Origin of the sequence: Pseudoxanthomonas sp. CF385, assembly GCF_900104255.1 — a bacterium.
Lineage (GTDB): Bacteria > Pseudomonadota > Gammaproteobacteria > Xanthomonadales > Xanthomonadaceae > Pseudoxanthomonas_A.
The window spans coordinates 507,863-619,461 of record NZ_FNKZ01000002.1; the positions used below are offsets into that span (position 1 = coordinate 507,863).

110 protein-coding genes and 2 tRNA genes (2 of these 112 running past the window's edge) are annotated in these 111,599 nt (G+C 67.3%); 58 read left to right on the forward strand and 54 right to left on the reverse strand.

The annotated features are described in order from the left end of the window. The 4 genes from infC to uvrB form a co-directional block, all read right to left on the reverse strand. Positions 1–81, reverse strand: the 5' end (the start) of a protein-coding gene (infC, locus tag BLT45_RS12555; protein WP_233210880.1) for a translation initiation factor IF-3. 444 nt of this gene lie to the left of the window's left edge; only the first 81 of its 525 coding nucleotides appear in the window; the start codon lies at positions 79–81; the stop codon falls past the left edge of the window. A 50-nt stretch (positions 82–131) separates the two neighbouring features. Next, the gene (gene thrS / locus BLT45_RS12560) at positions 132–2,039 is read right to left on the reverse strand and encodes a threonine--tRNA ligase (RefSeq protein WP_093300462.1); all 1,908 of its coding nucleotides are present in this window, start codon (positions 2,037–2,039) and stop codon (positions 132–134) included. Positions 2,040–2,272: 233 nt separating this feature from the next. After that, positions 2,273–2,347, reverse strand: a tRNA-Val gene (locus BLT45_RS12565). A gap of 76 nt (positions 2,348–2,423) precedes the next feature. Continuing rightward, positions 2,424–4,445 carry an excinuclease ABC subunit UvrB gene (uvrB, locus tag BLT45_RS12570; protein ID WP_093300465.1) on the reverse strand — a complete coding sequence of 674 codons (2,022 nt, stop codon included), beginning with the start codon at positions 4,443–4,445 and terminating at the stop codon, positions 2,424–2,426. Positions 4,446–4,598: 153 nt separating this feature from the next. Between uvrB and BLT45_RS12575 the strand changes: the two genes are divergently transcribed. Next, positions 4,599–5,186: a GspH/FimT family pseudopilin gene (locus BLT45_RS12575; protein ID WP_093300469.1), complete on the forward strand. Its 588-nt coding sequence runs from the start codon at positions 4,599–4,601 to the stop codon at positions 5,184–5,186. A 105-nt stretch (positions 5,187–5,291) separates the two neighbouring features. Continuing rightward, a tRNA-Asn gene (locus BLT45_RS12580) sits at positions 5,292–5,368 on the forward strand. A gap of 122 nt (positions 5,369–5,490) precedes the next feature. On the opposite strand, the gene BLT45_RS12585 is transcribed toward BLT45_RS12580, so the two are convergent. The 6 genes from BLT45_RS12585 to BLT45_RS12610 are packed head-to-tail and all read right to left on the reverse strand — an operon-like array spanning position 5,491 to position 12,028. Beyond that, positions 5,491–5,958: a type IV pilin protein gene (locus tag BLT45_RS12585; protein WP_093300472.1), complete on the reverse strand. Its 468-nt coding sequence runs from the start codon at positions 5,956–5,958 to the stop codon at positions 5,491–5,493. 10 nt (positions 5,959–5,968) lie between these two features. Next, entirely contained in the window at positions 5,969–9,343 is a 3,375-nt protein-coding gene (locus tag BLT45_RS18655; RefSeq protein ID WP_093302013.1) for a pilus assembly protein, read from the reverse strand. Between the two features lie 23 nt (positions 9,344–9,366). Further along, positions 9,367–9,918 carry a pilus assembly PilX family protein gene (locus tag BLT45_RS12595; RefSeq protein WP_217629562.1) on the reverse strand — a complete coding sequence of 184 codons (552 nt, stop codon included), beginning with the start codon at positions 9,916–9,918 and terminating at the stop codon, positions 9,367–9,369. Further along, positions 9,918–10,985, reverse strand: a complete 1,068-nt coding sequence (locus BLT45_RS12600) for a PilW family protein (RefSeq protein WP_093300479.1) — start codon at positions 10,983–10,985, stop codon at positions 9,918–9,920. The genes BLT45_RS12595 and BLT45_RS12600 overlap by 1 nt, the downstream gene beginning before the upstream one ends. Further along, positions 10,982–11,452 (reverse strand): type IV pilus modification protein PilV, encoded by a 471-nt coding sequence (pilV, locus tag BLT45_RS12605; RefSeq protein WP_093302016.1) that lies wholly within the window; start codon positions 11,450–11,452, stop codon positions 10,982–10,984. The genes BLT45_RS12600 and pilV overlap by 4 nt, the downstream gene beginning before the upstream one ends. Positions 11,453–11,473: 21 nt before the next feature. After that, positions 11,474–12,028 carry a GspH/FimT family pseudopilin gene (locus BLT45_RS12610; RefSeq protein ID WP_093300482.1) on the reverse strand — a complete coding sequence of 185 codons (555 nt, stop codon included), beginning with the start codon at positions 12,026–12,028 and terminating at the stop codon, positions 11,474–11,476. 260 nt (positions 12,029–12,288) lie between these two features. Here BLT45_RS12610 and BLT45_RS12615 point away from each other — a divergent pair, with 260 nt between their 5' ends. After that, entirely contained in the window at positions 12,289–13,215 is a 927-nt protein-coding gene (locus tag BLT45_RS12615) for a sensor histidine kinase (RefSeq protein WP_254771881.1), read from the forward strand. A 4-nt stretch (positions 13,216–13,219) separates the two neighbouring features. Here the strand turns inward: BLT45_RS12615 and ppnN are convergent, their stop codons facing one another. The 5 genes from ppnN to grxD form a co-directional block, all read right to left on the reverse strand. After that, the gene (gene ppnN, locus BLT45_RS12620; protein ID WP_093300485.1) at positions 13,220–14,602 is read right to left on the reverse strand and encodes a nucleotide 5'-monophosphate nucleosidase PpnN; all 1,383 of its coding nucleotides are present in this window, start codon (positions 14,600–14,602) and stop codon (positions 13,220–13,222) included. Between the two features lie 129 nt (positions 14,603–14,731). Beyond that, positions 14,732–18,211: a TonB-dependent receptor gene (locus BLT45_RS12625; RefSeq protein WP_254771882.1), complete on the reverse strand. Its 3,480-nt coding sequence runs from the start codon at positions 18,209–18,211 to the stop codon at positions 14,732–14,734. Positions 18,212–18,472: 261 nt separating this feature from the next. Further along, positions 18,473–19,075: a YhgN family NAAT transporter gene (locus BLT45_RS12630; RefSeq protein WP_093300491.1), complete on the reverse strand. Its 603-nt coding sequence runs from the start codon at positions 19,073–19,075 to the stop codon at positions 18,473–18,475. After that, positions 19,072–19,818 (reverse strand): SDR family NAD(P)-dependent oxidoreductase, encoded by a 747-nt coding sequence (locus BLT45_RS12635; RefSeq protein ID WP_093300494.1) that lies wholly within the window; start codon positions 19,816–19,818, stop codon positions 19,072–19,074. Before BLT45_RS12635 ends, BLT45_RS12630 begins: the two co-directional genes overlap by 4 nt. Continuing rightward, positions 19,815–20,135: a Grx4 family monothiol glutaredoxin gene (gene grxD / locus BLT45_RS12640; protein WP_056878201.1), complete on the reverse strand. Its 321-nt coding sequence runs from the start codon at positions 20,133–20,135 to the stop codon at positions 19,815–19,817. The genes BLT45_RS12635 and grxD overlap by 4 nt, the downstream gene beginning before the upstream one ends. A 157-nt stretch (positions 20,136–20,292) precedes the next feature. Between grxD and BLT45_RS12645 the strand changes: the two genes are divergently transcribed. Continuing rightward, entirely contained in the window at positions 20,293–20,871 is a 579-nt protein-coding gene (locus tag BLT45_RS12645) for a superoxide dismutase (protein ID WP_093300497.1), read from the forward strand. A gap of 156 nt (positions 20,872–21,027) precedes the next feature. Further along, entirely contained in the window at positions 21,028–21,453 is a 426-nt protein-coding gene (locus BLT45_RS12650) for a hypothetical protein (protein ID WP_093302024.1), read from the forward strand. A gap of 68 nt (positions 21,454–21,521) precedes the next feature. Here the strand turns inward: BLT45_RS12650 and BLT45_RS12655 are convergent, their stop codons facing one another. Then, positions 21,522–22,664 (reverse strand): 5-(carboxyamino)imidazole ribonucleotide synthase, encoded by a 1,143-nt coding sequence (locus BLT45_RS12655; protein WP_093300500.1) that lies wholly within the window; start codon positions 22,662–22,664, stop codon positions 21,522–21,524. Then, on the reverse strand, positions 22,661–23,170 hold the full coding sequence (purE, locus tag BLT45_RS12660; protein WP_093300503.1) for a 5-(carboxyamino)imidazole ribonucleotide mutase: 510 nt from the start codon (positions 23,168–23,170) through the stop codon (positions 22,661–22,663). The genes BLT45_RS12655 and purE overlap by 4 nt, the downstream gene beginning before the upstream one ends. Before the next feature lie 66 nt (positions 23,171–23,236). Between purE and BLT45_RS12665 the strand changes: the two genes are divergently transcribed. The 3 genes from BLT45_RS12665 to BLT45_RS12675 are packed head-to-tail and all read left to right on the forward strand — an operon-like array spanning position 23,237 to position 24,707. Then, positions 23,237–23,506 carry a Trm112 family protein gene (locus BLT45_RS12665; RefSeq protein ID WP_093300506.1) on the forward strand — a complete coding sequence of 90 codons (270 nt, stop codon included), beginning with the start codon at positions 23,237–23,239 and terminating at the stop codon, positions 23,504–23,506. Further along, positions 23,503–24,369, forward strand: a complete 867-nt coding sequence (gene nadC / locus BLT45_RS12670; protein ID WP_093300509.1) for a carboxylating nicotinate-nucleotide diphosphorylase — start codon at positions 23,503–23,505, stop codon at positions 24,367–24,369. Before BLT45_RS12665 ends, nadC begins: the two co-directional genes overlap by 4 nt. After that, positions 24,366–24,707 (forward strand): DUF3301 domain-containing protein, encoded by a 342-nt coding sequence (locus BLT45_RS12675; protein WP_093300512.1) that lies wholly within the window; start codon positions 24,366–24,368, stop codon positions 24,705–24,707. The genes nadC and BLT45_RS12675 overlap by 4 nt, the downstream gene beginning before the upstream one ends. Before the next feature lie 21 nt (positions 24,708–24,728). Here BLT45_RS12675 and BLT45_RS12680 read toward each other — a convergent pair whose 3' ends face one another. The 6 genes from BLT45_RS12680 to BLT45_RS12705 form a co-directional block, all read right to left on the reverse strand. Continuing rightward, positions 24,729–25,175 (reverse strand): ClpXP protease specificity-enhancing factor, encoded by a 447-nt coding sequence (locus tag BLT45_RS12680; RefSeq protein WP_093300515.1) that lies wholly within the window; start codon positions 25,173–25,175, stop codon positions 24,729–24,731. 61 nt (positions 25,176–25,236) lie between these two features. Further along, complete coding sequence (locus BLT45_RS12685; RefSeq protein WP_093300518.1) at positions 25,237–25,872, reverse strand: glutathione S-transferase N-terminal domain-containing protein; 636 nt, start codon at positions 25,870–25,872, stop codon at positions 25,237–25,239. Between the two features lie 180 nt (positions 25,873–26,052). Beyond that, positions 26,053–26,799 carry a cytochrome c1 gene (locus BLT45_RS12690; protein WP_093300520.1) on the reverse strand — a complete coding sequence of 249 codons (747 nt, stop codon included), beginning with the start codon at positions 26,797–26,799 and terminating at the stop codon, positions 26,053–26,055. Further along, positions 26,792–28,057 carry a cytochrome b gene (locus BLT45_RS12695; protein WP_093300523.1) on the reverse strand — a complete coding sequence of 422 codons (1,266 nt, stop codon included), beginning with the start codon at positions 28,055–28,057 and terminating at the stop codon, positions 26,792–26,794. Before BLT45_RS12695 ends, BLT45_RS12690 begins: the two co-directional genes overlap by 8 nt. Before the next feature lie 3 nt (positions 28,058–28,060). Beyond that, positions 28,061–28,672, reverse strand: coding sequence for a ubiquinol-cytochrome c reductase iron-sulfur subunit (petA, locus tag BLT45_RS12700; RefSeq protein WP_093300526.1), 612 nt, complete (start codon positions 28,670–28,672; stop codon positions 28,061–28,063). A 165-nt stretch (positions 28,673–28,837) separates the two neighbouring features. Continuing rightward, positions 28,838–29,734, reverse strand: a complete 897-nt coding sequence (locus BLT45_RS12705; protein WP_093300528.1) for a lytic transglycosylase domain-containing protein — start codon at positions 29,732–29,734, stop codon at positions 28,838–28,840. 226 nt (positions 29,735–29,960) lie between these two features. On the opposite strand from BLT45_RS12705, the gene miaB reads away from it, so the two are divergent. Continuing rightward, the gene (gene miaB / locus BLT45_RS12710; protein WP_093300531.1) at positions 29,961–31,397 is read left to right on the forward strand and encodes a tRNA (N6-isopentenyl adenosine(37)-C2)-methylthiotransferase MiaB; all 1,437 of its coding nucleotides are present in this window, start codon (positions 29,961–29,963) and stop codon (positions 31,395–31,397) included. A 10-nt stretch (positions 31,398–31,407) separates the two neighbouring features. On the opposite strand, the gene BLT45_RS12715 is transcribed toward miaB, so the two are convergent. From BLT45_RS12715 to BLT45_RS12735, 5 genes are read right to left on the reverse strand one after another with little or no spacing between them, the layout of a single operon-like run. Then, positions 31,408–31,839 (reverse strand): hypothetical protein, encoded by a 432-nt coding sequence (locus tag BLT45_RS12715; protein WP_093300534.1) that lies wholly within the window; start codon positions 31,837–31,839, stop codon positions 31,408–31,410. 36 nt (positions 31,840–31,875) lie between these two features. Next, complete coding sequence (locus BLT45_RS12720) at positions 31,876–32,961, reverse strand: ABC transporter permease (protein ID WP_093300537.1); 1,086 nt, start codon at positions 32,959–32,961, stop codon at positions 31,876–31,878. Next, on the reverse strand, positions 32,958–33,884 hold the full coding sequence (locus BLT45_RS12725; protein WP_093302027.1) for an ABC transporter ATP-binding protein: 927 nt from the start codon (positions 33,882–33,884) through the stop codon (positions 32,958–32,960). The genes BLT45_RS12720 and BLT45_RS12725 overlap by 4 nt, the downstream gene beginning before the upstream one ends. 13 nt (positions 33,885–33,897) lie before the next feature. Then, the gene (locus BLT45_RS12730; protein WP_093300541.1) at positions 33,898–34,857 is read right to left on the reverse strand and encodes an HlyD family secretion protein; all 960 of its coding nucleotides are present in this window, start codon (positions 34,855–34,857) and stop codon (positions 33,898–33,900) included. Further along, positions 34,847–35,554 carry a TetR/AcrR family transcriptional regulator gene (locus BLT45_RS12735; protein WP_093300545.1) on the reverse strand — a complete coding sequence of 236 codons (708 nt, stop codon included), beginning with the start codon at positions 35,552–35,554 and terminating at the stop codon, positions 34,847–34,849. Before BLT45_RS12735 ends, BLT45_RS12730 begins: the two co-directional genes overlap by 11 nt. Before the next feature lie 152 nt (positions 35,555–35,706). Between BLT45_RS12735 and BLT45_RS12740 the strand changes: the two genes are divergently transcribed. The 10 genes from BLT45_RS12740 to BLT45_RS12785 all read left to right on the forward strand — a co-directional run bounded on the left by BLT45_RS12740 (position 35,707) and on the right by BLT45_RS12785 (position 45,859). Further along, positions 35,707–36,000, forward strand: coding sequence for a hypothetical protein (locus BLT45_RS12740; protein ID WP_093300548.1), 294 nt, complete (start codon positions 35,707–35,709; stop codon positions 35,998–36,000). A gap of 27 nt (positions 36,001–36,027) precedes the next feature. Beyond that, on the forward strand, positions 36,028–37,011 hold the full coding sequence (locus BLT45_RS12745) for a PhoH family protein (RefSeq protein WP_093300551.1): 984 nt from the start codon (positions 36,028–36,030) through the stop codon (positions 37,009–37,011). Between the two features lie 24 nt (positions 37,012–37,035). Beyond that, entirely contained in the window at positions 37,036–37,524 is a 489-nt protein-coding gene (ybeY, locus tag BLT45_RS12750; RefSeq protein ID WP_093300554.1) for an rRNA maturation RNase YbeY, read from the forward strand. A 2-nt stretch (positions 37,525–37,526) separates the two neighbouring features. Then, complete coding sequence (locus tag BLT45_RS12755) at positions 37,527–38,096, forward strand: hypothetical protein (protein WP_093300557.1); 570 nt, start codon at positions 37,527–37,529, stop codon at positions 38,094–38,096. A 70-nt stretch (positions 38,097–38,166) separates the two neighbouring features. Continuing rightward, positions 38,167–39,042, forward strand: coding sequence for an HlyC/CorC family transporter (locus tag BLT45_RS12760; RefSeq protein WP_093300559.1), 876 nt, complete (start codon positions 38,167–38,169; stop codon positions 39,040–39,042). Further along, positions 39,035–40,213 (forward strand): lipoprotein N-acyltransferase Lnb domain-containing protein, encoded by a 1,179-nt coding sequence (locus BLT45_RS12765; protein ID WP_093300562.1) that lies wholly within the window; start codon positions 39,035–39,037, stop codon positions 40,211–40,213. The genes BLT45_RS12760 and BLT45_RS12765 overlap by 8 nt, the downstream gene beginning before the upstream one ends. A gap of 45 nt (positions 40,214–40,258) precedes the next feature. Then, entirely contained in the window at positions 40,259–42,280 is a 2,022-nt protein-coding gene (locus BLT45_RS12770; RefSeq protein ID WP_175455843.1) for a glycoside hydrolase family 97 protein, read from the forward strand. 137 nt (positions 42,281–42,417) lie between these two features. Next, entirely contained in the window at positions 42,418–43,431 is a 1,014-nt protein-coding gene (gene corA / locus BLT45_RS12775) for a magnesium/cobalt transporter CorA (RefSeq protein WP_093300568.1), read from the forward strand. A 112-nt stretch (positions 43,432–43,543) separates the two neighbouring features. Continuing rightward, positions 43,544–45,631, forward strand: coding sequence for a carbon starvation CstA family protein (locus tag BLT45_RS12780; RefSeq protein WP_093300571.1), 2,088 nt, complete (start codon positions 43,544–43,546; stop codon positions 45,629–45,631). A 3-nt stretch (positions 45,632–45,634) separates the two neighbouring features. Further along, positions 45,635–45,859 carry a YbdD/YjiX family protein gene (locus BLT45_RS12785; RefSeq protein WP_093300573.1) on the forward strand — a complete coding sequence of 75 codons (225 nt, stop codon included), beginning with the start codon at positions 45,635–45,637 and terminating at the stop codon, positions 45,857–45,859. Positions 45,860–45,996: 137 nt separating this feature from the next. On the opposite strand, the gene BLT45_RS12790 is transcribed toward BLT45_RS12785, so the two are convergent. The 3 genes from BLT45_RS12790 to BLT45_RS12800 form a co-directional block, all read right to left on the reverse strand. Continuing rightward, a complete protein-coding gene (locus tag BLT45_RS12790) occupies positions 45,997–47,256 on the reverse strand; it encodes a DUF819 family protein (protein ID WP_093300576.1) in 1,260 nt (419 codons plus the stop codon). A 62-nt stretch (positions 47,257–47,318) separates the two neighbouring features. Continuing rightward, entirely contained in the window at positions 47,319–49,388 is a 2,070-nt protein-coding gene (locus tag BLT45_RS12795; RefSeq protein ID WP_093300579.1) for a S9 family peptidase, read from the reverse strand. Positions 49,389–49,480: 92 nt separating this feature from the next. After that, a complete protein-coding gene (locus BLT45_RS12800; RefSeq protein ID WP_093300582.1) occupies positions 49,481–51,469 on the reverse strand; it encodes an OPT family oligopeptide transporter in 1,989 nt (662 codons plus the stop codon). Positions 51,470–51,590: 121 nt separating this feature from the next. On the opposite strand from BLT45_RS12800, the gene BLT45_RS12805 reads away from it, so the two are divergent. Continuing rightward, complete coding sequence (locus BLT45_RS12805; RefSeq protein ID WP_254771883.1) at positions 51,591–53,402, forward strand: peptide MFS transporter; 1,812 nt, start codon at positions 51,591–51,593, stop codon at positions 53,400–53,402. A 54-nt stretch (positions 53,403–53,456) separates the two neighbouring features. Here the strand turns inward: BLT45_RS12805 and rfbD are convergent, their stop codons facing one another. The 5 genes from rfbD to ssb are packed head-to-tail and all read right to left on the reverse strand — an operon-like array spanning position 53,457 to position 57,394. Then, entirely contained in the window at positions 53,457–54,344 is an 888-nt protein-coding gene (gene rfbD / locus BLT45_RS12810) for a dTDP-4-dehydrorhamnose reductase (protein ID WP_093300585.1), read from the reverse strand. Continuing rightward, positions 54,341–54,898: a dTDP-4-dehydrorhamnose 3,5-epimerase gene (gene rfbC, locus BLT45_RS12815; RefSeq protein WP_093300588.1), complete on the reverse strand. Its 558-nt coding sequence runs from the start codon at positions 54,896–54,898 to the stop codon at positions 54,341–54,343. Before rfbC ends, rfbD begins: the two co-directional genes overlap by 4 nt. Beyond that, positions 54,895–55,782 (reverse strand): glucose-1-phosphate thymidylyltransferase RfbA, encoded by an 888-nt coding sequence (gene rfbA / locus BLT45_RS12820; RefSeq protein WP_093302036.1) that lies wholly within the window; start codon positions 55,780–55,782, stop codon positions 54,895–54,897. The genes rfbC and rfbA overlap by 4 nt, the downstream gene beginning before the upstream one ends. Before the next feature lie 10 nt (positions 55,783–55,792). Next, on the reverse strand, positions 55,793–56,848 hold the full coding sequence (rfbB, locus tag BLT45_RS12825; protein WP_093300591.1) for a dTDP-glucose 4,6-dehydratase: 1,056 nt from the start codon (positions 56,846–56,848) through the stop codon (positions 55,793–55,795). Between the two features lie 54 nt (positions 56,849–56,902). After that, complete coding sequence (gene ssb, locus BLT45_RS12830; RefSeq protein WP_093300594.1) at positions 56,903–57,394, reverse strand: single-stranded DNA-binding protein; 492 nt, start codon at positions 57,392–57,394, stop codon at positions 56,903–56,905. A 153-nt stretch (positions 57,395–57,547) separates the two neighbouring features. Here ssb and BLT45_RS12835 point away from each other — a divergent pair, with 153 nt between their 5' ends. Next, positions 57,548–58,546 (forward strand): polyprenyl synthetase family protein, encoded by a 999-nt coding sequence (locus BLT45_RS12835; protein WP_093300595.1) that lies wholly within the window; start codon positions 57,548–57,550, stop codon positions 58,544–58,546. 16 nt (positions 58,547–58,562) lie between these two features. Here BLT45_RS12835 and BLT45_RS12840 read toward each other — a convergent pair whose 3' ends face one another. From BLT45_RS12840 to BLT45_RS12860, 5 genes are all read right to left on the reverse strand, one after another. Next, positions 58,563–59,345 carry a dienelactone hydrolase family protein gene (locus BLT45_RS12840; protein ID WP_093300598.1) on the reverse strand — a complete coding sequence of 261 codons (783 nt, stop codon included), beginning with the start codon at positions 59,343–59,345 and terminating at the stop codon, positions 58,563–58,565. Between the two features lie 72 nt (positions 59,346–59,417). Further along, complete coding sequence (murD, locus tag BLT45_RS12845) at positions 59,418–60,821, reverse strand: UDP-N-acetylmuramoyl-L-alanine--D-glutamate ligase (protein ID WP_093300601.1); 1,404 nt, start codon at positions 60,819–60,821, stop codon at positions 59,418–59,420. Further along, the gene (gene murL, locus BLT45_RS12850; protein WP_093300604.1) at positions 60,802–62,157 is read right to left on the reverse strand and encodes a UDP-N-acetyl-alpha-D-muramoyl-L-alanyl-L-glutamate epimerase; all 1,356 of its coding nucleotides are present in this window, start codon (positions 62,155–62,157) and stop codon (positions 60,802–60,804) included. The genes murD and murL overlap by 20 nt, the downstream gene beginning before the upstream one ends. Then, positions 62,154–62,630 (reverse strand): glycosyltransferase 87 family protein, encoded by a 477-nt coding sequence (locus BLT45_RS12855; protein WP_093300608.1) that lies wholly within the window; start codon positions 62,628–62,630, stop codon positions 62,154–62,156. Before BLT45_RS12855 ends, murL begins: the two co-directional genes overlap by 4 nt. Then, positions 62,614–65,244, reverse strand: coding sequence for a bifunctional aspartate kinase/diaminopimelate decarboxylase (locus BLT45_RS12860; RefSeq protein WP_093300611.1), 2,631 nt, complete (start codon positions 65,242–65,244; stop codon positions 62,614–62,616). The genes BLT45_RS12855 and BLT45_RS12860 overlap by 17 nt, the downstream gene beginning before the upstream one ends. A gap of 185 nt (positions 65,245–65,429) precedes the next feature. Here BLT45_RS12860 and BLT45_RS12865 point away from each other — a divergent pair, with 185 nt between their 5' ends. Next, the gene (locus tag BLT45_RS12865; RefSeq protein ID WP_093300614.1) at positions 65,430–66,308 is read left to right on the forward strand and encodes a PhzF family phenazine biosynthesis protein; all 879 of its coding nucleotides are present in this window, start codon (positions 65,430–65,432) and stop codon (positions 66,306–66,308) included. A 112-nt stretch (positions 66,309–66,420) separates the two neighbouring features. On the opposite strand, the gene BLT45_RS12870 is transcribed toward BLT45_RS12865, so the two are convergent. The 4 genes from BLT45_RS12870 to BLT45_RS12885 form a co-directional block, all read right to left on the reverse strand. Next, a complete protein-coding gene (locus tag BLT45_RS12870; RefSeq protein WP_254771884.1) occupies positions 66,421–68,088 on the reverse strand; it encodes an amidohydrolase in 1,668 nt (555 codons plus the stop codon). A 158-nt stretch (positions 68,089–68,246) separates the two neighbouring features. Next, the gene (locus BLT45_RS12875) at positions 68,247–68,939 is read right to left on the reverse strand and encodes a glycine zipper 2TM domain-containing protein (protein ID WP_093300620.1); all 693 of its coding nucleotides are present in this window, start codon (positions 68,937–68,939) and stop codon (positions 68,247–68,249) included. Positions 68,940–69,009: 70 nt separating this feature from the next. Continuing rightward, positions 69,010–69,705 (reverse strand): alpha/beta fold hydrolase, encoded by a 696-nt coding sequence (locus BLT45_RS12880; protein WP_175455844.1) that lies wholly within the window; start codon positions 69,703–69,705, stop codon positions 69,010–69,012. Further along, positions 69,702–70,136 carry an OsmC family protein gene (locus tag BLT45_RS12885; RefSeq protein WP_093300623.1) on the reverse strand — a complete coding sequence of 145 codons (435 nt, stop codon included), beginning with the start codon at positions 70,134–70,136 and terminating at the stop codon, positions 69,702–69,704. The genes BLT45_RS12880 and BLT45_RS12885 overlap by 4 nt, the downstream gene beginning before the upstream one ends. A 204-nt stretch (positions 70,137–70,340) precedes the next feature. Here BLT45_RS12885 and fusA point away from each other — a divergent pair, with 204 nt between their 5' ends. The 8 genes from fusA (at position 70,341) to BLT45_RS12925 (ending at position 76,301) form a co-directional block, all read left to right on the forward strand. After that, positions 70,341–72,386: an elongation factor G gene (gene fusA / locus BLT45_RS12890; RefSeq protein ID WP_093300626.1), complete on the forward strand. Its 2,046-nt coding sequence runs from the start codon at positions 70,341–70,343 to the stop codon at positions 72,384–72,386. Between the two features lie 247 nt (positions 72,387–72,633). After that, positions 72,634–73,032 carry an HU family DNA-binding protein gene (locus BLT45_RS12895; protein ID WP_093300630.1) on the forward strand — a complete coding sequence of 133 codons (399 nt, stop codon included), beginning with the start codon at positions 72,634–72,636 and terminating at the stop codon, positions 73,030–73,032. Between the two features lie 138 nt (positions 73,033–73,170). Beyond that, positions 73,171–73,812 (forward strand): tellurite resistance TerB family protein, encoded by a 642-nt coding sequence (locus BLT45_RS12900; RefSeq protein ID WP_093300633.1) that lies wholly within the window; start codon positions 73,171–73,173, stop codon positions 73,810–73,812. Between the two features lie 5 nt (positions 73,813–73,817). Continuing rightward, complete coding sequence (locus BLT45_RS12905) at positions 73,818–74,381, forward strand: M23 family metallopeptidase (RefSeq protein ID WP_093300636.1); 564 nt, start codon at positions 73,818–73,820, stop codon at positions 74,379–74,381. A 105-nt stretch (positions 74,382–74,486) separates the two neighbouring features. Then, on the forward strand, positions 74,487–74,798 hold the full coding sequence (locus BLT45_RS12910) for a DUF3861 domain-containing protein (protein ID WP_093300639.1): 312 nt from the start codon (positions 74,487–74,489) through the stop codon (positions 74,796–74,798). A gap of 5 nt (positions 74,799–74,803) precedes the next feature. Further along, positions 74,804–75,118, forward strand: coding sequence for a helix-hairpin-helix domain-containing protein (locus BLT45_RS12915; protein ID WP_217629564.1), 315 nt, complete (start codon positions 74,804–74,806; stop codon positions 75,116–75,118). 53 nt (positions 75,119–75,171) lie between these two features. Further along, positions 75,172–75,741 (forward strand): DUF1439 domain-containing protein, encoded by a 570-nt coding sequence (locus BLT45_RS12920; RefSeq protein WP_175455845.1) that lies wholly within the window; start codon positions 75,172–75,174, stop codon positions 75,739–75,741. 14 nt (positions 75,742–75,755) lie between these two features. Then, positions 75,756–76,301 (forward strand): DUF1439 domain-containing protein, encoded by a 546-nt coding sequence (locus tag BLT45_RS12925; protein WP_175455846.1) that lies wholly within the window; start codon positions 75,756–75,758, stop codon positions 76,299–76,301. A gap of 21 nt (positions 76,302–76,322) precedes the next feature. On the opposite strand, the gene BLT45_RS12930 is transcribed toward BLT45_RS12925, so the two are convergent. Next, positions 76,323–78,542: a DUF5916 domain-containing protein gene (locus BLT45_RS12930; RefSeq protein WP_093300650.1), complete on the reverse strand. Its 2,220-nt coding sequence runs from the start codon at positions 78,540–78,542 to the stop codon at positions 76,323–76,325. A 113-nt stretch (positions 78,543–78,655) separates the two neighbouring features. Further along, a complete protein-coding gene (locus BLT45_RS12935) occupies positions 78,656–79,129 on the reverse strand; it encodes an SET domain-containing protein (RefSeq protein WP_093300653.1) in 474 nt (157 codons plus the stop codon). A 151-nt stretch (positions 79,130–79,280) separates the two neighbouring features. Here BLT45_RS12935 and BLT45_RS12940 point away from each other — a divergent pair, with 151 nt between their 5' ends. Then, a complete protein-coding gene (locus BLT45_RS12940; RefSeq protein WP_175455847.1) occupies positions 79,281–79,817 on the forward strand; it encodes a c-type cytochrome in 537 nt (178 codons plus the stop codon). Between the two features lie 15 nt (positions 79,818–79,832). On the opposite strand, the gene BLT45_RS12945 is transcribed toward BLT45_RS12940, so the two are convergent. After that, positions 79,833–80,036 carry a hypothetical protein gene (locus tag BLT45_RS12945; protein ID WP_093300656.1) on the reverse strand — a complete coding sequence of 68 codons (204 nt, stop codon included), beginning with the start codon at positions 80,034–80,036 and terminating at the stop codon, positions 79,833–79,835. Between the two features lie 203 nt (positions 80,037–80,239). Between BLT45_RS12945 and BLT45_RS12950 the strand changes: the two genes are divergently transcribed. The 17 genes from BLT45_RS12950 (at position 80,240) to BLT45_RS13030 (ending at position 97,946) form a co-directional block, all read left to right on the forward strand. Continuing rightward, positions 80,240–80,701, forward strand: a complete 462-nt coding sequence (locus tag BLT45_RS12950) for an SUF system Fe-S cluster assembly regulator (RefSeq protein ID WP_093300658.1) — start codon at positions 80,240–80,242, stop codon at positions 80,699–80,701. 15 nt (positions 80,702–80,716) lie between these two features. Beyond that, positions 80,717–82,156 carry a Fe-S cluster assembly protein SufB gene (gene sufB, locus BLT45_RS12955; RefSeq protein ID WP_093300661.1) on the forward strand — a complete coding sequence of 480 codons (1,440 nt, stop codon included), beginning with the start codon at positions 80,717–80,719 and terminating at the stop codon, positions 82,154–82,156. A 158-nt stretch (positions 82,157–82,314) separates the two neighbouring features. Continuing rightward, on the forward strand, positions 82,315–83,079 hold the full coding sequence (gene sufC, locus BLT45_RS12960; protein ID WP_093300664.1) for a Fe-S cluster assembly ATPase SufC: 765 nt from the start codon (positions 82,315–82,317) through the stop codon (positions 83,077–83,079). Beyond that, entirely contained in the window at positions 83,079–84,341 is a 1,263-nt protein-coding gene (gene sufD, locus BLT45_RS12965; RefSeq protein ID WP_093300667.1) for a Fe-S cluster assembly protein SufD, read from the forward strand. The genes sufC and sufD overlap by 1 nt, the downstream gene beginning before the upstream one ends. After that, positions 84,338–85,582: a cysteine desulfurase gene (locus BLT45_RS12970; protein ID WP_093300670.1), complete on the forward strand. Its 1,245-nt coding sequence runs from the start codon at positions 84,338–84,340 to the stop codon at positions 85,580–85,582. Before sufD ends, BLT45_RS12970 begins: the two co-directional genes overlap by 4 nt. 39 nt (positions 85,583–85,621) lie before the next feature. Further along, the gene (locus BLT45_RS12975; protein ID WP_093300673.1) at positions 85,622–86,161 is read left to right on the forward strand and encodes a GNAT family N-acetyltransferase; all 540 of its coding nucleotides are present in this window, start codon (positions 85,622–85,624) and stop codon (positions 86,159–86,161) included. Beyond that, a complete protein-coding gene (locus tag BLT45_RS12980) occupies positions 86,158–86,490 on the forward strand; it encodes a non-heme iron oxygenase ferredoxin subunit (RefSeq protein ID WP_093300676.1) in 333 nt (110 codons plus the stop codon). The genes BLT45_RS12975 and BLT45_RS12980 overlap by 4 nt, the downstream gene beginning before the upstream one ends. Before the next feature lie 141 nt (positions 86,491–86,631). Continuing rightward, positions 86,632–86,940, forward strand: coding sequence for a hypothetical protein (locus BLT45_RS12985; RefSeq protein ID WP_139188014.1), 309 nt, complete (start codon positions 86,632–86,634; stop codon positions 86,938–86,940). A 137-nt stretch (positions 86,941–87,077) separates the two neighbouring features. Further along, on the forward strand, positions 87,078–89,339 hold the full coding sequence (locus BLT45_RS12990) for a TonB-dependent receptor (RefSeq protein WP_093300682.1): 2,262 nt from the start codon (positions 87,078–87,080) through the stop codon (positions 89,337–89,339). 73 nt (positions 89,340–89,412) lie between these two features. After that, positions 89,413–90,099 carry a Fe2+-dependent dioxygenase gene (locus BLT45_RS12995; protein ID WP_093300685.1) on the forward strand — a complete coding sequence of 229 codons (687 nt, stop codon included), beginning with the start codon at positions 89,413–89,415 and terminating at the stop codon, positions 90,097–90,099. A gap of 95 nt (positions 90,100–90,194) precedes the next feature. Next, on the forward strand, positions 90,195–90,650 hold the full coding sequence (locus BLT45_RS13000) for a hypothetical protein (RefSeq protein WP_139188015.1): 456 nt from the start codon (positions 90,195–90,197) through the stop codon (positions 90,648–90,650). A gap of 105 nt (positions 90,651–90,755) precedes the next feature. Beyond that, on the forward strand, positions 90,756–93,122 hold the full coding sequence (locus BLT45_RS13005) for a TonB-dependent receptor domain-containing protein (protein WP_093300691.1): 2,367 nt from the start codon (positions 90,756–90,758) through the stop codon (positions 93,120–93,122). Between the two features lie 73 nt (positions 93,123–93,195). Then, positions 93,196–93,867: a PepSY-associated TM helix domain-containing protein gene (locus tag BLT45_RS13010; protein WP_093300695.1), complete on the forward strand. Its 672-nt coding sequence runs from the start codon at positions 93,196–93,198 to the stop codon at positions 93,865–93,867. Between the two features lie 29 nt (positions 93,868–93,896). Then, positions 93,897–94,430: a DUF2271 domain-containing protein gene (locus BLT45_RS13015; protein ID WP_093300698.1), complete on the forward strand. Its 534-nt coding sequence runs from the start codon at positions 93,897–93,899 to the stop codon at positions 94,428–94,430. A 31-nt stretch (positions 94,431–94,461) separates the two neighbouring features. Next, positions 94,462–95,274 carry a DUF4198 domain-containing protein gene (locus BLT45_RS13020; protein ID WP_093300702.1) on the forward strand — a complete coding sequence of 271 codons (813 nt, stop codon included), beginning with the start codon at positions 94,462–94,464 and terminating at the stop codon, positions 95,272–95,274. 42 nt (positions 95,275–95,316) lie between these two features. Next, the gene (locus BLT45_RS13025) at positions 95,317–96,309 is read left to right on the forward strand and encodes an FAD:protein FMN transferase (RefSeq protein ID WP_093300706.1); all 993 of its coding nucleotides are present in this window, start codon (positions 95,317–95,319) and stop codon (positions 96,307–96,309) included. Positions 96,310–96,314: 5 nt separating this feature from the next. After that, positions 96,315–97,946, forward strand: a complete 1,632-nt coding sequence (locus tag BLT45_RS13030) for a sulfite reductase subunit alpha (RefSeq protein ID WP_254771911.1) — start codon at positions 96,315–96,317, stop codon at positions 97,944–97,946. A 10-nt stretch (positions 97,947–97,956) separates the two neighbouring features. Here BLT45_RS13030 and BLT45_RS13035 read toward each other — a convergent pair whose 3' ends face one another. Together BLT45_RS13035 and BLT45_RS13040 are read right to left on the reverse strand one after the other, a co-directional pair. Next, positions 97,957–98,562 (reverse strand): HutD/Ves family protein, encoded by a 606-nt coding sequence (locus BLT45_RS13035; RefSeq protein ID WP_093300712.1) that lies wholly within the window; start codon positions 98,560–98,562, stop codon positions 97,957–97,959. Between the two features lie 283 nt (positions 98,563–98,845). After that, a complete protein-coding gene (locus BLT45_RS13040; protein WP_093300715.1) occupies positions 98,846–99,181 on the reverse strand; it encodes a ComEA family DNA-binding protein in 336 nt (111 codons plus the stop codon). 229 nt (positions 99,182–99,410) lie between these two features. Between BLT45_RS13040 and BLT45_RS13045 the strand changes: the two genes are divergently transcribed. Both BLT45_RS13045 and BLT45_RS13050 read left to right on the forward strand, forming a co-directional pair. Next, a complete protein-coding gene (locus BLT45_RS13045; RefSeq protein ID WP_093300718.1) occupies positions 99,411–100,901 on the forward strand; it encodes a M20 family metallopeptidase in 1,491 nt (496 codons plus the stop codon). Positions 100,902–101,033: 132 nt separating this feature from the next. Further along, a complete protein-coding gene (locus BLT45_RS13050; RefSeq protein ID WP_093300722.1) occupies positions 101,034–101,300 on the forward strand; it encodes a GlsB/YeaQ/YmgE family stress response membrane protein in 267 nt (88 codons plus the stop codon). 70 nt (positions 101,301–101,370) lie between these two features. On the opposite strand, the gene BLT45_RS13055 is transcribed toward BLT45_RS13050, so the two are convergent. Further along, complete coding sequence (locus tag BLT45_RS13055) at positions 101,371–102,777, reverse strand: mannose-1-phosphate guanylyltransferase/mannose-6-phosphate isomerase (protein ID WP_093300725.1); 1,407 nt, start codon at positions 102,775–102,777, stop codon at positions 101,371–101,373. 72 nt (positions 102,778–102,849) lie between these two features. Between BLT45_RS13055 and BLT45_RS13060 the strand changes: the two genes are divergently transcribed. The 5 genes from BLT45_RS13060 to BLT45_RS13080 are packed head-to-tail and all read left to right on the forward strand — an operon-like array spanning position 102,850 to position 106,439. Further along, positions 102,850–103,866, forward strand: a complete 1,017-nt coding sequence (locus tag BLT45_RS13060; protein ID WP_093300729.1) for an aminoglycoside phosphotransferase family protein — start codon at positions 102,850–102,852, stop codon at positions 103,864–103,866. Continuing rightward, positions 103,863–104,564, forward strand: a complete 702-nt coding sequence (gene murU / locus BLT45_RS13065; protein ID WP_093300732.1) for an N-acetylmuramate alpha-1-phosphate uridylyltransferase MurU — start codon at positions 103,863–103,865, stop codon at positions 104,562–104,564. The genes BLT45_RS13060 and murU overlap by 4 nt, the downstream gene beginning before the upstream one ends. A 45-nt stretch (positions 104,565–104,609) precedes the next feature. After that, on the forward strand, positions 104,610–105,167 hold the full coding sequence (locus tag BLT45_RS13070; protein ID WP_093300734.1) for an RNA polymerase sigma factor: 558 nt from the start codon (positions 104,610–104,612) through the stop codon (positions 105,165–105,167). Next, positions 105,157–105,552, forward strand: a complete 396-nt coding sequence (locus BLT45_RS13075; protein WP_093300737.1) for a hypothetical protein — start codon at positions 105,157–105,159, stop codon at positions 105,550–105,552. The genes BLT45_RS13070 and BLT45_RS13075 overlap by 11 nt, the downstream gene beginning before the upstream one ends. A gap of 11 nt (positions 105,553–105,563) precedes the next feature. Beyond that, positions 105,564–106,439: a PDZ domain-containing protein gene (locus tag BLT45_RS13080; protein WP_139188016.1), complete on the forward strand. Its 876-nt coding sequence runs from the start codon at positions 105,564–105,566 to the stop codon at positions 106,437–106,439. A gap of 1 nt (position 106,440) precedes the next feature. Here BLT45_RS13080 and hda read toward each other — a convergent pair whose 3' ends face one another. From hda to BLT45_RS13095, 3 genes are read right to left on the reverse strand one after another with little or no spacing between them, the layout of a single operon-like run. Further along, a complete protein-coding gene (gene hda / locus BLT45_RS13085) occupies positions 106,441–107,148 on the reverse strand; it encodes a DnaA regulatory inactivator Hda (RefSeq protein ID WP_093302045.1) in 708 nt (235 codons plus the stop codon). A gap of 23 nt (positions 107,149–107,171) precedes the next feature. Next, complete coding sequence (locus BLT45_RS13090; protein ID WP_093300744.1) at positions 107,172–108,335, reverse strand: AI-2E family transporter; 1,164 nt, start codon at positions 108,333–108,335, stop codon at positions 107,172–107,174. Positions 108,336–108,347: 12 nt separating this feature from the next. After that, positions 108,348–109,430 carry a DUF2066 domain-containing protein gene (locus tag BLT45_RS13095; RefSeq protein ID WP_093300747.1) on the reverse strand — a complete coding sequence of 361 codons (1,083 nt, stop codon included), beginning with the start codon at positions 109,428–109,430 and terminating at the stop codon, positions 108,348–108,350. Between the two features lie 170 nt (positions 109,431–109,600). On the opposite strand from BLT45_RS13095, the gene purM reads away from it, so the two are divergent. The 3 genes in view from purM to purN are tightly spaced (at most 8 nt apart) and all read left to right on the forward strand, a layout consistent with a single transcriptional unit that may run on beyond the window. Next, positions 109,601–110,617: a phosphoribosylformylglycinamidine cyclo-ligase gene (gene purM / locus BLT45_RS13100; protein ID WP_175455879.1), complete on the forward strand. Its 1,017-nt coding sequence runs from the start codon at positions 109,601–109,603 to the stop codon at positions 110,615–110,617. 8 nt (positions 110,618–110,625) lie between these two features. Further along, complete coding sequence (locus BLT45_RS13105; protein ID WP_093300753.1) at positions 110,626–111,246, forward strand: DUF2238 domain-containing protein; 621 nt, start codon at positions 110,626–110,628, stop codon at positions 111,244–111,246. Continuing rightward, a protein-coding gene (purN, locus tag BLT45_RS13110; protein ID WP_093300756.1) for a phosphoribosylglycinamide formyltransferase crosses the window boundary here: on the forward strand, positions 111,243–111,599 show its 5' portion. 297 nt of this gene lie beyond the right edge of the window; 357 of the gene's 654 nt are visible here — the first part of the coding sequence; the start codon lies at positions 111,243–111,245; its stop codon lies off the right edge, out of view. The genes BLT45_RS13105 and purN overlap by 4 nt, the downstream gene beginning before the upstream one ends.

Sequence of the window (111,599 nt, forward strand, 5' to 3'; positions counted from 1 at the left end):
GCCATCGGAACCGATCACGCGCACCCGCGGCACGCGGATCTCGTGGTTTTTGCGGTTTTGCTTGTTGTCAGGGATGCTGATGTTGCAGTCTCCAGGGATGAGTGCGCCGGTCCTCGAGGGACCGGAACCAATTATTGCGCGGCGTGCTCGTTCCGCAAACGTTCGGCGAAGGCGGCAACGGACATGCTGCCGAGATCTTCTCCCGAACGCGTACGCACGGCGATGGCGCCATTTTCCTTCTCGCGGTCTCCGACCACCAGCAGGTATGGCACCCGCTGCAGCGTGTGCTCGCGAATCTTATAGCCGATCTTCTCGTTCCGCAAATCGGCCGCTACCCGGAAGCCTTGATTTGCAAGGGTTTTCCGGACCTCGGCCACGTAATCGGCCTGGGCGTCGGTGATGTTCATCACGACGGCCTGCTGGGGGGCCAGCCAGGACGGGAATGCACCAGCATGGTGCTCGATCAGGATGCCGATGAACCGCTCCATCGAGCCCACGATGGCCCGGTGCAGCATGACCGGCTGCTGGCGCTGGCTGTTTTCGTCCACGTATTCGGCACCCAGGCGGCCCGGCATCATGAAGTCCACCTGCATCGTGCCCAGCTGCCAGGTCCGCCCGATGGCGTCCTTCAGGTGGTACTCGATCTTCGGCCCATAGAAGGCGCCCTCGCCCGGCAGCTCCTGCCACTCCACCCCGCAGCTGCGCAGGGCGGCGCGCAGGGCGGCCTCGGCCTTGTCCCAGGTGGCGTCGTCGCCCAGGCGCGACTCCGGCCGCAGGGCGATCTTGATCTGGATGTCCTCGAAACCGAAGTCCGCGTATACCTTCAGCGCCTGCTGGTGGAACGCCGTGACTTCGGCCTCGATCTGGTCCTCGGTGCAGAAGATGTGTCCGTCGTCCTGGGTGAAACCGCGTACGCGCAGGATGCCGTGCAGCGCGCCGGACGGCTCGTTTCGGTGGCAGGCGCCAAACTCGCCGTAGCGGATCGGCAGGTCTCGGTAGCTGTGCAGGCCCTGGTTGAACACCTGCACATGGCCCGGGCAGTTCATCGGCTTGACCGCGTAGGTGCGGTTCTCCGACTCGCTGAAGAACATGTTTTCCTTGTAGTTGTCCCAGTGGCCCGACTTCTTCCACAGGGCGACGTCGAGGATCTGCGGGCAGCGCACTTCCTGGTAGCCGCTGTCGCGGTAGACCTTGCGCATGTACTGCTCGACCACCTGCCAGATGGCCCAGCCCTTCGGGTGCCAGAACACCAGGCCCGGCGCCTCTTCCTGCAGATGGAACAGCTCCTGCTGCTTGCCGATCTTGCGGTGGTCGCGCTTCTCGGCTTCCTCGACGCGCTGGATGTAGGCCTCCAGCTGCTTCTTGTCGGCCCAGGCCGTGCCGTAGATGCGCTGCAGCTGCTCGTTCTTGGCGTCGCCGCGCCAGTAGGCGCCGGAGATGCGGGTCAGCTTGAACGCCTTCAGGAAGCGCGTATTCGGCACGTGCGGGCCGCGGCACATGTCCACGTATTCCTGATGGTAGTACAGGCCCATGGCCGTCACTTCCGGGCCCATGTCCTCGATCAGGCGCAGCTTGTACTCCTCGCCGCGGGCCTTGAAGACGTCGATCACTTCGGCGCGCGGCGTCACCTTCTTGATGACGTCGTAGTCCTGCGCGATCAGTTCCTGCATGCGCTGCTCGACCGCCGCCAGGTCTTCCGGCGTGAACGGGCGCTCGCTGTAGATGTCGTAGTAGAAGCCCTCGGCGATGACCGGGCCGATGACCATCTTCACGTCCGGGTACAGCTGCTTGACCGCGTGGCCGACCAGGTGGGCGCACGAGTGACGGATGATCTCCACGCCCTCCTCGTCCTTCGGCGTGATGATGCGCAGCGCGGCGTCATGGTCGATGACGTCGCTGGCATCGACCAGCACGCCATCGACGGCGCCGGCCACGGTGGCCTTGGCCAGGCCCGCGCCGATGGACTGCGCCACCTGCATGACGGAAACTGGGTTCTCGAACTCGCGGCGGCTGCCGTCGGGGAGCGTGATGCTGATCATCGGGTGCGGACTCGATCTGGGAGGGCGCCGGCGCTCGAAGCCGCCAGGCAGGGATACGGACATGAAAAAAGCGCCGCGAGGGCGCCTACGAATGCAGTGCCTCGGGCAGTACCAGGTTCAGGCGGTGGTAGTGCTCATGTCGCACGCTCGGCCGGCGTTTCCGCGGGCCACCTCGTGAATGCGGATGGCGCGAAGGGAAGGCCCGGATCACCGGAATCCACGCTCTGGAAGCGTGGTGGGCGGTACAGGGTTCGAACCTGTGACCCCTACCATGTCAAGGTAGTGCTCTACCGCTGAGCTAACCGCCCGGTCTGCCCTTTGCAGGGGCGCGAATTCTAGCCCGGAAGCGGGGTCGCCGACAACCGGGGGGCCGCGCCCGAGGTCTCAGCCGCCCAGGCTGGCCTCCTTCAGGCGCTGAATCTGGTCGCGCAAGCGCGCGGCATCCTCGAATTCCAGGTCGCGGGCGTGCTGGTACATCTGCTGCTCCAGCGTCTTGATCCGGGCCACTGCTTTCGCCGGATCCATCACCCCGTACTCGGCCGGTTCCTCGGCCACACGGCGCGCCTTGCCCCGGCCACCCTTGCCTTCGCTGGCCGCCTCGCTGCGCGCGCCTTCCAGGATATCCACGATCGGCCGGGCGACGGACTTGGGCGTGATGCCATGGGCCGCGTTGTACTCCACCTGCTTCTCGCGTCGACGGCTGGTTTCATCCATCGCCGCCTGCATCGAGCGGGTGATGCGGTCCGCGTACAGGATCGCCTTGCCACGCAGGTTGCGCGCGGCACGGCCGATGGTCTGGATCAGCGATCCGGTCGAACGCAGGAAGCCCTCCTTGTCGGCGTCCAGGATCGCCACCAGCGACACCTCGGGCATGTCCAGGCCTTCACGCAGCAGATTGATGCCCACCAGCACATCGAACTTGCCCAGACGGAGGTCACGGATGATCTCCACGCGCTCGACGGTGTCCACGTCCGAATGCAGGTAACGGACCTTGATGCCGTGCTCGCCCAGATACTCGGTGAGGTTCTCGGCCATACGCTTGGTGAGCGTGGTCACCAGCACGCGATCGCCCCAAGAGACCCTCAGATTGATTTCGGACAGGAGGTCGTCGACCTGAGTGCCGACCGGACGGATCTCCACCTCCGGATCGATCAGGCCGGTGGGCCGCACCACCAGCTCCACGATCTCTTCTCCCGATTCGCGCAGTTCGTACGGCCCTGGCGTCGCGGACACGTAGATGCTGCGTGGCGAACGCGCTTCCCATTCCTCGAAGCGCAACGGCCGGTTGTCCAGCGCCGAGGGCAGCCGGAAGCCGAATTCCACCAGCGTTTCCTTGCGCGAGCGATCACCCTTGTACATGGCCCCGATCTGCGGAATGGTCACGTGGGATTCGTCGATGACCAGCAGCGCGTCGGCGGGCAGGTAGTCGAACAGGGTCGGCGGCGGCTCGCCGGGCGCCTTGCCGGTCAGATGGCGCGAGTAGTTCTCGATCCCCGAGCAGAAGCCCACTTCCGCCATCATTTCCACGTCGAACTGGGTGCGCTGCGCCAGGCGCTGCGCCTCCACCAGCTTGTTCTGTGCGTACAGCTGCTCCAGCCTGTCCTTCAGCTCGACCTTGATGGTGTCGATGGCGGACAGCACGCGCTCCCGCGTCGTGGCGTAGTGGGTCTTCGGATAAACCGTGTAGCGCTGCAGCTTGCGCAGCGACTCGCCGGTAAGCGGATCGAACAGGCTCAACCCCTCGACTTCGCCATCGAACAGCTCGATGCGCAGGGCTTCCGCATCGCTTTCGGCCGGATGCACGTCGATGATCTCGCCGCGGACGCGGAAGGTGCCGCGCTGCAGTTCGTACTCGTTGCGGCTGTACTGGAGCTGGGTCAGGTGGCGGATCAGGTCGCGCTGGTCGATGCGCTCGCCCAGCGACAGGATGAGTCTCAGCGACAGGTAGTCTTCCGGCGCACCCAGGCCGTAGATCGCGGATACCGTCGCGACCACGAGGGCGTCCGGACGCGACAGCAACGTCTTGGTGGCGGCCAGCCGCATCTGCTCGATGTGCTCGTTGATCGAGCTGTCCTTCTCGATGAAGGTGTCGCTCGACGGCACGTAGGCCTCGGGCTGGTAATAATCGTAATAGCTGACGAAATACTCGACGGCGTTGTGCGGGAAGAAAGCCTTGAATTCGCCGTAGAGCTGCGCCGCCAGCGTCTTGTTGGGCGCCATCACCAAAGTCGGCTTCTGGATGCGCTGCACGACATTGGCCACCGTGTAGGTCTTGCCCGAACCCGTCACGCCCAGCAGCGTCTGCTTCGCCACGCCGGCCTCGAAGTTCTCCACCAGCTTCTCGATGGCCTGGGGCTGGTCGCCTGCCGGGGAATAGGGCGAAACAAGCTGGAAACGATCGGTCATTTCAGGTCGCCAGGAAGTCGACTGGAGAGTATAGCGGCGGTGACGTGACGGCTTTGCCGGTGAATCCCTACACGCGGACAGGAGCTGACCTGATGGCGCGGCGCTGGCGGCCAGACCAGGCTGGAGCCGCCGATTGAATCAAGGACATACGTCATGGCAAGGATGCCAGCGTCAACGGTTCCAAGGAGTCCGTACTTCCGCCCTGCCCGCGCGCGCGGCATTACCCTGATCGAGATTACCGTCGCCCTGGCGGTCGTCGCCATCCTGACCGCGCTCGCGATTCCATCATTCCATGCGCTTTCGCGGCGAAGCCGTGTCGATGCCACGTTGCACCTGCTAACCTCCCACTTCGCGTCCGCGCGTATCACGGCGATCACACACAACGTCCCTGTCGTCATTTGCCCCAGCGGCGGCGATGGGCTGTGCCGCGAGGACAGTGACTGGAGCGACCATTGGTTGACGTTCCGCGACCCTGACGGCAACCGCCAGCCCGACGAAGCCATAGACATCTACCGCAATGACAGCGCGCCACGCAGTCCCCACCTTCGCATCCTGTCCACGGCCGGGCGGCGTCAACTGCGTTACCTCCCGACGGGCTACAGTTCAGGCAGCAACCTGACGCTGCGGGTCTGCTACGACGGGGAGGTCAGCGGCCTGGTGGTCATCAACAATGCCGGCCGCGTCCGCACGGCTCGACCCAGCGATTCAGAACCGTGCGGCGAAACCTCGGCCGGGCTTTGAATTCAAGGTTTTGCGGGCCAGCTCCAGCCCGAAGGGAAAGCGCCTACCGCGTCCATCCCGGATGACTTGCCGTGGCGGGGAACCCACCGCTACAATACGCGCCCCGCCCGAATAGCTCAGCCGGTTAGAGCACTTGACTGTTAATCAGGGGGTCGTTGGTTCGAGTCCAACTTCGGGCGCCAAGATTCAGAGCCTGCGAGCGATCGCAGGCTTTTTTATTGGCCCACGCGATGTTCCAGCCGATTAACGATCGCAATGGGACCGACGGCGCCTCTTTGGCGCCGTCCCCGACGTCCGTCCGGAATCACCAGCAATCGGTTACCGGTGCCGCGCCCGTTCTGCCTCGAACGCCGGCCTGCGTGATCGTGAGCGTGCCGCAAGCCGTATCCCGAGTGGCTTGGCCAGCCTGGGGAACCGCACGCAAGGTGTAAACCCGCGGGGCTGCCGCTGTGGGCGTCACCTGATACTGGATCTGGTAGTGCGGGGAAATCTCGGCATCGCACTGCGCAATCGGTGCGGCGACACCCGCTGCCGAGACATAGGCGAGATTCGTCGTGTAGAACCTTTCCATGAACTGCGCCCGCTCCTGCAGGCACGCGGCGCCAGCCGCACGGCGGCTCCGGACGATGAAATCCTGGTAAGTCGAGTAAGCGATCGTGGCGAGAATGGCCACGATCGCGATCGTGATCAGGAGCTCGATCAGTGTGAAGCCTGCCGCATCGCGGGTGGCGAGCGATACGGGGCGGCGAATGCGGCGGAATATCGTGTGCATGTCTGGCTACCTAGTCCCTGATGATTTCGCGCCACGATACTCGGCCGACACGGCGCAGTTCGCGGATGCGTTCGCACTCAACTGAGGCGTCGGAGATGCTGACGCAGATGAGACCTCCTCCGCCACCCCCGCCGCCGCCCGGGCTCCCGCCGCCGCCAGTGAAAATAGCGCCCTGCGTACCCATTCCGTCCAGCGCCACCGAACCAATCGGTATCGGATTCCCGCTGGCATCGGTGATCGTCTCGTCATCGAAAATGCCATCACCGTCCAGATCGAACAGCGAGGTGGTCAAACTGGTCCCGGTAAAGGCGTCCAAGGCGTTCAGATAGCCGGTGCCGCCCGGCCTGCATGGATCCCGACTCGGGGTCGAGCTGGACACGATCAGGGCCCCCGCGACGACCTGCGGATCGGCAAATACCCGCTCGCCTCGTGCAGTCCCCGGCGGATACGGCGGATCGACAAGATCGATGTACCACCCCAACCTGCCCGCCGGCAGCGGCGTATTAGGCTCGAAGGCACGCGAATTGCCGCTCGCCGTCGCGATGGTACGGCGCTGCAGCGCAGTGCGGCCCGCCACTGCGGTGGCGCTGTCCTTGATGCCATACAGGCTTTGGACCTGCAGGCTGATCACGTCGTCTTCGTTGATGAACCGACCCGTGCCAAAGAAGACCCACAGTTCGAAGGTGGCGGGATTCCGGACCACGGTGGGCGCAGCGGTGATCGGCTGGCGCTGCCCTGCATCATTGACCGCTGTATACATGGCCACACGGCTACTGGCATTGGTCCACGTCGTCGTGGACGATGCGCGCAGATCGAAGCGCCACAGGTTGCCCTGCATGTCCCCGGCATAGACATAGTCCGCGGTGCCATTGCCATCGATGTCGCGGACGGTCGCGGAAAACATGCCGTTCGGCGCCGCGGCACTGCCTACGCCGGTGTTTATCTCCGCAAGCAGGGCTCCGTCGCTCAGGCGGTACACCAGCAAGGCGGCACGATCGCCCGCACTGTTGATGCCATTGGGCACGATCACGCCCACGTCGCCATTGTTGAGGTTGGCGATCAGCGGCTGGCCCACGACCAGGCCCATGTTGCTCCCCGGCGTCTCGTATCGCTCCCACTTGACCGCGGCGGCGTTGAAACTGCCCGGGCTGCTGACGTCCAGCGAATAGATACCCTTGCCGCCACGCCCCAAGGCCCCGACGAGCTGGGTTCCCGTCGGTGAATGCGTACGCGTGGACAAGGTGATCGGGCCATCCACGAAGTAATGGTGCTCATAAGCAGGGTCGCTCAGCATGGCCAGATAGGACAGGTTGATGCCACCCGGCACGTAGGCGAATCGCTCTTGGCCGTTGCTCGCGTTGATGGCGTGCAACATGCCGTCGTTGGCACCGACATAGATCGTCTGGGTGCTCGCGTCGTAAGCGGGCGACGAATTGACGATATCGCCCAGCAGCTTGACGCGCGTGCGCAGCCCACCGGCGCCGCCTTCGAGCGTGCGATTGCCGGCGATGTAGGCGGCATTGTTCGCACCACTGACCGCCGGCGCAGTACTACGGCCCAAGGCAGCAATCTGCGTCGCAGTCGGGAACAGCGCCCCCGCGTTGGTCGTCGTGTCCATCGTAAGCACGGTACGGCCGGTCGCCGGAATGCCATCGGCGGCTCGCCAGATCGGCGCGGTTCTGTCCACGCCCGCGCTCGACACGGGATACGCCACCAGGTCACCCCACCAGCCGGCAGGCGTGAATTGTGCCTGGTAGGAGCGCGTGCCAGAGTCCAGCCGGGTCGCGTTGGCGCCGAGGCTGGAATACGAGCCGGTTCGGCTATTGATGGTGTTCAGCGCACCCACCAGGCCGGAAGTGAATTCCTGCGGATTGGAGGCACTGAGGAACTTGCCGCGGCTGTTGACCGCTGCGTGCAGCAGGTCGTCGATACGATGAAGGTCAGCCGCATCGTTGGGATTCGGCCAGGCAGCGGCACCTCCGGGCTGGCCCGGCAGCGGCCCATCGGGATCGATCGACCCGCGCAAGCCGATCGAAATGCCGAATGTCACCATGTGTTGCCAAAAGGCAGGATTCTCGTCGCTGGTCGGCACGATGTTGTCCAGCGCAGTCGTGCCGGCACGCAAGTCGGTCTTCCAATACTGCATCGCGACGTCGGCCAGCGTGCTGGCGTCTGCGCCCGCATAGGGCAGCACGGGATCGTAGTTGAACGACTTCGGGTTGGCCTCGGTCGCCGCTTGCGCGTGCGCCGGGCCTGCCTCGTTGTCGGAATTGGCGTAACCCGTGTTGCTCTGGTTCCAGTAACCGTCGGTGGTCAAGATCGCAAAATTCTGGCGGCACGCGTATTGAGCCGCGCCGGATTGTGGGCCGTAAGGACCCGTATTGGTGGAATCAGAGAAGTACTGGCCGACGCCGGCAAGGGCTGGATGCAGCGGGGTCGAACCGGTATTGGTGGCATTGTGCAGGCGCTGGTACCACGTCGTACGAGCGGTACCGCTGAACCGGCCCTCATTGCCGTCGCCGACTGGGATGTTGTAATTGAACGAGGAGCCATTGATCGTGCGGAAGCCCACGCGCACGTTCTCGCCCAGACCCGCGAACGCCTCGCTGGCACCCGCCTTGGCCGCTTTCGCGCGGGTCGAGTGATATGAGAACCAGATCGCGTAGTTGGTCTTTTCCTGATCCTCGGTCCGGCCGAAGTCTGCCGCCGGCAAGTACGTGCAATTCTTCCACTGCCAGCCGGTGGCACTTGTACTGCAACCTACCCCGGTGAGGCCCTCGTTTCCGTTGAGATTCTGCCGCCGCTCGCTGCGCACGACCCGGCCATTCGTACGAATGACGTATCGCCAGTAGTTGGTCGCGTCACTCAGACCAGTTCCGGTCGTGCCCGCTTTCGGTACGTAAAACACGCGCTCCAATAGCTGGAGATTCTTGCTACCCGTGGGCGTGGCAAGGTCGCTATGTGCGGTGCCGTACGCCATTCCGGTGTTTCTACGGGTGCCGTCCGCCAGCATCCACGGCAAGTAGGTGACGTAGGGATTGTAATAGACCGTGTTGCCGACATACGTGTTGTACTTGATGCCCGTGTACGTATCCGATGTGTCGGTGTCGGGACGGATGTCGATGCTCTGGATGCTGCCGCCGGTAATCGACGTCACGTCCGGATTGTCCATTTGCCAGCCATCCGTGCTGCTCATCGACGTGGAGTTGTCGAGGATGAACATGATGTTGGGCGGCACTCGGCCCGTCGACTGCAGCGGGTCATTGGGCACGATGATGCCCGCGTGGGCCGGCAGCGCCAGCAATGTGGCCAGGAAGGCAGCCATGCCGGCACGCGTGCGCTCGACGACCTTCTTCAGGGGGCGGACTGTCGCGAACTTCTTCATGTTCGACTCCATTGCCATGATGCTCATGGCGCCACGAAGCTAGACTGCAGGAGCACGCTGGCGCGGCCATTGGCCTCGCTGCGCGCAGTCACCTTGTAGATCGGCCGAATGCACAGTTCCGTGCCCCGGTACTTGCTGCCGATTTCGTTGCATTCGAACCAGGTTTCGACCCAGCCGGCGTGTTCGATGAAGAACTGCGGCTGGACAGGTTGCGCACCGATGCCGTTGTTGACGTTCACCACCGAAGCCTGCCATCCGGCGAACGTCGGGTCAGTCGCGCGATCGGCGACCGCCGCCGCCGGTACGCCACACATGCCATTGGTGCAAGCAGCACCCGCGGCCGGAGGATTGACGCCCCACTGGTTAGCCAGGAGCCTCGCCTCCGCATCACGCAGGGCGGCCTCCGCTGCCTGGAAATTCTGGCTGCGATCGAGCAGGTTGGCACTCATGCGCTCCTCCAGGAGAGCGCCTCGCAGTACGGCCAGGCCCAGGAGGGTCATGACCAGCAGCAAGATCAACACGATCACCAGCGACGCGCCACGTTGACCGCTGCGATTGGATTTCATCGACGGCATTACAGGCTCCTGTTGCGCAGATTCGCTACTTGCACGAGATTTCGATTGATCTGGCCGCCGCCAACGTTGGCGCGCAGTGCCAGATCGATGCGAACGGCAGTCACCTCCGGCCAACGCGCGGCGGGAATCGCGCCTGCCGCGACGTATTGATTCGCGCCGGGGAGCAGATAGGTAAGCGTCAGGCCGTTGACCCCCTGGATGATCTCCTGGGCAACGGCCGCGCCATTTGCGGCCAGATTCAGCTGATAGAGCGATTGGCCGTTGGCCGCATCGGTCCCATTGCCGATGTACCAGACCGAAGCCTGTACCCGTGAAATGGAGGCGTTGGGACCGTACGTGAAGACGCTGCCGCCGGGCCCAAGGTTGGAAGAAGCATTACCGGGCGTGCCGCTCGCCGTGTTGCGAATCGTCGTGCCGCCGGCGGCGTTCGTCATCTGGAAGAGGCCCGCCATGCGTACCGTGCCTACACCCGCACCGCCAGCGCTCGCCATCGACACCATGTCCGAATCCTGGCCGCAGACGACCAGCACATCGCCGGTCTGGAACCCGTGATTCGCGTTCTGGACCGTGAAGGTCTGGTTTGCCGGCGTGTGCGAGACCACCGTGGCTACCCGCTGCTCCGCCGCCAGCGTGATCAACGCCGGTGTGCCCGCCACACGGTCGGCCGCATTGCCACCGACATTGATCGCGTCGGTCACGGCACCGGCGTCGATGCCGATAAGTCCGCTGCCCAACGCGACATTGGCTGGCGTCACGCCCCAACGGCTCCACCAGCGATTGGCTGGCGTATTGAGCAGGTTGATCATGGGTGTCGAGTTGGAACTGTTGCAGGCGTTGCCACCTGCCTCCCTGACGTTGCGCGCCATGACCTCGAACGCCATGCGCGTGTTCTCCTGCACACGACCGAGGCTTTCTGTCGCGCGGTAAGCCTGTTGGTTCGAAACAAAGATGCCGATCGCGGCACTGACGACCAACAGGCCGAGCAGCAGCGCGACCATCATCTCGATCAGGCTCAGGCCCTCGACCTGGCGCCGCGTGCGCGGAATACGAACCGGCGTCCTTTTCATAGCTGCGTCCTGGTGGCAATGCGATATGTGGTGCTTCCGGCGCCGGCGCCGTCAGCCCCTCGGCTATCGTCCCACTGCACGGTGACCACGCAATTCGTGGCGACGCAGGCCACCGTCCCGCAGGTATTGGGGGTATTGCCCAACGACTGCTCCAGGGAAGCGATCCAGTCACGAAGATCCTGGCCCGCCAGTGTTCCGTTGGCCGCTGGCGGATTGCAGGTCTGCACCATGTTGTACTGTGCCGCCGCCACACCCGCGGGATTCGCGCGCATGGCCTCAAGGATCGTATAGCTCTGGATTACCGCCTGACTGCGCTCCAGTGAACTCTGGCTGTTGCGCAGCGCGGTCGCTTGCATCGCGGCGATGCCAAGCAGCCCGACGCCCATGATCAGCACGGATACCATGACCTCGATGAGGCTAGCGCCCCGCTGAGTGCTTGCGGATCGATTGCTTGACTGCATCTTCATGCGTTCCATTCCTGTTGGCCGTCAGGGGCAAGTGCCCGCGACAGGCGCGAGCGTGGCCACGCGTGCTCCCGCGGCGAGCGTGATCTGGCGGACATTTTCTGCGGGGCGGGTCGTATCCAGGCACAGGCGCAGGGTGGTATTGACCAGTTGGCCCGCTGCGTCGCGTGCCAGTCCGTCCGGGCGGAACACCACGCTGGCGGCAGCCCCTGCAACGGTGACATTCGGCCGGGAACGGGTGACCCGGACGACCTCGGTGCCCGCACCCAAGGGCGCCACGATGATGCGCCTCCCCCAGTTGCCTCCTCCACAATTGACATCGTCCGTACTGGGGCACAGCGTGACCCGCTGGTTTCGCCGGATCGCTTCGGAACGTGCGAACTGCAGATCGGCCACGAGTTCGTTCGCTTGGCCCGTCAGACGGTTAGCGTTGATCAAGCTGGTGAAGCTGGGCACCGCCAGGACCAGCAGCACGGCCAGGACCGCCAGCGTGATCATCAGCTCGATCAGGGTGAAGCCTCGTTGGTCGCGGTTCGCGCTATCGCACTTCCGCCCGGATTGGCAGCCGAATGGCAGCATGGGACCCCATCCCTTTTTGATTGGACGCAATCTAAACCCTGCCCCGCGGGGATGTCAGCGCGGGCCCGATAAACGGGCGTCCACGGCCCGCCAACGGCGCGCCCGCTGCCTTTGCGGCGCGCAAACAGGCATTATTTGCCTCACCGTACCCATTGCCCTCCGCCTTGAGCCCGAGTAGAGACACCCTGACTCCTCTGGAGGCGTTGTGGCAGCCCCAGGTCATCCTCTGGGGCATGCTGGCGGGGGAGGGCCTGGCTGTCATGCTGTCGCTGGCGCCCGGACTCTCCTTCGACCGCCTGATCTATTTCGGGCTTGCTTCGTTGCTGATCCAATGGGTTCTGGTGCTGACCCTAGCCACGCTTTATGTGCTGCGCGACCGCCTGGCCAACGTCAGGCCGACTTGGATCGCCAATCTTTCGATCACGCTGCTTTTGATCTTCACCGGGCTGGCCATGGCACTTGCACGGTGGGTGTTCGGCGATGAGTGGACTCCCGAAGGCGGGTTCTGGAGCCAGGATTTCCTGCTGTGCGGCGGGATCGCCTTGACGGTGGGCCTGCTGGGTCTAGCCGCTTTTCACAATCACTGGCGCACACGCCAACTTGCTGTCCGTGCCAAGCAAGCCGAACTGGAGGCACTGCAGGCCCGCATCCGCCCGCACTTCCTGTTCAACACACTCAATACCGGCGCCGCGCTCGTCCACCAGCGGCCTGAAGAGGCCGAACGACTGCTCCTAGACCTGTCGGATCTGTTCCGTGCCGCGCTCGCGGGCCCCCGTGAAATCAGCTTGGCGGACGAGTTGGCGCTCACGCGACGCTACCTCGAGATAGAGGGCTTGCGCTTCGGTAACCGCCTACGGGTGAAGTGGCACCTTCCCGACGCCCTACCCCAAGTCCGGGTGCCGGCGCTCTCAGTACAGCCACTCGTGGAAAACGCGGTTCGACACGGCGTCGAGCCTGCAGCAGATGGCGGCGACATCAGCGTGGAGGTGACGCAGGCCGAAGGGTTCGTCCAGGTGCTCGTCAGCAATGCCCTGCCCACTGCGCCCGTGCGCCCGACCGCCGGCCACCAGGTCGGGCTCAGCTCGGTGCGGGCGCGCATCCAGGCGATGACGCAGGGGCTCGGCGGCGTGGAAACCCAGATGAAGGACGGACGCTACACGGCCGTCCTCCGCCTGCCGATGCCATGAAGGCTCAGGTCACCACGCGATAGCAGGGCTTGTACTCGCCCGCGATCTTCATGCGCCGCTGCTCGACGAAGGCGCGCAGCAGGGCATCGAGGGCCTGCATCATCGCGGCGTCGCCATGGATCTCGAAGGGACCGAACTCCTCGATCCGGCGCATGCCGTCCTCCTTCACATTGCCCGCCACGATGCCCGAGAACGCACGGCGCAGATCGGCCGCCAGGTCGTGCACCGCCCGGCCCGGACGCAGTTGCAGCGCGGCCATCGCCTCATGGGTGGGAACGAAAGGCTGCTGGTAATCCTCGGGAATCTGGATCGCCCAGTTGAAGAAGAACGAATCCTTGTGCTCGATGCGGTACTCCCGCACGCGACGGATGCCGGCCACCATCTTCTTCGCCACGGCCACCGGATCGCCGATGACGATCTCGTAGCGCTCGGCGGCCGCGTCGCCCAGCGTCAGCCGGATGAAGCGGTCGATCTGCTCGAAGTACGGCGCCGCGATGGTCGGGCCGGTGAGGATCAGCGGGAAAGGCAGGTGCGCGTTGTCCGGGTGCAGCAGGATGCCCAGCAGGTACAGGATTTCTTCCGCCGTACCGACGCCACCGGGGAACACCAGGATGCCGTGGCCGATGCGGACGAAGGCCTCCAGGCGCTTCTCGATGTCCGGCATGATGACCAGGTGGTTGACGATCGGGTTCGGCGATTCGGCGGCGATGATGCCGGGCTCGGTCACGCCGATGTAGCGGGTTTTCGCGCGACGCTGCTTCGCGTGCGCGATGGTCGCGCCCTTCATCGGCCCCTTCATCGCACCCGGGCCGCAGCCGGTGCAGATGTCGAGGCCACGCAGGCCCAGCTCGTAGCCGACCTGCTTCGTATAGAGGTACTCGTCGCGCGAGATCGAGTGGCCGCCCCAGCAGACCACCAGGTTGGGATCGGTGGGCTTGAGGATGCGCGCGTTGCGCAGCAGCCCGAACACGGCGTTGGTGATGCCCGCCGACGATTCGAGATCGGCCGCGTATTCCGGCCCCAGTTCGATCGCGGTGTACGCCAGGTCGCGCACCACGGCGAACAGCAGTTCCGCGACGCCGCGGATGATCTCGCCATCCACGAACGCCATCGCAGGCGCGTTGATCAGGTCGATGCGCACGCCGCGGTCCTGCTGCAGGACCTGGATGTCGAAGTCGGGGTAGAGATCGCGCGCCGCGCGCGGATCGTCCGAAGCGCTGCCGCTGGTCAGCACGGCCAGGGCGCACCGCCGCAGCAACTCGTGCATGCCACCGGAGGAGGCGTCACGCAGGCGCGCCACTTCGGCGCGGGAAAGCACGTCCAGTCCGCCGCGCGGATAGATCCGCGCGTCCTGTACCGGCAACGCCCTCGATGCCGTTTCGCTCATGGGTTTTCCTGTTTTCCGTCGTCAGGGGCGGGACTTTAGCGCAGTCCCGGGGGCAAGAGGAGCCTGCCCAAAAAGAAACGGCCGGGTCGCCCCGGCCGTTTCCGTCACACGTCTAGCGCGTTCCGAGGATCAGAACTCGTAACGCACGCCCAGCTGCAGCGACCACTGCGCGATGCCGTTGGTCTGGCTGTCCGCGTTGGTCGGGATGCCGAACGCGGTCGCCTGGCCGAACTCGGTGCCGCCACGGTAGTTGTACACGTACTGACCGTTGGAGATGCCGACCAGTGACGCCACGGCGTTGTTGGCGTTGAAGCCGTAGTCCAGGACGTGGCCCCAATCCTTGTTGATCAGGTTGCCGACGTTCTGGATGTCGAGCCAGATCTTCGACTTGTGCCCCTTCATGAAGCCGGGCAGTTCCTGGCTGATGCGGATGTCGAAGGTATTGACCCAGCCGGAGCGGAAGCCGTTCTCGGGCGCGTAGCTGCCCTTGTAGCGGTTCAGGCCATCCTGCTGCTCCAGCCATGCGAAGAACTGCGCTTCCATCGCGGCGGCCGAAACGGCGGTCGGGGCGCACGCGGTACCGGCGGAGTTCAGCGCCGAGCAGCCGAAGTACGTGCCCGCGGCGTTCATGGTGCCGAAGCGCACGTCGCCCGGACCGTTCGGGACGTAGAACAGGTCGTTGAACGTGCGGTTGTCGCCGTTGGCGTCGCCGTTGAAGATGTAGCTGTACGGACGGCCGCTGCGGCCTTCGTAGAACAGGCCGACCTGGGTCGCGTAGTCGCCGAAGAACTTGTGCGACCAGTTCACCGAACCGCTGAAGCGGTCCTTGATCTCGTAGCGGGCCGTCGAGCTGGTCGGCTCGTTGATGTTGTAGCCCAGCTGCGAACCGTAGCCCGAACCGGCGGTCGAGCTGGTCAGCGCCGACACTTCCTCGGCGTTGGTACGCGTGTAGCCCAAGGTCCACGACCAGTCGCTCTCGGTCGAGAACGGCTTGGACAGCGAGACCGTCAGCTGCTGGCCCTTGCCCTTGTTGGTGTTCTCGAGCAGGAACACGTCACCGAAGTAGCCGTTGCGGCCGAAGCGCGCGCCATTGGGCGCCAGCGCGCCGGTACCGGCGCCGGTGTTGCCGAACGGACGACCGCTGGCCGGGTTCCAGTACAGCACGCGGCCATCGGGACCGATGTAACCCGGGCCGACATTGAGCGTGCGGTAGAACAGGCCGTTCTTGACGTCCGTCAGCAGCAGTTCCGCCGACGCGACGACGCCGTTCCACGGGGTCTCGACGTCGATGGCCAGGTTCGCCTTCCAGACCGACGGCAGCTCGAAGTCGCTGCTGATGGCGTTGACGTTGCGCACGCCCGAACCACCCGGGGGAACGTTCTGGTTCAGGCCATCCGGGCTGAACGGAACGAGCGTCGGGTTGGTGTAGTTCTGATACGAGGTGTAGTTCATACCGGTGCTGCTGTAGGCATTGCCCACCCACACCTGCGGCGCGTCACCCTGGAACAGACCGACACCGCCGCGCAGCTGGGCCGGACGCTCCCAGTCGAAGGTGTAGTTGAAGCCGAAGCGCGGCTGGATGATGTAGTCGCCGTTGTAGGTGTTGTTGTTGGCGATGCCGAAGCCGCCGACGTAACCGGTGCCGCAGGCGGCGTTGACCGTACCCGGGGCCGCGGCGAAGCACTCGTTGAACGGCGGGTTCGGGCTGGCTTCCGGCTTGTCGGCACGCACGCCGAGGGTCAGGGTCAGGTTCGGGGTGACGTACCAGGTGTCCTGGACGAAGAAGCCCAGGCTCTTGTTCTTGTAGCGCGCTGCGATCGCATTCGGATCGGCCGGGTTCGTCTGCAGGTCGTAGTCGAAGTAGCGGCCGGCGATCAGGTTGCTGAAATTGGCCGGGCCCCACAACGGACCGGCACCGTCCGGATCCACGCCGCGCGGCACGTAGAAGCTGTAGTTGCCCCACGAGTCCTGCAGGAAGAAGTTGTAGATCTCGTTCTCGCTGTACTCGGCGCCGAACTTGAGGTCGTGGTCGCCCACGGTCCAGGTGGCCGAACCGAAGTAGTTCCAGGTCTCGGTCAGCAGGGCGTTGCCGGGCGAGCTGCGCTCGGTGCCGAGACGGATCGCGTCCAGGCCGTTGATGCTGTTGCTCGTGGTGCCGATCGGGTTGTCATTGCCGTTGCCGGCGATGCGGTCGTCGAAATAGACCTGGATCGTCGGCGCGGTGGTCGGGCTGACGCGGACCGCCGAGTAGTCGCGGTACGACACCTTGAACTCGGTCGAGAAGGTGTCGGACCAGTCGCTGAACAGCTGGCCGACGTAGCTCTCCACGGTCTTGACGTGGTTGAACCAGTTCGAGCTCAACGCCAGGATGCTGGCGGTGGAGGCTTCCGGACGCACGCGGTTCTGCTCGAGCTTGCTGTAGCGCAGGCTGGCGCGATGGGCGTCGCTGATGTTCCAGTCGAGCTTCAGTGCGTACTCTTCGAGTTCGGTGTCGCCGCCGCCGGTCAGGTCGCCCGGCTCGAAGCCCCACTCCTCGCGCGCGATGCGCTGGACTTCGGCCACTTCGGCGGCCGTGAACTGGGCGTTGCTGTCCGCGAGCGGATTGGTGCCCAGGGTCTTGCCGGCGGGGCCGATGTTGGTCTGCTTGAACTTCTCGTAGTTGGCGAAGAAGAACAGCTTGTCCTTGATGATCGGGCCGCCCAGGGTCACGCCCCAGGTGCTCTCGTCGTCGAATTCGTCGAACTTCTGGCCGGTCACGTCGATGGTGGAACCGGCGACGCGCGCCGGGTAGTCGCCGAACCAGTCGCCGTCACGGTAGCTGCCGTAGACCGAACCGTGGAATTCGTTGGTGCCCGACTTGGTGACGGCATTGACGTTGGCGCCGGCGGCACCCGACATGGTCACGTCGTAGTTCGACAGGTTGATGTCGATGGCCTCGATGGCCTCCATCGACACCGGCTGGCGCTGGGTCGGCATGTTGTTGCCTTCCAGGCCGAAGGTGTCGCTGGCCGACACGCCGTCGATGGTGATCTTGTTGAAACGCGGGTTCTGGCCACCGGCGGTGATGCTGCCCGAGGCGCGGTCGCTGAAGGTCACGCGCGGATCGAGGCGCATGTAGTCCTGGATGTTGCCGTTGACCGACGGCAGCGACTGGATCGTCACCTGGTCGACGCTGGTGCCCGAGCCCATCTTGGTCGCGCTGAACACTTCCGAGCCACCGGTGAAGCCCACGGCGGTGACGGTTTCCAGCGTGGTCAGGTCGCCGGTCAGCGCGGCATTGACGGTGCTGGTCTGGTTCAGTTGCAGGAAGACGTTGTCTTCGGTCTTGGTGCCCGAACCCGACTTGGTGATGATCACCTGGTAGGGACCGCCGACGCGCAGGCCGCGTGCCGTGTAACGGCCGCTGGCATCCGTGGTGGCGCGGCTGACGGTACCGGATTCGACGTGGGTGATGGTCACCTCGGCGCCGGCGACGGGCTGGCCGCCATTGTCGGTGACCAGGCCGCCCACACCGGCCGAGGTGCTCTGCGCGAAGGCAGGCGCGGCGGCGAGTGCGGCAACGAGGCCAAGGCTGAGCTTGGACATGCGAAGACGACGGGATTGGTTCATCGGATAAACCTCAGGTACGGGAGTGATGTGGCGAAGCGGCTGACAAGACGTGCGGAACCGGCCGGTGGGGTCGGTTCAAGAGGGCGTGCTAGGGGTTCCCATGGCCCACGCGGCGTCCGCGGAGGTTAATAACAGGTTAACACGATAGGACCATTTTGTGACCGCGGCATGACAAATTCCCGCGGTGCAACATGACAGCCCCGCCCCGTCCCGGGGGCGCTGGAAACCCGGCCGAAGGGCCCGCGGGCGGGCCGCCGGACGTCAGATATTGGGGGGCGTCAGCTTGAGGTAGGTCCCGACCCCATCGAGGACCATCTGTACGGAGATGGCGACAAGAAGCATGCCCATTAGCCGCTCGATCGCTGTCAGCACACTCCGCCCAAGCCACTTGTAGAGCACGGTGGCCGAAATCAGGATCGTCGCCGTGGCCGCCCAGGCGATCAGCAGGGCCAAGCTCCAGTCGGCCAGCCGGTCCGGCTCGGAACTGCCCATCAGCATGACGGCGGCCATCCCCGACGGGCCGGCCACCAGCGGGATGGCCAGCGGCACGATGAAGGGCTCGCCGCCGGGGGTCTCGCCCATCAGGCCTTCAGGGCGCGGGAAGATCATCCGCACGCCGATCAGGAACAGCACGATGCCGCCGGCGATGGCCACCGACTCCTGGCGCAGGTGCATCAGGTCCAGGGCGTATTTGCCACACCACAGGAACAGCATCAACACGACCAGCGCGATCAGCAGCTCCCGGACCACCACGATGCGCTGGCGGCGCGTCGGCAGCGGCTTCAACACGCTGAGGAACACCGGGATGTTGCCCAGCGGGTCCAGGATCAGGAACAGCAGCATGGCGGCCGAGAGGATGGTCATGCGCGCACTTTCCAGACCTGGCCGCGGTGGGCGGCACCGGCAGATGACAGCAAGGTGACACAGGCCCCGGCGTAGTCGACCGCCTCACGGGCCTGCAGGTCGTTGTCGTCGGCATAGGCGCGCGCGCGCAGCCCGGTCCGCATCGGGCCGGGTTGCAGGGCCGACACGCGCACGGACGAGGTTGCCAGTTCGGCATGCAGCATGCCGACCATCGCGGCCAAACCGTGTTCGGCGATGCCGTAGGCACCCCAGTAGGCCTGGCCGACGCGCTCGAGGTCGTCCAGTGCAAAGACGAGCGCCGCATCCGCGGACTGGCGCAGCAGCGGCAGGCAGGCCTGCGACAACCACCAGGGGGCCGTCAGATTGACGTGCATGACACGCGCGAACGCCGCAGGGTCGGTGTGCTCCAGCGGCGTCAGCCCCTTGAACTCCACCGCGCAATGCAACACGCCATCCAGTCGACCCAGTTCGGCACGGAGGCGATCGGCGAGCTCCGCATAGTCGTCGGGCGTGGCGCCTTCGAGATCCAAGGGATACAGCAGCGGCTCCGCCCCGGCCTGCGCCACCGCGTCGTACACGCGATTCAACTTCGGCACCTTGCGGCCCAGCAACACGACGGTGGCACCCGCCTGCGCGCTCGCGACCGCGGCTGCGCTGCCCAGCCCACCATGCGCGCCACTGACCAGGATCACGCGCCCGTCCAGCGCGCGCGGCGCGCGGGTAGGCAATCCGACCAGGCTCACGGAGACAGCGCCTCGGCCACGATGCGCTGCAGCTCGCCCGACTCGTGCAATTCGAGCGTGATGTCGCAGCCGCCGATCAGCTCGCCGTTGATGAAGAGTTGCGGGAAGGTGGGCCAGTTCGAGAAACGCGGCAGGTTCGCGCGGATCTCGGGCTCCTCGAGCACATTGATCGTGTAGAGATGTTCGGCACCGGCTTCGCGCAACGCCTGCATGGCGCGACTGGAAAAGCCGCACATCGGGAACTGCGGCGTGCCCTTCATGAAAAGGACGATCGGGTGGCCATCCACTTCGGCCTGGATGCGTTCCATCACCGGCATGCTGATTTCTCCTTCCTTGACGGTTTGGCAACCACCGTCGGGTACACTTTCGGTCCGCTCCGCAGGCCCTGCCGGCGGATTGCCCATTGTAAGCCTTCGCATCGCTCCGACGGTGCCCGGCATGCCCCTTGACCCGCCTAGCGTAAGGAACCGAGCCATGGCCATCGAACTGCCCCCCCTGCCCTACGACCGCACCGCCCTGGAGCCGCACATCTCCGGCGAGACCATCGACTTCCACTACGGCAAGCACCACAAGACCTACGTGGACAACCTCAACAAGCTGATCGAAGGCACCGAGTTCGCCGACGCGTCGCTGGAGGAGATCGTGCGCAAGTCGCAGGGCGGCATGTTCAACAACGCCGCGCAGGTTTGGAACCACACCTTCTACTGGAACTGCCTGAAGCCCAACGGTGGCGGCGAGCCGACCGGCAAGCTGGCCGAGCTGATCAACAAGACCTTCGGCGACTTCGCCAAGTTCAAGGAAGAGTTCACCAAGACCGCCATCGGCACCTTCGGGTCCGGCTGGGGCTGGCTGGTGCAGCGCCCGGACGGTTCGCTGGCGCTGGCCAGCACTTCCAACGCCGCCACCCCGCTGACCGGCGAGGACAAGCCGCTGCTGACGATCGACGTGTGGGAACACGCCTACTACATCGACTACCGCAACGCGCGCCCGAAGTACGTCGAGTCGTTCTGGGCCCTGGTCAACTGGGACTTCGTGGCCGGCAACCTGCGCTGATCGCGCGCCGACACCGCACGTTCGAACGGCCGGGGAAACCCGGCCGTTTTCTTTTTTGCGACGCTGGCTGGCCGATGAATGCGGCCCACCGGCGCGTCAACAGCCGCCAGCATGCAGGCGTTTCCGGAGGCGTGGTCCCACCCCGAGGAGAACACCATGGCACTGCGATACGGATTGGCTGGATCCCTGCTCACCGTCCTGATGGCGATGTCGGCGAGCGCCGATGCCGCGCCACGCGACCGCGACAACAACCCGCCCGGCCCGGCCGGCGGCCGTGGCACCAACTGGGAGAATCCGCCCGGCTGGAGGGGCGGTCCCGGCACGTCACCCGACCGCCGCTGGTACCGGCATGGCGGCAAACGCTATGAGTTCGCCGTGGTGAAGAACGGCTACTACTTCAATCCCCACTACGGCTACTGGCATCCTCGCTACGGCCTGTGGAACCAGGCCAAGCGTTGCTGGCTCGATCTCGACAACAATCCTCCCGGTCCGCGTGGCGGCCGGGGCACCAACTGGGAAAATCCGCCGGGCCCGAAGGGTGGACCGGGCGCGTCGCCGGACCGCTTCGGCCGCTGCCGCTAACGCGTCGGTGGCGAAATGCAGAACGGCCGGTCACGCCGGCCGTTCTGTTGTAGACGCGTTGCGTCCTGTCAGTCCGTCAGGCGGGCGATGACGGGCGCGACCTGCGCCTGCCGGCCGAGCGCCACGCCGACGCGTGCGAGCGCGTGCGCGAGCGATTCCGCATCGTCGGCCCGCAAGGTCGCGTGGCCTACCTTGCGTCCGGCCCGCGCCTCCTTGCCGTAGTCGTGCCAGTGACCGCCGGCTTCCTGCAGCACCGGTGCCGCCGCAGGCATCTCGCCGATCCAGTTCAACATGCACGCATGTCCCAGCACGCGCGTGTCGCCGAGCGGCAGGCCGAGCACGGCACGCAGGTGGTTCTGGAACTGCGAGGTTTCCGCACCCTCGATCGTCCAGTGTCCGGAGTTGTGCACGCGCGGCGCCATCTCGTTGGCCAGCCAATGGCCGTCGCGATGGAAGAGCTCCAGCGCGAACACGCCCACGTAATCCAGCGCTTCGGCCAGCTTGCGCGCATGCTCGCGCGCGGCATGGGCCAGCGCTTCGTCGATGTGCGCCGGCGCCAGGCTGGCCGACAGCACGCCGTCGACGTGCCAGTTCTCGGTCAGCGGCCACGTGCGGAACTCGCCATCGCGCCCGCGCACCGCCACGACCGACAGCTCGCGTTCGAACGGGATGAAGGCCTCGACGATCAGGCCGACCGTCGCCGCCTGCGCGCCGAGCGCCGTCCATGCCGCATCGACATCGTCCACGGAACGCAGGCGGAACTGGCCCTTGCCGTCGTAGCCCAACCGGCGTGTCTTGAGGATGCAGGCGCCGCCGAGGCGTTCGACTTCCGTCCGCAGTTGTTCGCGCGAGGCGACATCGGCGAAGGCGCCCACCGGGATATCCAGTTCGCGGAACAGCGTCTTCTCCACCAGCCGGTCCTGCGCGACGGCCAGCGCGCGCGGGTTCGGGAACACGGGGACGCGCTGCGCCAGCCACTCCGCGCTTTCGGCGGGGACGTTCTCGAAATCGAAGGTGGCGACGTCGATCCTCGACGCGAATTCGGCCAGGGCCGCTTCATCGCGGTAGTCGCCGACCAGCAGCGGCGCGAACTGACCCGCGCACGCGTCCGGCGCGGTGTCCATCACCAGGAAGCGCAGGCCCAGGGGGGCGCCCGACAGCGCCAGCATGCGGGCCAGTTGCCCACCGCCGAGGATGCCGACCGTGGTCATAGCGGCTGGCGCGGGTCGTCGTGCGCCATCACGTCGTCGGTCTGGCGCGCGCGGAACGCGGTCAGCGCCGCGCCGATCGCGGGGTACTCCGCCGCCAGCAACGCCGCGGCGAACAGGCCCGCGTTGGCGGCGCCTGCATTGCCGATGGCGAACGTCGCCACGGGGATGCCGGCCGGCATCTGCACGATGGACAGCAGCGAATCCATGCCGTTGAGGGCCTTCGACTGCACAGGCACGCCGAGCACGGGCACCGCGGTCTTGGCCGCGAGCATGCCGGGGAGGTGCGCTGCGCCGCCGGCACCGGCGATGATCGCGCGCAGGCCGCGCGAGGCGGCCTCGTCGGCATACGAGAACAGCACGTCGGGCGTGCGATGCGCCGAGACCACCTTCACTTCGTAGGGCACGCCCAGCGCATCGAGTTTCTGCGCGGCGTGCTGCATGGTTTCCCAGTCGGAGCGTGAGCCCATCACGATGCCCACGACGGGGCTGGAAACGCTGGCGGTCATGGCCGTCCTCGGTCGCAAAGACGTATTCTACCCGCTGACTGAACCGCCGACCGAGTCCCGACCTCCATGGACCGCAAACTGCTCGACCTGCTGTGCTGCCCCACCACCCGCCAACCGCTGGCCGTGCTCGATGCGCGCGGCCTGGAGGCGCTGAACCGTGCGATCGGCAGCGGGCAGGTCAAGCGGGCCGACGACACGGCGGTCACCGAACCGCTGCGCGAGGCGCTGGTCACCCACGATCGCAAGACCGCCTACCGCGTGGAGGACGGGATTCCCGTGCTGCTCGCGGAGGAAGCCATCGCCACCGCCCAGGCGGGCGATTTCCCCGCCCGATGAGCCCGCATCCGACGCCGCCGCCGGAAGACGTGATCCGTGACGACGTCGCGCGCGCGCTGGCCGAGGACGTCGGCACCGGCGATGTTACCGCCGCACTGCTGCCGGACACCGCCGACATCGCCTACCTGCTCTGCAAGGAAGAGGCCATCGTGGCGGGCAGGCCGTGGTTCGACGCCTGTCATCGCACGCTGGATCCGGACGTGCGGATCGACTGGCGCGTGCAGGACGGCGATCGCGTGCCGGCGGGCACCGTGCTCGCCACGCTGGTGGGCCGCACGCGCGCCCTGGTCACCGCCGAACGCGCGGCACTCAATTTCCTGCAGACCCTGTCCGGCACCGCCACCACGACCGCACAGTACGTGGACGCCGTCCGCGGTACCGGCTGCACGATCCTCGACACCCGCAAGACGCTGCCCGGCCTGCGCCTGGCGCAGAAGTACGCCGTCCGTTGCGGCGGCGGGCATAACCACCGCATCGGCCTGTACGACACGGTGATGCTGAAGGAGAACCACGTGCGCGCCGCGGGCTCGCTCACGGCCGCCATCCGCGCCGCGCGCGCCGCCCAACCCGCGCTGCCGCTCATCGTCGAAGTGGAGACCCTGGCGCAGCTGGACGAGGCGCTGTCGGCGGGGTGCGAGCGCATCCTGATCGACGACTTCGATGCCGACACGCGCCGCGAAGCCGTGCGCCGCGCGAAGGCGTCGCCGCATGACGGACGCATCCCGCTGGAGGTCTCCGGTGGCGTGGACATGTCGACGCTCGCGGGCATCGCCGCCGATGGCGTGGACTTCGTTTCCATCGGCGGGCTCACCAAGCACGTGCGCGCCATCGACCTGTCGATGAAGCTCGGCCCGGCGCCATGAACATGTCGCCGCTCAGCGCACTGTTGTGGATGGTCGCCGCGGCGGCGGTCTTCGCATACTGGAACGCCGCACGTGCGGCGGCCGAACGCGCCGGCGTGGTGGGCCGCAACGCCTGCCAGGCTGCCGGTGTCATCTGGCTGGACCAGAGCGTGCACGCGACCGGCCTGCGCGTGTGCCGCGGCGAGGACGGCTGGCTGGGTTTCGAACGCAGCTTCCGCTTCGAGTACTCGCATGACGGGATCGATCGCCATGTCGGCCGCCTCGTGCTGCGCAAGGGCGAACTGGTGTCGTTCGTGGGGCCTGTCGTGCCGTCGGTCAGGCCGCTCGACCTGCACTGACGCCGCGGCGACCGCAGCGGGTCACTTCACCACGCGCAGGAACGGCGGCCGCTTGCCCGGCGTCGGCGGCGTCTCGTCGTCCGGCGGCGTATCGTGCGAAGGCGGATCATCGTCGCCATCGGGCTCCGGGCCGGGCGCCACGTCGTCGGGCAACGCCATGCCCTGCCCCGTCTCGCGCGAATAGATCGCAAGCACCGCGCTGATCGGCACGTAGACCGGATGGCTGACGCCACCGAAGCGCGCGGTGAAGCTCACCGCCTCGTTGTCGATCATCAGCCGCACGACCGCACGCTCGGCGATGTTGAGCACCACCTTGCCTTCCTTCACCGCGCTCATCGGCACCTGCACGCCGGCCTGCGTAGCGTCCACGAGCAGATGGGGCGTCATCCCGTTGTCCGCGATCCACTCGTTCAGCGCCCGCAGCAGGTAAGGGCGGTGGCTGGTCATGCGGGAAGAATCGTCGGTCATGGAGGTCTCGGAAGCCGATCGCGAGAGGCGTGCGCGCGCGAAGCGGCCGTGCGGATGCCGGCTAGGTCGGAATCTCGCGGAGCTTCTTCTCGGCGTCCGTCAGGCTGCGGATGAAGCCGGGGTTGCGGAAGATGCGATTGCCGTAGTCCTCGATGGCCTTGCCGTCCTTCGGCAGCGGCACGTCCAGCGAGGGCAGGCGCCAGATGATCGGGGCCATCGCGCAGTCGGCCAGGCTCATCTCGGGATTGAGGAAGAACTTGCTCGCCTTGAACAGCGGTACCGAAGCGGTCAGCAGTTCCTTCAGGCGCTTGCGGCCGGCCTCGGCCTGCTGCTTGTTGCCCAGCTGGATCGCCTGCACCTGCGGCACCCAGTCGTGCTCGATGCGCAGCATGGCCAGGCGCAGGCGAGCGCGGGAAAGCGGATCCACCGGCATCAGCGGCGGATGGGGATAGCGTTCGTCCAGGTACTCGCTGACCACCGAGGCGGCGTACAGCACCAGATCGCGCTCCACCAGGGTGGGCACGGAATGGTAGGGATTGAGGTCGATGAGGTCTTCGGGCGGGTTCTGCGGATCCACCGGCACCAGGTCGTAGCTCACGCCCTTCGCGGCGAGCACCAGCCGCACGCGATGGCAGAGCACATCATCGGTGGAGGAAAACAACGTCAGTGTATTGCGCATACGTGGACTCGCAGCCATTCACGGCTCTCCGACGACCGGAATCCGCCGATCGCACCGACGCCACCGGCCCCTTGCCGAAGGTCGCCCCGGTCCCTGAGTGTGCAATCCCCGCCGGAAAAAGCCAAGCAACCCCATGCCCGGCCGGCTCCGTCTACGACGCGGGCGCGTGCCCGCGTCGTGGCGGCAGATGCGGCGCCCTTAGTGGACGTCCTTCCAGTACTCCTCCTTGAGGAGGTAGGCCAGGAACGTCAGCGCTGCCAGGAACAGGATCACCCACACGCCCATGCTCTGGCGCTTCAGGGCCGCCGGCTCGCCGACATACTCCAGGAAGTTGGTGATGTCGCGCGCGGTCTGGTCGAACTGCTGCGCGCTCTGGCGACCGGCCTGCGTCACCTTGAGGCTCTCGACGTGGCGCTCGCCCGTCACCGGATCGGGCGCGCCGAACTCCGCGTGCTGCAGACCCTGCAGTTCCCACAGCGGGTTCGGCATGGAGGCGTTCGGGAACAGCTTGTTGTTCCAGCCCAGCGGGCGCGATTCGTCGAGGTAGAACGACTTGAGGTAGGTGTAGATCCAGTCGCTGCCGCGCACGCGCGAAATGACGCTCAGGTCCGGCGGCATCTTGCCGAACCACTTCGTGGCCGGATCGTGCGGCATCGACACCTGGATCTGCTCGCCGAACTTGGCGCCGGTGAAGTTGAGGTTGTTCATCACCTCGTCTTCGGTCAGGCCCAGGTCCTCGGCCATGCGCGAATAACGCATGTACTTCAGCGAATGGCAGCCCGCACAGTAGTTCATGTACAGCTGCGCACCGCGCTGCAGCGAGGCGCGGTCGCCCAGGTCGTTGCCGGCCTGGAGCTTGGCGCCGCCGCCGGCGGCGAACGCGGAAAACGAGATCAGCAACCCGCTGGCGAACACAGCTAGGCGAGAGGCGAAAGTCTTAGTCATGCGTCGTCACCCGCGCCGGCACCGGCTTGGTCTTCTCGAATCCGAAGAAGGTGTAAACCCACAGGAAGATGAAATAGCCGAAGTAGAGCACCGTCAGCACGCGGCCGATGATGGTCTCGACGGGATCGGTGCCCGGGCCCGCGCCGATCTTGCCCAGCCAGACGAAGCTGACGGCGAAGATGGCCAGCGCGATCTTGAACGCCAGGCCGCGGTAGCGGATCGACTTCACCTTGCCGCGGTCCAGCCACGGCACCGCGAACAGGATCGCGATGGCGCCGAACATCACCAGCACGCCGCTCAGCTTGTGCGGCACCACGCGCAACATCGCGTAGAAGGGCGTGTAGTACCAAACCGGCTTGATGTGCTCCGGCGTCACCAGGCGGTTGGCCTCGGTGAAGTTGTCGTGCTCCAGGAACCAGCCGCCCATCGCGGGCGCGAAGAACACGATGAACGCCGCCAGGATCAGGAAGCCGCCGACGTAGAAGCCGTCCTTGACCGTGTAGTACGGATGGAACGGAATGCCGTCGGTGGGCGCGGTCGGCGACCAGCGGTTGCCCTTCGGTCCCTTCTTGATCTCCACGCCGTCGGGGTTGTTCGAGCCGACTTCGTGCAGGGCGAAGATGTGCAGCACGACCAGCAGCAGCAGCACCAGCGGCAGCGCGATCACGTGCAGGGCGAAGAAGCGGTTCAGGGTGGCGTCGCTGGGCAGGTAGTCGCCCATGATCCACTCGGTCAGGCCGTTGCCGATCACCGGGATCGCGCCGAACAGCGAGATGATCACCTTGGCGCCCCAGAACGACATCTGGCCCCACGGCAGCACGTAGCCCAGGAAGGCTTCGGCCATCAGCACAAGGTAGATCAGCATGCCCAGGATCCACACCAGCTCGCGCGGCTTCTGGTACGAGCCGTACATCAGGCCGCGGAACATGTGGATGTAGACGACGATGAAGAACAGCGAGGCGCCGGTGCTGTGCATGTAGCGGATCAGCCAGCCCCACTCCACGTCGCGCATGATGTACTCGACCGACGCGAAGGCTTCCGCCGCGCTCGGCTTGAAGTGCATCGTCAGGAAGATGCCGGTCAGGATCTGGTTGACCAGCACCACGATCGACAGGACGCCGAAGATGTACCAGATGTTGAAGTTCTTGGGCGCGTAGTACTCGCTCATGTGCTTGCGGTACACGGGCATGAAGCCCGGCGCGCGCGCATTGAACCAGTCCATCAGGCCATCAGCGGTACGGGTGAAGATGTTCGCCATGGCTTATGCGCCCCCCTTCGGGTCGACGCCGACGATGATCGTCGTGTCGTTCTCGTAGTAATGCGGCGGCACCACGAGGTTGGTGGGCGCCGGGACGCCCTGGAACACGCGGCCGGCCATGTCGAAGCGCGACTTGTGGCAGGGGCAGAAGTAGCCGCCCTTCCAGTTCGGATCGTACGGCTCAGGCTTGATCTCGGCGGCCATTTCCGGCGAGCAGCCCAGGTGGGTGCACAGGCCGACCAGCACGGAGATCTCCGGCTTCAGCGAGCGCGTCTCGCCCGTGATGTAGGTCGGCTGCTGGTCCTTGTTGGCCGACTGCGGATCGCGCAGGTTGGCATCCAGCGTCGGCAGCGCGTCCAGGATCGCCTTGGAGCGCTTCACGATCCAGATCGGCTGGCCGCGCCATTCCAGGATCAGGCGCTGGCCTTCCTGCAGGCCGCTGATATCGGCGGTCACCGGGGCACCGGCCAGCTTGGCCCGGGCGCTCGGATTCCACGACTTGATAAACGGTACAGCTGCAATACCGGCACCCACTGCACCCACCACAGCGGTGGTCGCAGTCAGGAACCGGCGTCGGCCCGTATTCACAGGCCCATTGACCCCATCGATGGCCATCCGGCACTCCGCAAAACAATCAGGTAGCTAAAAAGGCTGCCAAGGCCGCACCCCAACACCGGTGCGGGCCGCAAAAGACGGCAAAGTGTAACGGAAGGCTTAATCGGCCGACAACGGCTGCCTTGAAATCAAGGAGTTGCGCGCGCATCGGCGCGCCGGGAACGCTCAGCGCGCGGCGACGGCCTGGCGGTAGCGGTCGGCCAGGACGGCCACGCGCTCCACATAGCGCTGGGTTTCCTTGTACGGCGGCACGCCACCGTGACGGTCCACGGCGCCCTCGCCGGCGTTGTAGCCGGCGGCGGCCAGGGTGAGGTTGCCGTTGAAGCGCTTCAGCAGCCACGCCAGGTACTGGGTGCCGCCGCGGATGTTCTGGCCGGCGTTGTAGCTGTCGGTCACGCCGAACCGGCGGGCGGTGGCGGGCATCAGTTGCATCAGTCCCTGTGCGCCGGCATGGGACAGGGCCAGCGGGTTGTACGAGGACTCGGCATGCATGATCGCGCGGATCACCGACTCTTCCACGCCGAACTCGCGCGCGGCGGCCGCGATCTCGGCCTGGTAGGCGCCGGTGTTCAGGCGCAGGCGGCCGAAATCCACGCTCGGGTTGCCGCAGGCGAAGCAGGTCTCGATGTAGCTGTACTTGATGGTGCGCAGGCTGGCGACCTGGGTGCCGCCGCGCGGGCGCGTGCTGGTGTAGTGGCGCACGCCGTCCTTGATGTAGGAGTAGACCTGTCCGCTGACCACGCGGCGCGGGCCGGTGGCCGGTGCGGCCGCAGGCGGTGCCGAGGCCGGGACCACGGCACTGGCGGTATCGGACAACGCGGGCGTGACGGCGGCGCCCACCGCGGGCGGCGGCGTGGCCGGACGCGATACCGTGGCGACCTGTGCCGGGCGGCTGCGATCCGGGGTGTAGCGGCTGATCACTTCGCAGCTGGCGCCACTGACGCGCTTGCTGACGTAGTTCGGCACACCGTCAGCGCCGGTGCACTTGTACAGCGTGCCCGCGCTGGCCGGCAGTGCGGTCAACGCGGCCAGCATGGCCAGAAGCGTCAGAGTCCCCCTCATGCCGCGCAGTGTCCCCAATTCGCCAGCGGTTGCCAAGTCCTTGTCCAACAAAGGTTTCCTCCAATCTGTGCGGCCGGTCCGAGTTCCAACAGCCGGCGGCACGGCGGCCAGGGATGGCCTGTTACCCGCTATCAACGCCATCCGGCGCGGGTTCCGGCCGCCCTGGCCGTGCCCGGGCGCGTAAACTACGCGGCCTGCCCGCCCCTACCCGCCTGGATTAAGCGCCATGACCGGGACGCTAGCCCCCGAACTGCCGACCACGGCCGGCCCTGCCGTGACCGACCCCGCCCTCGTTCCCTTGCCCATCGGCCGCCCGCGTGCGCCCGAGGAGGTCCGCGGGAAGCTGTACATCAAGACCCACGGGTGCCAGATGAACGAGTACGACTCGGCCAAGATGGCCGACGTGCTCGCCGCGTCCGACGGCCTCGAGCTGACCGACAACCCGGAAGAAGCCGACGTGGTGCTGGTCAACACCTGCTCCATCCGCGAGAAGGCGCAGGAGAAGGTCTTCAGCCAGCTCGGCCGGTGGAAGGCACTGAAGGCCGGGGGCCGCGACGTCATCATCGGCGTCGGCGGCTGCGTCGCCTCCCAGGAAGGCGAGGCGATCGTCAAGCGCGCGCCCTACGTCGACCTGGTGTTCGGCCCGCAGACCCTGCATCGCCTGCCGGAGCTGATCCGCGCCCGCCGCGAGCAGAACAGGCCGCAAGTCGACATCAGCTTCCCCGAGATCGAAAAGTTCGACCGCATGCCCGAGCCGCGCGCCGAAGGGCCCTCGGCGTTCGTGTCGATCATGGAAGGCTGCTCGAAATACTGCTCGTTCTGCGTGGTGCCCTACACCCGCGGCACCGAGGTCAGCCGGCCGTTCGAGGACGTGCTGGTGGAAGTGGCGCAGCTGGCCGCGCAGGGCGTGCGCGAGATCAACCTGCTGGGCCAGAACGTCAACGCCTATCGCGGTCCTTACGGCGACGGCGAAGTGGCCGACCTGGGCCTGCTGATCCGCACCATCGCCGAGATCGATGGCATCGGCCGCATCCGCTTCACCACCTCGCACCCGCTGGAGTTCAGCGACTCGCTGGTGGACGCCTATCGCGACGTGCCGCAACTGGCCAACTTCCTGCACCTGCCGGTGCAGGCGGGCAGCGATCGCGTGCTGTCGGCGATGAAGCGCGGCTACACCGCGCTCGAGTTCAAGCAGAAGATCCGCAAGCTGCGTGCGGTGCGGCCGGACATCTCGATCAGCTCGGACTTCATCGTCGGCTTCCCCGGCGAGACCGACGCCGACTTCGAGAAGACGATGAAGCTGCTCGAGGACGTCGGCTTCGACCAGAGCTTCAGCTTCATCTACTCGCGTCGCCCGGGTACGCCCGCCGCGGACCTGGAAGACGACACCTCCGACGCCGTCAAGCACGCGCGCCTGGAGCGCCTGCAGCAGCACATCAACGCCTACGCGGCCGGCATCTCGCAGCGCATGGTCGGCACGGTGCAGTCGGTGCTGGTGGAAGGCCCATCGAAGAAGGACCCGAACCAGCTGACCGGCAAGACCGAGAACATGCGGTCGGTGAACTTCGCCGGCCACCCGCGCCTGGTCGGCCAGTTCGTGGATGTCGTCATCACCGAGGCGCTGACCAACTCGCTGCGCGGACGCATCGCCGGCACCGACTGACGGCGCCGTTTCAGCCGACGGCGGGCAGCGGCACGCCGTCGCGCTCGTTGTCCCAGATCATGTGGATGATCTTCCAGCCCTCCGTGCCCTTGTAGAGCTGGATGCTGTTGATGCCGCGCCGCTCCGGCACCGCGTCGCCGAGCGCGTGCCGTGCCTCGTAAGCGCTCCAGACGTGGGCGATGTTGCCGAACACGCGCACTTCACGCCCGATCTCGACCTCGAAGAAATCCATCTCCGCCAACAGCGCGTCGGCGTTGGCGCGGTATTCCTCCAGCGAGAACGACATGCGCCACGGCGTGCCCTGCGCATCCACGCCGGTGCGGATCTGTCGGCAGTCCGGATGGAAGACATCGTCCTGCGTCGACCAGTCGCGCGGACCCGCCGGGCCCGAGATCATGGCGTACATGGCATCCACCACGGCGCCGATCGCTGCTTCGTCCATCGCCTGCCCTCCCGTCCCGGATGAAGCGCCAGCCTATCAGTCCAGCCGCTTGCGGAAGCGCAGGATCGCCGCCGTCATCATCACCGTGGTGAAGGCCAGCAGGGCCAGCACGTCGGGCCATAGCTCCCACAGGCTGGCGCCGCGCAGCATCACGCCGCGGATCAGGCGCAGGAAGTGGGTCAGCGGCAGCGCCTCGGCGATCCACTGCACCACCTTCGGCATGCCGGCGAACGGGAACATGAAGCCCGACAGCAGGATCGAGGGCAGGAAGATGAAGAACGTCATCTGCATGGCCTGGAACTGCGATTGCGCGCGGGTCGAGATCAGCAGGCCCAGCGTCAGGTTGGCCACGATCAGCAGGCAGGCGGCGATGTAGACATGCAGCAGGCTGCCGCCGAGCGGCACGTTGAACAGCCACATGCCCAGCGCGAGCACCACCGTCGTCTGCACCAGGCCGATGGCCACGTAGGGCAGCACCTTGCCGATCATCAACTCGGCGCTGCTCACCGGCGTCGCGATCAACAGTTCCATGTTGCCGCGTTCGCGCTCGCGCACGATGGCCACGCCGGTGAACAGCACCATCGTCATCGTCAGGATCACGCCGATCAGTCCCGGTACGATGTTCACGGCGGAGCGTCGTTGCGGGTTGTAGAAGCCGACCACGCTGATGGTGCGCGAAGCCAGCGGGCTGCTGCTGCCCTCCAGCGGCATTTGCGCCAGCTGCGCGGCGGCGCTCTGCACCGCGTTGTCGCTGCCGTCGACGAAGATCTGCATGGCTTCGCGTCCCTCGGCGCGACGACGCTCGTAGTCCGGCGGGATGACCACGCCGATGCTGATCTCGCCGCGACGCATCGCCTGGACCAGTTCCTGCGGCGTGGCGGCTTCCTGCGTCGGCTTGACCACGCCGGTGGCGACGATATCCATCACCAGCGCGCGCGAGGCCGCGGTGCGCGACTGGTCGGCGATGCCGGCGGACAGGTCGCGCAGGTTGGTGTTGATCGCGTAGCCGAACAGCAGCAGCTGCATCACCGGGATGCCGACGATCATCGCCAGGGTGATGCGGTCGCGCCGCATCTGCCGCAGCTCCTTCACCATCACGGCCATCAGTCGACGGAGCTTCATGCGGCCTCCTCGCGTGCCGGTTGCCCGCGCGTGGCGGAGACGAAGACGTCCTCCAGATTGGCCGGTGCGGCGGACACGTCCGCGTCGATGCCCGCCGCGCGCAGGCCCTGCGCCACCCGATCCGTGGCCTGGCCGTTTTCGGCCAGGAGCACGCGCAGCACGTTGCCGATCTGCGCCACGCTGAGCACGCCCGGCAGGCCCACCAGCACCTTCTGCGCCTGCCGGGGCTCACGGGCCTCCACGACCAGGGTGCGGCCGGCGAGTTCGCCGGTCAGCGCATCGGGCGTGCCGTCGGCCACCAGCACGCCGCGGTCGAGGATGGCGATGCGGTGGCAGCGCTCGGCTTCGTCCATGTAGTGGGTGGACACCAGCAGCGTGGTGCCCGCGTCGGCGAGTTCGAACAGCTTTTCCCAGAAATCGCGGCGCGACTCCGGATCGACCGCACTGGTCGGCTCGTCGAGGAACAGCAGTTCCGGCGCATGGATCACCGCGCCTGCAAGCGCGAGGCGTTGTTTCTGCCCGCCGCTCATCGTGCCCGCGAGCTGCTTCTGCCGGTCCTGGAAGTGGTACTGCTCGACCAGTTCGTCGATCCGTCGCCGCGCTTGCGCGCGCGGGATGTCCTGCACGGCAGCGAGGAATTCCAGGTTCTCGCGCACGGTGAGGTCCTCGAACAGCGAGAATTTCTGGGTCATGTAGCCGATGCGGGTGCGCAGCTGCTCGGCCTGCTCGGGGATGCGCAGGCCCAGCACCTCGATGTCGCCCGCGGTCGGCGTCAGCAGTCCGCACAGCATGCGGATGGTGGTCGACTTGCCGGAGCCGTTGGGTCCGAGAAACCCATAGACGTTCCGCCGCGGCACATCGAGGTCGACATCGTTCACTGCCGCCAGCGCATCGAAGCGCTTGGTCAGGCCGCGGACGCGGATGGCGAGGCCGGGATCATTCGTCGTCATCGGACACCACCTGCAGCGGCGCACCCACCGGCAGATCGGCAGCGTCCTTGCCCAGGCTTATCTCCGCGAGGTAACTCAGCCGCTCGGCGTCCTGCCCGGTCAGCGCGAAATAGGGGGTGAAGCTGGGTTCGCTGCGGATCATGCGCACCCGGCCGGCGTACGTCTTCTCCTGCCCATCCAGGCGCACCTGCACGGTGTCGCCGACCTTCAGGCGGTTGCGCAGCGCCTGCGGCAGGTAGACGCGCGCATAGGGCGCCTCGCCCACCAGCATCACCGCCAGCGGCGCGCCGACCGGCGCCTGGTCGCCGAGCTTGTACGGCAGGCTGTCGATGCGGCCCGCGCGTGGCGCGGTGATGTTGAGCTTCTCCAGCGACACCGCCTGCACGCGCGCCTGCGCGTCCGCCGAGGCGACCGCCGCCTCGCCCTGAGCGACCTGCTCGACGCGCGTGCCGTGCTCCAGTTCCAGCAACGCCGCCTGGGCCACCCGGACCTGCGCCTGCGCGCTCTGCGACGCGGCGCGCGCGCGATCCACTTCGGAGGCGGCCACCAGGCGCTGGCGACCCAACGGTTGCAGGCGCGCGTAGTAGGCATCGGCATCGCGGACCTGCGCCTGGGCGGCGGCAAGGCTGGCGCGCGCCTGCGCGATGGCTTCGTTGCGTGGACCGGCACGCAGTTCCGCCAGCGCCTCGCGGCTCTGCGTCGCCTGCGCCTGCGCGGCCGCCAGCTGCGACTGGGTGCGGGTCAGTTCCAGTTGCAGCAGTGGCGCGCCGGCCGCCACCTGCTGCCCTTCGCGCACGTCGATCCGCACGATCTTTTCGGCGACCGGCGACGGCAGCGTCACCCGGTCCCATTCCAGCGTGCCCAGCGCATCGGGCGTGTCGGCGGCGCAGCCCGCCAGCATGAGGATCGCGGCCGCGAGCGCGGCGCGTGGCAGTTCATTTCGCATGGTCCAGCTCCAGTCCACGGTCCAGCAGCACCAGCGTGTGCCGGCGCAGGTCGTTGAAGTCGATATCGTCGGCGCCGAACAGCTGGCGCCAGATCGGCGCACTGGCCATCGGGAACATGGTCAGCCCGATCAGCGAGACCATCAGCAGGCGCGGATCGAGGTCGGGATTGAGCTGCCCGGCCTGCTGCGCGGCGGCGAAGCGGCCCGCCATCATCTTCGGCAGCAGCGGCCCCACCTGGCTGATCATCATGTCGCGCAGCGCGCCCCCCTCGCAGAGGATCTCACGCACCCACAGCGTGGGCAGCCACGGATGCTGGGTGACCACCGCGCCGATCCCGTGCACGAAGCCGGCGACCAGCGCCGCGATGTCGCCGCCACCGGCCTGCATCACGGGTGCGCGCATCTGCGCCACCACCGGCAGCAGCCGCTCGGCCACCACGGCTTCCTGCAACTGCGCCTTGTCGCCGAAGTAGTAATGCACGAGCGCCGGCGTCACCCCGGCTTCGGTGGCGATGTCGCGCAGCGAGGTGGCCGCGATGCCCCGGCGGACGAAACAGGCCAGCGCCGCGTCCAGCAGGGTGGCGCGCAGGTCGGCGGTCTCGGCGGTGGGGCGGCGGCCCCGGGTGCGCTTGCGGGGTACGGGGGCCGTGGTGTCCGCGTTCGTGCGGGGTCGGCCAGGGGGTGTCTTCGTCGTCATGGCGCTTATTTAATTTATTGATTAATTAAATTTCAACCCCGTTCCGACGAACGGCGGGCAGATGGCCGGTCCCGGGTGGTCGCGCTACCCTGCGCGCCCGCCTTGCGTTTGCCAGGATCGCCGCCATTTCTTCGGATAGCCCCCGCCTGTGGGTGTTCACGCTGGAAGCCCGGCCCCGCGCCGACAGCCCGGACTTCATCGAGGCCGGCGGTGCGTACGTCACCTGCTACCAGAAGCCCGGATTCGCCGATGACCCCATGCGGCGTGCGTCCGAGTTCATCCGCGAACAGGGGTGGGTGGTCGTCGCGGTGGAGGACGAACCGGTCGAGATCGACCGCGACCACGCCCCCAACGCCGACCACTTCGACCAGGCCCTCGTCGAGGACGAGGTCTACGTCTTCAACCAGTGGCCGGTCGACGACGCCGACGACCAGACGCGCCACTAGCCCCCGGACCGATCGATCCCCTGCCTCATGACTGACTCCAGCAAGCGCGAATTCACCCTCGAACCCGAAAACACCGAACGCCTGGCCAACCTGGCCGGTCCCTTCGACGCCCACCTCCGCCAGATCGAACTGCGGCTGGGCGTGGAGATCGCCAACCGCGGCGCGGTCTTCCGCGTCACCGGCCCGGAGAAGGCCGTCTTGGCGACCGAGAAGCTGCTGCACGCCTTGTACGAGGAAGCCGCCGGCGAGACTTTCGACAGCGAGGCGATCCACCTGCGCCTCAATACCTCCAACGTGGAGCGCGTGGCCGACGACGGCTACGAGCCGCAGGACGTGGCCATCAAGGTCAAGCGCGGCACCGTGCGCGGCCGTGGCGCGAACCAGGCCAAGTACCTGCACGCCATCGCCACCCACGACATCAATTTCGGCATCGGCCCCGCCGGCACCGGCAAGACGTTCCTGGCCGTGGCCAGCGCGGTGGAAGCCCTGAACGAGTCGCGCGTGCAGCGGCTCATCCTGGTGCGCCCGGCGGTGGAGGCCGGCGAGAAGCTCGGCTTCCTGCCCGGCGACCTGTCGCAGAAGGTCGACCCCTACCTGCGCCCGCTGTACGACGCGCTCTACGAGATGCTCGGCGTGGAGAAGGTGGTCAAGCTGCTGGAGAAGAACGTCATCGAGATCGCGCCGCTGGCCTACATGCGCGGCCGCACGCTCAACGATGCGTTCGTCATCCTCGACGAAGCGCAGAACACCACCATCGAGCAGATGAAGATGTTCCTCACGCGCATCGGCTACGGCAGCACCGCGGTCGTCACCGGCGACCTGACCCAGGTCGACCTGCCCAAGCACCAGAAATCCGGCCTGAAGGACGCGCTGGAGGTACTGCGCAACGTCGACGGGATCTCGTTCACCTTCTTCACCAGCCGCGACGTGGTCCGCCACCCGCTGGTCGCGAAGATCGTGCGGGCTTACGATGCACGCGATGGCAAGGACGCCGAAACCGGCCCTGCCTGATCCCCTCCGTCGACCGCGATCGCCATGACCCAAGGCCCCGTCCGCCTCGAAGTCTCCGTGAACTACGCGCTGCCGCGCGCCGGCATCCCCTCGGCGGTCAGTTTCCGCAAGTGGGTGGCGGCCGCGCTGGCGGGCCGCATCCGCGAGGCCGACCTGGCGATCCGCATCGTCGACAGCAAGGAAGGCCGCGCGCTCAACCGCCATTACCGCGGCCGTGACTACGCGACCAACGTACTGAGTTTCCCGGCCGAGATGGCCGAAGGCGTGAAGCTGCCCAAGGGCGTGAAGATGCCGCTGCTCGGCGACCTGGTGATCTGCGCACCGGTCGTCGCACGCGAAGCGCGGGAGCAGAAGAAACCGCTGGCCGCGCACTACGCGCACATGACCGTGCACGGCGCCCTGCACCTGCTGGGTTGGGACCACGAGGACGACAAGGAGGCCGAATGCATGGAACAGCTCGAGCGCGAGATCCTGGCCGACCTCGGCATCGACGACCCCTACGCGGAAGACTGACCATGCCGCGCACCCTGTTGCTCGCGCCCTGTGTGGCGCTGGCCCTTTCCGTCGCCGGGCAGGCGCAGGCCGCCACCCCGGATCTCGCTTCGCTGATCGAATGCCGCGGCGACATCGCCGGGCTCACCGCGCTGGCGCCTGCGCTGGAGGATCCGCTGAAGGCGGTCGCCCTGGGCTGGCAGCCGCTGCCGCAGGCGAACATGTTCATGACCGAGTACCGGTTGGCGTCGCCTATCCGCGTGTTCGGGAACGACACCGACCGCATCGCCTTCACGGGCGGCAGCGTGATGGCGATCCTGGACCTGCCCGACCCGCGTCCGCTGGCGAAGGAACTCGCGCTCGAGACCGCGATCGACACGCCCACGAAAGCCATGTTCGGCAAGGAACTGCGCAGCGAGGAAACGCGCGATGCGGACAGCGGCAAGGTACTGATCGAATCCGTCGTGTTGAACGTCAGCAACGTGGCCTCGCACCCGGGCAAGACCCTGGTGGGCTGCAGTTACAGCCTGGACCTGCCCGAAGAACCCCAGGACGAGGCCCCGGCCGCGCCACCCCAGGCGGCAGGCGCCTAGGCGGCCTGCGCCCGTGCCCCAACCGGGTTAGACTGGCCGCCACGCCCCGCCGGGCGCACACCCCCACGAGATGTCAGAAGACGACAGTACCCACGCGCCGGATGGCTCCGACAAACCTTCGGAGAAACGGCGCACTTGGCTGGACCGCCTCAGTTCGGCGTTCTCCGGCGAACCCAGCACACGCGAAGACCTGGTGGCCCTCCTGCGCGATGCGCAGTCCGACGGCCTGATCGGCGGCGACACCTTGAAGATGATGGAAGGCGCGATCGACGTGGCCGACCTCACCGTGGGCGACGTCATGGTGTCGCGCTCGCAGATGGTGTCGCTGCCCGTCGAGGCCCGCTTCCTCGACCTGATGAAGCAGGTGGTCGAATCCGGCCATTCGCGTTTCCCGGTGCATGGCGAGAACAAGGACGAGATCCTCGGCATCCTGCTGGCCAAGGACCTGCTGCGCGGCGTGGTGGCCGACAACGGCCCCGGCAGCGTGCGCGAACTGCTGCGGCCCGCGGTGCTGATCCCCGAGTCGAAGAAGCTCAACCTGCTGCTGAAGGAATTCCGCCTGTCGCGCAACCACATGGCGATCGTGGTGGACGAGTACGGCGGCGTCGCCGGCCTGGTGACCATCGAGGACGTGCTGGAGCAGATCGTCGGCGAGATCGACGACGAGCATGACGAAGCCGAGGACGGCGCCGCGCTGATCGCGGCGCAGGCCGACGGCCAGTTCGTCGTGGATGCGCTCACGCCCATCTCCGACTTCAACGAGCGTTTCGGCGCCGACTTCCCGGACGACGAGTACGACACTGTCGGTGGCCTGGTCACGGCCGCGATCGGCCACCTGCCCGAAACCGGCGAAGAGCTGACGCTGGGTCGCTTCATATTCCGGGTGGCGCGCGCGGACGCGCGCCGCGTACACGCGTTCCACGTCGGAGTGCTGGCGGATGCGTAGCCTGGCCGCGCGCCTGGCGCTGCTGGGCGTGTTGTGCCTGCTGGCCGCGGCGGCCTGGGCGTCGCCGCGCATCGGCGTGGCGACGATGGAGCCGGGCGACGTCTTCTTCGAACGCTTCGGCCACAACGCCATCGTCGTGGTCGACCCCGCCAATGGCGATGCGATCTCGTACAACTTCGGCTTCTTCGACCCGTCGGAAGCCGACTTCGTCGGCAACTTCGCCCGCGGCCACATGATGTATTACCTGGTCGCGCTGCCGTTCGAGCAGGACCTGGCGCAATACCGCGACAACGGCCGCGGCGTTTCGCTGCAGTGGCTGGATCTCACCCCGGCCCAGGCGCAGGCGCTGGCCGGCGCGCTGGCCGAGCGCGCGCGCCCCGAGAATGCGCGCTACCGCTACGACTACTTCACCTCCAACTGCTCCACCCAGGTGCGCGACGCGCTCGATGCCGCGCTGGGCGGCACGTTGAAATCCCAGTTGGCCGGACGTTCGCGCGGCAACACCTTCCGCAGCGAAGCCGTGCGCCTGGCCTCGCCGGCGACCTGGATGTGGCTGGGCTTCGATGTCGGCCTCGGGCCGTCGGCGGACAAGCCGATGTCGCGCTGGGAGGAAGCCTACGTGCCGATGCGCCTGGCCGACAGCCTGCGCGAGGCGAAGAACGCCGCCGGTCGTCCGCTGGTGCAATCGGAAATGCAGCTGCTGCCGCACCGCATCGCGCCGGAGCCGGCGGAAACACCGCGCCGCTGGTGGCCCTGGCTGCTCGCGGGCGTGGTCATCGCCGCGCTGGTCGCTTGGACGGGACGCCGCCAGCCGCGCGTGATCGCAGCACTGGCGTTGCCGTTCTGGCTGGTCTGCTTCGTGGCCGGTGCGCTGCTGGTCTACCTGTGGGGCTTCACCGAGCATTGGGCCGCGTGGGCCAACCGCAATCTGCTGCTGTTCAATCCGCTGTGCGTGCTGCTGATCCCCGGCGCAATTGCCGTGCTGCGCCGCCGCATCCCCCCGACCTGGTTCGGCTGGCTCGCGAGCGCCATCGCCGTGGGTGCGCTGGTCGCATGGTTCCTGCATTGGCTGCCGTTGCGCCTGCAATACAACCAGTCCTGGATTGCACTGCTGTTGCCGATCCACCTGGCGCTTGCATACGTATTCATGCCCCGGCGCTTGTCGCCCTGAGCCCCGCCACGCACGATGCGGCCCTCTGCTTATCGCGAGGGTCGCATGTCCCGTTTCCTGATTCCGCTCTTCGTCCTGCTCTCCAGCGCCGCCGCGCATGCGGCACCGGGACCGCGCGTCGCCTCGCCCGACGGCTCGATCGTGGTGGAGCTGTCCACCGATAACGACGGCCGCCCCTCGTATGCCGTCTCGCGCAAGGGCCAGCCGGTGCTGTCGCCGTCGCGCCTGGGCTTCCTGCTGCTGGACGCGCCGAAGTTCGAGCGCAACATCGAGATCGTGCAGCCGCGCACGCGCGCCTTCGACGAAACCTGGGAACAGCCGTGGGGCGAACGCCGCTTCATCCGCAACCACTACAACGAACTGACGGTCACGCTGAAGGAAAAGGCCAAGCCCTTCCGCAGCTACGACGTGGTGTTCCGCGTGTTCGACGACGGCGTCGGCTTCCGCTACCGGTTTCCGAAGCAGGCCGGCCTGGAGCAGGTGAAGATCGGCGAGGAACTGACCGAGTTCTCGCTGGCGCGCGACGCGACCGCCTGGTGGATTCCCGCCGGCGAATGGAACCGCGAGGAATACCTCTATCACCGCACCCCCGTGCAGCAGGTCGGCGATGCGCAGACCCCGATCACGTTCAAGTTCGCGGACGGCACCCACCTGTCGATCCATGAGGCCGCGCTGGTCGACTACAGCGGCATGAACCTGACCCGCGTCGAGGACCGCCGCCTGAAGGCCGACCTGACGCCGGGCATCGGCGAAGGCAAGGTGGTGCGCGCGGCGCCGTTCGACACGCCCTGGCGCACGCTGCTGCTGAGCGACGACGCGGCCGGCCTGGCGATGTCCGCCCTGACCCTCAACCTCAACGAACCCAATGCGCTCGGCGACGTGTCGTGGGTGAAGCCGATGAAGTACGTCGGCGTGTGGTGGGAGATGCACCTGGAGCTGAAGAGCTGGGCCTCCGGGCCGAAGCACGGTGCCACCAACGAGAACGTCCGCAAGCACATCGATTTCGCCGCCAAGCATGGTTTCGGTGGCGTGCTGGTGGAAGGCTGGAACGTGGGCTGGGACGGCGACTGGTTCGGCAACGGCGAGGATTTCAGCTTCACGCAGTCCTATCCCGATTTCGACCTTGAGGCGCTCAGCCGCTATGCCCGCTCGAAGAACGTGGTGCTGATCGGCCACCACGAGACGTCGGGCAATGCGGCGCACTACGAGTCGCAGCTCGACGCCGCCTTCGACCTGTACAAGCGCGTCGGCGTGCCTGCGGTCAAGACCGGCTACGTGGCCGACGCCAGCCAGGCCAAGGTCACCGGCACCGATGGCAAGCGCCACTACGCCTGGCATGAAGGCCAGGACATGGCGCGCCACCACATGAAGGTGGTGACCGAAGCGGCCAAGCGCCATATCGCCGTAAACCCGCACGAGCCGATCAAGGACAGCGGCCTACGCCGCACCTATCCGAACTGGATCACGCGTGAAGGCGCGCGTGGCATGGAGTTCAGCGCCTGGGGCCAGCCCGGCAATCCGCCGGAGCACGAAGCCAACCTGGTGTTCACCCGCCTGCTGGCCGGTCCGATGGACTACACCCCGGGCATCTTCGGCATGAAGACGCGCTCCACCGACGGCATCGCGACCACCTGGGCCAAGCAGCTCTCGCTGTACGTGGTGATCTACAGCCCGCTGCAGATGGCGGCCGATCTGCTGGAGAACTACGAGAAGAACCCGGCGCCGTTCCAGTTCATCAAGGACGTGCCGGTGGACTGGGAAGACACGCGCGTGCTGAACGGCGAAGTCGGCGATTACGTGACGATCGCCCGCAAAGAGCGTGGTGGTCCCAACTGGTACCTCGGTGCGCTGACCGACGAGGATGGGCGCACGCTGAGCGTGCCGCTGTCCTTCCTCGACGAGGGCCGCCGCTACACCGCGCAGATCTACCGCGACGGTGACAAGGCCAACTGGAAGACCGCGCCGCAGGACATCGTGATCGAAGCGCGCACCGTCACTCGCGGCGACACGCTGACCCTGAAGCTGGCACCGGGCGGCGGGCAGGCGATCCGCTTCGTGGCGCAGTGAAGTGAACCTGGGTGTGGGAGCGACGTGAGTCGCGAATCGGGATCCGCCATGCGCTGGACCTGCCATCGCGACTGACGTCGCTCCCACACCCGCAGCCGACTTGTCGGATGCGGGCCTTCTGGCGCACGATTCACGCCATGAATGACGTCGCCGCCGCCGCCTCGAAGCCCGTCCTGCCCCAGTGCGTCATCAACTGCGTGGTCTACGACCAGGGCGGCAAGCGGCGCGACATCAGCCTCGACGAGATCAGCGATGTGCTCGCGGTCGACGACGACAGCTTCATCTGGGTCGGCCTGTACGAGCCGGCGGACACCATCCTGGAGAAGCTGCAGGAAGAGTTCTGTCTGCACGACCTGGCCGTCGAAGACGCCCAGAACGCGCATCAGCGCCCCAAGTTGGAGGCCTACGGCAATTCGCTGTTCGTGGCTGTGCACACGGCGCAGGTGGTCGACGACCGCATCAAGTTCGGCGAAACCCATGCCTTCCTGGGCCCGCGCTACCTGGTGACCGTGCGTCATGGCGCGTCGCTGTCGTATGCGCCCGTGCGCGAGCGCGTGCAGCGCGAGCCCGAGCTGCTGCCGTTGGGCCCCTCGTACGGGCTGTATGCGGTGCTGGACTACATCGTCGACAACTATCGGCCGATCATCGACCAGTTCAAGCAGACCCTGGACACGCTGGAGAAGGACATCTTTGCCGACACCTACCGGCGGGTGACGGTAGTGAAACTGTACGAACTGAAGCGCGAGCTGACCCAGATGCGGTTGGCGGTGGCGCCCCTGCAGGACGTGCTGGCACAGCTGACCCGCTCGCAGAGCACGCTGATCCCCGAGGAAGTGCGGCTGTACTTCCGCGATGTGCAGGACCACGTGCTGCGCGTCAACGAGTACACCGACACCTTGCGCGAAATGCTGACGACCGCGCTGAGCGTGAACCTGTCGCTGGTGACGCTGGCCCAGGGCGAGATCGTCAAGCGCCTCGGCGCGTGGGCCGCGCTGCTCGCCGCGCCGACGCTGATCACCAGTTGGTACGGCATGAACTTCGAGCACATGCCGGAGCTCGGCGGGCGCTTCGCCTATCCCATCCTGATCGCGGGCGTGGCGCTCGCCTGCTTCGGTCTGTACCGCCTGTTCAAACGCTCGCGCTGGCTCTGACCTCCGTACACCGCCGGACTGCGACCAAAGTAGAAGGCTGAATCGGCCATTACGGATTGACCGGGTTCCCGCATGGGGTGACCCTTGTCCCGACTTGTCGGAGGGTTCCGGAATGAACGGTTTTTCCAAGATCGGCTGGGCGGCGCTCGCGCTGCTCGGCGCGGGGTGTCTGGGCGTCGTCGCACTGCGCCAGGGCGAGCAGATCAGCGCGCTCTGGATTGTCGTGGCGGCGGTGTCCATCTACCTGGTGGCGTACCGCTACTACAGCCTGTACATCGCCAAGAACGTGATGGGGCTGGACCCGACCCGGGCCACGCCTGCGCACATCAACAACGATGGCCTGGACTACGTGCCCACCAACAAGCACGTGTTGTTCGGCCACCACTTCGCCGCCATTGCCGGCGCCGGTCCGCTGGTGGGCCCGGTGCTCGCCGCGCAGATGGGTTATCTGCCCGGCATGCTCTGGCTGATCGCCGGTGTCGTGCTCGCCGGCGCGGTGCAGGACTTCATGGTCCTGTTCATCTCCAGCCGCCGCAACGGCCGCTCGCTGGGTGACCTGGTCCGCGAGGAAATGGGCCAGGTGGCCGGCACCATCGCGCTGTTCGGTGCCTTCCTGATCATGATCATCATCCTGGCGGTGCTGGCGATGATCGTGGTGAAGGCGCTGGCGGAAAGCCCGTGGGGCATGTTCACGGTGATCGCCACGATGCCCATCGCGATCTTCATGGGCATCTACATGCGCTACATCCGCCCCGGCAAGATCGGCGAGATCTCGGTGGTCGGCATCATCCTGCTGCTGCTGGCCATCTGGTTCGGCGGCAAGGTCGGCGCGCATCCCACCTGGGGCCCGGCATTCACCTTCACCGGCACCCAGATCACCTGGATGCTGATCGGCTACGGTTTCGTCGCCGCCGTGTTGCCCGTGTGGCTGCTGCTGGCGCCGCGCGACTACCTGTCCACCTTCCTCAAGATCGGCGTAATCGTCGCCCTGGCCATCGGCATCGTCATCGCCAGCCCGGAAGTGACCTCGCTGAAGATGCCGGCGCTGACCCAGTTCGCCAGCACCGGCGACGGCCCGGTGTGGAAGGGCGGCCTGTTCCCGTTCCTCTTCATCACCATCGCCTGCGGTGCGGTCTCGGGCTTCCATGCGCTGATCAGCTCGGGCACCTCGCCCAAGCTGCTGGCCAACGAGACCCACACCCGCTACATCGGCTACGGCGGCATGCTGATGGAATCGTTCGTCGCCATCATGGCGCTGGTCGCGGCCTCGATCATCGAGCCGGGCGTGTACTTCGCCATGAACAGCCCCGCCGCCGCCATCGGTACGAGCGCGGTCGACGTGGCCGCGAAGGTCAGCAGCTGGGGCTTCGTGGTGACGCCGGAGATGCTGACGCAGACCGCGCACAACATCGGCGAAAGCACGATCATCTCGCGCGCCGGTGGCGCGCCGACGTTGGCCGTGGGTATCGCCGTGATCCTGCACGACGCTCTGCCGGGCGGCGACGCGATGATGGCGTTCTGGTACCACTTCGCCATCCTGTTCGAAGCGCTCTTCATCCTGACCGCGGTGGACGCGGGCACGCGTGCCGGCCGCTTCATGCTGCAGGACCTGTTGGGCAACTTCATCCCGCCGCTGCGCAAGACCGACTCCTGGGGCGCCAACGTCATCGGCACCGCCGGCTGCGTCGCACTGTGGGGCTACTTCCTCTACCAGGGCGTGGTCGATCCACTGGGCGGCATCAACACCTTGTGGCCACTGTTCGGCATCGCCAACCAGATGCTGGCCGGTATCGCGCTGATGCTGTGCACGGTGGTGCTGTTCAAGATGAAACGCGACCGCTACGCATGGGTCACCGTCGTCCCGGCGATCTGGCTGCTGATCTGCACTACGTACGCGGGCCTGATCAAGATCTTCGACAGCAACCCGGCGGTCGGTTTCGTCGCCCAGGCAAAGAAGTACCAGGCATCCATCGCCGACGGCCAGCTGCTCGGCGCCGCCAAGAGCATGGGCCAGATGCACCAGGTCGTGATCAACAGCTACGTCAATACCGGCCTGACCGTCCTGTTCCTGTTCGTGGTGTTCAGCGTGCTGGTGTACGCCATCAGGGCGATCCTGAAGGCCCGTGCCAGCAGCGAACGCACCGATCGCGAATCGCCGTATGTCGCGCTGACCGACGAGCAGCAGAAGGCCTGGCTGTAAGCCATGGGCACGGAACTCGTTCCGATCTCGCACTTCGCCGCGCACAAGCGTGTGTGGCGAAGGCTGGTGCAGACCGCGCGTCTGTGTTGCGGCATTCCGGACTACGACAACTACGTGCGGCACGTGCTCGAGAAACACCCGGACCGCGAGCCGATGGACTACAAGACGTTCTTCCGGGAGCGCCAGGAAGCCCGGTTCGGCGGCAGGAGCGGGTTCCGCTGTTGTTGATCGATTCCGGCAAGCAAACAAGAAAGGGCGAAGCCAGTGGCTTCGCCCTTTTTCATTGCTCCCTTGTAGGAGCGACGTAAGTCGCGACGTTGATGTTTCCGGTCGCGACTTACGCCGCTCCTGCAGTGGAGTCCATATCAACCCTGCCCCGCCATCGCACGCAGGCCCACGCCCACCGCGTACGCGGCCACCGTGCCCGTCGCGTAACCCAATGCACCGAGCAATGCGCCGACAGGCGCCAGCGAGGGATGAAACACCGACGCGACCACGGGCGCGGACGCCGGTCCGCCGATGTTGCTCTGCGAGCCCATGGCGAAGTAGAAAAACGGCACGCGCAGCAGCTTGCCCAGCACCGCCAGCAGCACGATGTGGACCAGGATCCAGATCACCCCGAGCCCGAGCAGCCACGGCTTGTCGGCCAGCGAGCCGATGTCCATCTGCATGCCGATGCACGCGATCAGGATGTACAGGAACAGGGCCCCGATCTTCGACGCACCGGCGCCGTCCAGGGCGCGTACGCGGGTCAGGCTCAGACCCAGTCCCACCAGGGTGGACAGCACGACCACCCAGACGAACGGCTCGTGCAGGCTCACCTGCTTCGCCCATGCGAAGCCGCCGAACCAGGACGACGCCGGACCGGCGATGGCATGCGCGGCGCCAACGGTGCCGAAGGCGATCGCGAGGATGACCATCAGGTCCGTCAACGTGGTGACCCGCTCATGCTGCTTCTGGTAAGACGCCAGGCGCTCCTTGAGTTCCTCGATAGCCCCCGTGTCCGCACCCGTATGTGCATCGATGGCCTTCGCGCGATTGGCCAGGAAGATCAGCACGGCCATCCAGACATAACCCACGGCCACGTCGACGACAACGAACTGGCCGAACGTGGTCTCGTCGACCTGGAAGACTTCCTTCATCGCCACCATGTTGGCGCCGCCACCGATCCAGCTGCCGGCCAGCGCGGCCATGCCGCCCCAGGTATCGCCGGCCACGGTCTCGGGATGCACGGCCTGCATCACGCCGAAGGCGACGAACGCGCCGATCATCACGCTGATCGACGCGGCGGCATACATCACCAGCAGCTTCGGCCCGAGCTTCAGCACACCCTTCAGGTCGATGGTCAGCGTCAGCAGTACCAGCGCGGCGGGCAGCAGTACGCGGCTCGCCACCGGGTTGTAGAGCTTGCTCGCGCCACCGTCGATCAGGCCGATGCTGTTGTAGATGCCGGGGATGAAGTAGCACAGCAGCAGCGCCGGCACGTAGGTGTAGAACTTCTTGAAGAAGCCCGTCTCGCGCGAGGAGGTCCAGAACACCACGCCCAGCGTGGCGGCGATGAGGCCGAACAGGACGATGTCGTTCTGGATCAGCGCAGTGGATGGTTCGGTGGCTTCGATCGCCATCGGCGGATCTCTCCTTCAGTCAAAGAAAAAGGGCCGGCATGACCGGCCCTTTCCGGAACCCCTCAGCGGCCGATGTGCTGCTTCAGCCAGGCATTGACGGTGTCGTGCCACAGGATGCTGTTCTGCGGCTTCAGCACCCAGTGGTTCTCGTCCGGGAAGTACAGCAGCCTGGATTCGATGCCCTTGCGCTGCAGCGCGGTGAACGTGGACAGGCCCTGGTCCACCGGCACGCGGTAATCCTTCTCGCCCTGCACGACCAGCATCGGCACGCGCCAGTTGGCGATGTGGTTGACCGGGTTGAACTTCTCGACGTTCTTTGGCACGTCGTAGGGCGTGCCGCCGTTCTCCCACTCGGTGAACCACAGTTCCTCGGTCACGTAGCCCATCGAGCGGATGTCGAACACGCCGTCGTGGTTGACCAGGCACTTCCACGGCTCGTTCCAGTTGCCGGCGATCCAGTTGATCATGTAGCCGCCGTAGCTGGCGCCCAGCGCGCACGCGTTCTTGCCGTCGAGGAAGGCGTACTGCTTCTGTGCCGCCGCCCAACCCTTCTGCAGGTCTTCCAGCGGGCGGTCGCCCCAGTGCTGGCTGATCGCGTCGGTGAAGGCCTGGCCGTAACCGGTCGAACCGTGGAAATCGATCATCACCACGGCATAGCCCTGGCCCGCGTAAGTCTGCGGGTTCCAGCGATAGCTCCAGCCGTTGCCGAAGCTGCCCTGCGGGCCACCGTGGATCAGGAACGCCACCGGGTACTTCTTGCCTTCGACGTAGTCGTGCGGCTTGACCACGTAGCCGTGCACGGTCTCGTTGTTCCAGCCCTTGAAGTTGAACTGTTCGAAGTCGCCGAACGACACGTCTTTCAGCACCTCATCGGCGCTGGGCGTGATGGCGCGCAACGTGGCACCTGCATCATCGCTGGTGGCATAGATCACGTCGCCCGACTTCAACGAGTTGCGCGACAGCACCAGCGTACGGCCGACCACGTCGAAGGCCGAAACACTGCCGTCCCCGACGATCCGGCGCGCCTGGCCGCTCTGGATGTCGATCGAGAACAACGGGAGTTCGCCCATCTCCTGCGCGGTGGTGTAGATCCGTTCGCCGTCATCCGAGAGCACGATGCCCTCGGCGCTGCGGTCCCAATCGGGGGCGATCTCGCGCACCTTGCCGTTGTCCAGGTCCATCGCCATCAGGCCGAAGCGGTCGGCCTCGAAACCCGGGCGCTTCATCGCGCGGTAGTACAGGGTCTTGCCGTCGGCGCTGAACACTGGGCCGGTGTCCCAGGCCGGATTCGCCGCGGTCAGGTTCACCGGTGCGCTGCTGCCGTCGGCGGCGATCTTGTACAGGTCGAAGTTGGTCGACCAGGCTTCGCCCTTGCCCGCCACGCGCACGGCGGCCACCACCGAGTTGCCGTCCGGCGACCAGGTGTATTCCTCCGCGCCACCGAACGGCTTGGACGGCGCATCGCCATCGAGACGGTCCGTCAGCGAGGTGGCCGTGGTCACCGCCTTGGCCTTGGCACCGGGCAGCGGGGCCACGAACAGGCGGCTGCGGCGGCCGTCGGCCCAGGTATCCCAGTGGCGGACGAACAGGCCGTCGTAGACCACGCCGCTGCTCTTCTTGGCCGCCGTGGCATCGAGCTTCTTCTGCGTGCACGCGAAATCCGCCTTGCAGTCGGCGAAGGTGTCGGTACTGAACAGCACGCGCGTGCCGTCCGGCGACAGTTTGTAGCTGGCGACGTCGAGCGCGAACGCAGTCAGCTGGCGCGGCGCGCCGCCACCCAGGGGCAGGGAGTACAGCTGTTGGATGCCGGACTTGCCGCTGAGGAAGTACACCGTCTTGCCGTCCGGCGAGAAGGCGGGCGAATTGACGCTCCAGCCTTCGGGCGTGAGGCGCTTCGGCGGAGCCAGGTCACGGGTCAGCAGGTTGCGGACCCACAGGCTGCCGCTGGCCTTGACCACGTCGGCATCGACCACGCGCTTGGCGAACAGCACGGTGCTGCCGTCCGGCGACAGCACCGGCGAGGACACGCGGTCCAGTTTCTGCAGGTCGCGGACATCGAGGCCACGCGCTTGGGCCAGCGACGGCAGGGCCGCCAGCAGGCAGAAGGGCAACAGGGCGGACTTGAGCTTCATCCGGGGCTCCGGCACAGGAAAACCCCGATGTTAGGCGCTAATCGCGCCGCGGCGCAAAGGCGTGAAGTCACGCCCTTGCGCCGTGCATGGGCTTAACGGGGGCCAGGCTCGGCGTCGCCCAGCGCCTTCGACTTGGCACCGGTGCGGTACAGCAGCCAGCCCACGATCGCCAGAATCACCAGGCCGACGATCTCGCCCTGCTGGAAGGCCTCCGGCAGCACGAGCACATCGCGGTCCTTCGACACGTAGATGGCGATGCCGACCGCGATGCCCATCAGCGCTTCGCCGGTGATCAGGCCCGCCGCGAAGAGCGTGCCCGGGCGATGGATCCGATCACGCGCTTCCTCGTCCTTCGTGCCGACCATGCCGTGACGCTTCTCGACCAGGTAAGCCAGCAGGCCGCCGAGGAAGATAGGCACCATCAGCTCCAGCGGCAGGTAGATGCCGATCGCCGCGGCCAGCACGGGCACGCGGAAGCTGCTGCCCTTGGCCTTCAGGGTTTCGTCGACGGCGATGATGATCGCGCCGATCACCGCACCGATGCCGATGATGCCCCACGGCAGCTCGCCGCCGAACAGGCCCTTGGCGACCGATGCCATCAGCGTGGCCTGCGGCGCCGACAGCGGATTCGGATGCTCGGCCGTAGGCGCACCGATGCCGTAGGCCTCGGACAGGATGTTCAGCACCGGCGCCATGATCAGCGCGCAGGAGAATGCGCCGATGCCGAGCATCAGCTGCTGCTTCCACGGCGTGGCGCCGACCAGATAGCCGGCCTTGAGGTCCTGCAGGTTGTCGCCACCCACCGCCGCCGCGCAACACACCACCGCGCCGATCATGATCGCCGCCACCGCACCCAACGGCGCGCCGCCGGAACCGACCGCCATGCGTCCGCTTTCGCCGAGCAGCAACAGCAGCACGACCGAGGCGAACAGGATGGTAGCAATGGTGATGCCCGACACCGGGTTGTTCGACGAACCCACCAGGCCGGCCAGGTAGGCCGACACGGAGACGAACAGGAAGCCCGCCACGATCATGATGATCGCCATCGGGATGCTGACGTGCCACATGCCGACGATGGCCTGGTACAGCAGCAGCAGCGGCAGCACGAACACCACCAGCGCCACCAGCATCCACTTCATCGGCAGGTCGCGTTCGGTCTCGGCGACATCGGCGCCGCCCGAGCCCGCGCGCGCGGCAGCAATGCCGCTCTTCACGCCCGACAGCAGCGACTTGCGCAGCGAGAACAGCGTCCACACGCCGCCGATCAGCATGGCGCCCACGCCCAGGTAGCGGATCTTCGCGGACCAGATCGCACCAGCCACGTCCTCGGCGCCTGCGCCCGCAACGCTCTGCGCCAGCGCAGGATCGGTACCCATGAAGAACATGTGGTACAGCGGAATGGCGATGTGCCAGGACAGGATGCTGCCCGACAACACCACGATGCCGATGTTCAGGCCGACGATGTAGCCCACGCCCAGCAGCGCCGGCGACAGGTTGGTGCCCATGTAGCCGAGGTACTTGCCGAAGAAGCTCGCGCCCGCGGCCGTGTCCGGGATCAGGCGCATGCCGCTGTGCGCGGCCACCTTGAGCACCGCGCCGATGGCGGCGGAGAAGGCGAGGATCTTCAGGCCCGGGCCCGGGTTCTCGCCGGCCTTCAGCACTTCGGCCGCGGCCTTGCCTTCGGGGAACGGCAGCGGCTCCTCGACGATCATCGAGCGGCGCAGCGGCACCGAGAACAGCACGCCGAGCAGGCCACCGAGACCGGCGATCGCCAGCACCCAGGAGTACTGGAAGTCCTGCCAGTAGCCCAGGATGATCAGCGCGGGGATCGTGAAAATCACGCCCGCCGCGATCGACGAACCGGCCGATGCGCCGGTCTGCACGATGTTGTTCTCCAGGATCGTGCCGCCGCCCAGCAGGCGCAGCACGCCCATCGAGACGACGGCCGCCGGGATGGCGGTGGCTACGGTCAGGCCGGCGAACAGGCCCAGGTAGGCGTTGGCGGCCGACAGCACGACGGCCAGCACGATGGCCAGCACGACGGCGCGGAAGGTAAGTTGCGGGGTCCCCGGCGAGCTCATTGCATGTTCCCGAATTGCGGAAAGCCGACACGCTAGCGTCCGCTGCCCGGCAAGTCCAGCCGGAACGGGCCGTACGGTACCGTCGCTATACTGCCGCCCCCAATCCCCGCCGGAGCGGCCCTTGACCCCCCACGCCCCCGTGGCCGCCGGCCGCGACGACTTCCTGGGCCATCCCAAGGGCGTCTACGTCTGCTTCTTCACCGAGATGTGGGAACGCTTCTCCTTCTACGGGATGAAGGCGCTGCTGCTGCTCTACCTGACCAAGTACCACCTGTTCGCCGACGGCGCGGGGTACGACCTGATCGGCGCCTACGGCGGCCTGGTCTACTGCGTGCCGGTGATCGGCGGCGTGCTGGCGGACCGTTGGCTGGGCATGCGCAAGGCGGTGGTCTTCGGCGCCCTGCTGCTGGTTGCCGGGCATGCCGGCATGGCGCTGGAGGGTGCCGCGGCCACCCTGGACAACGGGGTGATCACCCGGGATGAAGGCGCCCTGCGCACGATGTACCTGTCATTGGCGCTCATCGTCATGGGCGTCGGCTTCCTCAAGCCCAACATCACCGGCATCGTCGGCCGGCTTTATCCGGCCGGCGACCCGCGTCGCGACGGCGGCTTCAGCCTGTTCTACGCCGGCATCAATCTTGGTGCCCTGCTCGCCTCGCTGGTGTGCGGCTACCTCGGCGAGACGCTGGGCTGGAAGTACGGCTTCGGCGCCGCCGGCATCGGCATGCTGCTGGGCCTGGCGATGTTCCTGTGGGGGCAGCGCCACCTGCACGGCCACGCGGAGCCGCCCTCGCCTGCGGCTTTGCGCGCGTCCGTGCTCGGTGTTCCGCGGGAGTGGCTGATCTACCTCGGCGCCGCGCTGGGCGTGCTGCCCGTGGCCTGGCTGATGTGGGCGGCCGCGAATGGCGCGTTCGCGCTGGGTGGCGAGTTTTCGCTGGCGCTGGCCCTGATGCTGCTGGTGCTGCTCGTGGTGCTGGCCTGGTTCACCTGGTTCATCACCACGCAATGCACGCGTATGCAGCGGCGCCAGATGCTGGCGCTGATGGCGCTGATCTTCATGTGCCTGGTGTTCTTCACCCTGTACGAGCAGACGTATGGCTCCTGGGTGATGTTCACCGATCGCATGCTGACCAAGGACCTGTTCCCGTCGCTGGTGCAGCCCGCCTCGGTGGTTGTCTGGTCGGACAGCCTGGCGGCGAACATCGGCCTCTTCATCGGCAGCGCACCGTGGTCCACCTGGGCGCTTGTCGCGATGCCGTTGTCGTTCGTGATCGCATCGCACTGGTCGGAGCGCAGCGCGCGCCCCGGCCCGCCGCGCGCGTTGTTCCTCGGCAGTGCGGCGCTGATGGTCGTGCTGGTGTTGCGCGACTCGTTGGTGCTGCAGCAGACGGCGGGCTCGCTCACCTACCTCGGCGCATTGTTCCTGGTGGTGCTGGCGCCGGTGTTCGCCTGGCTTTGGGCGGCACTGGCGCGCCGCGGCCGCGATCCATCCAAGCCGCTGAAGGGCGCGCTAGGCCTGCTGTTCGGCGGCCTCTCTTTCATCCCGCTGGCATTGGCCGCGCAGCAGGTGGGCGCCACCGGCGTGGTCGCCAGCGTGTGGTGGCTGGTGCTGGCCTACCTGCTGCTGGAGATCGGCGAGATGTGCCTGGCACCGGTCAGCCTGGCCGCCGTCACCGAACTGTCGGTGCCGCGCGTGGTGAGCTCGATGATGGGCATGTGGCTGCTGGCCACCGCGTTCTCGGAAACACTGGCCGCCCAGTTCGGCAAGCTCGCGGCGGTGGAGATGCCGGACGACCCGGCATTCGACATCGCGAGCGCCGCGTCGGGTTACGCCGACCTGTTCTGGCTGATGATGTGGATCGGCCTGGGCTGCGCCGCGGTCGCGCTGCTGGCCTCGCCCTGGTTGCGGCGCGCGATGCGCGCCGCGGACTGAGCCGCACGACCGACGATCACCGTCCGGCCCTTGCGGCGCTGAACGGGAGGCGGATCAGCCGCCAAGCACCTGTTGCAAGCCTACACGCCACTCCGGAAGTGGGTGGCCAAGTGCCTGCTCGAGCTTCCCGATATCCAAGCAGGAATAACCGGGTCGCTGCGCGCGCGTGGGGTAGTCGGCCGTGGCGATGGGAAGCACCTTGGGTGCACGCGCGATCAGTCCGCGTGCCGCCGCCTCTTCGAAAATGGCTTCGGCGAAACCATGCCAACTCGTCTCGCCTCGGGGCGTAAGGTGGAACGTTCCCGACGGCTCATCCTGCAGACGCAGCAGCTCCGCGGTCACGTCCGCGATCAGGACCGCCGGCGTGGGTGTTCCCACCTGGTCGGCGACGACGCGCAATTCGTCGCGATCCGCGCCGAGCCGCAGCATCGTCTTCATGAAGTTGTGGCCGTGCTGGCCGTACACCCATGCGGTGCGCAGGATCAGGTGGCGACCACCGGCCGAGCGGATCGCATCTTCGCCAGCCAGCTTGCTGGTGCCGTAGACGCCCAGAGGTGCGGTCGCGTCGTCCTCGCGGTACGGACGCGTGCCTTGGCCGTCGAAGACATAGTCGGTCGAGTAGTGCACGAACGGAATGCCCCGCGCGGCACTTGCCCGAGCCAACACACCCGGGGCTTCGGCATTGGCCCGGAATGCCGCGTCTGCGTCGTCCTCGGCCTTGTCGACTGCCGTGTAGGCGGCCGCATTGATGATCGCGTTAGGCGCCACCCGTTCGACCAGCTCGGCCAGGGATGCAGGCGCGTCAAAATCGGCCACTTCGCACCGCCCCCCATCGGGCAGCTCACCGGATCGCGTGGTGACGACCACGTCACCCAGCGGCGCCAGGCTGCGCCTCAATGCATGACCGACCTGCCCGTTGCCCCCCAATACCAAGATCTTCATGGCGTGTAGGTCGGCAGTCGCTCCGGCACCACGTCCGCCAGCAACGGCGCGACGGCATCCTTGGCCGACAATTGCGGATCGGTCACCGGCCAGTCGATACCAATCGCAGGATCATTCCAGTGCACGCCCGCATCGGCCGCCTTGTCGTAGCCGGCCGTGCACAAATAGCTGAATACCGCGCGTTCGGAGACCACGGCGAAGCCATGGGCGAACCCTTCGGGAATCCAGAACTGCCGCTTGTTCTCGGCGCTCAGCATGACCGCCGCCCATTGCCCGAAGGTGGGCGAACCACGGCGGATGTCCACGGCGACGTCATAGACTTCGCCTTCGAGCACGCTGACCAGCTTGCCTTGGGGATTCGGCCACTGGTAATGCAGGCCGCGCAGCACGCCACGCGCCGAGGACGACACGTTGCTCTGGACGAACGCCGTCGGCAGCCCATGCTGGCCGTAGCGTTCCGCGTTCCAGGTTTCGAAGAAGAACCCACGCTCGTCGCCGAAGACCGCAGGCTCGATCACGACGCATCCCGGCAGTGACGTCTCGATCACCTTCACCGCACGACTCCGCGCGATGCCAGCGACAGCAGGTACTGGCCATAGCCGTTCTTCGCCAGTGGCGCGGCAAGCCGTTCGACCTGTGCGGCATCGATCCAGCCGTTACCGAACGCGATTTCCTCTGGACAACATACACGCAGACCCTGGCGCGCCTCGATGGTCTCGATGAAGTTGGATGCCTCGAGCAACGACTGATGCGTTCCCGTATCCAGCCATGCATGCCCGCGCCCCAGCGGCTCCAGATGCAGTGCGCCCTCCTCCAGATAACGGCGATTGAGATCGGTGATCTCAAGCTCGCCACGCGGAGACGGCTTCAGTTCCGAGGCGTAATCGCTGGCCTTCCCATCGTAGAAATACAGGCCGGTCACAGCGTAGTTCGAACGCGGATTCGCCGGTTTCTCTTCAATACCAACCACGCGCCCCTCGGCGTCGAATTCGGCGACACCATAGCGCTCGGGATCGTTCACCCAATAACCGAATACAGTGGCGCCCTCGCCGCGCGCATCGGCACGCCGCAACTGTTCGGTGAACCCGTGACCGTAGAAGATGTTGTCACCCAGCACCAGGCAACTCGGCTGGCCAGCGACGAAGTCCCTACCGATCAGGTAGGCCTGCGCCAATCCATCCGGGCTTGGCTGGACCGCGTACTGGATGTCCATGCCCCACTGCGACCCATCGCCCAGCAATGCCTTGAACAAGGCCTGCTCATGCGGCGTGTTGATCACCAGTACTTCGCGGATACCCGCCAGCATCAGCACGCTGAGCGGGTAATAGATCATGGGCTTGTCGTAAACCGGCAGCAGCTGCTTGCTGATCGCCTGCGTCAACGGATACAGGCGCGTGCCCGAACCGCCCGCCAGGATGATGCCCTTGCGCGTCGTCATGGTGGTCATCTCAGGCGGCCGTCCCGATGCGCTCGAGACGGTAGCTGCCGTCCAGTACGCGGTTGACCCAGTCCTGGTTGGCGAGGTACCAGTCCACCGTCTCTGCGATGCCTTGATCGAAGGTGTATTCCGGCTCCCAGCCCAGCTCGTCGCGCAGCTTGGACGCATCGATCGCATAACGGCGGTCATGGCCCGGCCGATCCGCCACGAAGGTGATCTGGCTAGTGCGCGGCTGGCCGTCAGCGCGCGGTACGCGTGCGTCGAGCAGCGCGCAGATCGCGTGGACGACTTCGAGATTCTGCTTTTCGGCATTGCCGCCCACGTTGTACGTCTCGCCGACCCGTCCCTTCTCGAGCACGGTGCGGATGGCCTGGCAATGGTCGCCTACGAACAGCCAGTCGCGGACGTTCTTGCCGTCGCCGTATACCGGCAGCGGCTCCCCGGCGAGCGCCCGCGCGATGATCAGCGGAATGAGCTTTTCCGGGAAATGATAGGGGCCGTAGTTATTCGAGCAGTTAGTGGTCAGGACCGGCAGGCCGTACGTATGGTGGAAAGCGCGCACCAGATGATCGGAAGCCGCTTTCGACGCGGAATAAGGTGAATTGGGCGCGTAAGGCGTGGTCTCGGTGAACTTGCCGGTGTCGCCCAGCGAACCGTAGACCTCATCGGTGGACACGTGCAGGAAGCGGAACTGGTCGCGCGCGGCGCCCTCCAGCGCTTTCCAGTAGTCGCGCACGGACTCCAGCAATCCCAGCGTGCCGACGACGTTGGTCTGGATGAACGCCGAAGGCCCATCGATCGAACGGTCCACGTGGCTCTCGGCCGCGAAATTCACCACCGCATCCGGACGGTGCTCGGCCAGCAGCGCGGCAACCAGCGCACGGTCCCCGATGTCCCCCTCGACGAAGACATGCAGCGGGTTTTCGTGGACCGAGGCCAGCGTGTCCCGGTTGCCCGCGTATGTCAGCGCGTCCAGGTTGACGACCTTCACGCCACGCGCCACCGCGCGCAGGACGAAATTACCCCCGATGAAACCGGCTCCGCCGGTGACCAGCCATGTCGGCACGCTACTGCTCCTGTCGAATAGTGTTGACTGCAAACTGCGGTGTAACGGCGCGCTTCAGAACGGAATGTCGTCGTCCGCGAAATCGTCCATCGGCGGTGCCTGCTGCGGCGCCGGCGCTTGACGACGCTGCGCCTGGCCGCCGCCCTGGTTGCCGTAGTCCTGGCGCGGCGCGCGGGCCGGGCGATCGCCGCCGCCGCCGCCGCCGCCACCCTCGCGACCGCCGAGCATCTGCATCTCGTCGGCGATGATATCGGTGGAATATTTCTCCTGCCCATCCTGGCCGGTGTACTTGTCGTAGCGGATCGAGCCCTCGACGTACACCGAGCTGCCCTTGCGCAGGTATTCGCCGGCGATCTCGCCGAGCTTGCCGAAGAACACCACGCGGTGCCATTCGGTGCGCTCCTGCTGGTTGCCGTCCTTGTCCTTGCGCACGCTCGTCGTCGCCAGGCTGATCCGGGTGATCGCCATGCCGCCCTGGGTGTAGCGGGTTTCGGGGTCGTTGCCGAGGTTGCCGACCAGGATGACTTTATTGATGCCGCGGGCCATATCGATATCCGTTCAGGGATGCCCACCGAGCGCGGGCAAAGACCAGTGGAGTATACCCGGCAGGCCCCCACCGTCGGCCGCCGCCGCGGCCCGGCGTAGGAAATCTCCGCCATGTAACGCCTATAATTCAGCGACTTCCCGAATCATGCCCCCATGGCCGTCGTCGAATCCCCCCGCCCCGCGCTCGGCCTGGCCGACATCCAGTCGCTCGCCGGCGCCGACATGGGGGCCGTCGACGCCCTGATCCGCGCCCGGCTGGCCTCCGACGTGGTCCTGATCAACCAGATCGCCGACCACATCATCTCGGCGGGCGGCAAGCGCCTGCGGCCGATGCTGGTCGTCCTGGCCGGGCTGGCCTGCGGACCGGCCACGCCAGACCACCACCAGCTGGCGGCCATCATCGAGTTCATCCATACCTCCACGCTGCTGCATGACGACGTGGTGGACGAGTCCGACCTGCGCCGCGGCCGCAGCACGGCCAATGCCCTGTGGGGCAACGCGCCCAGCGTGCTGGTCGGCGACTTCCTGTACTCGCGCAGCTTCCAGTTGATGGTGGAGCTGGACCGCATGGACGTGATGCGCCTGCTGGCCGATACCACCAATCGGATCGCCGAGGGCGAGGTGCTGCAGTTGCTGCATGTCCATAACCCGGATACGGACGAAGCAGCCTACCTGCGCGTGATCGAACGCAAGACCGCCGTGCTGTTCGCGGCGGGCACCCAGTTGGGGGCGCTGGCCTCGGGCGCCGATGCCGTCACCCAGCGTCGCCTCTACGACTACGGCATGGCGCTGGGGTATGCCTTCCAGATCGCGGACGACGTGCTCGACTACACGGCCGATGCGGACGCGCTGGGCAAGAACCTGGGCGACGACCTAGCCGAAGGCAAGGCGACATTGCCGCTGATCCACGCCATCCGCCATTCGGAAACCGGCATCGCGGACCGCCTGCGCGCCATCGTGCAGGCCGGCGAAGCAGACGCCATGCCCGAGGTGCTGGCGGCGATCCGCGCGACCGGCGGCCTGGACTACAGCCGCGAACGTGCCCATCACTACGCGACGCTGGCCGAGCAGGCGCTGGACGACCTGCCGGAATCCGACGCGCTCGCCGCCCTGCGCGGCCTAGCGCGCTACGCGGTGGAACGCGGGCACTGAGCGTGCCCGCGCGTAGTCACCGGGCGAATGCGTCCCGGAAAAAGTCCGCCATCATCCGGTAAGCCCGCTTCGCCGATGGCGCGTGGTACACGCAGCCCGGCGGATTCTGCGCATCGGATTCGGCGAAGCAGTGCACCGCGCCGCCGAAACTGACGAACTGCCAGTCGGCGCCGGCCTTGCGCATCTCGTCCTGGAAGGCGGTGATTTCCGCTGCGGACACGTAGCTGTCGTCGCCACCATTGAGCACCAGCACCGGCGACTTCACCGGCCCGGCCGCCGGCAGATCGGTGGCGAGCCCGCCATGCAGGCTGACGACGCCCGACAACGCATCGCCGGCGCGGACGAGTTCCAGTACCGTGCTGCCGCCGAAGCAGTAGCCGAACGCACCGATGCGCGCAGCGTCCACCAGAGTCCCCGGCTGCTGCTTCAGTACCTCGACGGCCTTCTGCACACGGGCACGCAACTTCGGTCGATCGGCACGCATGGCGGTGGCGACCGGGCCCGCTTCCGCGTCGGTCTTCGGCCGGATGCTCTTGCCGTACACGTCGGCCACCAACACCACGTAGTCGTCGCCGGCGACCAGGCGCGCCTTCTCGATCGCGGATTCGTTCACGCCCTTCCAGTTGGGCACCATCACCAGGCCAGGACGCGGTTGTTTCACCGCATCGTCGTAGACGAGCACGCCGGCGAACGTATCCCCGCCGATCTTCCATTCCACGGGCTTGGCTACGGGCGCGGCCAGCAGCAGGGGCGACCACAGCAGGGACAGCAGGCAGGGCAACAGCAACATGCGGCGCATCGTGCGTCCTCCTCAGGGGTGGCCCTCGAGTGTACGCGCGCCATGTTCACGCGATCTGACGAGGCGTCCGCCTCAACCGGTACCCAGACCGGGAATCGAGGTGATGGCGTCCGGATCGAAGCCGGCGAGTTCGGCGAAATGCCGGCCGCGTGCCACGTAGTCGCGGTACTGACCGAAGCTGGGCGCACCCGGCGAGAGCAGGACGACGCCGTCGTCGCCCAGCGCCTCGCGCGCGGCCGCTGTCGCTTCCGGCAACGTCTCCACGGCGATCAATGAGAAGCCGCCCTCGCGGGCCACGGGTGCGAGCAACGCGTGGATGCGCGGGCCGTTGGCACCCATCGTGATGATCGTGGCCGGCGCATCGTGGCGCATGTGCGCCGCGAAATCGGACCAGTCCACGCCCCGGTCGTGGCCGCCGACCAGCAGCGCGATGCGGCGACCGGCGAAACACTCGAGCGCGGCCAGCGTGGCGTGCGGCGTGGTGCTGATCGAATCGTTGACCCAGGTGATGCCATCGCGTGTACCCATCGCCTGCAGGCGGTTGGGCAGCGGGCGGAACGACTGCGCATGCGCGGCCAGCGGCAACGCATCGATGCCGCGCGCTTCGAGCGCCGTCAGCACGGCGCACAGGTTGCTGCGGTTGTGGCGCCCGGGCAGCGGCAGTGGACGGGTGTCCATCACGAACACGTCGCCGCGGTACAGGTCGTCCTCGCGCAGGTGCCAGCCGTCGGCACGGTTGAACCAGCGCACATCGCTATGCGGCAGCTCGAGCGCGGCCAGACGCGGATCGGCCGCGTTGAGCACGGCGATGCGGGGACGCGCGGCGGTGACGAGCTTCAGCTTGTCCTCGATGTAGCGCGCCTCGCTGCCGTGCCAGTCCAGGTGTTCGGGAAACAGGTTCAGCACGATCGCCACATCCGGGTGTGCGCCACTGGCCGCAACATCGCCGGTCTGGTAGCTGGACAGTTCGATCGCCCACTCGTCCGGCGCCGGCTGCGGGTCCAGCACTTCCAGCATCGGCAGGCCGATGTTGCCGGCCAGCACCGTTCGCTTTCCGGCCGCGCGCAGCAGGTGTGCCAGCAGCGAGGTGGTCGTGCTCTTCCCCTTGGTGCCGGTGACGCAGAACGTATGCGCCACCACGCCATCGTCGCCGGCGTGTTCGCCGAACCATAGGCCGGTGCCGCCGATGAAACGGGTGCCCGCCTCGGTTGCGGCGACCGCCACGGGGGTGTTCGGGCTGATGCCCGGCGACTTGATGACGATCTCGAACGCCGACAGCCGCGCGGCTGTCGCCTCGGTCTCCACCGCGAGGTGCGGATCGCCCAGCGCCGCGGCGTCCGCGGCTTCCTGTTCGTTGCAGAACAGCGTCAGCGGCAGCGACGGCAGGCGTTCGCGCACCGAGTGGTGGGCGGCGCGACCTTCGCGTCCCCAGCCCCACAGTGCGACACGCCGGCCCTCAAGCTGCGAAATTCGCACGCAGGCGCTCCCACAGCGCGGCGGGGATGCGGTGTTCGCCACCGATCTCCAGCAATGGCGCTACCACCAGTTCCGAGGCATCGAGCTGCGGCCGGATCTCGCGGTTGAAGCGCGCGACGATCACGTCCTCGCGCCACTCCGGCCGGTCGCCCAGCGTGGCCATCGCCGCACGCGACTCCTGGCCTTCGCCGACGCATTCGAACGGCTTGTGGTCCTGGTATTCCAGCAGCGCGTCGAAGCCACCGGTCTGGTTCGCGTCGTCGAGCAGGTTACGGCCGAAGATGCCCACCAGGCGCGGCTTGGGCATGAACGGCGCCAGCGCCAGGAATACGAAGTGGCACTTCGGGCACACGCCGCACCAGCGGTTGGTCGGGCGCTCGCCCAGCAGGTGGAAATTGCGGTTGCAGCTGGAGAAATGCGCGTCGTAGTGATCGGTGCGGGCGAACTGCCGCGCCACCGCCAGTTCCGACAGCGGTCGCAGCAGCGAGTAGTACTGCAGGTCCGCGGCCACGTGCGACTGCACGTGCGCACCGAACGCGCGCTCGAACGCCCAGCCCTTCGACCACTGGTGGTTCACCTCGCCGGTGCCGGGAATCATGCTGCCGTAGCTGGCCGAGCGTTCGTTGGAGAACACGACCTGGTCGACGCCCTGCAGCAACGCCGCCAGCACCATGATCGCCGAGTTGATGGCAGTCACCGGGATGTGGCCGTTCCACGCGCCCTGCCGGTTGTATTCGAACAGCTCCGGCGCCAGCGCGCGACCGATGTTGAGCGTCGGCAGGCCGGTGCGGGCGGCGCAGGCGGCGATCAGCTGCGAGCCGCCGATCCAGGTGACGGTCTGCTCGATGCCGGCGCCACGCAGCGCCTCGATGCTGACCAGCGAATCCTTGCCGCCACCGATGGCGACCAGTGCGTGCTCGCGCAGCCCCGCCGCCGGCGCGGCCGACGGCGCCTGGGCACCGACCGGGAAGCGCACGCGGCCGTGCAGGCTCAGGCCATTCCGGTACGCGAACTCGCCCAGCCCGTGCACGTACACCTGCTCCATCAGCACGGCGGTAGCAGCATCGATGGCGTAGCCGTCGATGCGGATCTCGTTCGGCACGGCGGCCTTGTAGTAGCTGACGCCGGTGATCAGGTGCAGCAGGCGCACCGCCTGCTCGACGGCCTGCGCGCGCGTGGCGTCCAGCGCGAACGGCGCGCCGGGGATCGTCACGGTCTCGGTCAGCTCCGGGCCGTCGTCGAAGGCGTACACCAACCGCGCGACACCGCTCTCCGCGTCGAAAGCGCAGCGGACGAAACGGAAGGTGCGGATGCTGGATTTGTCGAAATTACTCATGCGGTACCCGAAATGGCGACAGCGACCCGCCGCAAATAGCGACGGCAAACAAAATATTCAAGGACAAAGGCGGGGACGGCGCCGAGCACGATCGCGAAACCCAGCACGAGCCCTGCGAACGTGGCGGCTTCTCGCAGCATCCGAAGCAAGGAATAGTCCTCGAAAGAAGCGAGCGCAAGCATGGCGAAGGTCGACAGGATGGCGTACATCAGAAATGACGATGCCACCACTCGTAGCGTCATGCCTCCGGGTCGCCAAGCCCGGTTCTCGGTCCGTGCTCGCCGCTCTTTCAATCCCAGCACCCATGCCGCCAGCGCCGCGGACAGAGCCGCAGGCAGCGCGAACGCCAGGATACTCATTGCGCCCTCACTGCTGAGCACACGCTCGGGGTCGCCCACGAACACGAGCGCGGCCATTGCCAGCGCGAACGCGAGCACGCCACTGGCCAGGACGAGCTCAGCGCGCGGCTTCATGGTCCGCGCCCGATTCAATCACATCCTCTGCCGGCAAGCCCCGCAGGTTGTAATGGCTGGCCATCACGAACCCGTAGGCGCCGGCATCGGAGAACAGCAGCACGTCGCCCTCGGCCGTCGCCGACGGCAGCTTGCGGCGCTTGCCGAAGATGTCGCTGGACTCGCAGATCGGGCCCACCACGTCGAACGGCTCCTGTTCCGCGTCGTCCAGGCGCGACAGGTTGGCGACGTCGTGCCACGCGTCGTACAGCGCGGGCCGCACCAGCGTGTGCATGCCGGCATCGCTGCCGACGCGGCGGATGCCCAGCTTCTCCACCACCTGGGTCACACGCGCCAGCAGCGCGCCGGATTCGGCCACCAGATAGCGACCGGGCTCGATCACCAGTTGGTACGCCGGGTAAGCGGCCTTGATCGCCGCCAGGCCTTCGCCCCATGCGGCCAGGTCGAACGGCTCGTCGCCTTCGGCATAGGGAATCGGCAGGCCACCGCCGATGTCTATCGTCTCGATGGTGCCGATCTGGTCGGCCAGGCCGCCGAGTTCGTCGGCGATCTGGTTCCAGTGCTGGGCGCTCTCCACGCCGCTGCCCAGGTGCGCATGCAGGCCGACGATGCGCACGTCCACCGCACGCGCCGCGGCGAGGAACGCGTCCAGCTTCGCCAGCGGCAAGCCGAACTTGGAGGTTTTGCCACCGGTCTTCACCTTGTCGTGGTGGCCGTCGCCGCGTCCCAGGTCTACGCGCAGCCACAGGCGGCGACCGCGGAACACCTCGGGCCACTGCTGCAGCGCTTCGACGTTGTCGAGAGTGACGTTGATGCCGCGCTCCAGCGCGAACGCGTATTCCTCGCGCGGCGCGAAGCTCGGGGTGAACAGCACGCGCTCCATCGACAGCGCGGGCACGGTCTCGAACACACGTTCCAGTTCACCGCGCGACACGCACTCCAGGCCGAAGCCCTCTTCCACCAGCGCCCGCAGGATGGCGGGATGCGAATTGGCCTTGATGGCAAAGAAACGATGATCGACGGCCGTGATGGCGGCCAGCGCACGGGCCCGAGCGCGGACGATGTCCACGTTGTACACGTAGCGCGGCGTACCTTCCTGCGCCAGCGCAAGCAGGCGTTCGCGTGCGGCCGGCGCGCTCCACCAGCGCACGCCGCGGTGGCGCACGGCGCCGTTGATCTCGCGCCAGCTGGGGCCGAACACGCTGGCCTCGTCGGTCGGCATGGCGCCGCTCTCGATGAGCGCTTCGTGCAGCAGCGGCAGCATGCCGTCGGCGTCGGCTTCGTCGATCACGAAGGTCAGGTTGAGGTCGTTCGACGACTGCGAGATCAGGTGCACGCGCTCGCGGCCGAACATCGCCCATACATCGGACAGCTTGTGCAGCAGCGAGCGCATGCCACGGCCGACCAGGGTGATGGCCGTACACGGCGCGATCACCTTCACCCGGCAGATCTCGGCCAGATCGGCCGACAGCGCAGCGAGCACGTCGGTGCTGACCAGATTCTCGCTGGGATCCAGCGAGACGGTAACGTTGGTCTCCGACGAACCAATCAGGTCCACCGACAGCCCGTGCTTCTTGAAGCGCGCGAACACGTCGGCGAGGAAGCCGACCTGCTGCCACATGCCGATGCCTTCCATCGACACCAGCACGATGCCGTTGCGGCGGCTGACCGCCTTCACGCCGGGCACCGTCACCGCGTTGCCGTCGATCGTCGTGCCCGGCAGTTCCGGGCGCTCGGTATCGAGGATCGCCATCGCCACGCCGGCATCACGGCACGGCTTGATCGAACGCGGATGCAACACCTTCGCGCCGGTGGTCGCGATTTCCTGCGCTTCGTAGTAATCCAGGCGCGTCAGCAGGCGCGCATCCGGCACCTCGCGCGGATTCGCACTGAACATGCCGGGTACGTCGGTCCAGATCTCCACGCGCTGCGCGCCGAGCAGCGCGCCGAAATACGCGGCGGAGGTGTCCGAGCCGCCGCGACCGAGGATGGCGGTGCCGCCATCCGCATGCCGCGAGATGAAACCTTGCGTCAGCAGCAGCGCGGCAGGCTGGCCCGCGAACGCGCGGCGCCAGTCCTGGTCCGGCGCGGTGTTGCACGACACCGAGAGGCGCTGCGCCCACGCGCTCTGGTTGGGCAGGAAGTTCGCCTGCAGCCAGTGCCGCGCATCGACCCAGCCGAAATCCAGGCCCTGCGTGCGCAGGTAGGCCGCACCGAGCGTGGACGACAGCAGCTCGCCCTGGCCGAGCACCTCGGCCTGCCAGTCCAGCGCGCGGCTCGCCGCACGCGGATCGGTCAGCAGGTTGCGCAGCGCCGCAAGGCGGTCGCCCAGCACCGCGTCGGCGTCCAGCTCCAATTCGGTGAGGAACTCGCGGTGGCGCTGCTCCAGCTTCGCCACGCGTTCGGCACTGTCGGCAGCGCCGTCGGCAATCGCCGTCAGCTCGTTGGTGACGCCGGACAGCGCCGACACCACCACCAGCACGCGCGCGCCCTGTTCGTCCGCCCGCTGTTTCGCCAGTTTGCCGATCGTGTTCCAGCGATGGCGACGCGACACCGAGGTGCCGCCGAACTTGAGGACGATCCAACGATCAGACGCGGGGGTGGCAGAGGGCATGGATAGAATCGGGGAGGGATGCCCGAACCCTTCGGGCGTGAACCGTCGATTCTAGCCCAAGCCCCCGCACACGACCGGACCGTACCGCATGCAACGAACGACCGTGCGACACGGGCACGGGGCTTCGCCTGCGTAGCCTGGTCCCCGACTTGGTAAGCTGCGCGGCCCCCACGCGACCTGCCTCCATGACCCTCCGCCGCTACGTCCAGCTGGACGTGTTCGCCGACCGGCCCGGCGCCGGCAACCCGCTAGCCGTCGTCCTCGACGCCGCCGGCCTCGATGACGCCGCCATGCAAGCCATCGCCCGCTGGACGCGCCTGCCGGAAACCACCTTCGTGTTCGCTCCCAGCCAGCCGGGCGCGAGCTATGCCGTGCGCATGTTCAGTCCGCGCCGGGAAGTACCCTTCGCCGGCCACCCCAGCGTCGGCACTGCGCACGTGGTGTTGGACGCGGGCCTGGCCGCCCCGGTGGATGGCCTGCTGATGCAGGAAGGCGTGGCCGGCGTGCTGCCGCTGCGGGTCGACGGCGAAGGCGCCGACCGCACAATCGCGGTGCGCACCCCACGCGCGACGGTGGTGAAGGAAGGCGATCCCGAGGGCGATGCGCTGCTCGGCGCCGCCCTTGTCCCGTTGCCTGCCGGCACGCTGCCGCCCGCCCTGGTCGATGGCGGTCGCCGCTGGTGGCTGGCCGAGGTCAGCGATGAGGCCCGCCTGCGTGGCGCCACGCCGGACTGGGACGCCATCGGTGCCCTCGCCCGGGCGACCGAGAGCATGGGCGTGTGCGCGTATGCCCGCACGCCGGGCCGCGACTACGACCTGGCGGTGCGTGCCTTCGTCGGGGCACCGGCGGCGTTCGAAGACGCGGCGTCCGGTGCGGCGAACGCCACGCTGGCCGCGTGGCTGAAATCACGTGATGCCCTGCCCGGCCGCGACGGCCGCTACATCGTCAGCCAGGGCCGGGAAGTGGGTTACGACGCCCGCCTGCAACTGCGCGTGGACGCCGCCGGCGATGTCTGGTCCGGCGGCCACGTGCGCACGATCGTGACGGGCCAGATCGACTGGTGACGCTCGAGGTCTTGTGGGAGCGACGTCAGTCGCGATCGCTTTCCACAGACGTCTTCCCGTCAGATCCAGTCGAGTCCGCTTTTCGCGACTGACGTCGCTCCCACAGGCCGGCTTATTCGGCCTCGTAGACGGGTTTCCCGTCCACCCAGGTCGAGCGCACGTGCAGCGCGTCGAGCTGCTCGCCGGGAATGGCCAGGGGATCTTCGTCGAGCACGACGAAATCTGCGCGCAGGCCCGTGGCAAGCCGCCCCACCTCGCCTTCGTCATGGCCGGCCCAGGCGGCATCGGCGGTGAAGCCGCGCAGCGCTTCGGCCGCGCTGAGGCGCTGGTCCGGCATCCACCCGCCAGCCGGCGCGTCGTGTCCGTCCTGGCGCGTCACGGCTGCGTGCAGGCCGCGGCGCGGATCCACCGATTCCACCGGAAAATCCGAGCCCAGCGCCAGCTTCGCGCCGCTGGCCTGCAGTCGCTGCCAGGCATAGGCGCCACGGATACGCATCGGGCCCAGCCGGTCCTGCGCCCACGGCATGTCCGAGGTGGCGTGCGTGGGCTGCATCGAGGCGATCACACCCAGCGCGGCGAAGCGCGGGAACTCCTCCGGCGCGACGACCTGCGCGTGTTCGATGCGCCAGCGGTGGTCGGTCTTCGCCGCATCGCCCAGCACGCGCGCGTAGGCGTCCAGCACCAACCGGTTGCCGCGGTCGCCGATGGCGTGCGTCGCCACCTGCACGCCGCACCCTCGCGCCGTGCGCATCGCCGCTTCGAGCGCGGCCGGCTCGGTCACCAGCAAGCCGCGGTTGCCAGGATCGTCGCTGTAGTCCTCGAGCAAGGCGGCACCACGACTGCCCAGCGCGCCGTCGGCATACAACTTCACCCCACGCATCTGCAGGCGTCCGCCGACGTGGCGATACACGCCGTGCGCGCACAGGTCCGCCAGTGCGGCGCCGTCGCCATCGGCGTAGGTATCGATACGCAGCGGCAAGCGCCCCTCATCGGCGAACTGCTTCATCAACGCGAGGTCTTCGCGCGAGACGCCCATGTCGTGCACGCCGGTCAGTCCGTTGCGCACGGCGGCCTGCGTGGCTTTCTCCAGCGCCTGGCGGCGATACGCGTCATCGGGCGCGGGCACCACGGCATTGACCAGCACCATCGCCGCATCGACGAACACGCCGCTGGGCCGCCCGTCCGTGCGCTCGATGCGTCCGCCCTCGGGCTGCCAATCGCCCTCCAGCGCGCGGGATGCCCGCGTCGAGGCCGCGCGAAGCGCGGCGCTGTTGGCCCAGCCCGCGTGGCCATCCACGCGCTCCAGCCACACCGGCCGATCGGGGAAGGCGGCGTCCAGATCGGCGGCGGTGGGAAAGGTCTTTTCCGGCCAGTCGTTCTGGTCCCAGCCGCTGCCCAGGAGCCACGCGCTGGGAGGCAATTGTTTCTCGTACTCGCGCAGGCGGGCGATGACTTCCTCCTTGTCGCGGGCATCCACCAGGTCCGCGCGCATCAGTGCGTACCCCAGGCCCATGACGTGTCCGTGCGCATCGATCAGGCCGGGGACGACGGTCTTGCCGGGCGCATCCACGCGGCGCGCATCGGGATAGCGGGCGTGCAGTTCAGCCGCCTCGCCGACGGCGAGGATCCGGCCCTGGGCATCCCAGGCGATCGCCCCAGCGACCGGGCGCGCTGGATCGGAGGTATGCACGCGTCCTGCCGTCAGGACATGGACCTGCGCCTGCGCAGAACCCGCCAGCGCGAGCGCCATCGCGACGCCCCCCCATTCATACCGTGCCATCCTCACCAGACGCCGCATGCCCTGCTCCCGTGTGAGTCACCGGCGCGACTATGCGCGGTGGCTACGCGCGCGGCAACAAAAAGAGGGGCCTTGCGGCCCCTCGGTTGCGGCATACCCCTGTCCTGCGACGCTGCGTCCGCAAAAAAACGGAACGATGCTCACTCCGGGCGGACGTCCACGCGGATGCGGATGCGGTCGCCGGGATGATGGTCGGTGCGCGTGTGGTAGGTGCGATTGCCGTACTCGTAGGTCACGTCATAGCCGTTCACCCGACCATCGCCGTAGTAGTCGTCGCCGTAGCGACCATTGCCGGCGGGGACGGGATCGCAGACACGGACCTGTCCCCGCTGCACGGTGCGCTCGCGCTGCGCGCTGTCGTAGATCGAACGCCCGGCCATGCCGCCGACCATCGAACCCACCGCGGTGCCTACATAGCGGCCACTGCCGTCGCCGACCTTGCTGCCCAGCACCGCGCCAGCGATACCGCCGATCACCGTGGCGACGGTACGGCCGGATTCGCTGCTACGGTTTTGATAACGGCGGTCGCCGTAGTAGCCGTCATCGCCGTAGCGGTCGTCGCGATAGCCGTCGTTGCGGTAGCCATCGCCGTCGACATCGCGCGCATACACGTCATCGGCGTCGCGGTAATAGCAACGCTGGCTGGCGCTGGTGTTGCCGTAGCGGCCGTAGCCGTTGTCGATGATGGGATCCACGCGCACGACCCGCGCGTAGTCGTAATGGGGTTCGTCGCCATAGCGGTCCGTGGTGCCGTAGTAACGCGTGGACTGCGCGGAGGCCGCGCCAGAGGCGAGCAGGCCGATGGCCAGCACGGTGGCGGTCAGACGCTTCATGTCGGGTACTCCCCCACGCCGGATTGGCGTGCAGGCATGCTCAGCCGATGCGGGTGAAACATGGCTGAACTCAGCCGGGTTTCACCGCCCGGTTTAGCCATTCGACAGCTTGCGCGGCGATGCCGGCGGCGTCGCGTCCGAGCAGCGGCCCGACATGCGACGCTGAAAGCGTTTGCAGCACGTCCGCACCCCAGGCCTCAGCCATCGCCCGCGTGATCGCAGGCGGCACATCGTCGTCCTGGTCGGACACCATGCACAGCACCGGGCATGCGGGGCGCGCCACCGCGACACCGCGCTGGGCCTCGCGCAGGACGGCACCGGATTCGTCGCGCCAGTGGCGGAACGCGAACAGCGCCGTCGCGTCATCCGCGTCGGGCATGGCCCGGCGCGTGCCGGTCAAACGCGCATCGCGTCGCCAGTGCACCACCTCAGGCCAGTCGCGCGCCGGCATGTCCGCATGCCATGGCGCCGGCGGCAGCGGATTCACCAGCACCATGGCATCGACGTCGGCGGCGGCCCCAAGGGCGAGCAAGCCTCCCAGGCTGGCGCCGACCAGCACACGAGGTCGTGGCAACGCGGCCAGCGCGTCGCCGACCTGGGCCTGGTAGTCCCCGAACCGGGTAGCGGACAGCCCCGCAGGGGCCGGCATGAGGTCGGGGGCTTCCACGCGGTAGCCCGCCGCCTCGAACACGCCGCGCCAGAGGTTCCACTCCCAGCCGCCGCCGCCCGCGCCATGCACGAGCAGCGCGGCCCGCGTCGCCGTCAAAGCAGGGTCGCTTCCAGCGACACCGGCACCGACAGCGCGCGCGAAATCACGCAGCCGGCCTTGGCCTGCTGGGCGATCTCCTCGAACTGCGCCGCGCTGATCCCCGGCACGCTCGCCGAGACGGTCAGCTTGATCGCGGTGATCGTCGGCCCCGGATCCATGCCCGGCTCCATCGTCGCTTCGGCACGCGTCTGCAGCTTGTCGGGGGTGAAGCCCGCCTTGCCCAGCACCGCCGACAGCGCCATGGTGAAGCAGCCCGCGTGGGCGACCGCCAGCAGTTCTTCCGGATTGGTGCCCTTCTCGTCGCCGAAGCGGGTCTTGAACGAATAGTTCTGCCCTTCGAACAGGCCGCTCTGCGGCGTGCTCAACGTGCCCTTGCCGGACTGCAGGTCGCCAGCCCACACCGCATCCGCGTAACGCTTCAAAGCCATGGTCGTGCTCCTCGGGTCAGGGGAAGCGCAGGGTACACCGCCGGATGTTCACGCCATGTACCGCAGTGCGACTTGACCCCTCCCCCGCGCGCGCGGATGCTGGCCGCCCGCCATGACCGCCCGCCGAGCGCCACGCTCACGGGACGCGCTCAGCCCGGACAGCCATGACGGCCCTTCGACCCAACCTACGGGAGGAACGGCCTCATGTCGTACAGCACACAACAGATCCGCAACGTGGCCCTGGCAGGCCACCCCGGCGCCGGCAAAACAACGTTGTTCGAAGCCCTGCTGCATGCCGGCGGCGCCCTCCAGGTGGCAGGCACCATCGAACGCGGCACTACGGTGTCGGACCACGACCCGATGGAAAAGACCCGTGGGCATTCCATCGACACCGCCATCGCCAGCACCGACCACGGCGGCATGCACGTCAACCTGATCGACACGCCCGGCTACCCGGAATTCCGCGGTCCCGCGTTGTCGGCGTTCTCCGCGGTGGAAACGGCGCTGATCGTGGTCGATGCCGACAGCGGCGTCGCCCACGGCACCCGCCGGCTGATGGACCGCGCCGCGCAACGCAACCTGTGCCGCGCCATCGTCATCAACAAGATCGACCACGAAGGCGCGGACTGCGCCGGCGTGCTCGCCGCGCTGCGCGAGGAGTTCGGCGCGGAAGTACTGCCGCTCAACCTGCCCGCCGATGGCGGCAAGGCGGTCGTGGACTGTTTCTGGCAATCCACGGGCACCTCCGATCTCGGTGATGTCGGCGAGTGGCACCAGAAGATCATCGACCAGGTGGTGGAGATCAACGAGACGGTGATGGAGCACTACCTCGACCTGGGCGAAGGCGGCCTGTCCGGCGAAGAACTGCACGACGCCTTCGAACAGTGCCTGCGCGAGGGCCACCTGGTGCCCGTGTGCTTCGCCTCGGCCCGCACCGGCATCGGCGTAAAGGAACTGCTGGACGTGGCCGAGCGCCTGTTCCCGAATCCGGCCGAGGCCAACCCGCCGCCCTTCATGAAACTCAATGGCAGCGGCCCGCAGGCCATCGAGGCGGTGCCGGATCCTCGGGCGCACGTCATCGCGGACGTCTTCAAGATCGTCAACGATCCGTTCGTCGGCAAGCTGGGCATCTTCCGGGTGTACCAGGGCACGCTGAAGAAGGACACCCAGCTGTTCGTCGACGACGGCAAGAAGCCGTTCAAGGTCGGCCACCTGTTCAAGCTCAAGGGCAAGGACCATGTGGAAGTCGACCAGGCCATCCCAGGCGACATCGCCGCGGTCGCGAAGGTGGACGACCTTCATTTCGATGCCGTGCTCCACGACAGCCACGACGAGGACCACATCCACCTGGCGCCGATCGATTTCCCCAAGCCGATGTTCGGCCTGGCGATCGAAGCCGCCAGCAAGGGGCAGGAGCAGAAGCTGTCCACGGCGCTGCACAAGCTGACGGAAGAGGACCCCGCCTTCGTCGTCGACCACCAGCCGGAGTTGAACGAGACCGTCATCCGCGGCCTCTCCGACCTGCACCTGCGGGTGATGCTGGAACGCCTGAAGGAGCGGCATGGCGTGGAGGTGAAGACGCGCCCGCCCCGCATCGCCTACCGCGAAACCATCGGCGCGAAGGCCGAGGGCCATCATCGGCACAAGAAGCAGACCGGCGGCGCGGGGCAGTTCGGTGAAGTGTTCCTGCGGGTCGAGCCGCTGCCACGCGGCGTCGGGTTCCAGTTCGCCGACGAAGTGAAGGGCGGCACGATCCCGGGGCAGTTCATGCCGGCCGTCGAGAAGGGCGTGCGCCAGGCATTGGGCGCCGGTGCGCTGGCCGGCTATCCGATCCAGGACGTGCGCGTGACCGTCTACGACGGCAAGCACCATCCGGTCGACAGCAAGGAGGTGGCGTTCGTCGCCGCCGGCAAGAAAGCCTTCCTCGACGCCATCGCGAAGGCGCGCCCGCAGGTGCTCGAGCCGGTCGTGGACCTGGAGGTCGCGGTGCCGGAAGCGCAGGTCGGCGACGTCACCGGAGGCCTGGCGGGCAAGCGCGCGCGGATCAACGGTACCGACGCGATGCGTGGCGAGATCGTGGTGAAGGCGCAGGTACCCCTGGCCGAACTGGACGGCTACGCGGCCGAACTGAAGTCGATGACCGCAGGACAGGGACGCTACAGCCTGGACTTCAGCCACTACGAGCCGGTGCCGCCGAACGTCCAGCAGAAACTGGTCGAGGCCTACAAGCCCCGGCACGACGAAGAGTGAGTTGTGCAGGTGCGGCATCCGGTCGCGGACGCGCGCCGGATGCCGCCTCCGGCACGCACCCGCGCCGGGCATAAGGGCATTCCACGCGGTGATTTGAGCCGCTTCGGGCACCGAATCGCAAAAAAACCGAAAAAAAGCCGCGTTTGGTGCCCTTCCGCTCTTGGCGGCGCGAAGTGTTTGCCCTACATTTCGCTTGCCGATGCGATCGGCCCGATTACCCAACCACTCGACCGTAGAGACAGGACACATGGCAAAGAGCACCAAGAAGGCCGCGCCGAAAAAGGCCGCCAAGAAAGCTGCACCGAAGGCCGCCGCCAAGCCGGCCGCGCCGAAGCCGATCAAGGAAGCGCTGAGCAAGTCGGGCCTCGTCGCCCACATCGCCGAAGCGACCGCCGTCGCCGCCAAGGACGTCCGCGCTGTGCTGGCCTCGCTGGAAAGCGCCGTCCACGCCTCCATCAGCAAGAAGGGCGCTGGCTCCTTCACGCTGCCGGGCCTGCTGAAGATCAGCGCCGTCAACGTGGCTGCCAAGCCGAAGCGTAAGGGCATCAACCCGTTCACCAAGGAAGAGCAGTGGTTCGCCGCCAAGCCCGCCTCGGTGAAGGTGAAGGTGCGCCCGCTGAAGAAGCTGAAGGACGCTGCCGCCTGATAGGCGCGCGCCAGGTTGCACAGAATCGGGACGGCCATGCCGTCCCGATTTTTTTGGGCGTGCCGTAAGTCACGCTTGCGAACGACCGTCATCGCCCGCAGATACTCTGCTTGGTCCCCAACGCAAGGTGCGCCACGCATGAAGATCCAGGGTTTCCTCGACCATCTGCTCAAATCCTCCAGCGGCAACGGCAGCGTGCTCAACGCCGATTTCGGCAAGGGCGCGATCACCGGGGGCGCACTCGGCCTGCTGCTCGGCAAGAACAAGACCTCGCGCAAGCTGGCCACCTACGGCGGACTGGCGGCGATCGGGGTGATGGCCTACCGCGCCTACAACGACTACAAGCAACAGCAAGGCGGTTTCGCCGCCGGTGCCGGTCCGCAGACCGTGGACCGCCTGCCGCCGCCGCAGGCCGAACTGCACAGCCAGGCGATCCTGAAAGCGCTGGTCGCCGCGGCGAAGGCCGATGGCCATATCGATACGCGCGAACGCGAAGTGATCGAAGGCGAGTTCTCGCGCCTGGGCACCGATGGCGAACTGCAGCAGTGGCTGCACGCCGAACTCGAGAAGCCGCTGGACCCGTCGGAAGTCGCGCGCGCCGGCAGCACGCCGGAAATCGCCTCGGAGATGTACCTGGCCAGCCTGATGGTGGTGGACGACCAGAACCTCATGGAACGCGCCTACCTGGACGAACTGGCGAAACAGCTGCGCCTGGATCCGTCGCTGAAGGCGCAGCTGGAACGCCAGCTGGCCCAGCCGCAGCCGCCCCCGCTGCCCTGATCCGCATGCGGCCTGCCGCACGCCGGTGGCGACGTCTCGCATGGTCGTTGCTCACCTGCTTCCTAGTGGGCGTTGCGCTGGCCTGGGCCTGGGGCCAGCCGTTCATGGCCTCGGCGCGCATGCTCTGGGACATCGCGCGCGCACCGCCGCCGCCGTCGCTGCCGGTACCGGTGGACGGAGTCCGCGCGCGGCAAGTCGCCGACACCTTCGGCGCGCCGCGCGGTACCGATCGCACCCATCAGGGCGTGGATATCTTCGCCGCGCGCGGCACGCCGGTCCGCAGCGCCACCCGTGGCATCGTGGTCGCCGTCCGTGACGGCGGTCTCGGCGGGCGGCAGGTGTGGGTGCTCGGTCCCGCCCGCGAACGGCATTACTACGCCCACCTCGACGACTGGCCGCCGGCGCTGTCCGCCGGCCAGGTGATCCAGGCGGGCGACATCCTCGGCTTCGTCGGCACCACGGGCAACGCGCGCGGCACCCCGCCGCACCTGCATTACGGCATCTACGGCGCGCAGGGCGCGTACGACCCGCTGCCGTTGTTCAGGGCCGGCGCCTCGGCTGCACGCTGAACCACGCCGTCGCGCGGAACAGTCCGTCGCGGCGCGCCCCCTCGTTCGCCCGCAGGCACGGGCCTATCTTGACTGCACTCCCCACCGCGCTCCGCGCACGCCGCCATGCCCGCCACCTCCCACCGCTACCGCATCACCGTCACGCCCATCGAGGACGACGGCCTGCAATGCAACGGCCGTTGCACCATCGAATTCGAACACGCCTGCCCCGACGACTGGATGCGCATCCTCGAGAACATCCAGCGCCAGCGCGGCTTCAGCGGCGACGAACGCGCGGCGCTGGTCGTCGGCACCAAGCTGCTGAGCGGCCTGATGCTCGACCACCGCCAGGACGCCGACGACCTGTTCGCACCGCTGCGCCCGCACATGGGCGCGTTCATCGCCACGCTGAAGGAACGCAGCCGCGACGCAGGCTGACGCCCATGCGGCGCGCTAAGCTGGCGCCGATGAAGGCCCGTCACGCCGCCGACGCCGCGACCCTCGAGGACATTCCGAACATCGGGCCGTCCATCGCCGGCGATCTGCGCGGGATCGGCATCGCCACGCCGCAGGCGCTGGTGCAGCAGGACCCTTACGCCCTGTACGAACGCGTGAACGCCGTCACCGGCCAGAGACACGACCCCTGCCTGTGCGACTGCTTCATCGCCGCGGTGCGCTTCATGGAAGGCGGCGCGCCCACGCCGTGGTGGCACTACACGGCCGAACGCAAGCGGCATTTCGCCCACCCTGCCGGTTAGGGTCCGGACAGGCGCGCCCGGCTATGGTGCGCCGACGACTCCCGGAGCCTCCCATGCGTACCCGACGCCACTTCCTGACCGCCACCCTCGTCGCCGGCGCCACGCTCGTGCTGGCGGGCTGCAGCACGCTCAATGCGGTCACCGGGCTGCTGGGCAACCAGATCAACTTCACCCAGCCGCAGTTGCAGCGCTACCTCAACCAGAGTTTCCCGCGCGAGTTCGACAAGCTGGGCGGCCTGGTGTCGGCCACGCTGACCAATCCGCGCCTGAGCATTCCCTCCGGCGACAACCGGCTGCGCCTGGATTTCGACATAGGCGTGAGCGCGCTCGGCGCGCGCGATGTCAGCCGCGGCCACTTCGCGTTGGCCAGCCGGCTGCGCTACAACCCGGCCACCCAGGGGCTGCACCTGGACAACCCGGAAATCCTCTCCGTGGACGTGCCCGGCGCCGGCTCGCTGATGTCCGGCGGCACCCGCCAGCTGGTCAACACCGTGCTGCAGGAATACGCCCGCAACGAACCGGTCTACAAGATCGACAGCGACGTGCTGCGCCGCCTGCCGGCCAGCAAGCAGATCGGCAACCCCCAGATCGAGGATGGCCGCGTGGTCATCCCGCTGCAGTGAGAGGCTTCGTGATGATGAAATCGTTCCTGGCGGTGCTCGCCCTGCTCCTCGCTCCGACGCTGGCGTCGGCGGCCACCCCTTCGGTGCTGCGCTTCGATGCGGGGCAACTGCAGGCCGCCGCGCGCGCCGGCTTCCCGATGGAGGAATCGCTGCTGGACGGCTTCGCATCGCTGACCCTGAGCGATCCTGACGTCCGCATTCCCACGCCGGGCGAACGCGTGCGGCTGCAGATGAACTACGACATCGCCCTGGCTACCGGCGAACGCCTGGAGTACGGCAACGTCGTGGTCAGCAGCGGTCTGCGCTACGATCCGGCCACGCGCGGCCTGCACCTGGTGGATCCGCAGCTGGAACACCTGGGCACCGGCGCCGGTGGACGCGGCCTGCCCGGCGGTTCGCGCGAGGTGCTGCAGGACCTGATCCGCGAGTACGCCCGCACCCGCCCGCTCTACCAGCTCAGCGCCGAGGACCTCGCCCAGGTGCCGGGCACGCTGACCGCCGACGCGCTGCGGATCCGCGACGGCCATGTGGAGCTGACGCTGGACGCGGCCGCGCGCTGACACGCCGCGACGGCGCGTCCCTCACAGTTCGAAGCGATAGCTCAGCTTCACGATCAGCTGTTCGTCGTTGCGCAGGCTGAAGCTGTCGCGCAGGGCGTCGTCGACGCCGTCGGTGCCGGCCAGCTGCTCGTAACCGCCGCGGGCGTAGACCACGTACAGGTAGGACAACGGCGCGAGTTCGTAGCGGTAGCGCACCTGGAAGCCCAGGTTGCGCACGCGGAAATCCTCGACCGTGTCGCTGGCCGCCACCGCATGCCCCGACGGATCGAAGCGCCAGGCATCGTGCACGCGCGCACTGATCGCGATCGCTTCCAGCTTGACGCGCAGTTCCTGGCGGTTGTCGATGTTCCAGTCCAGGCCGGCGCGCAGCGTCGTCTCGCGGCCATCGAAGGCACCGACCAGGTCGCCCTGCGCGGCGCCCTGCCAGATCAGCCAGTCGGGCCGGCGCACGACATTCAGGCCCGCATTGAGGCTGAAGGCATCGTTGATGAAGTACGTGGCGCCGTACCAGAAGGCCGACCCCAGCTTGCGGTTGCCCGCCAGGCCGCCACCAAAGGCCTCCACCTCAACCTCGTGCGCCCAGTTGCCCTTGCGCGGGCGCTCGTACTCGAAATACGCGTTCATGTTCGCGGGCAGGCGCACGATGCCGTTGCCGCGCAGCAGCGTGTCGTTGAGGCCGGCGCTGTTGACGTTGATCTGCGCGTACTCGTAGCTCCCGTCGCGCAGCTGGCCCTCGCGGCTCATCCGGAACTGGTCGTTGAGCTTCTCGCCATGGTTGTTGTGGCTGCTGCTGACGCGCCAGCGCCAGTCCTTGGACGAATAGCGCGAGGCCTCCGCCAGGTCGGTGAAGCGCTTGCGCGCCTCCCAGTGCAGGTAATTAGTGCTGTTGCGCGACAGATAACCGAAGTCGTTGAGCTGCAGGTCGTTGCCGAAATGCATGGCGATCCACTGCTGGCGCCAGCCGCGGTCCATTTCGTAGTCGGCCCAGACGGTGGCGCCGTAGTCCTGCACGGTGTCGCCGGCCTGCGCGATGCGGCTGCTCAGCAGGCGCGTGCGGATGTTCCAGCGCGCGGTGGGCCGCCAGTTGTGGTCCACGCCGAGCACGGTGGCTTCGCGATCGCGCGCCGGATCGTCCACCTGGGTCAGCATCGCGCCCAGGTTCTGGGTGTCGAAATCGCGCACCACGCGCAGCGCGTTGAAGCGCCGGCCGGTGTCGCCGTCCTCGTCGGCCGAGAACACGCCGTAGTTCACCCGGCCCAGGCTGCCGTTCAACTTCACCGCCGCGGTGATGTCGCCGGTGCTGCCGACGCGCCGCGTATACAGCTGCTGGCTGAAGTCCGACGGCGTGGTCAGCTCGAAGATGCCCTGGTTCTCGGTGAAGAACGGGCGCTTGTCGCTGATGAAGGTCTCGGTGGCGCTGAAGTTCACCACCAGGTCGTCGGCTTCCACCTGGCCGAAGTCCGGTTTGACGGTGGCCGACAGCTGGAAGCGGCCGTTCGGCTTCCAGAAGATGTCCGCGCCGCCGTTGAAGTCGCTGCCGCCGCCGACGTTGTCGTACAGGCCGGACACGTAGGGCGTGATGGCCAGCAGTGACTGGTCGTATCGCGGCACCGTGACCGGCGCGAAGTCGGACAGGAAGCGCGGGCGCTCGAAGCTCGCCTGCGGCCACGCCATGCGCTCGCCGGTGGAGCCGATCACGCGGGCCAGAAACACCTTCAGCGTGCGCTGCCCGTCGGTGCCGTCGCGCATCGGCGCGGTATGCCACGGGATCAGCAGTTCGACCGACCAGCCTTGCTCGTCCTCGGTCACCGCATGCCGCCATTGGCCGTCCCAGTCGTCGCTGAACTGGTTTTCGTTGGTGATGATCTCGTCGGCGATGCCGCCGGTGGAACTCACGGTGAAGGCATAACCGGTGCGCCCGTCGCCATCGAAGTCGATGAAGGCGTTGACGCGGTCCACCTGCGCATCGAAGTCGCGCTGCACCTTCTGCCGGGTACGCGGCACGCCGGGCGGCTGGGTGTTGCGGAACGCGATCGCCAGGCCGTCGGGCGTGGCCAGCACCCACGCCTCGGTGGCGAGCGAGCCGGGCTCGCCGGTCAGCGGCTGGGTCTTGCGGAAGTCGGTGACGTGGCGCGCGTCCTGCCATTCGACGGGATCGATGCGGCCGTCGATCTCGACAGCCTGGGCCACGGTGCAAGGCAGGGCCAGCGCGAGCAGGCCGGCGAATCGGGTCAGGGTCATGGCGGGCGGGTGGTGGTCCGGTGCGCGCACGTTAACGACGCGGCCCGGACGCCACACCTGCCGTCGGTCATTTCAACCTTTCGGCATCCTGCGGCATCCGTGCCAAGTGGAGGTCAGCGCCCTTTCTTGGGCTGCAGCATCGTGCCCGTGCACTTCTTGCTGCCGCAGCGGCAGGCCCAGATCTTCTTCAGACGCGCGGTGTGCGGCTCGTCCAGGGTGATGCCGTAGTTGTAGGTCAGCTCTTCGCCGGGCTTGATCGCGCGGATCGCTTCGATGAAGACCTTGTCCTTCTTGCGGTTCTTGCCGTCGTGCTCCTCGATCACCGCTTCGCAGTTCGGGTCGCAGCTGTGGTTGATCCAGCGCGCCTTGTTGCCCTTGTGATTGGCATCGATGACGTAATCGTCGTTGAGCGTGAACAGGAAGGTGTGGCCGGTTTCCACGTCGCCGGCATCGTCGGCGTCCACTTCCTCGTGCGTGCGGCGCTTGCCCTTGTACTCCACCACCCGCTCGCCCTTCTCGATCGGAGCGATGGCGAACACGCCGTTACCGTGGATGTCGGATTGGCGGGCTTCGATCTTGCGGGGCATGCGGGGGTCCGGCGGGAGGGAGGAGGGACGATTCTCGCCCATGCGCGCGGGTTTCCCAACTTTCCATGCCTGAACGTTTCCTTCCGGGGGCGTGGCCGGTCCACGCGAGGCGGTGCGTTCGATGCCCGTTCCCCTCATTGCGACCACACCCATGCGCGCCAGCCCGCTCCTGCTCGCCACCGCCCTGTGCCTCACCCTGTCCGCCTGCCAGCCTGCGGAAACGCAGACGACCGCCAGGCTGCCGGCGCCCGCGCCGAGCGATGCCGACCTGCTCGCCCGCGGCGAGTACCTGGTGCGGACCACCGGCTGCAACGACTGCCATACACCGGGCTACGCCGAATCCGGCGGCACCACCGACAAGGCGGCGTGGCTGGTGGGTTCGCCGATGGGGTTCCATGGCCCCTGGGGTACTACCTACCCGACAAACCTGCGGCTGCGCATGCAGCAGCTCACCGAAGCGCAGTGGATGGAGTACAGCGCCACCCTGCGCACCCGCCCGATGATGCCGGACTTCGCCGTGCGGGCGATGACCGAAGAAGACCGTCGCGCGATCTACCGCTTCGTGCATGCGCTCGGCGCCGCCGGCCAGCCCGCGCCCGAGGCGCTGCCGCCCGGCCAGACGCCGCCGGCGCCGTACCTCGGCCTGGTCCTGCCGGCACCGACGGCCGACGCGCCGGCCGCGCACTGAGCCCTCGCGGCCGCCTTACCAGGGGAACAGGCGGCCGTTGAACATCCAGAACAGGCCCAAGGCCAGGCCGAAGACGGTCCAGAACAGCTGGCCCAGCCCGCGGAACAGCTTCACCGCCAGGTAGACGCCGCCGATGGCGAGCAGCACGCGCCAGACGAAGCCCTGGTCCAGGCCGCGGTCGGACGGGGCGGAACCGGAAGAAGCGTGGGTGGTGGTCATGGTGGCGATCCTGGGAAAGGGCGTCCGGGAGTGGACGGGACCCATCTTCCCGATCCCGCCGGCGCCGCATCAGTCGCAGCCGTCAACCATCGCGGGTGACATTCGTCAGCCACCGGGCCTTGCCTGAACGGGGAAAACACCCGGGTTTGAGCCGGACGGCATGAAAGCGTACAATTTCGGTACGTTTTCCGAGTTCCTCCCCCATGCTCCGCGTCACCAAGCTGACCGACTACGCCACCGTGGTCCTGACCGTGCTCGCCGCCCGGCCGGGCGAGGTCCTGAGCGCGTCAGACCTGGCCGAACATTCCGGCCTGGAATCCCCCACCGTGAGCAAGGTGCTCAAGCCGCTGGCCCAGGCCGGTCTGGTGGAAGGCCTGCGTGGCGTGCACGGCGGCTACCGCCTGAGCCGCGATGCGGCCGACATCAACCTGGTGGAAATCGTCGAGGCCATGGAAGGTCCGCTGGCCATGACCGAATGCAGCCAGAGCGAAAGCCAGTGCGGCATCGCCCACCAGTGCGGCGCGCGCGCCAACTGGCGGCTGATCAACGACGTGGTGGCCGACGCCCTGCGCGGCTTCACCCTCGCCCAGATGGTCACCCCGCCCCCCTCCTCTTCCGACGACGTGCGCAGGCGACCCATCGCCGTGCAGGTCGCGACCCGTTGAACCGTAGGCAGCCCGATGGCCACCGAGAACGCTGAAATCCTGGAACAGCTGGGACGTCGTTACGACGCCGGCTTCATCACCGACATCGAATCCGATTCGTTGCCGCCCGGTTTGGACGAGGACGTCGTCCGCGCCCTGTCGGCGAAGAAGAACGAGCCGGAGTGGATGACCGAATGGCGCCTGGCGGCCTACCGCCACTGGCTGACCATGCAGGCCCCGCACTGGGCCAAGCTGAAGATCGGCCCGATCGATTTCCAGGCCATCAGCTACTACAGCGCGCCGAAGGCCAAGTACGCCTCGCTGGACGAGGTGCCGCAGGAATTGCTGGACACCTACGACAAGCTGGGCGTGCCGCTGCACGAGCGCGCCAAGCTGGCCGGCGTGGCGGTGGACGCGGTGTTCGACTCCGTCTCCGTCGGCACCACCTTCCGCAAGGAGCTGGCCGAGAAGGGCGTCATCTTCTGCTCGATGTCCGAGGCGATCCAGGAACACCCCGAGCTGGTGAAGCAGTACCTGGGCAGCGTGGTGCCGGTGGGCGACAACTACTTCGCCGCACTGAATTCGGCCGTGTTCTCCGACGGCAGCTTCGTGTTCATCCCGAAGGGCGTGCGCTGCCCGATGGAACTGAGCACCTACTTCCGCATCAACGCCGGCCACACCGGCCAGTTCGAGCGCACGCTGATCGTCTGCGAGGACAAGGCCTACGTCTCGTACCTGGAAGGCTGCACCGCACCGATGCGCGACGAAAACCAGCTGCACGCGGCCGTCGTCGAGCTGGTTGCGCTGGAAGACGCCGAGATCAAGTACAGCACGGTGCAGAACTGGTACCCGGGCGACGAGGAAGGCCGCGGCGGCATCTACAACTTCGTCACCAAGCGCGCCGAGTGCCGTGGCGCGCGCGCCAAGGTGACCTGGACGCAGGTGGAAACCGGTTCGGCGATCACCTGGAAGTACCCGTCCTGCGTGCTGCTGGGCGACGACTCGGTGGGCGAATTCCACTCGGTCGCGCTGACCCACCACCGCCAGCAGGCCGACACCGGCACCAAGATGATCCACGTGGGCAAGCGCACCAAGTCCAAGATCGTCAGCAAGGGCATCAGCGCCGGCCGTGGACAGAACACCTATCGCGGCCTGGTGAAGGTGGACCGCAACGCCGACGGCGCGCGCAACTACACCCAGTGCGACAGCCTGCTGATCGGCAAGAAGTGCGGCGCGCACACCTTCCCCTACATCGAAGTGAAGAACCCCACCGCGACGCTGGAACACGAGGCCACCACCTCCAAGATCAGCGACGACCAGCTGTTCTACTGCCGCGCCCGCGGCATCGGCCAGGAAGACGCCGTCAGCATGATCGTCGACGGCTTCTGCAAGCAGGTCTTCCGCGAACTGCCGATGGAATTCGCGGTGGAAGCGAAGAAGCTGCTGGAAGTGTCGCTGGAAGGCAGCGTGGGGTAGTTGCTGTTCCCTTCTCCCGCCGGGAGAAGGTGGCGCGAAGCGCCGGATGAGGGTGCGACGGAGGCCATGACACCGGAACCATCCGGACTTCGCCGGACCCTCTCCCCAACCCCTCTCCCGGTGGGAGAGGGGCTCAGAAGAATCAAACGGAAACGAACATGTTGAAGATCGACAACCTCCACGCCAGCGTCGCCGGCAAGGACATCCTCAAGGGCCTCTCGCTGGAAGTGAAGCCGGGCGAAGTGCACGCCATCATGGGCCCTAACGGCGCCGGCAAGTCCACGCTGGGCAACATCCTGGCCGGCCGCGAGGGCTACGAGGTCACCGACGGCAGCGTCGAGTTCGACGGCAAGCCGCTGCTGGACCTGGACCCGGAAGAACGCGCCGCCGCCGGCGTGTTCCTCGCGTTCCAGTACCCGGTCGAGATCCCGGGCGTGAACAACACCTACTTCCTGCGCGCGGCGCTGAACGCCCAGCGCAAGGCGCGCGGCGAGTCGGAACTGGACTCCATGCAGTTCCTCAAGCTGGTGCGCGAGAAGCTGGCCGTGCTGCACCTGAAGGACGAGCTGCTGCATCGCGGCGTCAACGAAGGCTTCAGCGGCGGCGAGAAGAAGCGCAACGAGATCTTCCAGCTCGCCGTGCTGGAACCGAAGCTGGCGATCCTGGACGAGACCGACAGCGGCCTGGACATCGACGCGCTGAAGAACGTCGCCGATGGCGTCAACGCGCAGCGTTCGCCGGACCGCGCCTTCCTGGTCATCACCCACTACCAGCGCCTGCTCGACTACATCAAGCCGGACGTCGTCCACGTCCTGGCCGGCGGCCGCATCGTCGAGACCGGCGGTCCGGAACTGGCGCTGGAGCTGGAACAGCACGGCTACGCCTGGATCAAGGACCGGGTGGCACCGGAGCAGGCGGCCTGATGAGCGCACTGCTCGATTCCCTGTCGGCCGGCTTCAGCGGCGACGCCGCGCGCCGCGCCGTGCTCGACGAAGCGCTGCGCGACGGTCTGCCGGGGCCGCGCACCGAAGCCTGGAAGTACACCTCGCTGCGTCAACTGGAACGGCGCAGCTTCACCGCCGTCGATACGCTGCCGTCGCTGGACCCGATGCTGCTGGCCGACATCCCGGCGCCGCGCGCGGTGTTCGTCAACGGCCGCTATTCGGTGGCGCTGTCGCTGACCACCGACCTGCCGGACGGTGTCAGCCTGCAACTGCTGTCCGAAGCCCTCGCCGAAGGCGGCGATGCGGCGCGCTTCCTGCAGCGCCGCTTCGAGCGCACGGACGAGGTCTTCGCCCGGCTCAACGCTGCGCTGGCGACCGAAGGCCTGCTGCTGCGCGCCGAAGCCGACGTGCGCAGCACGCAGCCGCTGCACCTGGTCTTCATCGGCACCGACGACGGCGCCGACCGCGCCTGGCATCTTCGCAACCTGATCGAACTGCGCGCCGGCGCGTCGCTGACGGTGGTGGAGCACCATTTCGCCGCCAGCCCGCACGCGCACTTCATCAACGCCCTGAGCCACGTGCACCTCGCGACGGGCGCGACCCTGTCGCATGCGCGCGTGCAGGCCGAGAGCGATCGCGCCACAGCCCTGCTGCGCACCGACGCGGTGCTGGCGCGGGATGCCGACTACCGCCGTGTGGACCTGGAACTGGGCGGCGCCCTGTCGCGCCACGAACTCAACGTGCGGCTGGAAGGCGACAACGCGCGACTGACGGCGAACGGTGTACTGCTGGCCGGCGGACGTCGCCATGTCGACACGCGGCTGGGCATCGACCATATCGGCCGCGACACGGCTTGCGGACTGACCTGGCGCGGTCTCGGGGCCGGACGTGGGCGCGCGGTGTTCCATGGCGGCATCCTGATCCGCGAGGGCGCGGACGGCACCGATGCCGCGCTGTCGAACAAGAACCTGCTGCTGTCGGACAACGCCGAGATCGACACGCAGCCGGTGCTGGAGATCCATGCCGATGAAGTGAAGGCCGCGCACGGCGCCACGGTCGGCCAGCTGGATGCCAATGCCCTGTTCTACCTGCGCTCGCGCGGACTGACGCAGGCCGAAGCCCGCCAACTGCTTACGTCTGCGTTCTGCCGCGAGCCGCTGGGCGTCATCGAAAACGCCGGCGTGCGCGATGCGCTGCTGGCGCGCGTGGATGCCGCCCTGGCCGCGCTGGAGGCGGGATGAACCGCGAAGTCCTGCGCGAGGCCGGTGCCATCGACTGGGCGCGCGTCCGCGCCGACTTCCCGCTGCTTACCCGCCAGGTCAACGGCAAGCCGCTGACCTACCTGGACAGCGCGAACACGGGGCAGAAGCCGGCCTCGGTGATCCAGACCGTCGACGACTTCTACCGGCAGCACAACGCCAACGTCAGCCGCGCCGTGCACACGCTGGGCACGGAAGCGACCGAGGCCTACGAAGGCGCCCGCAAGACCTTGGCCCGCTTCCTCAGCGTGCGGCCGGACGAGCTGGTGCTGTGCAGCGGCACCACGTTCGCGATCAACCTGGTGGCGTATTCCTGGGCGCTGCCGCGCCTGAAGGCCGGCGACACGATCCTGGTGTCGCGCATGGAGCACCACGCCAATATCGTGCCGTGGCAGCTCGTCGCCGAGCGCACCGGCGCGACGGTGAAGGTCGCCGAGATCCGCCAGGACGGCACGCTCGACCTCGAGGGGCTGTACGCCGCGATGACCGGCGACGTGAAGTTGCTTGCCATCACCCACACCTCCAACGTGCTGGGAACGGTGAACCCGGTGCGCGAAATCTGTCGCGAGGCCCGCAAGCGCGGCATCGTCACCGTGGTGGACGGCTCGCAGGCGGTGCCGCACCGTGCGGTCGACATCGCGGCGACCGGGTGCGACTTCTACGCCCTGACTGGCCACAAGATGTGTGGCCCCACGGGCACCGGCGCGCTGTGGGCGCGCAAGGAGCACCTGCAGGCCATGCCGCCGTTCATCGGCGGCGGCGAGATGATCAAGGAAGTCAGCTTCGACGGCACCGTGTTCAACGACCCGCCGCACAAGTTCGAAGCGGGCACGCCCAACATCGCCGGCTTCATCGGCCTGGGCGCGGCCGTGGACTACCTGGATACGCTGGGCATGGCGAACGTCGAGGCCCGCGAAGCCGAGCTGCTGGCGCATGCCACCGAGGAACTGGACCGGATCGAAGGCCTGCGCATCTTCGGCCGGGCGCCGGACAAGGCATCGGTGATCTCCTTCCTGATCGAAGGCGCGCACGCGCACGACCTGGCCACGCTGCTGGACCTGGAGGGCGTTGCGGTCCGCTCCGGCCAGCACTGCGCGCATCCCCTGTTGCAGTTCTACGGGGTGGCCGCCACGTTGCGGGCCTCGTTCGCGTTCTACAACTCGCACGAGGACGTCGAGCGCTTCATCGTCGCCCTCAAGAAAGCCCGCAGCCTGCTCGCCTGACGCTGCGGTGGAACGGGCCGCCGCCCTACAATGGGCGGCATGGATACCCTCACCTTCCGCACCGCCACCCACGCCGACATCCCGGCGCTGGTCGACCTCGTCACGTCCGCCTATCGCGGTGACGTCAGCAAGCAAGGCTGGACCACCGAAGCCGACATGCTCGACGGCCAGCGCATCGACCCCGAGGTGCTTGGCCGCGACATCGACCGAGACCGCAGCCGCATCCTGCTGGCCGAACGCGACGGCGTACTGTTGGCCTGCGCACACGTGGCGGAAGACGAAGGCGCGGGCTACTTCGGCATGTTCTCCGTGCGGCCCGACCTCCAGGGCGGCGGCGTGGGCAAGGCCGTGTTGGCCGAAGCCGAGCGTGTCGCCCGCGACGAATGGCGCCTGCCGGCGATGCGCATGACGGTGATCGACATCCGCGACGAGCTGATCGCCTTCTACGGCCGGCGCGGCTATGTGCGCACGGGCATCAAGAAGCCGTTCCCGTATGGCGACGAGCGCTACGGCATTCCCAAGCGCGACGACCTGCGCTTCGAGATTCTGGAGAAACCGCTGGCGGGAGCCCTCGCATGAGCGATACCTGGACCTTCGTCTGCGCCACCGGGGAGTTGCTGCCCGGCGAGCTGAAGACGGTGTTCGACGAGGTCACCGGGACGCCCATCGTCGTGCTCAACCACGACGGCGACCTGTACGCGCTGGAAGACAAGTGCAGCCATGAGGACTTCGAGCTGTCCTCCGGCCATTTCGACCCGGCGGAAGCCAGCATCGAGTGCGTCCTGCACGGGGCCCGCTTCGATGTCCGCGACGGCCGCGCCCTGTGCGCCCCGGCCTACTCGCCGGTGGCCAAGTTCCCCGTCCGGCTGGAGCACGGCGGCATCTGGACCCGGGACGACCGGGACTGACCTGCAGAATGTAAACATTCTGTTGTAATCGCAAATCATTCTCATTATCCTGTCGCACCCCTGCGGCAGATCGCCGCAGCCCGCCCCTTCGAGGCCCCGGTGCCGCGCGTCCTTCGCCCTGTCCTGCCGACTGTCATCAGCGTGCTTCTGGCATGCCTGGTGCTGTTTGCCAGTGGGCTCAGCGCCTCGCCGATGCCGTCGCCCGCGATGGCGCACCTCGCCGCCGTCCAGACCGACGACAGCACCGACGGGGATCTTGCGGTAACGGCCAGCGAACGCGACAGCGCGTACGCCGCACTGCCAATGCCTGCCGAATCCGAACCCGGCGCCGGCCATGCCCCCGCGCTCGCCTCGCCGCGTCCAATCGATGGCCTGTACCGGATCGCCTCCGCGTCCGACGGCCCGCGCACGCGCTCGCACGCCTACCTGAGCTGCGGCCCACCGCGCTGAAGCTGCGTTGGCCCACGCCCCGCGCGTGGTGCCCGCTCCCGTGCGCCGCACACCGCGCACGAACCGAATCCCACTTTTCTCCCTCTGCCCCGTAGCTATCGCCACCGGGTCATCCGTCCAAGCACCCAAGGATGCCTATGAACTTCCGTCCCTCCCCCCTGACCGCCGCCCTGCTGATGGCGATCACCGCCCCGGCCCTTGCCGCTCCTGTCGGCGAAGCGCCGGCCGATGCCGCCATGCAGGCCAAGGAACTGGACACCGTCGAGGTGCACGGTGAACGCGTCCAGAAGGCCAGCTCGCCGAAGTACACCGAAGACCTCGTCGACACGCCGCAGACGATCACCGTGGTGACGAGCGAAGTCATGGCGCAGCAGAACCTGCTGGGGTTGAAGGACGTGCTGAGCACGCTGCCCGGCATCACCTTCGGCGCCGGCGAAGGCGGCGGCGGTTATGGCGACAGCATCAACCTGCGTGGCTTCAACGCCACGACCGACATCACGGTCGATGGCGTGCGCGACAGCGCCCAGTACACCCGAACGGACAACTTCAACCTCGAGTCCATCGAACTCATCAATGGCGCCAACTCGGCCATGTCGGGTGCGGGCTCGGTCGGCGGCAACATCAATCTGGTCAGCAAGACTGCGCGCGAGGGCGATTCCAGCACTTTCACCCTGGGTGCGGGCACGGACAGCTTCACTCGCGCGACGGTGGACAGCAATCACGATTTCGGCGGAGGCCAGGCCTTCCGCGTGAATGCGATGATCCACCGCAACGACGTGGCGGATCGCGATGTGGAGGAGTACAAGCGCTGGGGCCTTGCACCGTCGTTCGCGATCGGCCTGGGTACCGACACGCGCTTGACCCTGAGCTACTTGCACCAGCATGACGAAAACATCCCGGAGTACGGCTTGCCCTACTTCGCGGCGTACGGCGGCCTGCTGCCGGGAATCAGCCGCGACGCCTACTTCGGCTACCGCAACATGGACACGCAGGAAATCGACGTCGACGTAATGACCGCCGTGTTCGAGCACGACTTCAACGATTCGATCTCGGTGCGCAGCCTGGCGCGCTATCAGAAGGTGGACCAGTACACCGTGGTCAACCCCACCCAGGGCACGTGGTGCCTCGACAGCGGCATCAACCCGGCCACGGGCGCGGCATGCCCGACGGGCACGCTGCCGGGCACGTACCTGCCGAGCGGCCCCCGCGGCACCACGCGCGACACCACCAATGGGCTGGCGCTCAGCCAGACCGACTTGACCGCGCGCTTCACCACCGGCGGTGTCGAGCACGCCCTCGTCGCCGGTGTGTCCTTCATGCACGAAACCTACGACCTCGACAACGGCAACATCCAGCGCAACCCGAACGGGACCGCGCCGACCTATCCGCTCATGGACATCCATGACCCGGACAACGTCTACACCGGCCCCGTGAACTACATCCGGGGCGGCAAGACCACCGGCACGCTGGACAACCAGGCGCTATACGCTTTCGACACGCTGAAGTTCGGCCCGAAGTGGGAACTCGCGCTCGGCGCGCGCTACGAACACAATGAAGGCGACACGCGCACGCTGACCTACGCCACCCCGGCCGCCGGCGGCGCGATCACAGTCGGACCCAAGTTCCGCAACGAAGACGAGCTGTTTTCCTACCGTGCGGGGCTGCTTTTCAAGCCCGCCGACAACGGCAGCATCTACCTGTCGTACGCAAACTCGAAGACGCCATCGAAGGGCTCCGTCAACGGCGCCTGCACCTTGCAGACGTGCGAAGTCGACCCGGAGACGGCGGTCAACATCGAGCTCGGCACCAAGTGGAACCTGCTGGACGAACGGCTCGCCGTCACGGCCGCCGTGTTCCGCAACGAGCGTCAGAACTACAAGGTCGCCGACCCCAACAACCCCGACAATCCCTCCGGCACGCAGCAACTGGACGGCAAGGCGCGCGTCGACGGCATTGCGTTGGGCGTGGCCGGCAACATCACTCGTCAATGGTCCGTCTTTGCGAACTACACCTACTTGGATAGCGAAGTGCTCCAGAGCGTGTCGGACTTCGTGCGTGAGACCACAGGCATCGATGCGCAAGCGGGCAATCCGCTGCCCAATACGCCGGAGCATTCGGCAAGCGCCTGGACCACGTATGCCCTGCAGGATTGGACCTTCGGTTACGGCGCCACGTACCAGGGCGATTTCTACACGGCCAGCACGGCCAATGCGCCGCGCGTGAAGAGCTACATCATGCATCGCGCCATGGTCGGTTATCAGTTCAACCCCCGCTTCGGCCTGCAGCTCAACGTCGACAATCTGTTCGACAAGCAGTATTTCACGCGCGTGCGCAACAACGGGTGGGCCACGCCGGGCGCTGCACGCTCGGCAGTGCTCACCGCCACGATCAGGTTCTGATCGCGGGCACCGTAGTCCCCCTGCGCCCCGCCCATGCACAATGGGCGGGGTTTTCTGTCCGAGGTAAACCGACATGCTGCTGGCGATTCCGGATGTCCTGACTCCCGCGCAGGTCGCACAAGCACGGGCGCGGCTGGACGCCGCCAACTGGACGGATGGCCGCGTCACCGCCGGCTACCAGTCAGCCAAGGCCAAAGACAACGCCCAGTTGCCGGAGGACGCACCGGCGGCGCGCGAGGTCGGCGCCTTGATCCTGGATGCGCTGTCGCGCAACAGCACGTTCTTCTCCGCGGCGCTGCCCAAGCGCATCTATCCGCCGCTGTTCAACCGCTACGACGGGGGCCAGTCGTTCGGCTACCACGTCGACAATGCAATCCGCTACGACCGCAGCCGCGGGGGCGTCGATCCCGTTCGCACGGATCTGTCAGCCACCCTGTTCCTCAGCGCACCCGACGAGTACGACGGGGGCGAGCTGATCATCGAAGACACCTTCGGCACGCAGAGCGTGAAGCTGCCCGCCGGCCACATGGTGCTCTACCCCGGTACCAGCCTGCACAAGGTGACGCCGGTGACGCGCGGCGCACGCGTGGCCTCGTTCTTCTGGATGCAGAGCATGGTGCGCGATGATGGCCACCGCCGGCTGATGTTCGAACTGGATGTGTCCATCCGCCGCCTCACCGCCGACGTGCCGGAACACCCGGCGCTGGTCCAACTCACCGGGGTGTACCACAACCTCCTCCGGCAATGGGCGGAAACCTGAGGGGCAAACAAGAGCCAACCTTGTTTGCACTTGATAAGTATTCTTATCTAGAATGTCCGTTACGGCTCGCTTGCACGGCGGGCCAGGGGACCTTCTTGAACCAGCCGCCTGACAAGCCGACCGCCATGCCTGCGCATGGGATGGCGCACGCGCCATGGAAGCGCGTGGCCGGCTGGGCATTGTTCGTATTCGGCCTGGCGCTGCTGCTGGGTTCGGGCCTCCCCGATCTGTCGCATACCTCAGCCGCTAGCGAATCCGACGCGGCCACCGCACCGGCCTTCGTCTTCCACGACCTGCGCGACCACGGTGAACCCCGCGAGGAGCAGCATCGGGACACGCCGGCCAAGAAAGCCAGGCTCACCGCGCTGAAGGTGCTGACCGAGCGCGCCCCACAGTATGCGCGTGGCGTCGCATTCACCCTGCAGGCATCGCTGCCTGTGCCGGACATGCGTTCACGCGCAATCCCGGCCATGCCGGCTGCTCCCGGCGCATTGCATCGGCCCGACCCCGCGTTGAGCCTCCACTACGGCCAGGCGCCTCCGGCCGCCTGATCCGCATCCTGCGGCCCGATCCGGCCGCCCTTCGCTGTTCGCTCCCTGCAGCCCGCGCTTCCGCGCGAAGGCCGCCCCTTTCTTCATCCCATCAGACAAGACCCCATGAACGTCACCCGCACGTCCGTGCCCGCGCCGCTGCGCCGCCATCCCCTCGCCATCGCCCTGCTGGCCTTCGCCACCGCACCCGCGGTCGCCCAGACAGCGCCGGATGCCTCCGATGCCAACACCCTCGACACGGTGGTCGTGACGGCCTCCGGCTTCGAGCAGAAGATCACCGACGCGCCCGCCAGCATCAGCGTGATCACGCGCGAAGAGTTGCGCCAGCGGCCCTACATCACCCTGATCGATGCCGTCCGCGACCTGGAAGGCGTCGACGTCGGCGAAACCTCAGACAAGACCGGCCAGAAAACGGTGAGCATCCGCGGCATGGGCCCGGATTACACGCTGATCCTGATCGACGGCAGGCGCCAGAACAACCACGGCGACATTTATCCGAACTCCTTCGGCGGCAACCAGTTCAACCACATTCCGCCGCTGGACATGATCGAGCGCATCGAGGTCATCCGCGGCCCGGCGTCCACCCTGCACGGCGCGGATGCGCTGGGTGGCGTCATCAACATCATCACGCGCAAGGTCTCCGACCGCTGGCGCGGTTCGGCGACCCTCGGTCGCAGCATTCAGGAGAACAGCGACTTCGGAAGCGACAGCACCGCCGACTTTGCGTTGATGGGGCCGCTGGTGAAGGACCGCCTGGGCCTGGGCGTGCGCGGATCGTGGTACGAGCGCGATGCCTCCACGCCGGAGTACGAAACCATCACGGCACCTGATGGCACCGTGTTCGAGCGTGCACTCGGCTTCGGCGGCGGCGGCAAGACGGTGGACAACACCAACAAGAGCGCCGGCGTGACGTTGAGCTGGACGCCGACCGACACTCAGAGCGTGATCTTCGACTACGACACCTCCAAGCAGGTGTACGACAACACGCCGTACCTCAACAATCTGGGCACCGAGACCTACCCGCTGGGCACGGTGGACGGCCTGGCCGGCATTTGGCGCGCTGCGCCGCAGGTCGGCTACGCCGCGGACCAGGAGTTCACCCGCGACCAATGGTCAGTGACCCACCAGGGCCAATGGGCGTTCGGCAACAGCTTCGTCTCGCTCGCGCACATCGACACCGGCAACCATGGACGCACGCTCCCGTTCACCGTCGCCGAACGCCTGCTGCATCGGGACATCTACTGCAACAACGCCGCGACCTGCGCGACGGGCGCGTACGCAGGGCTGACGCGCGCGCAGCGCCAGCAGTTGGCTGTGGATACCTTCCTGCCGCGCCCGAAGCGCACCATGGAAAGCCGCCAGTACACGCTGGACGCCAAGCTGGACTTCGCCGTCGGCGACGCGCACCACTTCATCGTCGGCGGACAGGCCATCGACGGTGAACTGGAAGACGGCGTGTTCGGCATGGAAGGCGGCGGCGACGGCGGCGGCACCGTGCAGGACCACAAGATGTGGTCCGTCTTCGCCGAGGACAACTGGAAGCCGATCGAGCGCCTGACCATCACGCTGGGCCTGCGTCACGACGACCACAACGTGTTCGGCAGCCATCTCAGTCCGCGCGCGTACGCCGTGTGGGACGTCAGCGATGCATGGACGGTGAAGGGTGGCGTGAGCACGGGCTTCAAGACGCCCAAGACGACCGACCTGTACGACGGCATCACCGGCTTCGGCGGCCAGGGCACTTCGCCCTTCGTCGGCAATCCCGACCTGCAGCCGGAAACCAGCATCAACAGCGAGATCGCGGTCTACTGGACCTCGGCCGACGACGCGCACACCTTCAATCTCACGGTGTTCCGCAACGACTTCGACGACAAGATCGCCCGCGGCGAGACCAGCCTGAGCTGCGAACAGACCGGCGGCGTGCGCCCCTGCGCGAACCTGGGCGACTACGCGCAGCTCGGCTACACCACGTATGCGCAGAACATCAACATCGACGAAGTGCGCATCCAGGGCGTCGAAGTGGCGGGCCGTTGGGGCATCACCGACGCGCTGTCGCTGCGCGCCAACTACACCTACACCGACAGCGAGCAGCTGAGTGGTGCGCAGCAGGGTCTTCCGCTCACGAATACCGCCAAGCACATGGCGAACACGAGCCTCAACTGGCAGGCGACGGAGAACTTCAGTCTGCAGTTGCTGGCGGAAGCGCGCTCGAAGCGCTATCGCGACGTCATTAACGGTGTGCGACGCGACTACGAGGACTACACCGTCCTGCACCTGGGCGCGCAGTACCGGTTCAACGAGCACGTCTCGCTGTCCGGCCGCATCAACAACCTGCTGGACGAAGACTTCACCACGTTCCAGACGGTGTGGACGCAGGACGCCAGCGGTGCGTACGCACCCAGCTACCTCGACGACTACAACAACAAGGACAAGTCGCGGAACCTGTGGCTGAGCCTCAACGTCAACTTCTGAGGCCTTGGGACGTTCCCCTTCCTGCGGGAAGGGGAACACTCTTCAATTGAGAGCCATTCTCATCTGTGATGTAATGGCCGCCCCGCGCCCTCCTGCCTTCGAGACGCCGTTGTCCCCATCCGCCTCCCCCGCCCTGCAACAGCAACGCCGTGGCTTCTGGCTGCGCACGCTGCATCAGTGGCACTGGATCAGTTCGGCGGTCTGTCTGGTGGGGATGCTGCTGTTCACGATCACCGGCATCACGCTCAACCATGCCGCCCGGATCGAAGCCAAGCCCGAGGTCAGCAACCGCACGGCCACGTTGCCGGCGCCCGTGCTCGCCGGCATGGGCGATCGCCAGGAAGGCAACGCGCCGCTGCCGCCGCCGGTTGCCGGGTGGCTGGAAGACGAGTTGTCCATCGCCATCGGTACGCGACAGGCGGAATGGTCCGATGTCGAGGTGTACCTCTCCATGCCGGGCCCCGGCACCGACGCCTGGTTGAGCATCGACCGCGAGACCGGCGCCGTGGAGTTCGAGCGCACGAACCGCGGCTGGATCTCCTACTTCAACGACCTGCACAAGGGCCGCAATGCCGGAACGGCCTGGAGTTGGTTCCTGGACATCTTCGCGGTGGCCTGCCTGGTGTTCTGCATCACCGGGTTGTTCCTGCTCTACCTGCACGGCCGCCAGCGCCGCATGACCTGGCCGATGGTCGGCCTGGGCCTGTTGGTGCCGCTGCTGATCGCCCTGCTCTTCATCCACTGATCCCCCTCCCCGCACCCACGAGTGACCGCATGTCCAAGATCGCCGTCCACACCACGCTGACCATCGCACTCAGCGGCCTGCTGGCCGCGCCGGCCTACGCCGCCACCCTGGACATCAATGTCGAAGTCCCCAAGCTCAACGTCGCCGAATACCACCGCCCGTACGTGGCGATCTGGATCGAGGGCGCCGACCAGAAGGTCGCCGCCAACCTGTCGGTCTGGTACCAGCAGCGCGACACCGCCGAAGGCCACGGCACCAAGTGGTTGCCCGACATGCGCCAGTGGTGGCGCAAGTCCGGCCGCACGCTGAAGGTGCCGGTGGATGGCGTCACCGGCCCGACCAAGCCGGTGGGCAAGCACGCCCTGAGCTTCACCGACAAGCAACCGCAGCTGGCCAACCTGGCGCCGGGCGACTACACGCTGGTCGTCGAGGCCGCGCGCGAAGTCGGTGGCCGCGAACTGCTGAAGATCCCCTTCAGCTGGCCGGCCAAGAAGCCGCCGCAGACCGGCAAGGCGCAAGGCACCACCGAACTCGGCGCCGTCACCCTGTCCGTCAAACCCTGATCCCCTTCCACGTACGCAGCTGGAGATTCCGATGAAGCGTTCCCTTGCCGTGGCCATTGCCCTGGCCTCCGTCATTCCCGCCAGCGCCCTGGCCCACAAGGCCTGGATGATGCCGTCGCAGACCGTCATCGCCGGCACCAATCCGTGGATCACGGTGGATGCCGCAGTGTCCAACGACCTGTTCTACTTCAACCACGTGCCGCTGCGCACCGAAGGCCTGGTCATCACCGCGCCGGACGGCAGCACGGCGGAGGCGCAGAACCTCGCCACGGGCAAGTACCGCACCGTGTTCGACGTCGAACTGAAGCAGCAGGGCACCTACCGCATCGCGACCGTCAACAAGGGCCTGATGGTCCGCTGGGAAGGCGCCGACGGCAAGCCGGCCGGCCTGCGCGGCGCCAAGCCCGAGGACCTCGCCACCAAGGTGCCGAAGGACGCGAAGAACCTGCAGGTCTCGCAGTCCGTCGGCCGCGTCGAGACGTTCGTGACCAATGGTTCGCCGAACGACACCGCGCTGAAGGCGACCGGTGAGGGCCTCGAGCTTTTGCCCGTGACGCACCCCAACGATCTGTTTGCCGGCGAGCAGGCCAAGTTCAAGATGCTGGTCGACGGCAAGCCGGCAGCGGGCCTGGAGTTCGAGATCACCCGCGGCGGCACGCGGTACCGCAACGCCCAGGACGAGATCAAGGTCACCACCGACGCCAACGGCGAGTTCAGCGTGACCTGGCCGGAAGCCGGCATGTACTGGCTGGAAACCGGCACGGAAGACACCAAGACCACGATTCCGCAGGCCAAGCAGCGTCGCCTGAGCTACGTGGCCACGCTGGAAGTGCTTCCGCAGTAAGCCGCAACGCGTCGCCGGGCTCCGGTCCGGCGGCGTTACCGCATGAACGCGACTCTCTCCGCTTCTTCCGCACCGACAACGCCCGTGCAGGCCCTGCATGGGCACACGATGGGCACGACCTGGTCGGTGCGCTTCCATGCGCGCATGCGTACGGATCTGCACACGCTGCATGACGCCGTGCAGGCGCGTCTCGACCGCGTGGTCGCCGAGATGAGCACCTGGGAACCGGATTCGGACATCAGCCGTTTCAACCGCGCGGATGCCGGCACCTGGTGCGTGCTGCCGGGAGGGTTCGCCACCGTCCTGGCCGCTGCCCTGGAGGTCGCCGCACGCAGCGAAGGCGCCTTCGATCCGACCATCTCCCCGCTCGTCGCGGCCTGGGGCTTCGGCGCGCATGCCCATGCGCGCGGTCGCCCGTCCGATACGGCGCTGGCGCAGGCGCGTGAGCGCGTCGGGTGGAAACACCTGTCATTCGATCCGACGGCCGGCCGCGTACTCCAGCATGGCGGTATCACCCTGGATCTGTCGGCGATCGCCAAGGGCTACGGCGTGGACGTGGTGGTCACGTTGCTCCGGCAACGCGGGATCGACGCTGCTCTGGTCGAGGTCGGTGGCGAACTCTATGGCTACGGTCGCAAACCCGACGGGCAGCCGTGGCGCGTGCTGGTCGAATCGTCCCCGGACGAGGAGGCCGACAGCGAGGGCCTGGAGCCTCGCGTGCTGCGACTGGACGGCATCGCCGTGGCCACCTCGGGCGATCGCTGGCATGCCTACGAACATGACGGCACGCGCTACTCGCACACGATCGATCCTCGCACCGGCGTTCCGGTCAATGACGTGGCGGCCGCCGTCACCGTCGTCGCCGATACCGCGATGCAGGCGGATGCCTGGGCGACGGCGCTCACCGTGATGGGCACGCAGGCGGGCCACGCGCATGCCGCGGCGCTCGGCCTGGCCGCCCGCTTCCTCGAACGCACCCCTGAAGGCCTGGTGGAACGCGCGACCGCGGCCTTCGAACGGCATCTCGACGCATGAGTCGGATGCCGGTGGGATCCACTTTCCGCGCACGCGTGGGCAATGCGCTCGTGTTGGCGGTGCTCGCTGCTATCGCCGTATTGATGGCCCGTTGGCAGGGCGGCGACTGGTGGGTGGCCACGCCCGCGACCGCACGATGGGCCGTGGCGGGTGCTGCCCTGTTCGCCTACGTCGGACTCACGGCCGGCTGGCTGTGGTGGGCGCACCGACGGGATCGCGCGGTGTCGCCAAGCGATGCGGTGCCGCACGACGCTACGTGGATCGTGCATGCGAGCCAGACCGGTTTCGCCATCGAACTGGCCGACCTGACAGCGGAATCCCTGCGCAAGGCCGGCATGCAGGTGCAGCGCTGCGCCCTCGAACATCTGGATGGCGAACGACTGGCCACCATCCCGCAAGCGCTCTTCATCGTCAGCACCACGGGGGAAGGCGACCCGCCGGATCCGGCGTTGGGATTCGTACGATCGGTGATGGGCCGTCCCGCGACGCTGGCGCATTTCCGCTACGCCGTCCTCGCCCTCGGCGATCGCGAGTACCAGCACTTCTGTGCCTTCGGCCACCAGTTGGACGACTGGCTGCGCCGGCACGCTGCGCAGCCCCTGTTCGATCTGGTCGAAGTCGACAATGCGGACGACGGCGCCCTGCGCCACTGGCAACACCATCTGGGCCAGATCAGTGGGAGTGCCGATCTTCCCGACTGGGAAGCGCCGCGTTATGCGACGTGGTCGTTGGCCGAGCGTCGGGAGCTGAATCCCGGCAGCCTGGGCGGTCCCGCGTTCCACATTTCCCTCGCGCCTCCTGCCGCAGCATCCGCGCAGTGGGAGGCCGGCGATATCGTCGAGATCGGTCCGCGGCATGCGCGCGCCGACGTCCACGCCTTCCTGCAATCGATCGGCTGCTCGCCCGATGAACGCGTGACCTGGCAGGGCGAACATTGCTCACTGGCCGATGTGGTGGCGGCAAGCCAATGGCCTTCGATGCCGGCCCATCCGGGCACCGTCTCGGCGCAATCCGTGGCGGACGCGGCCGTGCCGTTGCCCCATCGTGAATATTCGATCGCCTCGATCCCGAGCGACGGTGCCCTGCACCTACTGGTACGTCTGATGACGCGCGAGGACGGTGCGCCGGGATTGGGCAGCGGCTGGCTGTGCCGGCATGCCGTGCCCGGAGACGGCATCGCGTTGCGCATCCGCCGCAATCCCAATTTCCACGCACCCGCGCCCGACGTGCCGATGATCCTGATCGGTAACGGAACGGGACTGGCGGGCCTGCGTGCGCACCTGCGTGCGCAGGAGCGCGTGGGTGCGCACCGCAACTGGTTGCTGTTCGGTGAGCGCCAGCGTGCGCACGACGACTTCCACGGCGAAGAGCTCGCGCGTTGGAAGGCCGAGGGCCACCTGGAGCATCTGGACCTGGTGTTCTCACGCGATGGCGGATCGCATCGCTACGTACAGCATGCGTTGCGGGCGCAGTCACAGCGGCTGCGCGACTGGATCGACGCGGGTGCCGCGATTTACGTCTGCGGCAGCCTGGAGGGCATGGCGCCGGGCGTGGATGAGGTCCTGCGTGAAGTGCTTGGCGATGCCCGGGTGGAAGCGCTGCTCGGCATGGGTCGTTACCGCCGCGACGTGTACTGATACCGCGCCGTCACAACGAGGCATCACGCCGCGCGGAATCCTCGATACGGATGGCCAGCAGCTCACCTCCCCCCTGCAGCGCGTATCGCCTGCGGCCTTCCGTCGACACGAGGAACGCCGTGTCTCCGGTCCAGAGCGGAGGCAACCCGTCCGCGATATCGAACACTGCCTGCCCCGCCAGCAAATGGATCGCCCAGGTGACGCCGGGTTCGGCAAAGAACAACATCGTCCCCACCAGCGGGCGATGGAACAACTCCGCCCGCACCGCATCGCGCCGCCACATCAGATTGAAGTCGTGCGTCAGGCCATCGACCAGTTCGCCGTGCACGTCGTCTTCACCCCGGAAGCGCAGCTTTCCGTGCGGCGGCTCAAGCGTTACGCAGCGCCCATCGGTGAAGCGGAGGCGCAGCCCATTCCCGCGCACCAGCACAAGTTCCCGGTCGACGCCGGGAAACGACGAGAAGGCCGCATCGCGCTCGATTTCCGCGATCGACAACCGCCAACGCCAGGCGTCGTCGTCGGGAACACGGATGATCTCGCGCGTCCATCCGAGTCCGTTCTTCCAGCGCTCGCGCCGGTACTCGTTGGCCGGAATGACGTGCGATGCCTCCCGCATGAGAACCCCACCCAATGTCGATGCGCGATTCTAGCCCGACATCACCTGTGCCCCTCGACCTCCACTTATCGCAGAAAGCACATCGCCCGGGCACACATCCTGCGCGCCCGGGCGATGCTCACTTCCGTGTCGGCTCCTGCCTTCCACCAGGGTCAACCCTGGTCACCGCGAATCCCTCGCTCGATAAGTACGTCCTTGTCGGCGTCCTGCCTGGTTCCCCCCGGCATCCTGCCCCTGCATGAGGTGTCCACATCCTGTGGAAACTGCCGCATGCGGGAATTGATCAACGCCTGGCCACCGGCTTCGGCTTGGCGGCACTTGCGGCGGCAGGCTTGGCTTGCGCCGCGCCGGTGCGCAGCTCGATGCGCTCCCGGTTCTGCTCCACCAGGCTCAGGCCGATGCCCTTCACCATCGCCAGTTCTTCAGCGCTCTTGAACGGGCCGTTGGCCTTGCGGTACTCCACGATCGCGGCGGCCTTGGACGGCCCCACGCCGACCAGCACCCGGTCCAGCGCGGCGGCGTCGGCCGTATTGATGTTGACCTTCTCCGCCGCCAGCGCCGGCACGGCCAACAGCAACGACAGCGCGATGACCTTGGCAAACTGGATCAATGACTTCATGACGACTCTCCTTGTGACGTTGGACTCTCCATGGAAGACGGATGCATTGCGGCATCCACCTGTTTCCGCCGCCTGCGACGGTGTGGAGAGTCTCCAGCGCCCATGGGAGCCAAGGTATCGCCTGCGCGCGCGCGGGTCTGCCCGTAAACGCCGCGCGAGGATGTAGGAAAAGTCCTACCCCTTAGGGGCGTAGAATGGGCGGTCATCGCATCCAGTACCCGGAGTTGTCATGGATACCGCCAAAGTCGACCGCTACGTTGCCGAAAAATGGGACGACGAGATCGTCCCGCAACTGGTCGAATACATCCGCATCCCGAACAAGTCGCCGATGTTCGACAAGGACTGGGTGGCCAACGGGTACATGGAACAGGCGGTGCAGCTGATGGAGCGCTGGGCGAAGGCCCAGCCGGTGCCGGGCATGGAGGTCGAGGTGGTCCGGCTGGAAGGGCGCACGCCCCTGATCTTCATCGAGATCCCGGCCACCGGCCCCGACACCGGCGCCGACACGGTGCTGCTGTACGGCCACCTGGACAAGCAGCCGGAAATGACCGGCTGGGACGACGACCTGGGCCCGTGGGTGCCGGTGATCAAGGGCGACAAGCTGTACGGCCGCGGCGGCGCCGACGACGGCTATGCGATCTTCGGCTCGCTGGCCGCCATCCAGGCGCTGCAGCAGCAGGGCGCACCGCACGCGCGCTGCGTGATCCTGATCGAGGCCTGCGAAGAGTCCGGCAGCTACGACCTGCCCGCCTATGTCGACCATCTCGCCGACCGTATCGGCAAGCCCTCGCTGGTGGTGTGCCTGGATTCCGGCTGCGGCAACTACGAGCAGCTATGGTGCACGACCTCGCTGCGGGGGCTGGCCGGCGGCAACTTCACCGTCAAGGTGCTCGAGGAAGGCGTGCACTCCGGCGATGCGTCGGGCATCGTGCCGTCGAGCTTCCGCCTGCTGCGCCAGTTGCTGTCGCGCCTGGAGGATGAGCAGACCGGCCGCATTTTGCCCGAAGGCCTGCAGGTGGATATCCCAGCGGATCGCCTGGCGCAGGCGCAGCAAGCCGCCCGCGTGCTGGACACTGCGGTATTCGACAAGTTCCCGTTCCTGCCTGGCATGACGCCGATGGCGGACGACCTGGCCCAGTTGGTCCTCAACCGCACCTGGCGCCCGGCGCTGTCGGTGACCGGCGTCGATGGCATGCCGCCGTTGTCCTCGGCGGGCAACGTGCTGCGCCCGTATACCTCGGTGAAACTGTCGCTGCGCCTGCCTCCCACCCTGGAAGGCAAGCAGGCCGGCCAGCTGCTGAAGGACCTGCTGGAGAAGGATCCGCCCAACGGCGCGCAGGTCAGTCTGGAACTGGAAAAAGCCAGCACCGGCTGGAATGCGCCGACGATGTCGCCGTGGCTGGAGAAGGCGATCGACGCGTCCAGCCGCGAGTTCTTCGGCAAGCCGGCGATGTACATGGGCGAAGGCGGCACGATCCCGTTCATGGGCATGCTGGGCGAGAAGTTCCCCGGCGCGCAGTTCATGATCACCGGCGTGCTCGGCCCGCATTCCAACGCACACGGACCGAACGAATTCCTGCACATCCCGATGGGCAAGAAGGTCACCGCCTGCGTGGCCCGGGTGATCGCCGAACACCACGCGGCCAGCGTGCGGGGCGAGACGACCGGCGTGGCCGCCGTGGCGGGTGGCGAGCAGCACGGCGACCACGGCTGCTGCTGAGCGGCTGGCCGCACCGTACGCGAAGCGCCGGGGAAACCCGGCGTTTCCATTTCCGCGCCAAAGGGATGGCCCATGCGCCCGGCAGCCTGCTAGGCTCGCATCGCCCCACACCTTCCCAACCGGAGCGATTCGATGGAACAGATCTTTGGTGGCGGTATTCTCTGGACCCTGCTCATCGGCTTCCTCGCCGGCCTGCTCGCACGCGCCCTGAAGCCCGGCGACGATAAGCTTGGCTTCTTCATGACCATCGTGCTCGGCATCCTGGGCGCCCTGCTGGCCCGCTTCATCGGCGGCGCACTGGGCTGGTACAGCCCGGGTGAACCCACCGGCTTCATCGCTTCGGTGATCGGTGCGATCCTACTGTTGGTTATCTACGGCTTCGTTCGCAAGAAGAAGTGATTTGCAGAACAAAAAAAGGCCCCGCATTCGCGGGGCCTTTTTCTTGCGTTGGACGCAGTCGGCGGATCGATCACTGGCTGCGGCCGTATACGTCCTCAAATCGCACGATGTCGTCCTCGCCCAGGTAGCTGCCGGACTGAACTTCGATCAGCTCCAGCGGCACCTTGCCCGGATTCTCGAGCCGATGCTTCACGCCGAGCGGGATATACGTGCTCTCGTTTTCCGACAGCAGCAGCGTCTCGTCGCCGCGGGTCACCTTGGCGGTGCCACTGACGACGATCCAGTGCTCGGCGCGGTGGTGATGCATCTGCAGGCTCAGCGCGGCGCCGGGCTTGACCTTGATGCGCTTCACCTGGTGGCGCCCCCCGTTGTCGACGGAGTCGTAGCTGCCCCACGGGCGATGCACTTCGCGGTGCAGGACGGCCTGGCTGCGCTGTTCCTTCTTCAGTTGCGCGACCACCTGCTTGACGTCCTGCACGCGATCCTTGCGCGCGACCAGCACCGCGTCGTCGGTCTCCACCACCACGATGTCGTCCACGCCGACCAACGCCACCAGGCGTTGCGCGTACGCATAACTGTTGCGGCTGTCGACCGCGATCACGTCGCCATGGTGCGCGTTGCCGTCGCCGTCGCGCTCGGCCACGTCCCACAACGCGGACCAGCTGCCCACATCGTTCCAGCCGATGTCCACCGGCAGCACCATCGCCTCCGCGGTCTTCTCCATCACGGCGTAGTCGATGGAATCCGAGGGGCACGCCGCGAACGCCTCCTTGTCCAGGCGCACGAAATCGCCGTCGTGCCGTGCGGCTGCGTGCGCCGCACGCACGGCATCGACGATGTCGGGGCGGAATCGGGCGAGTTCTTCCAGGAAGCGGCTCGCACGGAACAGGAACATGCCGCTGTTCCAGTAATAGCCGCCCGCATCGAGGTACGACTGGGCGGTGGCGGCATCGGGCTTCTCGACGAAGCGCGAGACCTTGCGCAGCCCGTCGCCCGTCTCGGCCTGGATATAGCCGAACCCGGTTTCGGGTGCATCGGGCACGATGCCGAAGGTAACCAGCGCACCCGCCTCGGCGGCCGCCGAGGCGTCGCGCACGGCGCGCTGGAAGCCGGCCACGTCGCGGACGACATGGTCGGAGGGCAGCACCAGCAGCAGCGGGTCGGCGCCACCCGCCATCGCCTGCAACGCCGCGGCCGCGATCGCAGGTGCGGTATTGCGGCCGACCGGCTCCAGCAGGATCGCCGGTACCGGCGCACCGATCTGGCGCAGCTGTTCGGCGACCAGGAAACGGTGTTCTTCGTTGGCGACCACGATCGGGCCGAGGTCGGCCAGTGCTTCGACGCGCCGCCAGGTGGCCTGCACCATGGTGTCGTCGCCGGCCAACGGCAGGAACTGCTTCGGGTAGGCCTCACGCGAGAGGGGCCACAGGCGCGTGCCGGAGCCGCCGGAAAGCAGCACGGGTTGGAGTTTGGCCATGCAAGCCTCGCAAGTCGGTAGGGCGCCAGTTTACCCTGTAGCTCTTTGACGCCAGTGCCCGGCCACAACCGCATGAACCCCACGATTCAGGACCCCTCCGGGCGAGGCGCCCAACGCCTGGAATGGGCGCGCGGTGCGCTCGGCGACCCCTATGCGCAGCTGGAGCGCGCATCGATGGATGCGGGTTTCCGCAGCTACTGGCGCAGCCTGGGGGATGGTCCCGGACGCATCGTGATGGACTCGCCCCCGGGCCTTGAGGACGTGCGGCCCTGGCTGGCCATGCGTGGGTTGCTGGCGGACGGCGGCGTGCGCGTGCCCGAGGTGCTGGCCATCGACACCACGCTTGGCTTCCTGCTGCTGGAGGACCTCGGCGGGCCGACGCTTGCGCACGTGATCAGCGACGACAATGCCGACACCTGGTTCGACGCCGCCCTCGAGCAGTTGCTGCGCCTGCAGGCGATCGCGCCGCCCGAGGACATGGGCGAGTTCGGCGAGGCGCTGCTGCAACGCGATGCCGGGCTGTTCGACGAATGGTTCCTGCGCCGGCACCTCGGGTTGACGCTCGATTGCGGCGAAGCGGACGGGCTGGAACTGGCGCAGCGCCGCCTGATGGACAACGCCCTGACCCAGGCGCGCGTGCTGACGCACCGCGACTTCATGCCGCGCAATCTGATGCCGGTGACGCCGGGCCCCGCCGTGCTCGATTTCCAGGACTGCGTGCGCGGGCCGATCGCCTACGACGCGATGAGCCTGTTCAAGGACGCGTTCCTGAGCTGGCCGCTGGAGCGTGTCGATGGCTGGCTGGCGCGTTACCACGCGCGCGCCACGCGCGCCGGCCTGCCGGTACCGGAACTCAAGGTCTTTCTCCGCGACGCGGACTGGATGGGCATCCAGCGGCACCTGAAAATCCTCGGCATCTTCTCGCGGCTCCACTACCGCGATGGCAAGACGCGCTACCTGCCGGACGTGCCGCGCTTCATCCGCTATCTCGACGAAGTGCTGCCGCGGTATCCGGAGCTGGCGGGACTGCGCACGCTGCTCGATGCGCGCATCAAGCCCGTCCTTCACGCTCGCGGTGAGATCGCATGAAGGCGCTGGTGTTCGCGGCAGGCCTGGGCGAGCGCATGCGGCCGCTGACCGACCACACGCCCAAGCCGCTGATCGAAGCGGGCGGCAAGCCGCTGATCGTCTGGCACCTGGAAAAGCTGGCGGCACTCGGGGTGCAGGAGGTGGTGGTCAATACCAGTTGGCTGGCCGACCACTTCCCGCTCACGCTCGGCGACGGCGCACGCTGGGGCCTGCGCATCCACTATCTCTACGAAGGCGACACGCCCCTGGAAACCGGCGGCGGCATGCTCAATGCGCGCCCGCTGCTGGGGGAAGCGCCGTTCCTGCTGGTCAACGGGGACATCTGGACCGATTTCGACTTCGCCGGGCTCCCGCGCGAACCCCGCGGGCTCGCGCACCTGGTGATGGTGGATCCGCCCGGATACGCCACGCACGGCGATTTCGCGCTCGACGCGGAAGGCCATGTGCGGCACGACGGCGCGCGACGGCTGACCTATGCGGGCATCGGTCTTTATCGCCCCGCGTTGCTGGACGACTGGGCGCAGCACGTGGACGAACACGCCGGTGTGGTCGCCGACGGCAAGCCGCGCTTCCGCCTGGCGCCCCTGCTCCGCGCGCACATGGACAGCGACCTGATCACCGGCCAGCACCACGACGGGCGCTGGACCGACGTCGGCACGCCCGGGCGCCTGGCGGAACTGGAAACCGCCCTGCGATAGGGTCCGCTGCGACGATCCGGTGCTCCCGCGCGTACTGTGGACCAGATGGATGCGCGCACGGCCCCCCAACCCGACTCCGAAGCCGCCCGCCTGCGGCGAGCGCGCCGTGGCGACCAGGCAGCCTTCGAAGCGCTGTATCACGAGCACGCGCGCGCCGTGCACGCGTTGGCGTTCCGGCTGACCGGCAACACGGCCGAAGCGGAGGACATCGTGCAGGACACGTTCCTGCGGATGTTCGGATTCCTGTCAGGCCTGCGCGACGACACGCCACTGCGGCCATGGTTGAAACGCGTGGCCGCCAACCTGGCCATCGACCGCCTGCGCCGCCAGCATCGGTCCGGCACGGAGGCCGAACTCGCCCTGTTGGCTGACGACTCGCACGCATCGGCCGTCGATGCCGTCGATGCGGAAGCGCTGCTGCGACGTTTGCCTCCGCCCGCGCGTACTGTCGTATGGCTGCACGAAATGGAGGGCTGGTCGCACGAAGACCTCGGCCGCCGCTTCGGGCGTACGGCCAGTTGGTCCAAATCGCTGTTGTCCCGCGCGCTCACGCGGCTGCGCGAGGACCTCGAACCCCCTGGAGATGCTTCCCATGACCCGTGAACCGATCCAGGCGCGCCTGGCCGCCCTGCCGGAACCCGAACTGCCACCCGCGTTGTGGCCTCGCCTGCATCTCGCCCGCGTGCGTCAGCGCGAACGTCGCAAGCGGGTCGTCGCGGGGGGACTGGCGATGCTGGCCGTGATCGCATTGCCGCTCGTTTACACGCGTCTCGCGCCTACGCCCGCGCCCGTCCCCGCACCGGCCGTGCTTGCGACAGCCCCGCGCGCACCGTTGCACGAAGAGCCGCTGCGCAGCGTGGACCGCGCGCTGCAACACGCCTACGAGCGTGGCGCCAGCGAACAGGAGCTGCAATGGCTGTGGCAGCGTCGCGAGACACTCGCCGAACACGGCACGGCTGCGGCTCCGCCCCAACCCATCGAAATCTGAGGCCCACCTTCATGGACATTCTCCGCATCCCCCCCCGCCTCCTGGTCGCGACCGCATTGATGGCCGGCGCGATCGCGAACAGCCACGCGCAGTCGACCCGTGAACTCGATGCCGCCCTGGTGCAGATGTCGGAGCGCGGCGACCTCAAGGACGCCGGCGCCCCCCAAGTGATCCAGAAACCCGCGCAGGTCCGTTACGAACTCGGCGCGGTGGTCGATGTGCGTAGCGCGCAGCGATCCGGCTTGCCGGTCCTGGCGCTGACGCCCGACGGACCCGCCGCGCGCATCGGGCTGAAAGTGGGCGACAGGCTGGTCGCGCTGAATGGCGTGCGGCTGGATGGCGCTTCACCGCCGGCGCCCTTGCTGGAGCAGGCCATGCAGCGGGGCCAGGGCCGCATTACCGCTGAGGTGCTGCGCGGTACGGCGCCGGTAACGCTCAAGGGAACGGCGGATGTCAGCGCCGTGCCGGCGTACCGGCTGGAGATCGGCCCGGATACCCGGGGTACCTGCGGGTTCGTCACCGCGCGCATGGGCGTGGTACCGAAGACCCGGAACATTTTCCGGGCCGACATCACCACCATCGATGGGCGCAGTACGCCGCTGCAGTCGGTCAACCGCCACCGGCTGGCGGCGGGACGGCATGTCCTGGTGGTGCAGGAACTGATCGATACGAATCGCCTGAACCCGGCGCAGCTGGTGCAGATCAACAAGATGAAGCGCTTCGCGCTGGCGAAGGCCTACAAGCCGCTGGTGGTCGACATCAAGCCGAACACGAGCTACCGCATCGGCGCGCGGCTGCTGCGCGACAGGCTGGATACCCAGAGCCTGCGCGACAACGCGTACTGGGAGCCCGTGGTGTGGGAAGAAGTCGCGGAGCCGTGCCCCTGACTCAGTCCGTGGGCGGCTTTCCGCTGCCCAGCGTCTGGCGCAGGAACGGCACGGTGATGCGCCGCTGGGCGGCGAGGGATGCGCGGTCGAGCGTGTCGAGCAACGCGACCAGCGCACCCAGATCGCGCTGGGTATGGGTGAGCAGCCAGTCGAGCGAGGCGTCCTCCAGCACCAGGCCGCGCCGGTGCGCGCGTTCGCGCAGGACGTCGCGACGCCCGTCGTCGTCCAGCGGGTCCAGCATGATGCGCATGCACTGCTGCAGGCGCGAGCGCAGGTCGGGCAGGACCAGGCCGAGTTCATCCGGAATGCCGCGCGCGGTGTACAGCACGTTGAGGCCGTTCGCGCGCGCCCGATTGTGGAAATCGAACAGCGCGACTTCGTCCTCGCGGTTACCCGCGACGGCTTCGAGGCCGTCGAGCGCGATCACGTCGTACCCTTCCAGCGCCTCGAGCGCCTCGCGCGCACGGCCGGCCGCCGCGATCATCGGCAGGTACGCCGCGCGGCGCTCCTGCTGTTCGGTGGCAGCGCACAGCGCGAGCGCCAGATGGGTCTTGCCGGTGCGCGAAGCGCCGGCGATGTAGGTCCACGTCGCAGCAGGCTGCGCGGCCAGCGCCCGCAGACCCGGCAACGCGCCGTCCGGCGGACGCACGAAGGTCTCGAGTCGCTGGTCGGCGGGATAACGCAGCGCGAGGGGCAGCTGCGGCCCCACGTTCGCGCCGCCCGGGGCGTTGCTCACGGCTCTTCGCTGCCCCGCTCGGACGCCTGCTCCAGGCTGCCCTTGTCGATGTAGGAATCCAACAGGATCGCCGGCCTGTCGCCGGCATACAGCCGACTCTGCGTGTAGCGTTCATGGGCGAACCGCAGCAGCACGTTGGCGATCGCCGCGATCGGCAGCGCCAGCAGCATGCCCAGGAACCCGAACAGCTGGCCGCCGGCCATGATGGCGAAGATCACCGCCACCGGGTGCAGGCCGATGCGATCACCGACGATGCGCGGTGTCAGCACGTAGCCCTCCAGCATCTGGCCGACCACGAACACGCCCATCACCATCGCCACCAGCGACCAGTCGCCGCCGGACTGCACCAGCGCGGCAATCACGCCCAGCACGATGCCGCTTGCGGTGCCCAGGTAGGGCACGAAGCTGATCAGGCCGGCGATGATGCCGACCAGCAGGCCGACCTTCAGGCCCACCGCCGACAGGCCGACCGCGTAGATCGCGCCCAGCGCCAGCATCACCAGGAACTGCCCGCGCAGGAAAGCGCCCAGCACCTCATTCGATTCCAGCGCCAGTCGGGTGACCGTGGCGATGTGGTCGCGCGGCACCAACGCGGCGATACGCTCCACCAGCAGGTCCCAGTCGCGCAGGAAATAGAACGTCAGGATCGGCAACAGCACCAGGTTCGCGATCCACGCCATGACGGCGAAGCCCGAACGCGAGAAGTAGCCGAACAGCGTCGCCGCCACGCCGCCGGCCTGTTGCCAATGGCTGCGTACCCATTCGGTCAGCCGGTCCGGATCCAGCCAGGCGACCAGTTCGAGCCCCGTACGGCGCTCGACCCATGGCAATGCGGTCTGCACGAACCAGTCGCGATAGGCCGGCAGCGATTCGATCACCGTGACCACCTGGCGCTCGATCATCGGCACCAGGATCACCAGCGCCAGCACCAGCAACAGCAGCATCAGGGTGAAGACCAGTACCACGGCCGTGGTCCGCGAGCGGCCGGTGCGCTGCAGGCGGTCCACCCACGGGTCGCCCAGCCAGCCCAGCAGGGCGGCACAGACGAACGGGGTGAGCACCGGCGCAAGCAGCCAGACCAGCCAGCCCACGATCAGCGCGATGAAGAGCCATTGCCAACGGCGGGCCAGCGTTCCTACCGGCGTGGAAGAAAGGTCCATGCGACTCCCTGGTCAGCGCATCTGGAAGGCCGGCGGCTCGCCTTCGCCGCCCGTGAACGGTGCCTGGTCGCCCATCGTGCGGCGGAAGCCGGCAAGGCCGGAAACCAGTTCGAGATCCAGCTCCAGCATGTCGCCGCTCGCCCGCACCGGCGTGATGCGGCGGACGACGGCCATCTTCTGCAGGTGACCGGTCAGGCGGAGGTAGTCGTCGGTGCTGCGGACACCGGAGAACAGGACGCGATAGGTGCCCGCCGGACCGGCGGTCCCGCGCTTGCCGTACCGCTTCACCAGCGCATCGGCCGTACCGTCCGCGCCGGACGACATCGCGCGCCGGGCATCGGCATCGGTGACCGACCACTTCGCCAGCACCTTGCCTGCATCGACGAACACCCAGTCGGCCGTCCAGCTGTTCTTGTCGCGATACAGCTTGCCGATCAACTGCATGGGCGGGCTGTAGCGCGAGGATGCCCGCGCCACGGCGGCCGTGTCCTGCCGCCAGATGGCGCCGACCAGCGCCTGCTCCGCGGCGCCGCCGCTCGGCAGACCGAGGCTGTAGCCACGTTCGTTCGCGCGGTTGAGCAGCGGACGTGCGGCGTTGGATTGCGGCAGGCCGACCAGGCGCGGACCGCTGCCGTCGTTGATCGCCAGCCAGACCACCGGCTTGGGGCGCGGCTGCGGCCAGATCGGCAGGCCGAGAGCGCCCGCCAGGCCGTTGACCTGGTCTTCATCGAAGCGCACCACCAGCGTGGTGCGGAACGTCGGCGCGCCCGCTGCCGAGGTGCCCTGGTCCTGGCGGTAGTCGTAGCCATCGACGTAATCCTTGGCATTGCGCAGTTCGGCGCCCACGCCCGGGCGCGACATCACGCCCCGATCGCCCGACAGCTTGCCGAGCACGCTGCCCAGCGCGCGCGCGAAACCGCCCTGGCGCTCGGCTTCACCCTGCCCGTTCACCGGCACTTCCGCCTGGTAGAGACCGCGCGCCGACACCGCGTCGCCTTCCGTGCGCAGGCCGGACTGGGCCTGCACGGCGGGCGTCGTGGTCAATGCCGCCAACAGCAGGGCGGTGGCGAGGGCGAAACCAGGAATCCGGCGCATCGAGCGTCCTTGAGCTCTTCTGACCCCTCGAATTGTTGCCCGAATGGCATGCCCTCGCCAACGCCGGCCGTTCAGGCCGGCCGATTCCGGTGGCGATTCCTTTAAAATCACGCCTCTTGCCCCGCCGAAGACCGACCGTGACCCAGCCGACGACGCCTGCCCCCACCCCGATGACCTATCGCGACGCGGGTGTCGACATCGACGCCGGCAACGAACTGGTCGAGCGCATCAAGCCGCTGGTCAAGCGCAGCTTCCGCCCCGAGGTGATGGGCGGCCTGGGCGGCTTCGGCGCGCTGTTCGACCTGTCGGGCAAGTACCGCGAGCCGGTGCTGGTCTCCGGCACCGACGGCGTGGGCACCAAACTGAAGCTGGCGCAGCAGTTGGGCCGCCACGACACCATCGGCATCGACCTGGTCGCGATGTGCGTCAACGACGTGCTGGTCCAGGGCGCCGAGCCGCTGTTCTTCCTCGACTACTTCGCCACCGGCAAGCTCGACGTGGACACCACGGTGGCCGTGGTCGGCGGCATCGCCCGTGGCTGCGAGCTGTCCGGCTGCGCGTTGATCGGCGGCGAGACCGCCGAGATGCCCGACATGTACGGCCCGGGCGAATACGACCTCGCCGGCTTCTGCGTGGCGGCGGTGGAAAAGTCGCGCCTGCTGGACGGCGGCAAGGTCCGCGCCGGCGACGTGCTGATCGGCATCGCGTCCAGCGGCCCGCATTCCAACGGCTATTCGCTGGTCCGCCGCATCTACGACCGCGCCGGCCGTCCCGCCGACATCGACGTGGGTGGCGTGAAGCTCGCCGATGCGCTGATGGCGCCGACCACGCTGTACGTGAAGCCCATTCTCGAGCTGCTGCAGGCCCATGACCTGCACGGCATGGCGCACATCACCGGCGGTGGTCTCACCGAGAACATCATCCGCGTCGTGCCCGACGGCCTGGGCCTGGAGATCGACGCCAGCGCGTGGGCGCTGCCGCCGGTGTTCGACTGGCTGCAGCGCGAAGGCGCGGTCGAAGACAGCGAAATGTGGCGCACCTTCAACTGCGGCATCGGCTTCGTGCTGGTGGTCGCGCCGGACCAGCTGCCGGCCGTGCAGGCGGACCTGGCGCGCCTGCAACTCACGCATTGGCAGATCGGCCAGGTGGTGCCGGCCGCGGGCGGCGAGCGCGTCCGCATCGGCTGAGGCGCGCGATGCCGCGCACCAAGGGGATCGCCTTCGGGCTGACGCTGGCCGTGTTCGCGGCCAGCTGGATCGCGCCTCGCTGGCCCGTCGAGCAGGCGATGCACAGCAGCCTGACCGTGCTCGGCCTCGTCTGGCTGTGGTGGCACGACCGCCGCTGGTCCCTGCGGCCGATGCACTTCGCGCTGATCTGCGCGTTCATCGTGGCGCACTGCATCGGCGCACGCTGGCTGTATTCCAACGTGCCGTACGACGCGTGGCTGCGGGCCGCGATCGGGTGGTCGCCTGCGGAGGCCTTCGGCTGGCACCGCAACCACTTCGACCGCTTCATCCACCTGATGTACGGCGTGTGTTTCGCGCCCGCGGTCTGGCACTGGCTGCGCCAGCGCTGGCCGGCGCTGTCCATGGGGAAGGCCTTCGGCATCGCGGTGATGCTCATCATGTGCAGCAGCCTGGTCTACGAGTGGCTGGAGTGGGGCATCGCACTGACGATGTCGCCGGACGCCGCGGAGTCCTACAACGGCCAGCAGGGCGACGTCTGGGACGCCCACGCCGACATGCTGCTTGCGACCCTCGGCGCGCTCGCGACCTGGCCGCTGGCGCGCCGCGAACGCACGCAGGCAGCGACATGACGGCGCGCATCGCGGTGCTGGCGTCCGGCAGGGGCAGCAACCTGCAGGCGATCCTGCGGGCCATCGAGGCAGGCACATTGAAGGCCGAGGTCGTGGGCGTGTTCTCGGACCGTCCCGCCGCGCCGGCCCTGCGGCTCGTGCCGCCCGCTGCACGCTGGAGCGCGAAACCGTCCGGTTTCCCCGACCGGGCGGACTACGAGGCCGCACTGGCCGACGCGGTCACCACCGCCAAGCCCGACTGGATCGTCTGCGCGGGCTACATGCGCATCCTGGGCGATGCCTTCATCGCGCGTTTCCGCGGCCGGCTGCTGAACATCCATCCCTCGCTGCTGCCCAAGTACCGCGGCCTGCAT

Coding starts and splice junctions, on each gene's coding strand:
- thrS (WP_093300462.1), bottom strand. CDS start 2,039: ATGATCAGCATCACGCTCCCCGACGGCAGCCGCCGCGAGTTCGAGAAC.
- uvrB (WP_093300465.1), bottom strand. CDS start 4,445: ATGACCGATCGTTTCCAGCTTGTTTCGCCCTATTCCCCGGCAGGCGAC.
- BLT45_RS12575 (WP_093300469.1), top strand. CDS start 4,599: ATGGCAAGGATGCCAGCGTCAACGGTTCCAAGGAGTCCGTACTTCCGC.
- BLT45_RS12585 (WP_093300472.1), bottom strand. CDS start 5,958: ATGCACACGATATTCCGCCGCATTCGCCGCCCCGTATCGCTCGCCACC.
- BLT45_RS18655 (WP_093302013.1), bottom strand. CDS start 9,343: ATGAAGAAGTTCGCGACAGTCCGCCCCCTGAAGAAGGTCGTCGAGCGC.
- BLT45_RS12595 (WP_217629562.1), bottom strand. CDS start 9,918: ATGCCGTCGATGAAATCCAATCGCAGCGGTCAACGTGGCGCGTCGCTG.
- BLT45_RS12600 (WP_093300479.1), bottom strand. CDS start 10,985: ATGAAAAGGACGCCGGTTCGTATTCCGCGCACGCGGCGCCAGGTCGAG.
- pilV (WP_093302016.1), bottom strand. CDS start 11,452: ATGAAGATGCAGTCAAGCAATCGATCCGCAAGCACTCAGCGGGGCGCT.
- BLT45_RS12610 (WP_093300482.1), bottom strand. CDS start 12,028: ATGCTGCCATTCGGCTGCCAATCCGGGCGGAAGTGCGATAGCGCGAAC.
- BLT45_RS12615 (WP_254771881.1), top strand. CDS start 12,289: ATGCTGTCGCTGGCGCCCGGACTCTCCTTCGACCGCCTGATCTATTTC.
- ppnN (WP_093300485.1), bottom strand. CDS start 14,602: ATGAGCGAAACGGCATCGAGGGCGTTGCCGGTACAGGACGCGCGGATC.
- BLT45_RS12625 (WP_254771882.1), bottom strand. CDS start 18,211: ATGAACCAATCCCGTCGTCTTCGCATGTCCAAGCTCAGCCTTGGCCTC.
- BLT45_RS12630 (WP_093300491.1), bottom strand. CDS start 19,075: ATGACCATCCTCTCGGCCGCCATGCTGCTGTTCCTGATCCTGGACCCG.
- grxD (WP_056878201.1), bottom strand. CDS start 20,135: ATGCCGGTGATGGAACGCATCCAGGCCGAAGTGGATGGCCACCCGATC.
- BLT45_RS12645 (WP_093300497.1), top strand. CDS start 20,293: ATGGCCATCGAACTGCCCCCCCTGCCCTACGACCGCACCGCCCTGGAG.
- BLT45_RS12650 (WP_093302024.1), top strand. CDS start 21,028: ATGGCACTGCGATACGGATTGGCTGGATCCCTGCTCACCGTCCTGATG.
- BLT45_RS12655 (WP_093300500.1), bottom strand. CDS start 22,664: ATGACCACGGTCGGCATCCTCGGCGGTGGGCAACTGGCCCGCATGCTG.
- purE (WP_093300503.1), bottom strand. CDS start 23,170: ATGACCGCCAGCGTTTCCAGCCCCGTCGTGGGCATCGTGATGGGCTCA.
- BLT45_RS12665 (WP_093300506.1), top strand. CDS start 23,237: ATGGACCGCAAACTGCTCGACCTGCTGTGCTGCCCCACCACCCGCCAA.
- nadC (WP_093300509.1), top strand. CDS start 23,503: ATGAGCCCGCATCCGACGCCGCCGCCGGAAGACGTGATCCGTGACGAC.
- BLT45_RS12675 (WP_093300512.1), top strand. CDS start 24,366: ATGAACATGTCGCCGCTCAGCGCACTGTTGTGGATGGTCGCCGCGGCG.
- BLT45_RS12680 (WP_093300515.1), bottom strand. CDS start 25,175: ATGACCGACGATTCTTCCCGCATGACCAGCCACCGCCCTTACCTGCTG.
- BLT45_RS12685 (WP_093300518.1), bottom strand. CDS start 25,872: ATGGCTGCGAGTCCACGTATGCGCAATACACTGACGTTGTTTTCCTCC.
- BLT45_RS12690 (WP_093300520.1), bottom strand. CDS start 26,799: ATGACTAAGACTTTCGCCTCTCGCCTAGCTGTGTTCGCCAGCGGGTTG.
- BLT45_RS12695 (WP_093300523.1), bottom strand. CDS start 28,057: ATGGCGAACATCTTCACCCGTACCGCTGATGGCCTGATGGACTGGTTC.
- petA (WP_093300526.1), bottom strand. CDS start 28,672: ATGGCCATCGATGGGGTCAATGGGCCTGTGAATACGGGCCGACGCCGG.
- BLT45_RS12705 (WP_093300528.1), bottom strand. CDS start 29,734: ATGAGGGGGACTCTGACGCTTCTGGCCATGCTGGCCGCGTTGACCGCA.
- miaB (WP_093300531.1), top strand. CDS start 29,961: ATGACCGGGACGCTAGCCCCCGAACTGCCGACCACGGCCGGCCCTGCC.
- BLT45_RS12715 (WP_093300534.1), bottom strand. CDS start 31,839: ATGGACGAAGCAGCGATCGGCGCCGTGGTGGATGCCATGTACGCCATG.
- BLT45_RS12720 (WP_093300537.1), bottom strand. CDS start 32,961: ATGAAGCTCCGTCGACTGATGGCCGTGATGGTGAAGGAGCTGCGGCAG.
- BLT45_RS12730 (WP_093300541.1), bottom strand. CDS start 34,857: ATGCGAAATGAACTGCCACGCGCCGCGCTCGCGGCCGCGATCCTCATG.
- BLT45_RS12735 (WP_093300545.1), bottom strand. CDS start 35,554: ATGACGACGAAGACACCCCCTGGCCGACCCCGCACGAACGCGGACACC.
- BLT45_RS12745 (WP_093300551.1), top strand. CDS start 36,028: ATGACTGACTCCAGCAAGCGCGAATTCACCCTCGAACCCGAAAACACC.
- ybeY (WP_093300554.1), top strand. CDS start 37,036: ATGACCCAAGGCCCCGTCCGCCTCGAAGTCTCCGTGAACTACGCGCTG.
- BLT45_RS12755 (WP_093300557.1), top strand. CDS start 37,527: ATGCCGCGCACCCTGTTGCTCGCGCCCTGTGTGGCGCTGGCCCTTTCC.
- BLT45_RS12760 (WP_093300559.1), top strand. CDS start 38,167: ATGTCAGAAGACGACAGTACCCACGCGCCGGATGGCTCCGACAAACCT.
- BLT45_RS12765 (WP_093300562.1), top strand. CDS start 39,035: ATGCGTAGCCTGGCCGCGCGCCTGGCGCTGCTGGGCGTGTTGTGCCTG.
- BLT45_RS12770 (WP_175455843.1), top strand. CDS start 40,259: ATGTCCCGTTTCCTGATTCCGCTCTTCGTCCTGCTCTCCAGCGCCGCC.
- corA (WP_093300568.1), top strand. CDS start 42,418: ATGAATGACGTCGCCGCCGCCGCCTCGAAGCCCGTCCTGCCCCAGTGC.
- BLT45_RS12780 (WP_093300571.1), top strand. CDS start 43,544: ATGAACGGTTTTTCCAAGATCGGCTGGGCGGCGCTCGCGCTGCTCGGC.
- BLT45_RS12785 (WP_093300573.1), top strand. CDS start 45,635: ATGGGCACGGAACTCGTTCCGATCTCGCACTTCGCCGCGCACAAGCGT.
- BLT45_RS12790 (WP_093300576.1), bottom strand. CDS start 47,256: ATGGCGATCGAAGCCACCGAACCATCCACTGCGCTGATCCAGAACGAC.
- BLT45_RS12795 (WP_093300579.1), bottom strand. CDS start 49,388: ATGAAGCTCAAGTCCGCCCTGTTGCCCTTCTGCCTGCTGGCGGCCCTG.
- BLT45_RS12800 (WP_093300582.1), bottom strand. CDS start 51,469: ATGAGCTCGCCGGGGACCCCGCAACTTACCTTCCGCGCCGTCGTGCTG.
- rfbD (WP_093300585.1), bottom strand. CDS start 54,344: ATGAAGATCTTGGTATTGGGGGGCAACGGGCAGGTCGGTCATGCATTG.
- rfbA (WP_093302036.1), bottom strand. CDS start 55,782: ATGACGACGCGCAAGGGCATCATCCTGGCGGGCGGTTCGGGCACGCGC.
- ssb (WP_093300594.1), bottom strand. CDS start 57,394: ATGGCCCGCGGCATCAATAAAGTCATCCTGGTCGGCAACCTCGGCAAC.
- BLT45_RS12835 (WP_093300595.1), top strand. CDS start 57,548: ATGGCCGTCGTCGAATCCCCCCGCCCCGCGCTCGGCCTGGCCGACATC.
- BLT45_RS12840 (WP_093300598.1), bottom strand. CDS start 59,345: ATGCGCCGCATGTTGCTGTTGCCCTGCCTGCTGTCCCTGCTGTGGTCG.
- murL (WP_093300604.1), bottom strand. CDS start 62,157: ATGAGTAATTTCGACAAATCCAGCATCCGCACCTTCCGTTTCGTCCGC.
- BLT45_RS12855 (WP_093300608.1), bottom strand. CDS start 62,630: ATGAAGCCGCGCGCTGAGCTCGTCCTGGCCAGTGGCGTGCTCGCGTTC.
- BLT45_RS12860 (WP_093300611.1), bottom strand. CDS start 65,244: ATGCCCTCTGCCACCCCCGCGTCTGATCGTTGGATCGTCCTCAAGTTC.
- BLT45_RS12865 (WP_093300614.1), top strand. CDS start 65,430: ATGACCCTCCGCCGCTACGTCCAGCTGGACGTGTTCGCCGACCGGCCC.
- BLT45_RS12870 (WP_254771884.1), bottom strand. CDS start 68,088: ATGGCACGGTATGAATGGGGGGGCGTCGCGATGGCGCTCGCGCTGGCG.
- BLT45_RS12875 (WP_093300620.1), bottom strand. CDS start 68,939: ATGAAGCGTCTGACCGCCACCGTGCTGGCCATCGGCCTGCTCGCCTCT.
- BLT45_RS12885 (WP_093300623.1), bottom strand. CDS start 70,136: ATGGCTTTGAAGCGTTACGCGGATGCGGTGTGGGCTGGCGACCTGCAG.
- fusA (WP_093300626.1), top strand. CDS start 70,341: ATGTCGTACAGCACACAACAGATCCGCAACGTGGCCCTGGCAGGCCAC.
- BLT45_RS12895 (WP_093300630.1), top strand. CDS start 72,634: ATGGCAAAGAGCACCAAGAAGGCCGCGCCGAAAAAGGCCGCCAAGAAA.
- BLT45_RS12900 (WP_093300633.1), top strand. CDS start 73,171: ATGAAGATCCAGGGTTTCCTCGACCATCTGCTCAAATCCTCCAGCGGC.
- BLT45_RS12905 (WP_093300636.1), top strand. CDS start 73,818: ATGCGGCCTGCCGCACGCCGGTGGCGACGTCTCGCATGGTCGTTGCTC.
- BLT45_RS12910 (WP_093300639.1), top strand. CDS start 74,487: ATGCCCGCCACCTCCCACCGCTACCGCATCACCGTCACGCCCATCGAG.
- BLT45_RS12915 (WP_217629564.1), top strand. CDS start 74,804: ATGCGGCGCGCTAAGCTGGCGCCGATGAAGGCCCGTCACGCCGCCGAC.
- BLT45_RS12920 (WP_175455845.1), top strand. CDS start 75,172: ATGCGTACCCGACGCCACTTCCTGACCGCCACCCTCGTCGCCGGCGCC.
- BLT45_RS12925 (WP_175455846.1), top strand. CDS start 75,756: ATGAAATCGTTCCTGGCGGTGCTCGCCCTGCTCCTCGCTCCGACGCTG.
- BLT45_RS12930 (WP_093300650.1), bottom strand. CDS start 78,542: ATGACCCTGACCCGATTCGCCGGCCTGCTCGCGCTGGCCCTGCCTTGC.
- BLT45_RS12935 (WP_093300653.1), bottom strand. CDS start 79,129: ATGCCCCGCAAGATCGAAGCCCGCCAATCCGACATCCACGGTAACGGC.
- BLT45_RS12940 (WP_175455847.1), top strand. CDS start 79,281: ATGCGCGCCAGCCCGCTCCTGCTCGCCACCGCCCTGTGCCTCACCCTG.
- BLT45_RS12945 (WP_093300656.1), bottom strand. CDS start 80,036: ATGACCACCACCCACGCTTCTTCCGGTTCCGCCCCGTCCGACCGCGGC.
- BLT45_RS12950 (WP_093300658.1), top strand. CDS start 80,240: ATGCTCCGCGTCACCAAGCTGACCGACTACGCCACCGTGGTCCTGACC.
- sufB (WP_093300661.1), top strand. CDS start 80,717: ATGGCCACCGAGAACGCTGAAATCCTGGAACAGCTGGGACGTCGTTAC.
- sufC (WP_093300664.1), top strand. CDS start 82,315: ATGTTGAAGATCGACAACCTCCACGCCAGCGTCGCCGGCAAGGACATC.
- sufD (WP_093300667.1), top strand. CDS start 83,079: ATGAGCGCACTGCTCGATTCCCTGTCGGCCGGCTTCAGCGGCGACGCC.
- BLT45_RS12970 (WP_093300670.1), top strand. CDS start 84,338: ATGAACCGCGAAGTCCTGCGCGAGGCCGGTGCCATCGACTGGGCGCGC.
- BLT45_RS12975 (WP_093300673.1), top strand. CDS start 85,622: ATGGATACCCTCACCTTCCGCACCGCCACCCACGCCGACATCCCGGCG.
- BLT45_RS12980 (WP_093300676.1), top strand. CDS start 86,158: ATGAGCGATACCTGGACCTTCGTCTGCGCCACCGGGGAGTTGCTGCCC.
- BLT45_RS12990 (WP_093300682.1), top strand. CDS start 87,078: ATGAACTTCCGTCCCTCCCCCCTGACCGCCGCCCTGCTGATGGCGATC.
- BLT45_RS12995 (WP_093300685.1), top strand. CDS start 89,413: ATGCTGCTGGCGATTCCGGATGTCCTGACTCCCGCGCAGGTCGCACAA.
- BLT45_RS13005 (WP_093300691.1), top strand. CDS start 90,756: ATGAACGTCACCCGCACGTCCGTGCCCGCGCCGCTGCGCCGCCATCCC.
- BLT45_RS13010 (WP_093300695.1), top strand. CDS start 93,196: ATGGCCGCCCCGCGCCCTCCTGCCTTCGAGACGCCGTTGTCCCCATCC.
- BLT45_RS13015 (WP_093300698.1), top strand. CDS start 93,897: ATGTCCAAGATCGCCGTCCACACCACGCTGACCATCGCACTCAGCGGC.
- BLT45_RS13020 (WP_093300702.1), top strand. CDS start 94,462: ATGAAGCGTTCCCTTGCCGTGGCCATTGCCCTGGCCTCCGTCATTCCC.
- BLT45_RS13025 (WP_093300706.1), top strand. CDS start 95,317: ATGAACGCGACTCTCTCCGCTTCTTCCGCACCGACAACGCCCGTGCAG.
- BLT45_RS13030 (WP_254771911.1), top strand. CDS start 96,315: ATGCCGGTGGGATCCACTTTCCGCGCACGCGTGGGCAATGCGCTCGTG.
- BLT45_RS13035 (WP_093300712.1), bottom strand. CDS start 98,562: ATGCGGGAGGCATCGCACGTCATTCCGGCCAACGAGTACCGGCGCGAG.
- BLT45_RS13040 (WP_093300715.1), bottom strand. CDS start 99,181: ATGAAGTCATTGATCCAGTTTGCCAAGGTCATCGCGCTGTCGTTGCTG.
- BLT45_RS13045 (WP_093300718.1), top strand. CDS start 99,411: ATGGATACCGCCAAAGTCGACCGCTACGTTGCCGAAAAATGGGACGAC.
- BLT45_RS13050 (WP_093300722.1), top strand. CDS start 101,034: ATGGAACAGATCTTTGGTGGCGGTATTCTCTGGACCCTGCTCATCGGC.
- BLT45_RS13055 (WP_093300725.1), bottom strand. CDS start 102,777: ATGGCCAAACTCCAACCCGTGCTGCTTTCCGGCGGCTCCGGCACGCGC.
- BLT45_RS13060 (WP_093300729.1), top strand. CDS start 102,850: ATGAACCCCACGATTCAGGACCCCTCCGGGCGAGGCGCCCAACGCCTG.
- murU (WP_093300732.1), top strand. CDS start 103,863: ATGAAGGCGCTGGTGTTCGCGGCAGGCCTGGGCGAGCGCATGCGGCCG.
- BLT45_RS13070 (WP_093300734.1), top strand. CDS start 104,610: ATGGATGCGCGCACGGCCCCCCAACCCGACTCCGAAGCCGCCCGCCTG.
- BLT45_RS13075 (WP_093300737.1), top strand. CDS start 105,157: ATGACCCGTGAACCGATCCAGGCGCGCCTGGCCGCCCTGCCGGAACCC.
- BLT45_RS13080 (WP_139188016.1), top strand. CDS start 105,564: ATGGACATTCTCCGCATCCCCCCCCGCCTCCTGGTCGCGACCGCATTG.
- BLT45_RS13090 (WP_093300744.1), bottom strand. CDS start 108,335: ATGGACCTTTCTTCCACGCCGGTAGGAACGCTGGCCCGCCGTTGGCAA.
- BLT45_RS13095 (WP_093300747.1), bottom strand. CDS start 109,430: ATGCGCCGGATTCCTGGTTTCGCCCTCGCCACCGCCCTGCTGTTGGCG.
- purM (WP_175455879.1), top strand. CDS start 109,601: ATGACCTATCGCGACGCGGGTGTCGACATCGACGCCGGCAACGAACTG.
- BLT45_RS13105 (WP_093300753.1), top strand. CDS start 110,626: ATGCCGCGCACCAAGGGGATCGCCTTCGGGCTGACGCTGGCCGTGTTC.